General features: G+C 35.7%; 106 protein-coding genes and 1 other RNA gene (2 of these 107 running past the window's edge). 30 read left to right on the top strand and 77 right to left on the bottom strand.

All coding sequences use genetic code 11. The features are described 5' to 3' along the window. The 5 genes from JOE44_RS03205 to JOE44_RS03185 all read right to left on the bottom strand — a co-directional run. Nucleotides 1-233: the beginning of a phospho-sugar mutase gene (locus tag JOE44_RS03205; protein WP_209784305.1), read on the bottom strand. Its footprint begins 1,483 nt before the window's first position; the window shows 233 of its 1,716 coding nt (coding positions 1-233); its start codon is at nt 231-233; its stop codon lies beyond the left edge, outside the window. 195 nt (nt 234-428) lie between these two features. Beyond that, nucleotides 429-1,130: a DUF2807 domain-containing protein gene (locus tag JOE44_RS03200; RefSeq protein ID WP_209784304.1), complete on the bottom strand. Its 702-nt coding sequence runs from the start codon at nt 1,128-1,130 to the stop codon at nt 429-431. A 190-nt stretch (nt 1,131-1,320) separates the two neighbouring features. Further along, nucleotides 1,321-1,710, bottom strand: a complete 390-nt coding sequence (locus JOE44_RS03195) for a hypothetical protein (protein WP_209784303.1) — start codon at nt 1,708-1,710, stop codon at nt 1,321-1,323. Nucleotides 1,711-1,998: 288 nt separating this feature from the next. Next, complete coding sequence (locus tag JOE44_RS03190) at nt 1,999-2,949, bottom strand: glycosyltransferase family 2 protein (RefSeq protein WP_209784302.1); 951 nt, start codon at nt 2,947-2,949, stop codon at nt 1,999-2,001. Between the two features lie 16 nt (nt 2,950-2,965). Further along, complete coding sequence (locus tag JOE44_RS03185; RefSeq protein ID WP_209784301.1) at nt 2,966-3,568, bottom strand: DUF4199 domain-containing protein; 603 nt, start codon at nt 3,566-3,568, stop codon at nt 2,966-2,968. Nucleotides 3,569-3,699: 131 nt separating this feature from the next. Between JOE44_RS03185 and ffs the strand changes: the two genes are divergently transcribed. Beyond that, nucleotides 3,700-3,797: signal recognition particle sRNA small type (gene ffs, locus JOE44_RS03180), an RNA gene on the top strand. Between the two features lie 117 nt (nt 3,798-3,914). Here ffs and JOE44_RS03175 read toward each other — a convergent pair. From JOE44_RS03175 to gyrA, 6 genes are all read right to left on the bottom strand, one after another. Continuing rightward, a complete protein-coding gene (locus JOE44_RS03175) occupies nt 3,915-4,601 on the bottom strand; it encodes a metal-dependent hydrolase (protein ID WP_209784300.1) in 687 nt (228 codons plus the stop codon). Nucleotides 4,602-4,719: 118 nt separating this feature from the next. Then, nucleotides 4,720-5,166, bottom strand: a complete 447-nt coding sequence (locus JOE44_RS03170; protein ID WP_209784299.1) for an SRPBCC family protein — start codon at nt 5,164-5,166, stop codon at nt 4,720-4,722. Nucleotides 5,167-5,183: 17 nt separating this feature from the next. After that, nucleotides 5,184-6,113 carry a 1,4-dihydroxy-2-naphthoate octaprenyltransferase gene (gene menA / locus JOE44_RS03165; RefSeq protein WP_209784298.1) on the bottom strand — a complete coding sequence of 310 codons (930 nt, stop codon included), beginning with the start codon at nt 6,111-6,113 and terminating at the stop codon, nt 5,184-5,186. An 87-nt stretch (nt 6,114-6,200) separates the two neighbouring features. Continuing rightward, the gene (locus JOE44_RS03160; RefSeq protein ID WP_047385243.1) at nt 6,201-7,037 is read right to left on the bottom strand and encodes a 1,4-dihydroxy-2-naphthoyl-CoA synthase; all 837 of its coding nucleotides are present in this window, start codon (nt 7,035-7,037) and stop codon (nt 6,201-6,203) included. Nucleotides 7,038-7,256: 219 nt separating this feature from the next. Further along, nucleotides 7,257-8,288 carry a hypothetical protein gene (locus JOE44_RS03155; RefSeq protein ID WP_209784297.1) on the bottom strand — a complete coding sequence of 344 codons (1,032 nt, stop codon included), beginning with the start codon at nt 8,286-8,288 and terminating at the stop codon, nt 7,257-7,259. 29 nt (nt 8,289-8,317) lie between these two features. Further along, complete coding sequence (gyrA, locus tag JOE44_RS03150; RefSeq protein WP_209784296.1) at nt 8,318-10,900, bottom strand: DNA gyrase subunit A; 2,583 nt, start codon at nt 10,898-10,900, stop codon at nt 8,318-8,320. A 148-nt stretch (nt 10,901-11,048) separates the two neighbouring features. Between gyrA and JOE44_RS03145 the strand changes: the two genes are divergently transcribed. After that, nucleotides 11,049-11,363: a DUF4286 family protein gene (locus JOE44_RS03145; protein ID WP_209784295.1), complete on the top strand. Its 315-nt coding sequence runs from the start codon at nt 11,049-11,051 to the stop codon at nt 11,361-11,363. Between the two features lie 43 nt (nt 11,364-11,406). Here JOE44_RS03145 and JOE44_RS03140 read toward each other — a convergent pair whose 3' ends face one another. The 4 genes from JOE44_RS03140 to JOE44_RS03125 form a co-directional block, all read right to left on the bottom strand. Further along, a complete protein-coding gene (locus JOE44_RS03140; RefSeq protein ID WP_105682762.1) occupies nt 11,407-11,667 on the bottom strand; it encodes a hypothetical protein in 261 nt (86 codons plus the stop codon). Nucleotides 11,668-11,744: 77 nt separating this feature from the next. Further along, nucleotides 11,745-11,924: a quinol oxidase subunit 4 gene (locus tag JOE44_RS03135; RefSeq protein WP_209784294.1), complete on the bottom strand. Its 180-nt coding sequence runs from the start codon at nt 11,922-11,924 to the stop codon at nt 11,745-11,747. A gap of 280 nt (nt 11,925-12,204) precedes the next feature. After that, complete coding sequence (locus JOE44_RS03130) at nt 12,205-12,696, bottom strand: GNAT family N-acetyltransferase (RefSeq protein ID WP_209784293.1); 492 nt, start codon at nt 12,694-12,696, stop codon at nt 12,205-12,207. Between the two features lie 5 nt (nt 12,697-12,701). Beyond that, on the bottom strand, nt 12,702-13,214 hold the full coding sequence (locus tag JOE44_RS03125) for a YetF domain-containing protein (protein ID WP_034697682.1): 513 nt from the start codon (nt 13,212-13,214) through the stop codon (nt 12,702-12,704). A gap of 118 nt (nt 13,215-13,332) precedes the next feature. On the opposite strand from JOE44_RS03125, the gene JOE44_RS03120 reads away from it, so the two are divergent. Continuing rightward, nucleotides 13,333-13,878, top strand: coding sequence for a DUF3828 domain-containing protein (locus JOE44_RS03120; RefSeq protein WP_209784292.1), 546 nt, complete (start codon nt 13,333-13,335; stop codon nt 13,876-13,878). Between the two features lie 33 nt (nt 13,879-13,911). Here the strand turns inward: JOE44_RS03120 and JOE44_RS03115 are convergent, their stop codons facing one another. From JOE44_RS03115 to JOE44_RS03080, 8 genes are all read right to left on the bottom strand, one after another. After that, nucleotides 13,912-14,046 (bottom strand): protein with bacteriocin-type signal sequence, encoded by a 135-nt coding sequence (locus JOE44_RS03115; RefSeq protein WP_105682170.1) that lies wholly within the window; start codon nt 14,044-14,046, stop codon nt 13,912-13,914. Between the two features lie 115 nt (nt 14,047-14,161). Further along, the gene (locus JOE44_RS03110) at nt 14,162-14,566 is read right to left on the bottom strand and encodes a hypothetical protein (protein WP_105682169.1); all 405 of its coding nucleotides are present in this window, start codon (nt 14,564-14,566) and stop codon (nt 14,162-14,164) included. Between the two features lie 194 nt (nt 14,567-14,760). Then, nucleotides 14,761-15,702, bottom strand: a complete 942-nt coding sequence (locus JOE44_RS03105) for a hypothetical protein (protein WP_209784291.1) — start codon at nt 15,700-15,702, stop codon at nt 14,761-14,763. Further along, complete coding sequence (locus JOE44_RS03100) at nt 15,699-17,915, bottom strand: hypothetical protein (RefSeq protein ID WP_209784290.1); 2,217 nt, start codon at nt 17,913-17,915, stop codon at nt 15,699-15,701. Before JOE44_RS03100 ends, JOE44_RS03105 begins: the two co-directional genes overlap by 4 nt. Nucleotides 17,916-17,992: 77 nt before the next feature. After that, a complete protein-coding gene (gene uvrA / locus JOE44_RS03095; RefSeq protein ID WP_209784289.1) occupies nt 17,993-20,824 on the bottom strand; it encodes an excinuclease ABC subunit UvrA in 2,832 nt (943 codons plus the stop codon). Nucleotides 20,825-21,163: 339 nt separating this feature from the next. Beyond that, nucleotides 21,164-23,047 (bottom strand): type VI secretion system baseplate subunit TssF, encoded by a 1,884-nt coding sequence (locus JOE44_RS03090; RefSeq protein WP_209784288.1) that lies wholly within the window; start codon nt 23,045-23,047, stop codon nt 21,164-21,166. A 24-nt stretch (nt 23,048-23,071) separates the two neighbouring features. Continuing rightward, a complete protein-coding gene (locus JOE44_RS03085) occupies nt 23,072-23,512 on the bottom strand; it encodes a GPW/gp25 family protein (protein ID WP_105682166.1) in 441 nt (146 codons plus the stop codon). Between the two features lie 161 nt (nt 23,513-23,673). Then, entirely contained in the window at nt 23,674-25,086 is a 1,413-nt protein-coding gene (locus JOE44_RS03080) for an amino acid permease (protein ID WP_209784287.1), read from the bottom strand. Nucleotides 25,087-25,227: 141 nt separating this feature from the next. Between JOE44_RS03080 and JOE44_RS03075 the strand changes: the two genes are divergently transcribed. Further along, complete coding sequence (locus tag JOE44_RS03075) at nt 25,228-25,725, top strand: DUF4920 domain-containing protein (RefSeq protein WP_209784286.1); 498 nt, start codon at nt 25,228-25,230, stop codon at nt 25,723-25,725. A 173-nt stretch (nt 25,726-25,898) separates the two neighbouring features. Here the strand turns inward: JOE44_RS03075 and JOE44_RS03070 are convergent, their stop codons facing one another. Beyond that, nucleotides 25,899-27,008 carry a M14 family zinc carboxypeptidase gene (locus JOE44_RS03070; protein ID WP_209784285.1) on the bottom strand — a complete coding sequence of 370 codons (1,110 nt, stop codon included), beginning with the start codon at nt 27,006-27,008 and terminating at the stop codon, nt 25,899-25,901. A 970-nt stretch (nt 27,009-27,978) separates the two neighbouring features. Here JOE44_RS03070 and JOE44_RS03065 point away from each other — a divergent pair. Continuing rightward, a complete protein-coding gene (locus tag JOE44_RS03065) occupies nt 27,979-28,515 on the top strand; it encodes a helix-turn-helix transcriptional regulator (RefSeq protein WP_209784284.1) in 537 nt (178 codons plus the stop codon). 448 nt (nt 28,516-28,963) lie between these two features. On the opposite strand, the gene JOE44_RS03060 is transcribed toward JOE44_RS03065, so the two are convergent. The 34 genes from JOE44_RS03060 to JOE44_RS02895 all read right to left on the bottom strand — a co-directional run bounded on the left by JOE44_RS03060 (nt 28,964) and on the right by JOE44_RS02895 (nt 64,359). Next, entirely contained in the window at nt 28,964-30,130 is a 1,167-nt protein-coding gene (locus tag JOE44_RS03060; protein WP_209784283.1) for a proline dehydrogenase family protein, read from the bottom strand. 64 nt (nt 30,131-30,194) lie between these two features. Then, nucleotides 30,195-31,124, bottom strand: coding sequence for a UbiA family prenyltransferase (locus tag JOE44_RS03055; protein WP_209784282.1), 930 nt, complete (start codon nt 31,122-31,124; stop codon nt 30,195-30,197). A gap of 10 nt (nt 31,125-31,134) precedes the next feature. Beyond that, nucleotides 31,135-32,061: a mevalonate kinase gene (locus JOE44_RS03050; protein ID WP_209784281.1), complete on the bottom strand. Its 927-nt coding sequence runs from the start codon at nt 32,059-32,061 to the stop codon at nt 31,135-31,137. Nucleotides 32,062-32,223: 162 nt separating this feature from the next. Continuing rightward, a complete protein-coding gene (locus JOE44_RS03045; protein WP_209784280.1) occupies nt 32,224-34,389 on the bottom strand; it encodes a M12 family metallo-peptidase in 2,166 nt (721 codons plus the stop codon). A 119-nt stretch (nt 34,390-34,508) separates the two neighbouring features. Next, nucleotides 34,509-36,674 (bottom strand): M12 family metallo-peptidase, encoded by a 2,166-nt coding sequence (locus tag JOE44_RS03040; protein WP_209784279.1) that lies wholly within the window; start codon nt 36,672-36,674, stop codon nt 34,509-34,511. 126 nt (nt 36,675-36,800) lie between these two features. Continuing rightward, a complete protein-coding gene (locus JOE44_RS03035; RefSeq protein ID WP_245169687.1) occupies nt 36,801-38,963 on the bottom strand; it encodes a M12 family metallo-peptidase in 2,163 nt (720 codons plus the stop codon). A 180-nt stretch (nt 38,964-39,143) separates the two neighbouring features. Next, a complete protein-coding gene (locus tag JOE44_RS03030; RefSeq protein ID WP_105682157.1) occupies nt 39,144-40,634 on the bottom strand; it encodes an MFS transporter in 1,491 nt (496 codons plus the stop codon). A 378-nt stretch (nt 40,635-41,012) separates the two neighbouring features. Continuing rightward, nucleotides 41,013-42,191: an acetyl-CoA C-acyltransferase gene (locus JOE44_RS03025; protein ID WP_105682156.1), complete on the bottom strand. Its 1,179-nt coding sequence runs from the start codon at nt 42,189-42,191 to the stop codon at nt 41,013-41,015. 59 nt (nt 42,192-42,250) lie between these two features. Next, nucleotides 42,251-42,661, bottom strand: a complete 411-nt coding sequence (locus JOE44_RS03020; RefSeq protein WP_209784278.1) for a hypothetical protein — start codon at nt 42,659-42,661, stop codon at nt 42,251-42,253. Between the two features lies 1 nt (nt 42,662). Further along, nucleotides 42,663-43,067, bottom strand: a complete 405-nt coding sequence (locus JOE44_RS03015; protein WP_209784277.1) for a hypothetical protein — start codon at nt 43,065-43,067, stop codon at nt 42,663-42,665. 298 nt (nt 43,068-43,365) lie between these two features. After that, entirely contained in the window at nt 43,366-44,748 is a 1,383-nt protein-coding gene (locus JOE44_RS03010; protein WP_209784276.1) for a nucleoside permease, read from the bottom strand. A gap of 22 nt (nt 44,749-44,770) precedes the next feature. Continuing rightward, nucleotides 44,771-45,370 (bottom strand): bifunctional nuclease family protein, encoded by a 600-nt coding sequence (locus JOE44_RS03005; protein WP_105682152.1) that lies wholly within the window; start codon nt 45,368-45,370, stop codon nt 44,771-44,773. Nucleotides 45,371-45,559: 189 nt separating this feature from the next. Further along, a complete protein-coding gene (locus JOE44_RS03000; RefSeq protein WP_209784275.1) occupies nt 45,560-46,507 on the bottom strand; it encodes an electron transfer flavoprotein subunit alpha/FixB family protein in 948 nt (315 codons plus the stop codon). 41 nt (nt 46,508-46,548) lie between these two features. After that, nucleotides 46,549-47,295: an electron transfer flavoprotein subunit beta/FixA family protein gene (locus JOE44_RS02995; protein ID WP_209784274.1), complete on the bottom strand. Its 747-nt coding sequence runs from the start codon at nt 47,293-47,295 to the stop codon at nt 46,549-46,551. Nucleotides 47,296-47,445: 150 nt separating this feature from the next. Continuing rightward, nucleotides 47,446-48,153, bottom strand: a complete 708-nt coding sequence (locus tag JOE44_RS02990; RefSeq protein ID WP_209784273.1) for an SDR family oxidoreductase — start codon at nt 48,151-48,153, stop codon at nt 47,446-47,448. A gap of 79 nt (nt 48,154-48,232) precedes the next feature. Beyond that, nucleotides 48,233-49,156 (bottom strand): T9SS type A sorting domain-containing protein, encoded by a 924-nt coding sequence (locus JOE44_RS02985; protein WP_209784272.1) that lies wholly within the window; start codon nt 49,154-49,156, stop codon nt 48,233-48,235. Between the two features lie 211 nt (nt 49,157-49,367). Next, on the bottom strand, nt 49,368-50,288 hold the full coding sequence (locus JOE44_RS02980) for a T9SS type A sorting domain-containing protein (protein ID WP_209784271.1): 921 nt from the start codon (nt 50,286-50,288) through the stop codon (nt 49,368-49,370). 209 nt (nt 50,289-50,497) lie between these two features. Then, entirely contained in the window at nt 50,498-51,877 is a 1,380-nt protein-coding gene (locus tag JOE44_RS02975) for a dipeptidase (RefSeq protein ID WP_209784270.1), read from the bottom strand. A gap of 157 nt (nt 51,878-52,034) precedes the next feature. Next, nucleotides 52,035-52,307, bottom strand: coding sequence for a hypothetical protein (locus JOE44_RS02970; RefSeq protein ID WP_209784269.1), 273 nt, complete (start codon nt 52,305-52,307; stop codon nt 52,035-52,037). Nucleotides 52,308-52,447: 140 nt separating this feature from the next. Beyond that, the gene (locus JOE44_RS02965; protein ID WP_209784268.1) at nt 52,448-53,596 is read right to left on the bottom strand and encodes a class I SAM-dependent methyltransferase; all 1,149 of its coding nucleotides are present in this window, start codon (nt 53,594-53,596) and stop codon (nt 52,448-52,450) included. Continuing rightward, nucleotides 53,586-54,059 (bottom strand): DinB family protein, encoded by a 474-nt coding sequence (locus tag JOE44_RS02960; RefSeq protein ID WP_209784267.1) that lies wholly within the window; start codon nt 54,057-54,059, stop codon nt 53,586-53,588. Before JOE44_RS02960 ends, JOE44_RS02965 begins: the two co-directional genes overlap by 11 nt. Before the next feature lie 10 nt (nt 54,060-54,069). Then, nucleotides 54,070-54,519: a hypothetical protein gene (locus JOE44_RS02955; protein ID WP_209784266.1), complete on the bottom strand. Its 450-nt coding sequence runs from the start codon at nt 54,517-54,519 to the stop codon at nt 54,070-54,072. Between the two features lie 17 nt (nt 54,520-54,536). Continuing rightward, nucleotides 54,537-55,700, bottom strand: coding sequence for a methylmalonyl-CoA mutase family protein (locus tag JOE44_RS02950; protein ID WP_209784265.1), 1,164 nt, complete (start codon nt 55,698-55,700; stop codon nt 54,537-54,539). A gap of 108 nt (nt 55,701-55,808) precedes the next feature. Beyond that, nucleotides 55,809-56,165 (bottom strand): septum formation initiator family protein, encoded by a 357-nt coding sequence (locus tag JOE44_RS02945; RefSeq protein WP_034697620.1) that lies wholly within the window; start codon nt 56,163-56,165, stop codon nt 55,809-55,811. Between the two features lie 4 nt (nt 56,166-56,169). Next, a complete protein-coding gene (gene udk / locus JOE44_RS02940; RefSeq protein WP_034697618.1) occupies nt 56,170-56,784 on the bottom strand; it encodes a uridine kinase in 615 nt (204 codons plus the stop codon). 208 nt (nt 56,785-56,992) lie between these two features. Next, entirely contained in the window at nt 56,993-57,298 is a 306-nt protein-coding gene (locus tag JOE44_RS02935) for an ATP-dependent Clp protease adaptor ClpS (protein ID WP_105682141.1), read from the bottom strand. A 10-nt stretch (nt 57,299-57,308) separates the two neighbouring features. Continuing rightward, nucleotides 57,309-58,667 carry a hemolysin family protein gene (locus JOE44_RS02930; RefSeq protein ID WP_209784264.1) on the bottom strand — a complete coding sequence of 453 codons (1,359 nt, stop codon included), beginning with the start codon at nt 58,665-58,667 and terminating at the stop codon, nt 57,309-57,311. Nucleotides 58,668-58,931: 264 nt separating this feature from the next. Next, complete coding sequence (atpG, locus tag JOE44_RS02925; protein WP_105682139.1) at nt 58,932-59,795, bottom strand: ATP synthase F1 subunit gamma; 864 nt, start codon at nt 59,793-59,795, stop codon at nt 58,932-58,934. Nucleotides 59,796-59,871: 76 nt separating this feature from the next. Then, complete coding sequence (atpA, locus tag JOE44_RS02920; RefSeq protein WP_209784263.1) at nt 59,872-61,449, bottom strand: F0F1 ATP synthase subunit alpha; 1,578 nt, start codon at nt 61,447-61,449, stop codon at nt 59,872-59,874. 16 nt (nt 61,450-61,465) lie between these two features. After that, entirely contained in the window at nt 61,466-62,005 is a 540-nt protein-coding gene (gene atpH, locus JOE44_RS02915; RefSeq protein WP_105682137.1) for an ATP synthase F1 subunit delta, read from the bottom strand. A 2-nt stretch (nt 62,006-62,007) separates the two neighbouring features. Then, nucleotides 62,008-62,505, bottom strand: a complete 498-nt coding sequence (locus JOE44_RS02910) for a F0F1 ATP synthase subunit B (protein WP_002979110.1) — start codon at nt 62,503-62,505, stop codon at nt 62,008-62,010. 83 nt (nt 62,506-62,588) lie between these two features. Then, nucleotides 62,589-62,783 (bottom strand): ATP synthase F0 subunit C, encoded by a 195-nt coding sequence (gene atpE / locus JOE44_RS02905; protein WP_002979108.1) that lies wholly within the window; start codon nt 62,781-62,783, stop codon nt 62,589-62,591. Between the two features lie 47 nt (nt 62,784-62,830). Beyond that, a complete protein-coding gene (atpB, locus tag JOE44_RS02900) occupies nt 62,831-63,928 on the bottom strand; it encodes a F0F1 ATP synthase subunit A (protein ID WP_105682136.1) in 1,098 nt (365 codons plus the stop codon). 59 nt (nt 63,929-63,987) lie between these two features. After that, on the bottom strand, nt 63,988-64,359 hold the full coding sequence (locus tag JOE44_RS02895) for a hypothetical protein (RefSeq protein WP_047374405.1): 372 nt from the start codon (nt 64,357-64,359) through the stop codon (nt 63,988-63,990). A gap of 176 nt (nt 64,360-64,535) precedes the next feature. Between JOE44_RS02895 and ffh the strand changes: the two genes are divergently transcribed. Continuing rightward, nucleotides 64,536-65,897 carry a signal recognition particle protein gene (gene ffh, locus JOE44_RS02890; RefSeq protein ID WP_209784262.1) on the top strand — a complete coding sequence of 454 codons (1,362 nt, stop codon included), beginning with the start codon at nt 64,536-64,538 and terminating at the stop codon, nt 65,895-65,897. A gap of 69 nt (nt 65,898-65,966) precedes the next feature. Here the strand turns inward: ffh and JOE44_RS02885 are convergent, their stop codons facing one another. The 6 genes from JOE44_RS02885 to JOE44_RS02860 all read right to left on the bottom strand — a co-directional run bounded on the left by JOE44_RS02885 (nt 65,967) and on the right by JOE44_RS02860 (nt 70,940). Continuing rightward, nucleotides 65,967-66,629, bottom strand: coding sequence for a porin family protein (locus JOE44_RS02885; protein ID WP_209784261.1), 663 nt, complete (start codon nt 66,627-66,629; stop codon nt 65,967-65,969). A gap of 72 nt (nt 66,630-66,701) precedes the next feature. After that, nucleotides 66,702-67,364: an outer membrane beta-barrel protein gene (locus tag JOE44_RS02880; protein WP_209784260.1), complete on the bottom strand. Its 663-nt coding sequence runs from the start codon at nt 67,362-67,364 to the stop codon at nt 66,702-66,704. A 71-nt stretch (nt 67,365-67,435) separates the two neighbouring features. Next, on the bottom strand, nt 67,436-68,092 hold the full coding sequence (locus tag JOE44_RS02875) for an outer membrane beta-barrel protein (protein ID WP_105682132.1): 657 nt from the start codon (nt 68,090-68,092) through the stop codon (nt 67,436-67,438). A 460-nt stretch (nt 68,093-68,552) separates the two neighbouring features. Continuing rightward, a complete protein-coding gene (locus JOE44_RS02870) occupies nt 68,553-69,053 on the bottom strand; it encodes a hypothetical protein (RefSeq protein ID WP_079241869.1) in 501 nt (166 codons plus the stop codon). Nucleotides 69,054-69,198: 145 nt separating this feature from the next. Continuing rightward, a complete protein-coding gene (locus JOE44_RS02865; RefSeq protein ID WP_209784259.1) occupies nt 69,199-69,861 on the bottom strand; it encodes a porin family protein in 663 nt (220 codons plus the stop codon). Nucleotides 69,862-69,980: 119 nt separating this feature from the next. Beyond that, entirely contained in the window at nt 69,981-70,940 is a 960-nt protein-coding gene (locus JOE44_RS02860) for a PhoH family protein (protein WP_209784258.1), read from the bottom strand. Between the two features lie 133 nt (nt 70,941-71,073). Between JOE44_RS02860 and JOE44_RS02855 the strand changes: the two genes are divergently transcribed. From JOE44_RS02855 to rplI, 7 genes are all read left to right on the top strand, one after another. Beyond that, nucleotides 71,074-71,901 carry an SAM-dependent chlorinase/fluorinase gene (locus tag JOE44_RS02855; protein ID WP_105682129.1) on the top strand — a complete coding sequence of 276 codons (828 nt, stop codon included), beginning with the start codon at nt 71,074-71,076 and terminating at the stop codon, nt 71,899-71,901. 63 nt (nt 71,902-71,964) lie between these two features. Then, nucleotides 71,965-73,272 (top strand): dihydrolipoamide acetyltransferase family protein, encoded by a 1,308-nt coding sequence (locus JOE44_RS02850; protein ID WP_209784257.1) that lies wholly within the window; start codon nt 71,965-71,967, stop codon nt 73,270-73,272. Between the two features lie 253 nt (nt 73,273-73,525). Next, a complete protein-coding gene (locus tag JOE44_RS02845; RefSeq protein WP_209784256.1) occupies nt 73,526-74,149 on the top strand; it encodes a hypothetical protein in 624 nt (207 codons plus the stop codon). Nucleotides 74,150-74,191: 42 nt separating this feature from the next. Further along, entirely contained in the window at nt 74,192-75,547 is a 1,356-nt protein-coding gene (locus JOE44_RS02840; RefSeq protein WP_209784255.1) for a chloride channel protein, read from the top strand. Nucleotides 75,548-75,690: 143 nt separating this feature from the next. Continuing rightward, nucleotides 75,691-76,032: a 30S ribosomal protein S6 gene (rpsF, locus tag JOE44_RS02835; RefSeq protein ID WP_105682125.1), complete on the top strand. Its 342-nt coding sequence runs from the start codon at nt 75,691-75,693 to the stop codon at nt 76,030-76,032. A 32-nt stretch (nt 76,033-76,064) separates the two neighbouring features. Beyond that, entirely contained in the window at nt 76,065-76,367 is a 303-nt protein-coding gene (gene rpsR / locus JOE44_RS02830) for a 30S ribosomal protein S18 (protein WP_034706728.1), read from the top strand. Between the two features lie 110 nt (nt 76,368-76,477). After that, nucleotides 76,478-76,981: a 50S ribosomal protein L9 gene (gene rplI, locus JOE44_RS02825; RefSeq protein WP_209784254.1), complete on the top strand. Its 504-nt coding sequence runs from the start codon at nt 76,478-76,480 to the stop codon at nt 76,979-76,981. A 261-nt stretch (nt 76,982-77,242) separates the two neighbouring features. On the opposite strand, the gene JOE44_RS02820 is transcribed toward rplI, so the two are convergent. Continuing rightward, on the bottom strand, nt 77,243-78,046 hold the full coding sequence (locus JOE44_RS02820; protein WP_209784253.1) for an AraC family transcriptional regulator: 804 nt from the start codon (nt 78,044-78,046) through the stop codon (nt 77,243-77,245). Between the two features lie 214 nt (nt 78,047-78,260). On the opposite strand from JOE44_RS02820, the gene JOE44_RS02815 reads away from it, so the two are divergent. The 3 genes from JOE44_RS02815 (at nt 78,261) to JOE44_RS02805 (ending at nt 82,417) form a co-directional block, all read left to right on the top strand. Continuing rightward, nucleotides 78,261-79,517 carry a TolC family protein gene (locus JOE44_RS02815; protein WP_209784252.1) on the top strand — a complete coding sequence of 419 codons (1,257 nt, stop codon included), beginning with the start codon at nt 78,261-78,263 and terminating at the stop codon, nt 79,515-79,517. Nucleotides 79,518-79,522: 5 nt separating this feature from the next. Then, a complete protein-coding gene (locus JOE44_RS02810; RefSeq protein WP_209784251.1) occupies nt 79,523-80,569 on the top strand; it encodes an HlyD family secretion protein in 1,047 nt (348 codons plus the stop codon). A gap of 285 nt (nt 80,570-80,854) precedes the next feature. Continuing rightward, entirely contained in the window at nt 80,855-82,417 is a 1,563-nt protein-coding gene (locus tag JOE44_RS02805; RefSeq protein WP_209784250.1) for a hypothetical protein, read from the top strand. A 2-nt stretch (nt 82,418-82,419) separates the two neighbouring features. Here the strand turns inward: JOE44_RS02805 and JOE44_RS02800 are convergent, their stop codons facing one another. Together JOE44_RS02800 and JOE44_RS02795 are read right to left on the bottom strand one after the other, a co-directional pair. Next, nucleotides 82,420-82,929, bottom strand: a complete 510-nt coding sequence (locus JOE44_RS02800) for a hypothetical protein (protein WP_209784249.1) — start codon at nt 82,927-82,929, stop codon at nt 82,420-82,422. A gap of 16 nt (nt 82,930-82,945) precedes the next feature. Further along, nucleotides 82,946-84,625, bottom strand: a complete 1,680-nt coding sequence (locus JOE44_RS02795) for a hypothetical protein (protein ID WP_209784248.1) — start codon at nt 84,623-84,625, stop codon at nt 82,946-82,948. A 188-nt stretch (nt 84,626-84,813) separates the two neighbouring features. On the opposite strand from JOE44_RS02795, the gene JOE44_RS02790 reads away from it, so the two are divergent. Continuing rightward, nucleotides 84,814-86,175, top strand: a complete 1,362-nt coding sequence (locus JOE44_RS02790; RefSeq protein WP_209784247.1) for an aldehyde dehydrogenase — start codon at nt 84,814-84,816, stop codon at nt 86,173-86,175. A 313-nt stretch (nt 86,176-86,488) separates the two neighbouring features. Here the strand turns inward: JOE44_RS02790 and JOE44_RS02785 are convergent, their stop codons facing one another. After that, a complete protein-coding gene (locus JOE44_RS02785; protein WP_209784246.1) occupies nt 86,489-87,055 on the bottom strand; it encodes a thioredoxin family protein in 567 nt (188 codons plus the stop codon). 81 nt (nt 87,056-87,136) lie between these two features. Here JOE44_RS02785 and JOE44_RS02780 point away from each other — a divergent pair, with 81 nt between their 5' ends. The 3 genes from JOE44_RS02780 to JOE44_RS02770 all read left to right on the top strand — a co-directional run bounded on the left by JOE44_RS02780 (nt 87,137) and on the right by JOE44_RS02770 (nt 89,818). After that, on the top strand, nt 87,137-88,021 hold the full coding sequence (locus tag JOE44_RS02780) for a lysophospholipid acyltransferase family protein (RefSeq protein ID WP_209784245.1): 885 nt from the start codon (nt 87,137-87,139) through the stop codon (nt 88,019-88,021). 6 nt (nt 88,022-88,027) lie between these two features. Further along, nucleotides 88,028-89,005: a glycosyltransferase family 2 protein gene (locus JOE44_RS02775; RefSeq protein ID WP_209784244.1), complete on the top strand. Its 978-nt coding sequence runs from the start codon at nt 88,028-88,030 to the stop codon at nt 89,003-89,005. A gap of 258 nt (nt 89,006-89,263) precedes the next feature. Further along, complete coding sequence (locus JOE44_RS02770; protein WP_209784243.1) at nt 89,264-89,818, top strand: 3'-5' exonuclease; 555 nt, start codon at nt 89,264-89,266, stop codon at nt 89,816-89,818. Nucleotides 89,819-89,866: 48 nt separating this feature from the next. On the opposite strand, the gene apaG is transcribed toward JOE44_RS02770, so the two are convergent. The 4 genes from apaG to JOE44_RS02750 form a co-directional block, all read right to left on the bottom strand. Beyond that, nucleotides 89,867-90,256: a Co2+/Mg2+ efflux protein ApaG gene (gene apaG, locus JOE44_RS02765; protein WP_065398091.1), complete on the bottom strand. Its 390-nt coding sequence runs from the start codon at nt 90,254-90,256 to the stop codon at nt 89,867-89,869. Between the two features lie 80 nt (nt 90,257-90,336). Next, on the bottom strand, nt 90,337-91,590 hold the full coding sequence (odhB, locus tag JOE44_RS02760) for a 2-oxoglutarate dehydrogenase complex dihydrolipoyllysine-residue succinyltransferase (protein WP_105682114.1): 1,254 nt from the start codon (nt 91,588-91,590) through the stop codon (nt 90,337-90,339). A 39-nt stretch (nt 91,591-91,629) separates the two neighbouring features. Continuing rightward, entirely contained in the window at nt 91,630-94,446 is a 2,817-nt protein-coding gene (locus JOE44_RS02755; protein ID WP_209784242.1) for a 2-oxoglutarate dehydrogenase E1 component, read from the bottom strand. 125 nt (nt 94,447-94,571) lie between these two features. Then, nucleotides 94,572-95,612, bottom strand: a complete 1,041-nt coding sequence (locus JOE44_RS02750; RefSeq protein WP_209784241.1) for a polyketide cyclase — start codon at nt 95,610-95,612, stop codon at nt 94,572-94,574. Nucleotides 95,613-95,769: 157 nt separating this feature from the next. On the opposite strand from JOE44_RS02750, the gene JOE44_RS02745 reads away from it, so the two are divergent. Beyond that, the gene (locus JOE44_RS02745; protein WP_209784240.1) at nt 95,770-97,230 is read left to right on the top strand and encodes a S41 family peptidase; all 1,461 of its coding nucleotides are present in this window, start codon (nt 95,770-95,772) and stop codon (nt 97,228-97,230) included. A gap of 102 nt (nt 97,231-97,332) precedes the next feature. Here the strand turns inward: JOE44_RS02745 and JOE44_RS02740 are convergent, their stop codons facing one another. From JOE44_RS02740 to glgB, 4 genes are read right to left on the bottom strand one after another with little or no spacing between them, the layout of a single operon-like run. Continuing rightward, the gene (locus JOE44_RS02740; RefSeq protein ID WP_209784239.1) at nt 97,333-98,601 is read right to left on the bottom strand and encodes a glucose-1-phosphate adenylyltransferase; all 1,269 of its coding nucleotides are present in this window, start codon (nt 98,599-98,601) and stop codon (nt 97,333-97,335) included. A gap of 16 nt (nt 98,602-98,617) precedes the next feature. Next, complete coding sequence (locus JOE44_RS02735; protein WP_209784238.1) at nt 98,618-99,154, bottom strand: hypothetical protein; 537 nt, start codon at nt 99,152-99,154, stop codon at nt 98,618-98,620. A 2-nt stretch (nt 99,155-99,156) separates the two neighbouring features. Beyond that, entirely contained in the window at nt 99,157-100,563 is a 1,407-nt protein-coding gene (locus tag JOE44_RS02730) for a glycogen/starch synthase (protein WP_209784237.1), read from the bottom strand. A gap of 3 nt (nt 100,564-100,566) precedes the next feature. Beyond that, complete coding sequence (gene glgB / locus JOE44_RS02725) at nt 100,567-102,513, bottom strand: 1,4-alpha-glucan branching protein GlgB (protein WP_209784236.1); 1,947 nt, start codon at nt 102,511-102,513, stop codon at nt 100,567-100,569. 199 nt (nt 102,514-102,712) lie between these two features. Here glgB and JOE44_RS02720 point away from each other — a divergent pair, with 199 nt between their 5' ends. The 9 genes from JOE44_RS02720 (at nt 102,713) to JOE44_RS02680 (ending at nt 112,433) form a co-directional block, all read left to right on the top strand. Then, nucleotides 102,713-103,834 carry an alpha/beta hydrolase-fold protein gene (locus JOE44_RS02720; RefSeq protein WP_209784235.1) on the top strand — a complete coding sequence of 374 codons (1,122 nt, stop codon included), beginning with the start codon at nt 102,713-102,715 and terminating at the stop codon, nt 103,832-103,834. Between the two features lie 93 nt (nt 103,835-103,927). Then, nucleotides 103,928-105,343, top strand: coding sequence for a leucyl aminopeptidase family protein (locus tag JOE44_RS02715; RefSeq protein ID WP_209784234.1), 1,416 nt, complete (start codon nt 103,928-103,930; stop codon nt 105,341-105,343). A 141-nt stretch (nt 105,344-105,484) separates the two neighbouring features. Continuing rightward, nucleotides 105,485-106,699 carry an ATP-grasp domain-containing protein gene (locus tag JOE44_RS02710; RefSeq protein WP_209784233.1) on the top strand — a complete coding sequence of 405 codons (1,215 nt, stop codon included), beginning with the start codon at nt 105,485-105,487 and terminating at the stop codon, nt 106,697-106,699. A gap of 167 nt (nt 106,700-106,866) precedes the next feature. After that, entirely contained in the window at nt 106,867-107,580 is a 714-nt protein-coding gene (locus JOE44_RS02705) for an alpha/beta hydrolase-fold protein (RefSeq protein WP_209784232.1), read from the top strand. 53 nt (nt 107,581-107,633) lie between these two features. Beyond that, on the top strand, nt 107,634-108,587 hold the full coding sequence (locus JOE44_RS02700) for a hypothetical protein (RefSeq protein ID WP_209784231.1): 954 nt from the start codon (nt 107,634-107,636) through the stop codon (nt 108,585-108,587). A 30-nt stretch (nt 108,588-108,617) separates the two neighbouring features. Continuing rightward, the gene (locus JOE44_RS02695) at nt 108,618-109,736 is read left to right on the top strand and encodes a carboxylate-amine ligase (RefSeq protein WP_047374342.1); all 1,119 of its coding nucleotides are present in this window, start codon (nt 108,618-108,620) and stop codon (nt 109,734-109,736) included. A gap of 32 nt (nt 109,737-109,768) precedes the next feature. Then, a complete protein-coding gene (locus tag JOE44_RS02690; RefSeq protein ID WP_209784230.1) occupies nt 109,769-110,602 on the top strand; it encodes a GMP synthase in 834 nt (277 codons plus the stop codon). Nucleotides 110,603-110,773: 171 nt separating this feature from the next. Then, nucleotides 110,774-111,952 (top strand): hypothetical protein, encoded by a 1,179-nt coding sequence (locus JOE44_RS02685; RefSeq protein WP_209784229.1) that lies wholly within the window; start codon nt 110,774-110,776, stop codon nt 111,950-111,952. 22 nt (nt 111,953-111,974) lie between these two features. Beyond that, complete coding sequence (locus JOE44_RS02680; RefSeq protein WP_209784228.1) at nt 111,975-112,433, top strand: hypothetical protein; 459 nt, start codon at nt 111,975-111,977, stop codon at nt 112,431-112,433. Nucleotides 112,434-112,764: 331 nt separating this feature from the next. Here JOE44_RS02680 and cphA read toward each other — a convergent pair whose 3' ends face one another. Further along, nucleotides 112,765-115,343, bottom strand: partial view of a cyanophycin synthetase gene (cphA, locus tag JOE44_RS02675; RefSeq protein ID WP_209784227.1) — the 3' portion only. The gene runs 52 nt beyond the window's last position; only the last 2,579 of its 2,631 coding nucleotides appear in the window; its start codon lies beyond the right edge, outside the window; the stop codon is at nt 112,765-112,767.

Raw genomic sequence — 115,343 nt, 5'->3', positions numbered from 1 at the left:
TGCAGCATATAATTTGCCAGTCCCTGAGTAGCCTGTCCTAATGTATATTTATTCAAGCGGTTGGTTCCTACTCCCATTATCCCACGCATTCCTCCGGTTCCGAATTCCAGTTCTCTGTAGAAAGAATCTTCAAGATCAGGGGAATTGCTGTCGATTAATGCCTGTACAGCATCTCTCGTTTCTTTATCGAAGGTGTCACTTAACCAAAGTTTCGCTTTTTCTAGTGTATTCATAATTTATGTGTAAGTTTTTTAAGCTGGAAGAAGGAAGCTGGAAGTTATATCCTGCTTAGTTTCAAAATTCCTGCTTTGTTTTATTTATTTTATTTTTTATGTTTAAAACTGAGAAGAAAATATTCAATCTGGAAAACAAGAAGTATGAAAAACTAATATTACTCCCTGCTTCCAGCCTCCCACTTCCAGCTAAAATTACTCTAATTTCTTATTTTCAACCTTAGTCGTTTTATCAATTTTGAACGCTCTGATTGGGTCATTATAATAGATAAATTTTGCCGTGTTCTGAATATGCCCTTTCAACGAATCTTTTACATTTACTTCTGCATAATTTCCGTTTTTAGAATCGATATTCAGGTTCGTAATTTTCCAGTAAGGAGCAATTAAACTTGCTGTATCTGAAATCTTTATCACAGCATCTTTAGACAATCCAAGAAAATTTGCACGGCTTCTGTTATGCATTTCCACCTCTGCTCTTCTGGTGTTTACAGATCCCATAAAGCTTGCGTTATTTTTCATATTAAGTCTGAAATTGTCAGTTTTGATTTCACTTGAAATATTAACTTCAACAGAATCAGAAATAGCCACTTTTTCCAGATTATATTTTGAATAAATTGTCACATTATAGAAATCAACTCCCTTTGTTCCTCTTTTTTCTTTGATGAAAAGTGTTTTATCTTTTACATCCACATCCAGGTTACTGGCTACATTTGGATAGGTTTCAATTTCTACAAAATTTTTCGGGCCTTTGGCATAAAATACACGGAATTTCCCTTCCAGATCAAGGTTCACGAATTCCGATACATCCACATCTTTCTTTTCAATATTTCCTTTTGGAGAAACTTTTCCACAGGAAACTACTGCCATCAGCATCAATGTGTATACAACTTTTTTCATATTTAATTTAAAATATTCTATATTACAATCGCAACGATCTTTACTGAAAATCTCTGAAAGCTTTTTTCATGTCTCTCACAGGACTTTCAATATTATTTTGAACAAAAATAGGATTAAAATTTCTAAAAAACTTTGTCTTTTGACAATAAAATACCTGATAATTTTCAATTTTTTGCTTTTCAGGAAAAGACTATTTCTTATTCTCTCTTTCTTTTACTTTCTTGTAAAACCATGTTTTAGGACTACCGGCCATTGAAAATAGAAGCAGATTATCTTTACTGACTTTGGAAATTTTCATTAGGGTTACTTTTTCATCACCATTGTACTTCATTTTCAACAGATTTTTTTCGAGCTGATAAGTCCCGCTATTTCCCATGGAACTGAAAGTTTTATTTTGATTAAATGTGAGAATTCCTGTTCCGTATCTGGAATTGTTGGTCTTGGTTTTTAATGTATCTGTATTACGGATTTCTCCCTCATAGATATCTATAAATTCCCAGGAAGCTGAAAGTTTATTGGATGAGCAGGAGACTGTAAAAAATAAAAGAAAATAAAAAAGAATAGGTTTGAGTTTAAACATATAGGTTAAAAGTTTTTATAAAATTACAAAAAGCACTCTGCTGACAGAGTGCTTTTATTTATTAAGATGAAGTTTTTATCATTAATGTGGTCTACTATCATTGAGCTTAAAAACCACTAAGTACACAAATTTTATACACTAATATCGCAAATACCAATAGTGTGATTTGTGAAACATTCATGCCATTAGTGTTTAAACTAAAACCACGAATTACACTAATTTTATCCACCAATATCACAAGCATAGATAGTTCTATTTGTAAACATTCGTGCCATTAGTGTTTAAAAATTATATCACTTCGTCAATATTATAATTCTTGTGTTCGCGGTTTGTTCTGATAATCATTTCTCCCAGGAATCCTGCTACAAACAGAAGACTTCCTAAAATCATCATGGTCAAAGCAATAAAGAACCAAGGATTATTGGTAATTAAATGTCCGTAAATTCCTCTTGCAACATCAATAAGTTTAGAAATTCCTAACCAAAGTGCAGAAAGAAAACCCACAATAAACATTAAAGTACCCACAGCTCCGAAGAAATGCATTGGTCTTCCTCCAAAACGGCTTACAAACCAAAGGGTAATCAAATCCAGAAATCCTCTGACAAATCTTTCGGTTCCGAATTTTGAAGTTCCGTAAGGTCTAGCCTGGTGCTGCACTTCTTTTTCCGTGATTCTTCTGAAACCCGCATTGGCAGCCAGTACCGGAATATAACGGTGCATATCTCCATACACATCAACCGATTTTACCACCTGTTTTTTATACGCTTTCAAACCACAGTTGAAATCGTGAAGATAAACTCCTGAAACTTTTCTAGCTGCTGCATTGAATAGTTTTGACGGAATATTTTTCGTCATTACATTATCAAAACGCTTCTTTTTCCAACCGGAAACGATATCATAATTATCATGAATCACCATATTATACAGTTCCGGAATTTCTTCAGGGAAATCCTGCAAATCGGCATCCATGGTAATCACTACCTCTCCGTTTGTTCTTTCAAAAGCAGCATGAAGCGCCTGTGATTTTCCATAATTTCTGGAAAATTTAATAGCGTGGATCTGAGGATGCTGTACTTTCATATTCTCAATAATGCTCCACGACAAATCCGTACTTCCATCGTCTACAAACCAGATTTCATAAGATAAACTGCTGGTTGTGCATACTTTATCAATTCTTGAAAAAAGCTCTTCCAGAGAGTCTTCTTCGTTCAGTAACGGAATAACTATAGATAAATTCATTTAATTTTAATAAAAATTAGGCTTGGTTTGTTTCTTCGGGCTGATGTATTGTTCTTGTTCTGAAAAACGCTCCGAAAAACACCGACAAAACTACGTAAAATATAAGAATTGCTGCAAAATATCCTGAAAAATGGCTTGCGGTAAGCATATCTTTTCCTTTAACCGCTTCAGGAGTGAAGCTTTGCAATCTTTCTTTGTACTTCTGATCCAACTCGTCAATATCTTTCTGATGCTTCATGATTTTTCTTGCAGAAGTATATTCTGTATCCAGTTCTGATTTTTGTCTCTGAACATATTGGTAGTTCAACAGGCTTTTAGCAGCCGGATCTACAAAGGTTAAAAAAGCATAAATACTGAAGATGGAAAGAATTCCTCCGATAAACATCGGAACGAATGCTCTTTTGAAAGCGTCTTTGAATTTTACTACTCTATGGTTGTTCCAATAAGATTTTACAGACCAGAAAGCAGCTCCGGCATACAAAATAGGTAAAACAAAAGCATTGGCTTTCAAAGAGATATCAAAATAATTGATTCCTGAGAAAAAAGTATATACTACAAAGAAAACGATCATTGTAGCGATAAAAAGTATAATTCCTAGTGTTGATGGACTTTTCGTCATATTTAAATTTTTAAAAAAAAGTTGAAAATTTTTCCCTCTAAATGTCAGGCATTTAGCTTTACCACTGCATTTTTTCAACTAATTTTCTTTGATAAAGTTTTGAAGTTTATAAAATATTCCTACCTTTGCAACGGCAAGTCCTAAACAACCAGCTCCTGAGAATCCTCCAGGGTGGGAACGCAGCAAAGGTAATCGGTCGTAGCGGTGTGATTTAGGTAGCTTGCCATTTTTTTTTGGTTTAAAGTAAGAAGAGAGGTAATTTGATAATTATCTTTTTTTGTTTTTAATACCTTATGCATCATTTTCATTTTTCTAATTTTCAGATTACCTCCGGGTTCGTTATTGATTAAAATTCGAATGTCTCACCTAGTTTTGGTAAAACAAGTTCTACATTTTTATCTGCAAAATGTTGCAATGCACTTTCATGATTGATTTCAATGGCAGGGAAAGTATCAAAGTGACATCCGATTACTTTCGGTGTTTTTAATAGCTCTGCTGCTGCAAAAGAAGCTTTTCTAGGACACATTGTATAATGGCTTCCGATGGGAAGGATAGATAGATCGATGTTTCCGTATAATCTTGGAAACAGCTCCATATCTGCCATTACTCCTGTATCACCTGCCAAATAGATGTTCTTACCTTCAGGAAGTCTGAAGATATACCCTACAGGAACGCCTCCATAGCTTCCATCCGGGAAAGAACTTGTATGGTGAGCCGGAACCATGGAAATTTTAAGATCGTCGATTTTTGCCGACCCTCCTAAGTTCACATCGTCTTTATTTTTTGCCTGTTGGAAGTAACCGCACACTTCAGGAACTCCAATGATGGTAGCTTCGGGATAATGCTGCAATACTTCTGCTACATCCGCAATGTGATCACCATGTGCATGGGTCAACAGGATATAGTCGATTTTTTGAGCAGCAATCTCAAAACCTGATTCTGCTTTTTTGTAGTTGTAAAAAGGGTCACTCAAAATTGTTATGTCCTTGTAGGTAAACAGGAAACAATTTTGCCCTAAGAATTGTATTTTCATTTTAAATTTAGTTTCAATTATTATTTAAACACAAATGACTCAAATAATTTTACAGACATCACAATGAGATTAGTGACATCCGTGCAAACATTCGTGTCATCCGTGTTTTTTTAATCTATTATTTCGATGGGAATTTATCTTCGATAAGCCCAAGATTAATTCCATGTTCCAGATACGCTTTACAACCGTCTAAAACTGTTGTAAAACCTCCTGTATTGTCATTAATTACTTTTAACAGATCTTCGCCTGTCTGGCTGAATCCGTAGCTTTTAATCACAACAAGAGTTCCTTTTTCCATGGTCTTGAATTCATAGTCTAAATTTGTTGAAGGATCTCCCCACTCTGTTCTGATCAGCTGGTTGGGAATGATCTGATGTACATTGACTACGTTTTTCACGTCATACATTTCCCATTCCCAGGTAACAGTCTTACCTTCTTCCAACTTTCCGGTAGATTTTGTAAACCAGAAATTGGTAGTCACTTCCGGATTGATGAACGCTTCGAAAACATCTTCAACCGGCTTTCTGATGAGCATTTGAGCTTCAACATAGATCGTAGAACTCATGATATAATATTTTGGATTTAGTTAAATAAATTAAGTCCGGCTGCCGTAAGAATTGCCATTACAAACGTCATGATTCCAACCTGCTTTAAATATTGGTCTAATTCTTTCGGTTCTTTTACGGATAAAATCTTTCTTCTTAGTTTTGATAGTGGAATCAACAGGATCATTACAATGAAAACGTAATAGTTTTGCTGCTGCATAAATCCGTTTACTCCCAAAAATGCAAGAATAAGCAATAATGGAAGCTGTAACAGCACCATTTCATAGATCATTGCATTTCTGAATCCGATTCTCAATGCAAAGCTGTTTTTCCCTGATAGTTTATCGCTTTCAATATCTCTCATGTTGTTTAGGTTAAGAACTGCCATACTCATCATTCCAACAGCTGTTCCGGGTAATAACATATCCCAGCTGAAAGTTTTTGTAAACAGAAAATAACTTCCACATACGGAAACAAGCCCAAAGAAGATAAAAACAAAAATATCTCCCAGTCCCATATATCCGTAAGGTTTTTTACCTACTGTATATCCAATTGCTGCAAGAATACATGCCACTCCTAATCCTATGAAGATATAAAATTCATTCATGTAGTTTGGAATGAAAGCCACGTACAACAACGCAATGGTAGCAATAAAAGACAATGCAGCGAAAAGTATTACTGCATTTTTCATCTGTTTTGCTGTAATTTTTCCTGATGCCACTGCTCTGGCTTCTGCCTCATTCATTCTTTTGGCATCGGTTCCTTTTACCCCATCTCCATAATCATTGGCATAATTTGATAAAATCTGGTATAAAAGCGTCACCAAAAGAGCAAGGGCAAGGATTTTCCAATCCCAGGTTCCGCCTTCTCCGTAAAGTCTCCATTTTGCAATGAAAGCCCCCATAATAATTCCGCTTAAGGAAAGCGGTAAAGTTCTTAGCCTTGCGGCTTTTATCCAATCAGTCATAATTTGTATAATGTACAGTGTATCATGTACAATGTAAACTGATTAATGGATATCATTAATACATTTTACATTGTACTTTTTACAATTTTAAGATATCCATTGATCTTCTCCGAAGTTGGGTTTTCTTTTTTCAAGGAAAGCATTTCTTCCTTCTTTAGCTTCTTCAGTCATGTAGGCTAAACGAGTTGCTTCTCCTGCAAAAACCTGCTGTCCTACCATGCCGTCATCTGTAAGATTCATGGCGAATTTCAGCATTCTGATAGACATTGGAGATTTAGCTAATATTTCCTGAGCCCACTCATAAGCTGTATCTTCTAATTCAGCATGAGGAACTACTTTATTTACCATTCCCATTTCAAAAGCTTCCTGAGCGGAATAATTTCTTCCTAAAAAGAAGATTTCACGGGCTTTTTTCTGTCCTACCATTTTAGCAAGGTAAGCAGAGCCATAACCCCCATCGAAACTTGTAACATCAGCATCAGTCTGTTTGAAAATAGCATGTTCTTCACTTGCTAAAGTCAAATCACATACTACATGAAGTGAGTGTCCTCCACCAACTGCCCATCCCGGAACCACTGCGATCACCACTTTCGGCATGAAACGGATCAAACGCTGAACTTCAAGAATATTTAAACGGTGTCTTCCGTCTTCTCCTACATACCCCTGATCTCCTCTTGCTTTTTGATCTCCTCCACTACAGAAAGCCCAACCTCCGTCTTTAGAACTTGGTCCTTCTCCTGAAAGTAAAACAACACCTATTGAGGGGTCTTCAGAAGCGTCATAAAAAGCATCGTATAATTCTGAAGTTGTCTTTGGTCTGAACGCATTACGTACTTCCGGTCTGTTGAAAGCAATTCTTGCTACTCCGTTAGATTTTTTATAGGTAATATCTTCGTATTCCTTGGCGGTTTTCCACTCGATCATCTTATAAAAATTTTTCTCAAAGATACGGAATTACAGAGAATTTATGAGGGTGAAATTTACTGATCATTACTATTGAGAAGAGAAATTTTGAATGATGAATTTCCGGCTATACATATTCAGCAGCAACTGCTTTTAGAATAAGCAATAGAGAATTATTGATTATAAAACAAAAGCCGGAGCATTTCTGTTCCGGCTTTTTATGATTGCGTTATTTAATGATTACTTTGCAGCTGCACTTAGTTCAACTTCTTTAGCTTTCATTTCTTTAACTTTTTCAATGTTTTTAGTTACTACATAAATTTCTTTTAATGCAGTAACAGCGTCAAGACTCTTTGGATTTGCTTTATACCATCCTTCAGCATATGGCAATGCTTTTCCGAATCTCTCTCTTCTTGCATCAATCAGCTTAGAAGCTTCGTCCGGCTTGTCTTTTCTCAGTGCATTAATTTCTCCTACCACCTTAGCATCATCTCCGATAGTAGTATAAACCAGGTTTTGGTATGCATCAGAGAAGTCTGGCTTAAGTTCAATTGCTTTTTTGAATGCCTCTATAGCATCATTAGCAGTAGCAGGGTTTTTAGCCTGCATTACTCCAAGATTATACCAGTTTGTTGCATCGTTAGGATTTTTTGCTAGCTGCTCTTTCAATCCGGCAACAAATTTATCCGTGTTTCCTGACTGAAGATATGCTGTAGTCTGAGCTTCTTTAAGTTTTGCACTGTTTGGGAATTTAGCTAATCCTTTTTCAATAACCGCAAGAGCTTCAGGTGCTTTTTTAGCATTAAGAAGTAATGAAGTTAAAGTTTCATATAAATCAGATTCTATACTTTTTGACTGTTCTGTTTTGAAATCAGTATAGTCTGCGTTCTTCTTCATAAGCTCCCAAGTTGCTTTATCAAGATTTACCACCTGACCTGTTTTCTTTTCTTTTGCAGTATAAGTAGTTTCCACACCTGTAAATCCTGAATTTACAAGGTCTGTATATATTTTGATAGACTGGTCACTGTTATTCGCTAACGCGTGGCTAAGTCCGGCATAATACATATATATTTTATTGTCCTGACCACTAGATTTTAATAAGTCATAAACTTCAATAAACTTAGGTGCTGCCACTGCATAATTTTTTGCATTATATGCATCCATAGCTGCTTTGTTGGCTTCCTGAAGCTTTGCATTCAGGGCATTCGCATCTTTTTGTCCGAAAACAAAAGCAGACGCTACGATAGCCATTCCTAAAATTAGTTTCTTCATAATAACTATTTTATATTTAATTGTACAATTTATTCTTCTGAATCAGAATTCTCATTTTCTGCCTGAGGTTCTGCATTGTCTTCCTGGTTATCAAATAGTGATCCTACTCCTTCTTCTACTTCTCCAATCTCTTCAGTTTCTTCAGAATCTTCTTCTACATCTTTATCCATTGCTACTTTTGCAATGGCTGCAATTTCGTCATTTTTCTTAAGGTTGATCAGTTTTACCCCCTGAGTATTTCTACCCATTACTCTCATTTCATCCATTCCCATTCTGATGGCAACACCGGATTTGTTGATAATCATCAATCCGTCTTCGTCTGTTACGTTTTGAATAGCAATCAGATTTCCTGTTTTTTCAGTAATGTTCAGCGTGATTACTCCTTTTCCTCCTCTGTTCGTAATTCTGTAGTCTTCTACTGCAGTTCTTTTTCCATATCCTTTTTCAGATACTACAAGTACTGTTTCGTTCTCTACATCGTTCACAACAATCATACCAATAGCTTCATCACCATCTTCAAGCAAGATACCTCTTACCCCGATAGATCCTCTACCTACTTCTCTTACTTTTTCTTCAGGGAAACGGATACATTTACCATTTTTAGTAGCAATCATGATCTGAGAAGTTCCGTTCGTCAGATAAGCTCCTAATAACTGGTCATTATCTCTAATCTCAATGGCATTCACCCCATTTACTCTTGGTCTTGAATATGCTTCTAATGATGTTTTCTTGATGGTACCGTTTTTAGTTACCATCACAACGCTCATTTGATTTACATATTCGGAATCTTTAAGGTTATTGGTTCTGATATAAGCTTTGATCTTATCATCCGGTTCGATATTGATAAGGTTTTGCACCGCTCTTCCTTTTGCTGTTTTGGAGCCTTCAGGAATTTCAAATACTCTTAACCAGTAACATCTTCCTTTTTCTGTAAAGAACAGCATGTACTGGTGGTTGGTTGCAGAAACAATATACTCAAGGAAGTCGGAATCCCTTGTTGTTGCTGCTTTATTTCCTACACCTCCTCTACTTTGAATTTTATACTCTGAAAGTGAAGTTCTCTTGATATATCCTGCGTGAGAGATGGTAAGAACTACAGATTCGTTCGGGATAATATCTTCGATAGACATTTCTCCTCCAGAATAATCAATTTCAGTTCTTCTTTCGTCTCCGTATTTTTCTTTGATTTCGATCAATTCGTCTTTGATGATCTGGAATCTTCTTGGCTCATTGGCTAAGATATCTTCCAAATTTTCAATTTCTTTCATGATGGCATCATATTCATCACGGATCTTATCAAGCTCCATTCCTGTAAGACGAGCTAATCTAAGATCAAGGATTGCCTGAGCCTGGATGTCTGAAAGTTCAAACGCCTCGATTAAGCCTTCTTTTGCAGCCTGAGGGTTGGCACTGTGACGGATAATAGAAATTGCTCTGTCTAGAGAATCCTGCGTTCCGATTACTTTCATGAATCCTTCAAGGATATGCGCCCTTTCTTTTGCTTTCTTAAGCTCAAACTGAGTTCTTCTTATGATTACTTCATGTCTGTGCTCTACAAAGTGATGAATGATATCTTTAAGATTCAATTGCTCTGGTCTTCCGTGTACCAATGCAATATTGTTTACACTGAAAGAAGTCTGAAGTGCTGTATATTTATATAATAGGTTAAGAACAACATTCGGAATGGCATCGTTTTTCAGTTCGTACACCACACGAAGTCCTTTTCTATCCGATTCATCTCTGATCTCGTGGATACCAGGAATTTTTTCGTCTTTTACAAGCTCTGCTGTTCTGGCAATCATTTCAGCTTTGTTCACCTGATAAGGGATTTCAGTAACGATAATAGCGTTTCTGTTTCCGATTTCGTCAAAGTTAACTTTAGCTCTTAAAACCACTCTTCCTCTTCCTGTATGGAAAGCATCTCTTACACCGTCATAGCCGTAGATGATCCCTCCTGTAGGGAAATCCGGAGCAATGATGTGCTGCATTAATTCATCGATGGTAATTTCTTTGTTATCGATATAAGCGCAGATGGCATCTACAGACTCAGATAAGTTATGGGGCGCCATATTGGTAGCCATCCCTACTGCAATACCAGAAGTACCGTTTACCAAAAGGTTAGGAACTTTCGTTGGCATTACTGTTGGTTCCTGCAAACTATCATCGAAGTTATTCTGGAAATCAACTGTTTCTTTGTCTAAGTCTGAAAGAACCTCATCAGAGATTTTTTTCAATCTTGCCTCAGTATAACGCATTGCTGCAGGCGGGTCACCATCCATAGAACCAAAGTTACCCTGCCCGTCTACCTGCGGATAACGCAAGCTCCAGTCCTGGGCCATTCTTACCATAGCATCATATACAGAGGAATCTCCGTGCGGGTGATATTTACCCAAAACATCCCCAACAATTCTCGCAGATTTTAAATATTTTCTATTAGAAAACACCCCTAGTCCATACATACCATACAGTACTCTTCTATGAACGGGTTTCAAGCCGTCTCTTACATCCGGTAACGCTCTTGAAACGATAACGGACATCGAATAATCGATATAAGACGACTTCATTTCATCAACAATGTTGATAGGAATCAGTCTTTCTCCTTCTTTTTGCATAAACAAATTTTATTATAATGATAGTCAGACCTTTAGCTGTAAGTCTGAAAATTATTTATTTCCAATTTTTATTAACGGGCTAATTTACGAAAAAAATGCCGATTTTTGCTGTAGAATTTATCCAAAAAATCTTAAAAATTCATAAAAAATGAGCGTATTAAGTATAACTTTCCACTGTACGAAAGATAACCTAGAAGAATGGGAAAATTATATTGATGAAACCCTGGTTTTAATGACTGAAAACCTGATGGATGTAGAAAAGTATATTCTTTCTGAGGTACACAGTGATTTTATTGAGGAAGGTAAAAATTATAATCTGCTATTAATCTTCGATAATGATGGATTACGTGAAGATTTTATAAAAAGCGAACTTTTGAATATTTCTGAAAGGATTGAGAAAAAGTTTGGACAGGAAGTTATGATTTTTAATACTTTCCTAAATCCGAAAAAATCGAGATTATAACTGATCATAAAAAAGCACTGAATTTCTTCAGTGCTTTTCTTTTTTATCTGTGATGTCCATGACCACGGCCTTTGTGATGATGGCCACGATCGTCATAAATATACACTTTCTTAACCTGACCCGGTGCATAATATCTTGCGCTTCCGCCATAATACCTTTTTGCATGCCCCGGTGGCATTCTTCTTCCATGTGGCTCGTGTACTATGCAAGAGGACAATAGTAACAGTACAGCGCCTGCCCCAACAATTTTAAACATACTTTTCATTATTTTCACTTTTTCAATTTCGATAGCGAAATATATCAATGTTAATGCCAAAAGAAATTGAAATTAAGCTAATGTATGTTAAAACCGACTGTTAATATTTTTATTTTACGTTGCTATTAATAGCCACTTCTCTTTTTCACCTGTCCCGGAGCATAGTCTTTTGCACTTCCTCCAAACACTTTTTTAGCCTGTCCCGGAGGGATTGTATTTCCTCTGGCTCCATTATCATGCACTACACATGATGACAACATCAGCATCACGATAAGCACACCTGTAATTTTAATCAAATTTTTCATTATTTCTATTTTTTCAACTTGATTTAATATAACAATGGTAATGCCAAAAGTTCAAAATTCAAGGTTCAAGGTTCAAGGTTCAAGGTTTAAGGTTTAAGGTTTAAGGTTTAAGGTTTAAGGTTGGAATATAAAGCCTTTTATTGTGAATGGTCAATTTTGCTTCGCAAGTCAATGGTCAATTTGGTTAGGGAGGTCATGTGTTTACTGAATAAATTCATCATTCATCATTCATCATTCATCATTCATCATTCATCATTCATCATTCGTAACTTATAATTCTCTAAATGATTTCGCTTCTTTTTTCCATCAATACAAGATCTTTCCACTCCCCATTGAGCTTTCCAATTTTTTTACGGACTCCAACCATTCTGAACCCGTTTTTCTGATGAGACTTGATGGCCATTTCGTTTTCGGAGAAGAGATTGGTCTGTAATGTCCAAAATCCGTGGTCTTCGCTATCCAAAATTATCTTTTTAAGCAATATAGAACCCAAACCCTTCCCCTGGTATTCTTTATCAAAATAAATGCCCACTTCTGCGACTCCTTTAAAGCTTTCCCTTTTGCTGACAGGTTTTAAAGCGCACCATCCTACGACTTCATTGTTTTCATTTTCCAGCACCCAGCGGCAGTCATTGAAATATTCCATGCTCCAGGCTTCAGCGGTAGGAACTTCTGTTTCCAAAGTAGCAATTCCACCCTCTACTCCTTGCCGGAAGATCTCCAGCACACGGTTTTCGTCACTGGGAAGCATTTCTCTTAATTCGTAATTCATTGTATTTAATGGTATTTTCTTTTGAGTTTTCTTTTAATTCTTGAATAGTGGGTTTGTTTGCTTTTTTCGTCCTGAGAAACAACACTGATGTTCCCATCCACTTCCAGAACGGAAAGCTTTACATTGTGTATGTTTTCAATTCCATGTTCTCTTATGGCTTCTTCCAATTCGCTTTCTGTAATCTTAACACGATTCAGAGCGGCCTGATCTGCTACTCCATCTCTGATAAGAATTACCGGTTCATCTTCCATAAAAGTCTGAAAGGAGCGACTGGAAAACATGATCCTTTTCAAGATAAAATTAGCAACAAACAAAACCAATGCCGCAATAATTCCTCCCTGAAGAGAAGTATCCGGGCCTACCATTGCATTCTGAACGGCATTTGAAATCAATAGCAGTAATACAACATCTCCCGCATTGAGCTGGGAAAGCTGATTCTTACCAAACAAACGGATAGCGATCACCATAAAAAGGTAAACGCAAAGGGAACGAACAGCGACGTTAAGTATAGGATCCACAATTTTTTATCTACTCAAATGTATTGATTTTTGTGATTCGTAAAAAATATTTTATTAACAGATTTTGGTATAAATTTTGACCTTGGGATTCTCATTACACCACAAAAAATAAACTTACATGAAAAAATTATTTCTCTATTTAGGAATCTTTCTGTTCTTTTTATCCTGCAAAAAACAAGAAACGCAACCCACTTTGTCTCCTGATGCTGTCATCCATGAAAAAGTAAACGAACTTTACACTCAGTATGGCAAGTCCAATGAGGCCATTTACAACCAGCCGATTTCTGAGGATTTGTTTTCCAAGGATTTAAAAAAAGTATTGGAAGAGGCTATCAATGCTTCAAAAGCGGATATTGAAAAAGTTAAAAAAAGTGATCATCCTGATGAAAAACCTTTAATTTTCGAAGGCGCTATTTTCTCCAGTTTGTATGAAGGATTTACCAGTTATAAAATTAAATCTGTCAAGATACAGGATAAAACTGCTGAAGCACTGGTAGCATTTGAATATAATTCCGCTACTCCTAAAGAAACCTGGATGGATACCGTACATCTGATCAATACGGAGAAAGGTTGGAAAATAGATAATATTACTTTTGATAAGATAGGAAATTCTAAAAATCTTAAAACAAGATTAACCGAATTTGTGCAAAGTGCACAGCAATAGAAAAGCCGCTTATAAAAGCGGCTTTATTTTTTTTTACGGACATTGAACGATTGGAATATCACTGCAAATTACTTTATTTGCCCATTCGCAAAATGTACAGTATTTTCTTGGCTCTCCTCCGTACACTGACTTCAAATCTGACTTTGTCAGTTTCTTTAAATTTTTCATATAGTTCTAATTTTTATGGTAGCCCAAAATTAAAACCTTGTCCTTTATTCTTTATTACAACTTAATCTGATAAGTTTTCATTATTCACACTTTCATGAATAATATGCAATCAATACTATCTGTTGTGAATCTCTACAGTCACAGGCATTACGTAAGTATAAGCAACCATATTTTCAGTCAGTTTTTTACGATCTACTTTATAATCAAGGTCGCTTAATACCATTTCAATTTCTTTGCTTACAGTTTTGCAGTCTCCTGTGGAGTGAACATTTACAATTTTACCATTTTTTGCAATATCAAACTTCACCACTGAGTTTACGGTTCCCTGCTTGTAATCAGGATTGGTAAGATCAAAGTTGGCTTCTAATTTATTTCTAATATCATTAAATGTTTCACTTCTATTCAACTGAATTTCCTGAATGGTATTATGATCTGTTGTCTGGGCTTTGGCAGTGTTCAAAACAGCAGCAAATCCACAAACGAAAAGTGAAGCCATCAATATTTGAATTCTATTTTTCATAACTAACTGGTTTTAAATGTTATACTAACCTATTTTTGTATCTCTTACCCAAAGTTATTAAAAATAATTCATATTAATTTTACATTCAGTTAACATTGAGTTAACATTAAAACTTAATCAATTGATTATCAACGTAATAAATTTTAAAAATAATTAAAAATTTAATATTGGGAGGTAAATTATAGTATATAAAATCAGGTTTTCCTTTTATAACCAATATCATCAATTAACAATATCTTGTCAATAATATCTTTTTTAAACTTGCTAAAGGGTCGTTTATGATAATTTTCTTCCTCTATTTCTATCCCAAAAACTAATCTATAAATTTCATCTTTACTAATTCTAAGTCCCATAAAAGCACTTTCTGATAAAATCTTGATATAATTACTAGAATACTTATATCTTAAATCTAATAAATCTCTTAATTCTTTTTCTGCATTAGCATTATACTTTTCTTTAATTTTATTAAACTCAAGAGTTTCTCCTGTTTTAATACTTTTTTTATATGCTTTCGCTTCGATTTTTAATGAATCTAATTTTTGATTATAAAAAAAATCAAAACTAAATCCTTCATCAGCTTCTTTGAAATAAGGATGAACAAATTTTTCTAAAGCTTTTGACCAATCTCCGGCTTTTCCTTTTATGTGATTGCAAGAATGACAACTAGGAATTAAATTGTGAAAGGATAATGCTAATAATGGAAACTCATTCTTCGGATACCAATGATCCAACTCTGCTCTTGCATGACTTTTACTGATATTTAAAGTATAATTTTTATTACAATAAATACATGTATCTATTCCTATAAAATTTAAAAAATCTTTCGAATGTTTTTTTTGAAAATTTTTATACCCTGTTTCTAATAAAAAACTTTTAATATTTTTATTCTCATCATTATTAAGTGTTAGCTTTTTAAATTCTTCATGTAAATTAAATAATTTAGTTGGAAGACCACCAATTAATTCGTCTTTATTTTCATTTAAAAAATCTAAAAAATCTGTATTTATATAAACTTTATTTCTATGCGTTCTATCTCCTCTCTCTATGTATTTTTTTGTTATGATATTATTAAAAATATCTTTTACAATTTTATTATGAAAATCAAAAGCTTTTTTCTTAAAATCTATATAAATCATGATCTTTCAATTTTATATCCCAATTCTTTCGCTAACTTCTTAAAAATTTTTTCTTTTTGATCTTCTTCAAAATCTTCCGGAAATAACTCGAAATATTTTTCTCTTAATTTGTAATAGATAATTTGTTCATCTATCATTTCAATAATTCTTTTATAACCATCTCTAGTTGAAGATTCTAGTTCTAAGTTGTTATTTTTTTTATATTCTTGATCATTTAACCATATTATTACTTCTTCTATTTTAGATTTAGCAAAACTTCCAGTCAACCCACTTAAAAAAAAACTATCCTCCAAGAGTTCAGAAATGTTGCCTGCAAAAGTATTTTTTTTACTAAAATCTTTAGAAATTGAAATATTATTTTCTACTTGAAGAAAAAGAACATTTTGTTTGGGAATATCAGATAAAATAAAAGGAGAATGAGTTATTAAAAGAACATTTAAAAATTCATATCGCAAATCAATAGCATTTAAACTATCTAGAAATCTTTTAATAAGTTCTTTTTGAAATTGAGGATGAGCATAAATTTCAATCTCGTCAAAAATTAAGTTTATATTTTTATAATAAACAAGCTTTTTAATTTCCTTTGGCTCGCTTTCCAAATCACCGTGTAAAGTTGTTACAGATTTTATATTCCTTAAATGATATAATACAGAATGAATTGAAAAAATAATTTGTTTTTCCCCAGAACTAAAATTTGAAAAATTATTTTCAGAATATTCTTTATTAAATAAATATTCTAAATTAAAAAATGAAGGCAAAATGTGTCTAATATTATAATTAAAATTAATTCCCAAACTTTCATTTTGGAACTTCTCTATATTTTTATAGGCAACTTTACCACTTTCTACAATCAGATTTGCCAAATCATCTATTTCTAAAATCAAGCTGTCTTCATTTATATAATGAGTCTTAATAAAAAAAAGTGCTTGATTAAACTTATCTGTATTATGGCTATTATCTCTATATAAAGCATTGATATATCTTTTAAACTTATTTCTTTTAAAATTTATTTTGAATGTTACAATTTCATTGCTATTGTTTTCTATAAATAAATCATTAAAGTCAGCATATACTAGATAATTTGTCATTTTTTTTAACTTTAGCAATATATAGTCTAAATTATAAGCAAAAAACTTTTTATCCTGAATTTCTAAAATATTATTATCCTCATCTTGAAAGAATACATCTAAAATTATTTTTAAGATTTCTATTTTCTCTAAATAAGGGATATCAATTCTTAAATCTCCTAACCTCTGATCATTCAATAAAAATTTATCCTTATTAAACTCTATATAGACATGAGAAATTTCTTTTACATCATTGACCTTTCTTAATACTTTTTCCTTTAATATATTTATTAAAAAACGTGATTTTGATAAATTTTTCTCAATATTAATATCAATATTTCCATTATTTCTATAAGGATTAATTACAACTGGAAGTTGATATCCATCATTTTTATGAAATACCCCTTTTATCCATTCGCCTATTTCGCTATTATTGAAACTATAATGTGAATAATTAATAACTAATGAATAAACAAAGTCTTCTAGAAAATTATATTTCGTATAATTATTTTCATATTCATCATCAGTTAATAAATCTATTTTGAATTCATTTACTTTTAAAAATTTTTGATCAAAATTTTCTTTATAGTCTGTGAAAGAAAATATATTATTTTTTATTTTCATTTGTCTAATAACCTCTACTCGTTCTTGAAATTTTATTTTTTTATTCTCTTCATAAAGATTATTACTATTAGTCAAAATATAAAACTCAATATTTATTTTTTCTAAATCTTTTTTAAGGCTATTTGTAATTTTACTAACATTGTCATGATAATTGGAGTTCTCTTTATCATACAAGTCCCCCGGAATGATGAAATCTTTTTTTATTTTTAATGAAAAACTTACAATCGAAGCTATTAAAATTTCTATCAAAGTGCTTTTTCCACTTCCATTTCTTCCAACAATAGCTGAGATATTAATATTCTTTCCAAAAAAGTCTTTTGGTAATGTTTCATCTATTTCAATTCGCTCAACATCTCTAATTGAATTAATATCTATTTCATAATCGAAATCATCAATCCTCTCTTTTCCATTATAAAATTTATAATCATTATAAAACTTATAAATTCTTCCTTCTTCTAAATTCTTAAGAAATTTTGGATTACAACCTTTCAATGGTCTAATCGCTAAAAGTTTAAAGCTCATGTATTATCGTTTTCTCCAAAAGTAAATAAAAAAACCACAATTTTCATTGTGGTTTTCCGTAATATATTTCTATCATTCTATTCTAATTCCCTCTTCAAAAACTTCCCAGTCAAGCTCTTCTTAGACTTCACAATTTCCTCAGGAGTTCCCTGTGCTACAATCTGTCCTCCATATTTCCCTCCTTCCGGTCCAACATCAATAATATGGTCAGCTAATTTGATGACGTCCATATTATGTTCGATGATGATGAACGAGTTTCCAAGTTCTACCAATTGGTTAATGGCATCCATCAGGATTTTCACATCTTCAAAATGAAGTCCTGTAGTGGGTTCATCAAGGATGTAAAGGGTATTTCCGGTTTGTCTTTTTGACAGTTCGGTTGCTAACTTGATACGCTGCGCTTCACCTCCGGAAAGCGTCGTTGATTGCTGTCCAAGGGTAATATATCCTAATCCAACATCCTGTAATGTTTTTACTTTTGCAAAAATCTTAGGAATCGGCTGGAAGAAATCTACTGCTTCATCAATCGTCATATCCAGAACATCAGAGATGGATTTTCCTTTGTAACGCACTTCCAGGGTTTCTCTGTTGAAACGTTTTCCGTTACAGGTTTCACAATGAACGTATACATCCGGAAGGAAATTCATTTCAATCACTTTCAATCCTCCTCCCTGACAGGTTTCGCATCTTCCGCCTTTTACGTTGAAAGAGAATCGACCTGGTTTATAACCACGAATTTTACTTTCCGGCAATTCTGCAAAAAGGTTTCTGATATCGGTAAACATTCCGGTATAGGTAGCAGGATTCGAACGTGGCGTTCTTCCGATTGGTGTTTGATCTACATCTACAATTTTATCAATATTATCCAGCCCTTCGATCTTTTTGTAAGGTAAAGGTTCCTGAACCGCTCTGTAGAAATGTTTGTTAAGGATAGGATATAGTGTTCCGTTAATCAAAGAAGATTTTCCACTTCCTGAAATTCCGGTTACTACTACTAACTTACCAAGTGGAACATCCAGGGTAACATTTTTAAGGTTATTTCCTGTAGCACCTTTTAAAACAATATTTTTACCGCTTCCCGCTCTTCTTTCTTCAGGAATTGCAATTTTTCTTTTACCATTAATATATTGAGCAGTGATGGTATCTGCTTTCAACAGATCTTTCGGTTTTCCCTGCCAAAGGATCTCTCCACCAAATTTTCCGGCTCTTGGACCAATATCCAATACCTCATCAGCTTCCAGAATCATGTCTTTATCATGCTCTACCACCAATACAGAGTTTCCGATATCTCTAAGGTTTTTCAGAGAATGGATCAGCCTTTCATTATCTCTCTGGTGAAGTCCGATACTTGGTTCATCAAGGATATACAACACATTCACCAATTGAGAACCGATCTGTGTTGCCAGACGAATTCTCTGTGATTCTCCTCCCGAAAGGGTTTTTGAACTTCTGCTCAAGCTTAAATAATCCAGCCCTACATCCAGTAAAAACTGAAGTCTGGTTTCAATCTCTTTTAAGATTTCATGAGCAATGATTTTATTTTTTTCTGAAAATTTATCTTTAACATCAGCTAACCAGTCTTTTAAATCAGCTAAGCTTAATCCATTGACCTCAGCAATATTTTTTCCGTCAATTTTAAAACTTAAACTTGAAGGCTGAAGACGGGTACCATGACACTCCGGGCAGGTTTCTTCTGTGGTGAAATGTCTTTCCAGCAAAATGGCTTCATAAGATTCTCTCTCGTCGATAATTTCGTCCATGAAAGCAATAAGCCCGTCAAAACCAATTTTTATTTTCTTGGTAATTCCTGCGTATTTCAGGTCTTTATTAAATTCTTTGTGACAACCGTTGTAGATATAATCCAATGCTTCTTCCGGAATATCCTGAAGCGGTGTTGTTAATCCCAATCCAAAGATCTCAAGAATATTTTTGATCTGCGATAGAATCCATTTGTTGGACTTGATATCTTCCAGCGGTAATAATCCTCCCTGATTGATGGATAATTTTGGATTGTCTATGAAATAATCCGTATTGATCTTTTTGATGGTTCCCAATCCTTTACAGTTCGGGCAGCTTCCTTTGGGTGAATTGAACGAGAATGTATTGGGTTCAGGCAAAGCCAGAGAATGTCCCGTTTCTGCATCCATCAGGTTTTTGGAAAAGTATTCGATGTTTGTACTTCCCAGTTTCTGAATTCCAATAATACCTTCTCCCATTTCCATTGCAGTACGCAATGATTTTTCCATTCTGCTTTCCGAAGCATTTTCACCGATAATCCAACGATCGATAACGATGTCAATATCGTGGGTTTTATAACGGTCAAGTTTTAAATCATATTCAATATCCTGTAATTCACCATCAATTCTTGCCTGTCCGTAGCCCTTTTTAGCCATCTGTACAAAAAGTTCATGATAATGCCCTTTTCTGGAACGCACCACTGGCGCCAAAAGCATGATCTTTTCTTTTTTATAGTTTTCTTTGATGGTTTCAAGAATCTGATCTTCGGTATAGCTTACCAATTTTTGTCCGGTAGACAAAGAGTACGCATCTGAAACTCTTGCATACAAAAGACGCAGAAAGTCGTACAGCTCGGTAACTGTCCCCACAGTAGAACGTGGATTTTTATTGGTCGTTTTCTGCTCAATAGCAATCACCGGAGAAAGTCCTTCAATTTTATCTACATCAGGACGCTCCAGCCCGCCTAAAAACTGACGTGCATAGGCAGAGAATGTTTCAATATAACGGCGCTGGCCTTCTGCAAAAATAGTATCAAAAGCCAATGACGATTTTCCACTTCCGGAAAGGCCTGTAATAACGACCAATTCGTTGCGTGGAATTTTAACATTAATATTTTTAAGGTTGTGTTCACGTGCTCCGTAAACTTCTATATATTCTGTTGATTTGCTCATAATCCGGAATGATTTTGCCTGAAAATCACAACGTGCAAAAATACGGAATTTTATGCAATTTTTTTGAATTTAAAAGGCATAAAAGTTTTATAAAAAAAACCTAATGTATGTTGGGAATGAATATTTTTTTATTCCATATTGAAATTAACAGGATTGAATTTTTCCGAAAATGATTTGATATTTCCGGGTAATTATGATTGGGTTAAAGCTTATGCGAAATCTTATGTAATAAAAAACGGGCTAAAGCCCGTTCCTATAGATATAATTCAATATTACATTAAAAATGCCGTATCTGTTACGGCATTTATATTTTAAACGAATGGTGTGTTCCCAAAAGGTTTACATATCCTGGAAATCAACATCTTCATTATTTATTCTTACAATATATTCAATTCCGTCAATGGCTTTGGCAATGATCTGGTTTCTGATAATGTTGGCCATATTTTCCCAATAGGCTCTTCCATAGAAAGAATAGTTCTGCGGAATAATCTCTACTTCTACTGTTCTTACAAAACCTTCTTTAGGCTTGTTGCTGATCATTGTTCCTCTTCTTACTCTTACTTCTCTTACCTCATCTTTCAGAATCATGCGGCAATAGTTTTTAACGTCTTCCAAAGAAATGATTTTATCCCTGGTTGTCAGTGCGTATTTGTAAGCCTGAATACTGTCTGTTCCCTTCTGTTCTTCAGCTCCTCCCAATGTCTCGGTAAGCAGTACAACAGTTTGTGACTTTAATTGATTGGAAAGTTCAGTTCCCGGACGCATATGATTGGCAAGCGTACAGTGCGTTATCCAAAAAGCAGCATAGGTATGGTCTGTTTTTTCTACAGGTTCCATGATCACATAATTCAATTCCTGCCTGATATTCCTTTTGGCATTGTTCACTTTCTGAACCATGGTTTTCATTTTGTCAGACATTTCGCTGAGAACTCCTTTTACATTATCTCTGTTCAAAAGGGAAAATGCGGCAATTTCATCTCTTGTCAATTCCAGAACATTGGCAATCATATCCACAGCATTTCTGCTTGTGAAACGTTCCATGCCTCCTTTTCTTACGGTATACAAACCTTTTTTAAGATCATCAGCCGGAGTAAAAGGAATTTCGGTATACTTTCTTCCGTCACCATCCTGTACCTCATCTACATAAAGAAAATGTTCACCCTCATCGGTTACCAAAGGAATATTATTTCCCATGATATCAAGGCTGTATTCTGTTTTTTTCCAACCTCTGTTGTATACCGGAAAAGCATTCAGAACAAAGGAAAAATTGTCAAGTATTTCTGCCGAAAATTGTGGTGGAAACTCAAAGGTAAGCCACAGATAGCTCTTATTATCCAGGAATTTGGTAATTTCTTCTTTTCCTGCAAGAAAATCAAGATTCTGAGGAAGCTGTCCCGGTTCTGAAAAAAGACTTTGAGAAATTCCTGTTACCTCAATAAATTTATGACGATAGATACTTTTAATATCTTCAATCACTTTATTCCGGATGGATTGCTCTTTGAACATCTGTTCGTAGCCATCATTTTGGTTTTCTGTTAAATAACTCAGTCCTTCTCTCACAAATAAAGGATTACCATTGCTTGACACCGTGATATACGGCAATAATTTATAAACAAAATCAAGGTGTTCAAAAGCAGGATTAGAGCAGAAAATGCTCAGATATTTTGGAAAGTTTTCACTTACATATTTGCTTACATCCACTCCTATTGTGATTTTTCTGTAATCTTCAGGCCTTCCCTGAAATCTTGCAATAGGAATTTTATTGAATCTGTCATCAATACTGTAGCAGGTATTTCCTACAAACATGATGGACGTGTGAACTTTATTAATTCTTACATTTCCTACCGGAGTAAAAGGAATATTCAGCTGTTTATCTGATTCTGATTTTATCGTAGAAGTCATCTGCTTACGGAAGAAAAACTCCGTGTGTTCCAATAAAACTTCGGAAGACTCATAAGGCTGTGTAAAAGCCACGGAATGAGCCGGAATAGGATGGGTATAAATAGACGGGGTAAGAAGTTTTGCCAGTTTTTCCAATATACGGGCATTTACTGTCTGTATTTCATTATTCGCTTTGAAAACTTCTGTACTGAAAGCATCTATCAACAGTTTTACAAAAGGATCTAAAGACTGCGGACTTCTCAATCCCCATACTTTAGTTGCATTCTGCAGCATTCTTGCTTTTACAGATTCTTTGGAATAAATATTCTGATCTAAATTCATAATTTTCTTTCGCTGTTAAAAATATTAATCAATAGACATTGGACTTAGAAACAACTCTGTTGAAAAACTGAAACGTTCCCCTGATTCTTCCATTTTTGCATTGATGGCAATTCTTACTTTCTTTTTAATTTCGGTGTGTTCTTTAGTATCGTAGCTGTGCTCTACAAATTGTATATGAGCATCAATCTGCGGGTTGACGATTCTGGGTTCATATTCCTGAATCTGTCTCCTTAAGCTTTTGATAAAAACGCTTTCCCAGATGGCACTTGTGACTCCATTATCGAATTCAAGGTTCCAAACATCGTTTCCATAGTTTTCATCATATCTGTTCTCCCCTTTTTTGGTGGTGATCAGCAGCATAATATTGTGGGCAATACTTTCCCCCATATCGCAGGTATCGATACTTCCGCCTTCGGTCATTAAAGTAGACGGTACGAAAGGCATTCTGTAATTTGGTGTATCCATAACTTATTGTTTTTACTTCATGGTTCCCGCTTATCTAAAAACGGAATACCAAAATACGCATTTTCACCAAATAATGATGACAATACTTTAAAATATTATTCAAAAAAAGAGCCTTCAAACTGAATTGAAAGCCCTGTAATCTGTTATATTTTTATTTTACATTAAGCATCCGCTTTTTTCCGGTTGATAAAATAGTACACCGGAAGTCCCAGCAGTACCAAAATAAAACCAGGCCATGTATATTGTTGTTTATAGATTAACAGTAAAATGCAGAAACAGGTTCCTATTAAAAGGTAGATAACAGGTGTTACCGGATAAAGCCATGTCTTATAAGGTCTTTCCAGTTCTGGTTGTTTCATTCTTAAATAAATAACTCCAAATACGGTAATCATGTAGAACAGAACAATTACAAAAGAAATCATATCCAATAAATTCCCGTACTGCCCACTCAGACAAAGAATTGAAGCCCACACACCCTGCATCCAAAGTGCATTTTCCGGAACTTCATTTTTATTATTTTTTTCGGCAGATTTAAAGAACATTCCGTCTTTTGCCATAGTCTGAAAAACTCTTGCTCCCGCCAAAATCAATCCGTTATTACATCCAAATGTGGAAATCATTACTAATAGAGCAATGATAATAGTACCAGCACTTCCAAAAATATTCTGTGAAGCCGCTACTGCTACTCTGTCATTCGCTGCAAAAGCAATTCCGTCTCTGTCCAATGCATTTAGGTATACATAGTTTACCGCTATATAAAGGATCATAACAGCAGAAGTACCATAAATCATTGATTTTACTACATTCTTTTTAGGGTTTTCAATTTCCCCGGAAACAAATGTTACACTTTCCCAGGCAACAGAACTGAAAACAGAACCTACCATTGCGGCTGCAATTCCACCGAGAAGAGTCATTCCACCAATGGGTTCCCAGCCTTCTTTAAGAAAATTACCACTTATATCTTTTTTCAGATTATTAAAAGAATCTGTACCCCAGCTAAAGTTTTCTGCTAAATGAGAGATATCTACCAATATAAAACCGGCAGCAATCAAACCTATCAATGCAATAATTTTGGAACCGGTAAAGATGTTCTGGAGGATTTTACCACTCTCTACTCCTCTGGTATTAATATAGGTAAGCAGCAGAATTACACCAATGGCCAGAATCTGTATCCATGTAATTTTAAATTCACCGCTTTGAAAAATAGGTGCAGCATCGTTAAGTGAAGGAATCAGATACGCTGTAAATTTTCCAAAAGCCATTGCCACTGCAGCAATTGTTCCGGTTTGTATTACCGTAAACAATCCCCATCCGTAAAGGAATCCCATTCTTTTACCAAAAATTTCTTTGAGATAGGTATATTGCCCTCCGGCTTTCGGAAATAATGCGGACAGTTCTCCATAGCTTATGGCTGCGGCTACCGTCATTATTCCTGTAATGATCCACACCACAATCAGCCAGTATCCGGATCCCAGATTCCTCATCATGTCAGCACTTACAATAAAGATCCCGCTTCCGATCATGGATCCCATCACAAGCATAATGGCATCCCATAGTTTCAGTTTTTTTTGCATAGTCAAGTATAGGAGTCAAATATAATCAAATCTGTCTTTGATTTTGAATTTTATTGAAAATTCCTTAAAACACCTGTTTTTTGTCATTTTTTATTCCGTTATGATTCAATTTTAATTAGTATTTTTGGAAAAATATTAAACATGAAATTTAAAGCGATATTATTTGCAGCAGCTTTAACAGCTTCTTCGTTAGCATTTGCCCAATCTGGTCCACCGGAAGGGAAAGCCTTGGTAGGTGATACATACGGAGATCAGGTAAATTCTTCTGCTGAATCCAAAGCAATCACAGTAGAAAAACTGAATAAGCAGCTTAAAAAAGATAACAAAAAAGTTGAAAATGTATCTGTTAAAGGAAAAGTAACCGATGTTTGTGATAAAAAAGGATGCTGGCTTACCATCCAGACAGAAGACAATTCTAAGTTTTTTGTAAAAATGAAAGACTATGCTTTCTTCGTACCTACAGCCTTAAAAGGGAAAAACGTTGTATTAGAAGGAAATGCAGAAAGAAAAGTAACTTCTGTGAATGAGCAGAAACATTATGCGGAAGATGCTAAGAAGCCTCAATCTGAAATTGATGCGATTACACAGCCTAAGGAAGAGATCAGGTTTGTTGCTAATGGAATTAAAGTTGTGAACTAAGCTTGAATCATTGAATAAAATCTAAATTTTATATTTCCAAAGTTAGGTTTTGGCTAAAGCCATATGAATTTTTATTTAAATTAAATGGGCTAAAGCCCATTCCTATTGAATATAAACTTTTAGAAATTAGATAAAAAAATAAAATCGGCTGTCCTTCGGGGCAGCCGATTTTATTAGTCTTCTATTTTAAAATCCACAACAGTATCCAGTTTCGGATATTTAGTTGCAGAAATAAATTTCTTTCCGGTACAGTCTATTTCCAGCCAGCCTTTTCTCTGCTTTACATCTCCTGCTTCCATTACGAAAGGAATAAATGAGATTTCACCTTTTCCTTCTTCTTTTATTTCTCTAAACTGAACCGCTATATCCAAAATACATTCATGTTCTGTGTTTAGTTTTACATTTCTGTAAATAATATCATAATGCGTTTCTTTATTCTCGGGAATTTCAAGATAATTTTCCCATCCAGTAATATCAGAGTTCAGTTCACTGATTGCTTTCAAGGCATAATAAAGAGCAATTGTATAATACTTTCTTGTTCCTGTTCTGGTATAATCATCCACAAAATGTCCGCCTTCAAATAGAATTGTCGGCATTCCGGCTTTTATAAAGTTATCTCCTGTAGAAGTCGGATAGAATTCATCAGAATATCTTCCAATCTGATGAGGGATCATTTCCTTTAAATGGTTGTATACACTTCCGATCACAGCCATACATTTCTTTCTATTTTCTGTAACGGTACGTTCTACATTTTCAGAAGGTGCCAGAAAGGAAAGAGTGGCAGGATGAATACCATCGGTTGTAAAAATGGTTCTCTGCTCATGAAGATTTAATGCATAATCGTACTTTTTAGAAGCAGCAGCTTTTTTCAGAAATTTAATCTCCTTACTAGCCTCATTATGAAAATCTCTGTTAAGATCAATATCGGCTGCATTCAGTCTGGTCCATCTCTCCGATCCGTCCGGATTCAGCATGAATATAAAATCCAGTTTTATTTTACCGAATAAATCCTCTTTCATTTCAGGAGCTTTATCAAGACTCACCAAAAGATCAAGCATGGCATGCGTAGCATTGGATTCATTGCCGTGCATTTGTGACCAGGCCAATACATTAATGTTTCCGGTTCCGATGCTTAACTGATAAATAGGTTTATCTAAATAGGATCTTCCGATCTCCTGAATATAATCGCTGAGATTGTTCTGTAGGTAAGAAAATAATTTTTCAGGGGAAATATAGCGATTTGAGAAATCGGGGTTTTGAGAATAGATCTGTTCAAAATTCATTTTGGGAATTGTTTACAAGATTCAAATTTAGCCATTTTTGGGCAAAAATTTAAATTAACATTTGTAAATATTGTGAAAATACAAAAATTTACATTTGACATCTGTTTTGAAATTTGTTTACAAGATTTAAATCCTATTCTTTTAGAGGTTTAGAAATCAATTAACACCTGTAACATTATTAAACACCCTCAAAAGACAAATTGTCTGTGGATAAAATTGTGGATTGCGAATAATTTAATATCATATATTTAAATAATTAAAAGTCAGCAAGTTACGAAATTTATCTAAATACTATTTGCAATAGTACTTTAAGGCTTAAAATTGCTGTTTTTTACCCTTTGAGGGGTATTTTATTAAACATAAAAATTGTGGAAAGCTTAGATATTTAACGTTGTATACATTTGTAAAGTGCATAATGAATCAGATTGGAACCTCAATTTTTAATCCATTCGCTTAATTTTGACCATTTTTGTTCACCATAAAAATAGTTGCTTAACAGAAATACTAATTCTCTCCTATTACTCCATTATATTGGCTTAAAATAGTGTATTTACATCAGTAATTTACCTATGTAACATCTTTAAAATAGCCTTTACATGGCTTTAATTTGATATTTATTGGAATAAATCATTCAGGAAACAGATTTAAAGAGATTAATAATGTAAATAGTGAAAAGGAAGTGGTTTAAGGGACAAAATAAGCTGTGAAAAAGCCTAAATTTACATTATTAAACTAATATTTTAGGAAAAAGAAAGTCAAATAATAAGGTCTGGATGCCTATTACTAAATCTTATAGCAGCCTCAGATAATTATTAAATACAATTGTAATTTAACTATAATACATTGATTAATAATATTTTATTTTCTTGTTACAAATGTATATTAAAAATATTTATATTTATTTACATTTGTGTTTTGCATTTGTAAATTATATATGTTACATTTGTAAAATAATTAAAGGCTTATTTTTATGAGTTTAAATGAAAGAATTTCCAAAATTATTGAGTATTCCAATCTGACCCCTTCTGAGTTTGCTGATGAGATTGACGTACAGCGTTCATCCATTTCGCATATTACTTCAGGAAGAAACAAGCCGTCTCTTGAGTTTATCATAAAAATAAAATCCCGTTTCCCGGAACTTCTTTGGGACTGGCTGGTTACTGGAGAAGGTGAGATGCTGAAATCCCAACTGCCAGAAATCGAAATTAGTGAAGATCAAATAGAAGAAGAGAAAATAAAAACAACTCCACTCCCCGACCTTTTCACCATGATGAATGATGATGATGAATTTGGAAGTGATGAAACGGAAATGGAAACTCCAAAACCAAGTCCTGGAGAATCGTTTATACCAACCCAAGATAAAGCACCAGAAAAAATATCAGATTCTCAGCGATTAGAAAATACCAGCGAACAATTGTTAGGTCAACTATTTGGTAATCAACAAAGTAAGATAAAGCGTATTGTCTTGTTCTACGAAAACGGAAAATTCGAAAGTTTTGAGCCTTAAAAAAACCTGATCAAAGAAAATGATCAGGTTAAAAAAATATTTGAAGAAGAAAACTAAAGCTATTGCTTTATTTTATTTTTAAAAATTTTGACGGGTATAAGCTGATGCAATTTTATCTTATTATAATCATCTGCTCCCATGCTATATTTTTATAATTTCGGTTATTTATAAGGGTGATATTATTGATTATCGTATTGATGAAGTTCTCTCTTATGGCGGAGTTATAACAGTAAATGAAAATATTATTATACGTTAGTTTTTATGGCTCTATCAAATATAATTATTTAAAATCAAATCAGCAATAAAAATCAGATTATTTTAACATATGATTAACCCATAATATAATTGTGTTGATTATTGTTAATTTCCCATAAAATTCCCCCCTATTAATTCCAACAAAAAGACCTGCAAAATTGCAGGCCTGATATATTTATTGAAAACAATATTATTATTTCTTTCTTCTTTCAAGTTCTTTTTTAATCAGTCCAAGCTCTCTTCCGGTTTGTCCGGCCACAGAGGTATTTTCCTGAGCTCTTCTCGTCAAATAAGGAACAACATCCTTTACAGGTCCATATGGAAGATATTTAGCTACGTTATAGCCTTTATCTGACAAATAGAAGGTAATATTATCACTCATTCCGTAAAGCTGTCCGAAATAAACATGCGGATTCCCGTTTTCAAGAGATTTTGCTTTCATTTTATCCATAATCAATTCAGAAGAGATTTCGTTATGGGTTCCGAAAAATGCTGAAACCTTATCCAAATGATCCATTACAAAGTCAATTCCTGCATTGTAGTTTTTATCTGAAGCCTCTTTAGTGGGTTGGATAGGATCTGCATATCCTTTTTCCGCAGCTCTTGCTCTTTCTTTCTCCATGTAAGCACCACGCACGATTTTGTAACCGATGTAGTAGTTCTTCTCTCTTGCTCTCTGAAGATTAGCTTCCATATATTCCAGCCTGCCGGTTCTGTACATCTGGATGGTATTCCAAACGATAGGCTTTTGCTGGTTATATTTCTCCATCATCTCTTCGCAAAGGTGGTCTGCCGCATCCTGCATCCAGGTTTCTTCAGCATCTACCATTACTTTTTTATCATGCTCGTGGCAAAGACTGCAAACTTCATCAAATCTTTTCACTACTCTTTCCCATTCTTCTTTCTGGCTTGTAGTAAGCTCTGCACCTTTTCCAACAGCTTCATACAAATCAATTCTTCCGAAGGCAGTAGGTTTAAATACAATAAAAGGGATTGCCGGATTTCCTACTGAGAATCTTACAATATCCTTAATTTCTTTGCAAACAGCATCAAAAGTTTCCTCATCTTCTTTCCCTTCGATAGAATAATCGAAAATACTTCCAACTCCTCTTTTAAACAGCTGCTTCACAACTTTCATACTTTCTTCACGGGTTTCTCCACCACAGAACTGTGCAAATAAGGTATTTTTTACAATTCCGGTAACGAAAGGAAAATTGTTGTGTACTGTGAAATTCAGAACAGATGTTCCAAGGCTTGTAAGAGCGGGCTGTTCAATCATTTTAAACATCCAGTAAGCCTTTCTCAATTGTGCATCAGACTTGTCTGCAAATGCAATTTTAGTATCATTAAAAATGGGCATTCCTATTTATTAAATTTAGTTATGCAAAGGTAATAATAACCACAGTTTATTTAAAGAATTTTTTTTACAATTTATGTTCTATCCCGTTTAAAAGCATTGCTATGATTCCAACGAAAACCCAAAACCGTAATATATTCAATGTAAAGAAGTTAGTTCTTCTTGATGCGTTTAAAAGAAGGTAAATACAGACTATCATTACAAAAAGTCCTCCTGCAAAATAGTAAGCCATGAACCCGGTAATACCAGTTTTTGTAATGATATTCATAGAAACTGCCATGGTAACAGCTAATAAAGAAGTCAGAATTATCTTTGTATTCCGGCTTTTAAAATAATTGGGAATTGTAGTATATCCAAATGCTTTGTCTACACTTCTGGTAAGGGTATCTTTCACAATATCAATACACAAAAGGATAAGAAATAGAAAAACAGCCATCAGGAAAACCTTTTTTGAAAAGGTTTCATAGTATACCATCATTCCAAAGAACGGATACAGGGTGAGGCTGACAAAAGTAAGATTATTTAAGATCAGTATTCTGCTCAGTTTATGACTATAAAACCACATAAAGAACTGATATACAACAAAAAAAACAAATACATTATGAGAAATCATCCAGGCTACTCCTAAAGAAATAACACTGAGTGCCAGATAGGCATATAAAAAATATTTCTGTTTGATGAAGCTCTGAACTCTGGTTCTGAAAGGTTTTACTACATGATCTTTCTCCAGGTCATAAAATTGGTTGATAATGCCGCCCGCAAGAATGGTAAGGACGGTGCAAAAAATAATACCGTGTACTTTGAAATCGAATACGAATTTTCTGAAAGATTCATCCTGATTGAACAGGAAAAAAGTAGAAACATAGAGCGCAAATGTCAACAAAGCAGCCACAAAAAAGCGTGCTCCGAGTAAAAACCCCACGAATTGCGAAAATCTGTAAAATAGAGATTTTGAGATATAGTTTTTAGATTGGAAAGTTTCTTTTTCAGAATTCATTCCAATCTATTTAAAATCTGTAAATCACTTCTTTTTGGAAGCCTTCAAGCATTTTTTCTGCTTTTGCGTAGTCTTTGGTAAATCCTAAGATGTAACCGCCTCCACCGCTTCCACACAGTTTCAGATAGTAGGCATTAGAATCCAGTCCTTTTTTCCAGATATTAAAAATACTTTCAGGAATCATAGGGCGGAAATGTTCATAAGCCCAGTGAGAAAGCTTTTTAAGATTTCTGAAGAATGGATTCATGTCTTTTTTAAGGAAAGATTCAATACACGCATTATTGTAGCGGATGAACTCTTCCTTCAGGGTTTTACGGAAACCTTCTGTTTTCATTTTCTCAAAGAAAATCTGAATCATGGGTCCGGTTTCACCCGTCATTCCTGAATCAATCAGAAAAATTGCCCCTTTTCCTTCTTCTCCTTCGGGAATATTTACCCTGTCTAGATTTTCTTTATTTTCAATGAGAATGGGAAGATTCATGTAACAGATCAATGGATCCATTCCTGAACTTTTCCCATGGAAATAGCTTTCCATTTCTCCAAAAACAGCTTTTAATTTCTTAAGATTATCTTTTGAGATATTCTCAGGATTAAGTTTGCTGACTGAATATTTTTCGAAAATAGCAGCTACCAAAGCACCGGAACTTCCTACTCCATATCCTTGAGGAATATTGGAATCAAAGAAAAGTCCGTTTGAAATATCATTTTTGAAGCTCTCAATATCCAACTTAAAATCATCGGAAAGATCAAGGGCTGTAAGAAAGTCTGAATATTTCTGCAGATGTCTGTTGGAATTACGTTCAAAATCAGAACTTAAATCTGAAAATTTTAAAGTTCCCTTATAGAAACTGTAAGGTACTACAAGTCCCTGGGAATCTTCAATCATTCCATATTCTCCAAACAGAATTATTTTTGCATAAAATAAAGGGTTGGTCATATTGACAATAAATCTTTTTGCAAAGTTAAAAATTATTCCGCTGAATATAAGCAAAACTCAGACCGAAATATGAGTTATTTAGGTTTACAGCATTCTTTTACCGATTAAAAATAAGAAAAAAGCCTGAGAATATCAGGCTTTTATAATAAATTTATTGAGAAATTACTGTTTGATCAATTTTTTGTTGACCGTCTGCTTCTCTGTTTCAATGCTAATGACATAATTTCCTGTTTGTATGGAAGATAGATTGATCTCTGTTTTACTTCCTTTCAGAGAAGAAGCTGATGTCACCAATCTCCCTGCTTCATCAAATATTTTATAGGATTTTAAATTTTCTTTTGATGAAATGATGATCATTGTTTTTGCCGGATTCGGGTAAATTGAAACGGTATTGTTATTTGTTTCAATATCTTCAACTCCTAAAAACTTGCATAAAAATCCTGCATTCCATCCATTTGCCGTACCTGATTCATTGGAAAAAAACTCAACGGTAATAGCTCCGGTAGGATCTGTAGATACAAATGGGCCGGGAACCAAAGAACCCGTAAGGTTATTTCCATTCGGAAACAATGGAGATCCGGCTGTAGGTCCATTATATACATACATATAGTCTTTAAAACTTTCTAAATTAAATTCACTGAAATACAATGTCAGTTTGGAATTGGAAAGTGGATAAAAAGTTTTGGTTAACTTTTCGTTATTACTATATCCTCCGGAAAGACCTCCGGAATCTGTAAACCGTGCTCCTGAGCACCAGTTTCCATCTGTTAAAAATGTTCTGTGTTTCTGAAATGCCAATGGACCTGAGCATTCGCTTCCTACAAATAAATTGTAATAGGTGTTCGCTTCAAGGTTGTTTATTATAAAGCTATTAGAATTAGTAGTTCCTGATTGTACAACTGTGCCGTCAATTTTACAAAGTCTGTATCTCCAGGATGACAGACTTCCATCCATAATAAAAATATCTGCTGAGTTTTGAGTTACGTCAGAAACACTGACATCCAGGACGGTGATCTCACATGAAGAAGTACAGTTTGTTCCAAGACAGGATTTAGAATTAATGATACTTCTTATAAGTTCTGCAGGTTGCGCCCCAAAACCATTACTAAAATTGACTCCAGTTCCGGAAACCAAATGACAATAGCTCATTATGGTTCCTCCTGAGCTTCCCGGAATTGGTCCGGGGCATGTACTTCCTTGAGATCCGGCCTGAGCTCCACATCCATCAATAGCAGTATTATTACCATTCCACGCACAGGCGTGAGTATGGGGAGATCCTAAGCCATGTCCCATTTCATGGGCAATTATAAAAATATTCCAGGAAAACAATGGAAACTGTTCATAATAGGAACGAACGGGAGAAAAACAATATTTCAAATCTGAGCAAAGAGAATTAAGATAGGCTACTCCTCCACTTGAAGGTGAAATTATTAAACTGGCAATATCTCCGTTAAACAGAGGCCTGTTATTGCTAAACATTGCTAAATTCGCATCAGCTCCTCCTGTATATGGATCAGGTGTTGTCCAGACATAAATTTCACTTAATGATATCCGGATATCATCATTAAAATATAATGTTTCGACATTATTATGCATAGCAGTCATCCAATTAACGGTGGATGTGATATTAAAACCATTATTTTCGTAAGGTTTATATCCTACTTCATAATAAGTTCTTACACAATTATCAGTTATTGTCTTTGGGGTAAGCTGATCAGGCTGAAGAGAGTTTTTTTGCCCTTTGTTTCCCATCATTTCATCTGCCTCGCAAACAAAACTGTTTTGTACTGTTAGTTTATTTTCTGAATAACTTACAAAATCTTCGGAGTTTTTAAGCTTTCCTACAACAACATTCCCCAGAGCAGGAGTTGAAATAACTCCGACAACATCATTGTCAAAAAAACTAAAAGCTGCAAGAGATTCATCATTCCCTTTCACAATACCCCGATAATAGATTCCCGGCTTGTAAGGAACCCGTTCATCTTTTTTCGTTTTTACATTAAAGCCTTCGGCAAAGATTGATTTTTTATATAACTGAACTGTTATTTCTTTATTTCCATCAAAGGGAAAAGATACTTCAAGAAACTCGGGGTTCTCAAGAATTAGTTTTTTAAGCTGAGCTTGATCAAGTTTAAAAACAGCTGCATCGGTTGCTATCCTCCTAAGATCAGACAAATCGCCCGTATTTTTTAGATTAAATAAGTCATAGGTATGGTTACGAACCTTTAATTTTTCATACTCATGGATTTTCCGGGCTAAAGGTTTTACATTTTGGGCAATACAAAAGATGCCCCATAAAAAGGAGCTGAATAAAAGGAGTTTTCGCATTATTAATTTTTCATTAAAAATACTACAAATACTTTAATTTCCACCAAACAACCATGAAACATAAAAAACCACAACAGAATATCTGCTATGGCTTAAATATGTATTATTTTTTTTTATTATTACTGTTTAATCAGCTTTTTGTTGATCGTCTGCTTCTCTGTTTCAATACTAATGACATAATTTCCTGTTTGTATGGAAGATAGATTGATCTCTGTTTTACTTCCTTTCAAAGAAGAAGCTGATGTCACCAATCTCCCTGCTTCATCAAATATTTTAAAGGATTTTAAATTTTCTTTTGATGAAATGATGATCATTGTTTTTGCCGGATTCGGGTAAATTGAAACGGTATTGTTATTTGTTTCAATATCTTCAACCCCTAAAAACTTGCATAAAAATCCGGCATTCCATCCATTTGCTGTACCATATTCATTGGAGAAAAACTCAACAGTAATAGCTCCGGTAGGATCTGTAGAAACAAATGGCCCGGGAAGTAAAGTTCCAGTAAGGTTATTTCCATTTGGAAATAAAGGAGATCCGGCTGAAGGCCCGTTATATACATACATATAGTCTTTAAAATTCTCTAAATTAAATTCACTGAAATATAATGTCAGTTTGGAATTAGAAAGTGGATAAAAGGTTTTGGTTAACTTTTCATTGTTACTATATCCTCCGGAAAGACCTCCGGAATCTGTAAACCGTGCTCCTGAGCACCAATCTCCATCTGTTAAAAATGTTCGGTGTTTCTGATAAGCTAAAGAACCTGAACATTCACTTCCAATAAATAAGTTATAATAAGTGTTTGGATCCAGATTATTTAAACTAAAACTGTTGGTATTCGTTGTTCCTGACTGTACAATTGTTCCATTTATTTTGGAGAGTGTATATTTCCATGCTTGTGAAGCTCCATCTATAATAAAGACACTTGCTGAGTTTTGTGTAATATTATCAATACTGAGATCCATTACCGTTACTTCACAGGAGGAAATACAATTAGTGCCCAGACAAGCTTTTAAATTAATGGTTTTTCTAATCAATTCGGCGGGTTGTGGACCAAATCCATTACTGAAATTGATTCCAACTCCGGAAATTAAGTGACAATAACTCATTATAGTACCTCCGCCATTACCAGGAATTGGCCCGCTACATGCATTTCCCTGATTTCCACTTTGGGCACCACATCCATCAATAGCGGTATTATTACCATTCCACGCACAGGCATGGGTATGCTGAGAGCCTAGATTATGTCCCAATTCATGGGCTGTAACATTGACTGTCCAGGAATACATAGGAAATTGCTGGTAGGTTACCGTAACGGGTGAGTAACAGTATCTCACATCTGTACAGAGTGAGTTAATATTAGAATAACCGGTACCAGTAGGCGAGATCACTAAGTGGGCAATATCCCCATTAAATATAGGCCTGCTATTGCTAAATACCCCTAAGTCCGGATTATAGTTACCTGTATAAGGATCTGGTGTAGCCCATACATACATTTCACTTAAAGCTATCTTAATATCATCATTAAAATATATTGTTTCAACACTGTTATGGATAGCGGTCATCCAGTTAACAGTAGCAGCCACATTATAACCATTCCCCTGATAGGGTTTATAACCTACTTCATAAAATACCCTTACACAATTTTCAGTCATGGTTTTATTGGTAAGCTGTCCCGGATCAGGTGGTGGTAATTGAGTTTTGTTTTCTTTCAATTCATCTACACTACAAATGAAACTATTTTTTACCGTCAGCTTAGACTCTGAATAACTTATAAAATCACTCGAATTCTTTATTTTTCCCAGTATAATATTTCCCAAAGCTGGTGTTGAAATAATTCCTACCACATCATTATCAAAAAAACTAAATGCTACTATAGACTGATCATCTCCTTTAACAATTCCGCGATAGTAAATCCCGGGATTATAGGATACAACTTCATCTTTTTTCGTTTTTACTTTGAAATCATCAGTGAAAATTTGCTTTTTAAAAAGTTGAACAGTGATTTCTTTATTGCCATCAAAAGGAAAGGATACTTCAAGAAATTCAGGGCTTTCAGCAAGTAATCTCATGAGTTTGGGGATATCCAGACTTAAAGCAGTAGCATCAGTTGCTGTTTTTCTTAAATCAGAGATATTATCCGTGCTTTTCACATCAAATAAATCATACTTAGGAGCACGGTAGTTTAGCTTTTCATATTCATGGATTTTTTGGGCTACAGGTTTTAGATTTTGCCCAAAACAAAAGATGCCCCATATCAATGAGCCAAATAGTAAGAGTTTTCGCATTATTAATTTTTAATAAAAGTAATACAAATACTTTAAGTTTTTACAAAACAATCATAAAATATAAAAAAAACCATAACAGAAAGTCTGCTATGGTTTAAATAAATATATGTTATTTTTAATTATTAATTACTGTTTGATCAGCTTCTTGCTGATGGTCTGCTTTTCTGTTTCTATGGTAATTACGTAGTTTCCTGTCTGAATTGAGGAAAGATTTATTTCCTGTTTATTTCCTTTTAAAGAAGAATTAGCAATCACCAGTCTTCCGGCTTCGTCATAGATTTTATACCCTTTTAGTCTTTCTTTTGAAGAGAGCATTATCATATTTTTGGCAGGATTCGGATATATATCTATTGAGTTATTTTTTATGTTGATGTCTTCTACTGCTAAAACATTGCAAGAGAAATTCACATTCCATCCATTCCCTGTAGCGGCTCCATCTGAAACAAATTTTACTGTTATTGCCCCTGAAGGATCTGTGGATGTAAATGGACCTGGCACTGTATTTCCACTCAGATTATTTCCGTTGGCAAATAATGGTGAAGCTGTAGATGGACCATTATACACATACATAAAGTCATAACCCTGTTCGAGATCGAATGCTGTAAATGTCATTGTCATAGCGGAACCAGGAGTAGGATAAAATGTTTTTACAATTTCTTCATTATCTCCATATTGACCTGTTGAACCTCCTGTATCTAAAAACTGAATTCCGTCACACCAAGCTCCATCAGTTAAAAAGATTTGTGATAGCTGGAATGCATTGGGTCCGCTACAATCTGTTCCTACACTTAATCTGTAATAAGTGGCTGGCTGAAGGTTGGTAAAGTTAACAGATGGCGTAGTTGTATTTCCTGATGATACTGCTGCTCCATTAGCAGTAGTTAATTTATACTTCCATGAAGTTGAGGATGCATCTGTAAAATTAGCATTTGCCGAAGTCTGTGTGATGTTGTTAACTTTAAAGTTGGTGATGGATGTAGCACAAGATGCTGTACAGTTGGTACCAAGACACCCTTTTGAATCTACTGTATTTTTGATTAATGTTCCTGGCTGTACACCAAAACCATTCGCAAAATTAATCCCTACACTGCTTACCAAATGGCAGTAGCTCATAATCGTACCACCACCTGCCGGAGGAAGGGCCGCTGTACATCCTTCATTATTTCCTGAAGCAGGGCCGCAGCCGTCAATAGCTGTATTATTACCATTCCAGAAACAAGAGTGAGTATGTGGTGACCCTAAATTATGCCCAAGTTCATGGGTCATAACTTCTATATTCCAGGAATAGGTAGGTACATTTTGATAATTTAAATTCATCCCACAATAAGAATACTTATAAGTGGTGCATAATGAATTAACATACGCAATACTTGTTGTAGCCGGATTTCTTAATAACTGTGCTACATCCCCATTAAAAGTAGTTCTGGTAGTTCTAAACTGATTTAGAATTGCACTTGGTGAACCTGAATAAGGATCAGTAGTTGTCCAGACAAAAACTTCACTTAATGCTACATTCACATTCTCATTGGCATATAAAGTGGTAACGTTATTATGCATAGCAGTCACCCAATTGGTGGTAGTTGTAGTATTACTTCCGTTTTGGGTATAAGGCCCAAACCCTACTTCATAGTATATTCTTACGCAGTTATCCGTTTTTTTACTGGTGGCATTATTAGGATTAAAAACAGGTCTCTGGGTCTGGTTTTCTTTCAATCCGTCTACCCCACAGGCAAATGGATTGGCACCTGTTAATTTAGCATCTGAATAGTTTACAAAATCTTCAGAATTTTTAGCTTTTCCCAGTACTATATTTCCTAATTCGGGGGTAGAAGCAACTCCTACGATATCATTGTTAAAAAAGCTAAAAGCAGCAATAGATGCGTTATCACCTTTTACAATACCCTGATAATAAACTCCCGGTGTATAGTCTACTGCTTTACCTTTCTCTGTAACTACTTTAAAATCGTTGGTCAGGATCTGATGTCTGTACATTTCAACGGTGATCTGCCTGCCTCCGTCAAAAGGAAAAGATATTTCAAGAAACTCAGGTTTTTCGGTGATTAATCTTTTCAGTTCTGTAGGCTTCAGAGACATAACCGTGATATCTGTTGCAGCCCTTTTATATTCGGCTAATTTATCTGCATTTTTATCTATCTGAAATAAATCATAGCTTTTCAGCTCTGATTTCCCATTATGATATTCCGAAACTTTTTGCGCAACCGGTTTTAATTTCTGAGAAAAACCCATAACACAACATTGCAAAAAACAAACTAATAGAAACTTTTTCATGATTTTGATAATTTTATCATTTTTACAAATAAACAAAAAAAATCAAAACATAGTGAAAAATCCTTATTGTATTCTATTATTTATGGAAACCATATAAATAAATTTAACCAAATTGATAAATGAATGTTTTTAATTCATTAAAATAAAAAAAAAGACGTTAAAAATAACGTCTTTTAATTTTTATAAAGTTTCTCTATCGGTTCTCATTTTGACCTTCAGGAATCGTATTAAAACTAATCCTGCAGCAAAAAATATGGTCATTGATAAGGCCGCGATACGCATATTATTGAAATGTTCAATTAATGTTGCAAAGATGAACGTTCCGATGATAATGGCAATTTTCTCCAATACGTCATAGAAACTGAAGTACGTTGTATTTTCCATGGAATTTTCCGGAAGAAGTTTTGAGTAGGTAGATCTTGACATTGCCTGAAGACCTCCCATTACCAAACCAACTACGGCAGCTACTCCATAAAACTGGTATTCTACTGTAGGATTTTCTTTGTTCAGGAAATAAGCCCAAAGACAAGCTACAATCCAAAGGATGATGGCAATTGAAATCACATTTTTATTACCAATTCTCTTGGATAGTCTCGAGAAAATAACTGCTCCGATGATCGCTTCGATCTGAATCACCAAAAGGGTTCCTATCAGTTTATCCTGAGCAAGATTGATCTCACTCTTTCCGAATAAAGTTGCCATAAGGAAAATTGTCTGCATTCCTACACTGTAAAAGAAGAAACTTGACAGGAAGAATTTTAGATTTTTATCTTTGAAAAGCTCTCCTCCTACTTTAAACAGTTCATGAAAACTTTCTTTTGCAATATCTTTATAGAAGCTCAGATTATCTTTAAACACCTCAAAGAAACCTCCCTGCTCTTCATGTTTTTTGAAGATATTCTTATAATTAAGTAATACTAAGTCTTTAGGAAGTTTATCTTTCACATCCCCAAATTGAGGAAGGTGTTTGAATGTGTATTGAGAGAACCCAAACCACCATGCTCCCGTTAACAGGAAACTGATTCTTGTAAACAATAGCTGCTGGGCTGCTCCTTTGGCAAAAACCTGAATTAAAACCAAACAGATTACCACTAAAACTACGGAACCAATATATCCGTACACATATCCTCTTGCAGAGAGCGCATCCTGCCTGTCCGGTGTGGCAATATCAGGAAGGAAAGAATTATAAAACACCAGACTTCCCCAAAAACCTACACTGGCCGTGATACTGAATAAAAGCCCCAGGAATACGTTATGCATCCCTGTAAACATAGCTAATCCCATACATGATGTTGCACCAAGATAGCAGAAGAACTGAAGGAAAGATTTTTTGTTTCCGATGGTATCTGCCAAAGAAGATAAAAACGGTGACAGTAATACTACAATAAAGAATGATATGGTAAGTGAATATCCATATACAGCATCCGGCTGATATTCTTCCCCGAAAATTTTGATCATATGTCTTACCGGAACATCTATCCATGTTTTTGTTTCCGCCACATATTCTTTTTTCTCGTAAGCAGTGGTTAGGATGGAGTAATAAATGGGAAAAATGGTAGAGGTAATAACCAAGGAATAAACGGAGTTTGCCCAGTCATATACAGCCCAGGCTTTCATAATCTTTGGATTATTCTTTATGTTTTTAGGCTGTCGATTCTCAGTTTCAGACATTTCAAATATATATTAGTAGCACAAAAATAGAAAAACTACGGAATATTCGACGGTTTTTAATTTTATTTTGAAAATAATAATTGTAAGCCGTTGAAATCATTCAGCAAAGATTTCCTCTTATTCCGTTTAATTATACTGAACAAAAACCTCCAATAATAAGATTCTGTATTATTTTTTTTCAATAGACTCTCCTTTTGGGTAACATTCATGATCAGGAAAAGTCTTTCTGCTATAAGAGATATCTGACCGGAAATTTTATATCATCAACCTGAAGACCTCGTTGGAAGACAGCAACGTACTATTTTATAACCAAAAAATCGGGGTCCAAGAACCCCGATTTTTATATCTGAAACCACAAAATATGGCTGTATATGTCAATTATAAGTTTTCAATTACAATTGCAGAAGCTCCACCACCACCGTTACAGATAGCAGCAGCCCCATATTTTGCATTATTTTGCTTCAATACGTTGATTAATGTAACGATGATTCTTGAACCCGAACTTCCCAGTGGGTGTCCTAATGCTACAGCACCTCCGTTTACGTTTACTTTAGCAGCATCTAATCCTAAGATTTTGTTGTTTGCCAATCCTACTACTGAGAAAGCTTCGTTGAATTCGAAGAAATCGATATCAGAAATCTCTAATCCTGCTTTTTTAAGAGCGATAGGTAAAGCTTTTGCCGGAGCTGTTGTAAAGTTTTCAGGCTCATGAGCTGCATCAGCATAAGAAACGATTTTAGCAAGAGGTTTTAATCCCAATTCTTCCATTTTTTCTTTGGAAACAAGGATCAATGCAGAAGCACCATCGTTCAGTGTAGAAGCGTTTGCTGCTGTTACTGTACCTTCTTCTTTTTTGAAAACGGTAGGAAGTGTTGAAATTCTATCAAAGTTTACTGCTTTGTATTCCTCATCTTCAGCAAAGATTACAGGCTCTCCTTTTCTCTGAGGAATAGAAACCGGTACAATTTCTTCACTGAATTTACCTTCGCTCCAAGCTTTTGCTGATCTTTTGTAAGATTCTACAGCGAAGTTATCCTGATCTTCTCTTGTGATGTTATAATCTACGGCACATTTTTCTGCGCATACTCCCATATGTACTTTGTTGTATACGTCTGTAAGACCGTCAAGCACCATACCGTCAAGCATTTTGATGTCACCTAATTTTGTAGCTACTCTTGCATTGTAATAATGAGGAACTAAAGACATATTCTCCATACCTCCTGCCACAATTACTTCTGCATCACCAGCTTTGATTGCCTGAGCCGCCATTGTTACAGCCTTCATTCCTGAAGCACAAACTTTATTTACGGTAGTAGATGGTGTATTGATTGAAAGACCTGCTCCTAAAGCAACCTGACGAGCTGGCGCCTGGCCTTCTCCTGCCTGAAGAACATTTCCCATATAGATTTCCTGAACATTATTAGGATCCATACCGATTTTATCTAATGCACCTTTTACAGCAGTTGCTCCCAATTTTGTAGCCGGAACTGTTGATAAGCTTCCCATAAAACTTCCCATTGGTGTTCTTACTGCGGAAACAATGAATACTTCTTTCATGTATATAATTTTTATTTTAAGCTAAAACGGAACAGATGTTCCCTTTTTATAATTAGAATTTATTTCACTTTTACGTATACTATATCAAATTGGGTTCCTTCAATTTTAGTATTTACCTTCAGAAGATTATCCTGGGTAGCTACTATTTTATTGTTGAAGACATCCCCTATTTGTGCGGGATCATTTTTATCGGATTTCTCCATGACGATTGCTTTATAATTACAATCATCTATAAAAACCAATGTGGATTTGATATAATCTTTTCCATTATTAAAATATTCAGTCTGAACATTATCTTTAATGGTCATATGCCATATTGCTTCCGGGTAATTGGGTCTTAGGAACTTCCCTTCTTTTATATTAGCACATTTCGGCGGATTATCCGGTTTTTTCTGTTCTGTTGCCTGGGCATGAACCTGCGGGGCTGCCATCAACAAAATTCCTATTGAAAATATTTTTAAGGAGTTCATTTTATATTTGTGTTCTATTGTTTACTTTATTGTTTCCTCCTGCAATTACCATTAGAAAAGCGCCTAAAAACTCTACAGCCCAGCCCCATTTCAATTTGACGATTCCTGCAAAAGTTTCCTGCCATGATTTGAATGGTAAAAAGCTAAAATATTGCAGTGACTGCATTTTCACAGCAACTAAGGTAAATCCGAATAAAAGAATAAGCAGAATACCAAAAAATCTAACGATTCTGATACTGTTATTTACAATTCCAAAAACGGCACATGCTGAAAAAATCCAGCAGGCAATAGCCAGATAATGATCAAGCTTCCAATAGTTCCAGTTCCCGATGACAGGCACATGTACCAAGGGTAAAAAGCTGCCTACAATGACTAACAGCAAACCTAATAACTGAATATTTTTCATATTTACTAAAGTGCCAAAATACAAAAAAAAACACACTTTTAAATAGTGTGATTTAAAAATAGGAATTCCGCACCCGAACACTTGTTAGCTATAAAAAAGATTCGATATTTTTAATTATTACACAAAGAAAAAAGGAATTTATTATCAAATTAAAAATAAGCATTTGATATTTCTATATCGATCTGAAGTCCAAATTTTTCTTCAGTCAACCTTTATTTTATAAAAGGATATCTGAAAAATAAAAAATTGCATCTTTTTTCAAAAATGCAATTTAATATCTTAAGAATGTTAGTTTTAATTAATGTTTAACTGATGAAACATCTTCCGGGTTGTGTTTATGTTTAAACAAAACAGCAAAGAAAATCGCCAGTATTAATGCATAGATTGCAAAAGAAAGCCATATCTGCTGCCAGTCTTTCACCATCACTATAGAGGAAAGAGTTCCGTCTGAATTAACAGCAGCATTAAAACTCTTCTTTAAAATCTTCAGGAAAGTAGGATTATCAGGTGTTGTTTGCAGATAAGTAGACAGATCTGAAACCGTTGTAAACTTATGGGTAAAGAACTTATCAATAGCCCATCCTGCGGCATAACTTCCGAAAACCGCTCCAAACCCGTTAGTCATCATCATGAATAATCCCTGAGCCGAAGAACGTATCTTTTTATCGGTAGTCGTTTCTACGAAAAGTGACCCTGATATATTAAAGAAATCGAAAGCCATTCCGTATACGATACATGAAAGAATGATTAATGAAAGTCCGAATCCGTCCGGCACACCATACGCAAAGAACCCAAATCTTAAAACCCAAGCCAGCATTGATATCAACATTACTTTTTTAATTCCAAATTTCTTCAGGAAGAAAGGAATTGCCAAAATAAACAGGGTTTCTGAAACTTGAGAAATTGACATAATGATGGTAGATCTCTTTACTACAAATGAGTCTGCATATTTAGGAAAATGAGCAAATTCACTTAGAAATACGTCACCATATGCATTTGTAAGCTGAAGTGCAGCTCCCAAAAGCATTGAGAATAGAAAGAATAATGCCATTTTATAGTTTCCGAACAGTTTGAATGCATTCAAGCCTAATTGCTCAGATAATGGTGAATTTTTGTCTATCAGTTTTTGTGGTGGACATTTTGGAAGTGTAAGGGCATAAATCCCTAAGAAAATTGCTACAACACCTCCGATATAAAACTGTCCTTCTGTTTCTTTGTTTCCACTAAGATTTGTAATCCACATGGCAACAATAAAACCAATAGTTCCCCATACACGAATCGGTGGAAAGTCTTTCACCACATCCAGATTATTATTTTTCAGGATTGTATAAGAAATTGAATTAGCAAGTGCAATAGTAGGCATGTAGAAACACATGGCCACAAGCATTACTGAAAAGAAGGAATTTGGATCTGCAGAATGAGGTAATATGAAAAGAATGACCCCATAAAGAATGTGTAATACTGAAAATATACGTTCCGCATTTACCCAGCGGTCGGCAATAATTCCAGTAATGGTTGGCATAAAGATAGAAGCAATTCCCATTGTTCCGAACACAGCTCCAAACTGAGTTCCTTCCCAATGTTTTGTGCCAAACCAGAAGTTTGCCATCGTAATCAGCCATGCACCCCAAACAAAAAACTGGAGAAAACTGAGGATGGTCAGTCGTAATTTTAAATTCATAGTTTATATAAAAAGTATCTCTTTAATCAATTTTCTTTTTCCTCCTCTTGATTTCTTCCTGGATTTCAAGAGCGGTATCATAGTCTTCTTCTTTAACAGCTTCATCTAATAATTTCTGAAGCTCTTCCATAGAAAGAGATTTCAAGTTATCCTCTGTCTGTACAGTTTCTGAGAACGATTGATCTTCTTTGGCAACATCTTCCAGTTCCAATAAAATCCCGGCTTCATTCAAAACCTGTTGGGTTGTAAATATAGGCGCGTCAAATCTTACGGCCATTGCAACAGCATCGGAAGTTCTGGCATCAAGGATCAGTTCTTCTTCCGTTACTTTATTTTTAAAGTTGATATTTGAAAAGAAAACTCCGTCTACAATCTGATAGATAATGACAGAAATTAGCTCATAATTGGCAGAAACTATAAACTTAGTAAATAAATCATGAGTAAGAGGACGCGGTGGATGAATATCTTTTTCCAGCCCAAGAGAGATAGACTGGGCTTCGAAATTTCCTATAACAACAGGTAATTTTATGTGTGTTTCTTCATGCTCCAGTAACAATGCGTACGCCCCTGATTGAGTCTGGCTGTACGATATTCCGCGAATAATTAGCTGTTTATAATCCATAGCTACAAATATAGATTAATTTTTTATTGTGTTTTCACTTTTTTACGCAAAAATAAAAGCCCGGAAAGCCGAGCTTTTATCTGTATTGTTGATGATTGTCAAACGTCAATAGTGAATTTTGCTTCGCAAGTGAATTATTTACTTAAAAATTGACAAGCAAAGCGAATTGACTATTCACAATTCCCATTCTTATCCTTTTATTGCTTTAATTTTCTCTGTTAATGCAGGAATAATCTGGAAAGCATCTCCTACTACTCCGTAATCAGCAGACTTGAAGAATGGTGCTTCAGGATCACTGTTGATAACAACAATCGTTTTTGAAGAGTTTACTCCAGCAAGGTGCTGAATTGCTCCTGAAATCCCTACAGCAATGTAAAGGTTGGGTGCAATTGCTTTACCCGTTTGCCCTACGTGCTCTGTGTGAGGTCTCCATCCGATGTCAGAAACCGGTTTAGAACATGCTGTAGCCGCTCCTAAAACGTTTGCTAAATCTTCGATCATTCCCCAGTTTTCAGGACCTTTCATCCCTCTACCAGCAGAAACAACAACTTCAGCTTCTTTAAGGTCTAGTTTACCTGAACTTTGCTCGTGAGAAATCACTTTAGTATCTTCATTTGCAACCGATAAATTTTTCACTTCTTCTGAACCTGATACTGTATTTTCTTTAACACCAAAAGCGTTTTGAGAAACCGTAACAATTACTCCGTTTCCTTCAGCTTTTGCATGCATGAAACCTTTTCCTGAGAATGCTCTTCTCTTTACCTGGAAAGGAGAAAGGCTTTCAGGCGTCTCCAATGCGTTTGTAATTAAAGAGTAATTCTTCATTACAGCAAGCATAGGAGCAATTGAAGAGGCATCAGTAGTGTGAGGGAAAACAATAGTATTTCCGTCTGCTACTTCATTTACAGCCTGAGCAAATGCTTTTGCAGAGAAGTTTTTAAGACCTTCGTCTTTGATATTGATAACATTTGATGCTCCATATTTGTATAATAAATCTGAAGAATCTGTTGGGTTTACAGAGATTGCCGTAACGGTATCTCCCGCTTTATCAGCGATAGCTTTAGCGTAAGAAACTGCTTCAAAAGCTGCTTTTTTGTAAACTCCGTTTATATTTTCTGCGTATACGAATACTGCCATTGTTTTAAATTTAAAAATTAAAAGATTGAAAAATTTAAAGATTAGATTACTTTAGCTTCTTCGTGAAGTAATCTTACCAATTCATCCAGGTTGTCAGGAGAAACCATTTTCACAGCAGCTCTTGGAGGAACGCTGTCATAAGATACTCCCTGAACTTTTACTTCTGAAGAAGAAGGCTCTACTACCTGCAGAGGTTTTGTTCTTGCAGACATAATTCCTCTCATATTCGGGATGATAAGGTCTTTTTCATCTACTAATCCTTTCTGACCTGCAATAACTGCCGGTAATTTCACAGAAATAGTTTCTTTACCTCCTTCAATTTCTCTTACTGCAGTAGCTTCGCTTCCGCTTACGTCTAATCCTACTGAAGCGTTTACGAAAGGCTGGTTCAATAACTGAGCCACCATTCCCGGAACTGAACCTCCGTTATAGTCAATAGATTCTTTTCCACAAAGGATAAGATCATATGCTCCGTTTTGCGCTACTCCTGCAATTTCTTTTGCTGTAGCATAGCTATCTTTCGGATCAAGATTTACTCTTACTGCATCGTTAGCACCAATAGCTAAAGCTTTTCTGATTACAGGCTCTGTAGCAGCATCACCTACGTTGATTACTGTAACTGTTGCTCCCTGAGATTCCTGAAGTTTAACCGCTTTTGTCAACGCAAATTCGTCTAGAGGGTTGATTACCCACTGAATTCCGTTCTTGTCGAAAGCAGATTTATCTGCTGTAAAGTTAATTTTGGAAGTAGTATCCGGAACACTACTAATACAAACTAATATTTTCATGTGTACTATTTTATTTTTTCCCTTTTAATGCATAAAATCATGACAGTTTATGCAGAGATTTTGTTTGAATTAATTTTTGCTAATATAAATAAAAAATATATTATGCATGCATAATACTTATTAAATTATTATTCAATACATTAGATGTAGTTACTTAGCTGGTTTCGTTGCCCTAAACTCTATTTTACTTGGTAAAACTCTTGGATTCATCTTTAAAATATCCAATATAAGATTCCCCATATCTTCCGGCTGAATCTTCCAGCTGTCTTTTTCGGATGGAATATTTCCATTAAAATGAGTGGCCACCGATCCAGGCATAATCACCGTAGATTTAATATTGTATTTTCTTAAATCAATCATGGCAGCCTGAGTGAAACCTACTACTCCAAATTTGGAAGCGTTGTAACCTGTTCCGTTTTCAAAGAAATTAGCTCCTGCCAGGCTGGAAATTGTAATATAGTAACCTTCCGTCTTTTTCAGTTCTTCTACGGAGGCTTTTAACGTATAAAAAACACCTGTCAGATTTGTTTCTATCATATCATTCCATTCTTCAGCAGTAAGTTCATCTACAGGCTTAAAAATCCCTAATCCTGCATTCGCAATGATATAATCTAATCTTCCGAACTTTTCAACGGTATATTTTATCGCTTCCTGCTCGCTTTCCAGGTTTCTTACATCGGAAACAATTCCCAATACGTTTTCTGAATATTGTTTAAGCTCTGCTTCTGCCTTCATGACATCGTCTTTTTTTCTTCCAGAAAATGCTACAGAAATCCCATTCTCTAGTAAAATTTTCGCAATTCCGAAACCTATTCCTTTGGTTCCTCCTGTTATATAAGCGGTTTTATGATCTGACATATGATTGAAATTTTAATGCTCTAAAATAACAAAAACGCTCCAATTGGAGCGTTTTGCTAATCCTAAGATTTATCAGGATTTATTTTTTAATGAACTTCTCTGTAAAGTTTCTTCCTTCTGTTTCCACATTCAGTAAATAAGCTCCGGAAGATAGGTTTCTTACATTTACCTGATCTCCGTTCAGGGTTACATCTACTCTTTTTCCTGACATATCATATACTTCAACGTGCTTGATTTTGTTAGGCGTTGTGATTTTTATCACTTCGGTAGCCGGGTTTGGATAAATAGATAGTTTCACATCATTCTTTACCGCATCTTTTGTAGATAATGCCGCTTCATTATTGATTTTGATATTATCGATATAGGCAGAGCCTCCATAATTATCGTGTACAAAATCCATCCTGTTAATATTATTGTTACTGAACGGCTGTCCGGTGTAGATCAGAGCATCATTCAGGAAATACTGAATTCCTGTAGCCGTAGAAACTATTTTTACTCTGTACCACGTATTGGCATTCCAGGTTTGATTGGTATTTACTAAATTATTTGAACCGGCTGTTGCAAGTAAAATTGTACCATCATAAGAAAAATCAATATAAGTAACGATTCCTCCAGCTCCTGTTGTACTCACTGTTCTAAAAACAAAATCTGAGCTTGATGAACTTTTTTGCGTAAGTCTTACATCGAATGACTGTGTGAAGCTATTATATGTTAGCGGTGTTGCAAAAGTATAAAACCCACCCATAACAGGGCTTTGCTGCGGCCCATAAGGCACATCTGGTGTTATTTTAAGACTGTTTGAACCTTGAGTTGCCATTTCAGCTGAAACCAATTGAGTGGTCAAATATACTGGCGGCGTAGCCCCATTACTTGTAGAAATCCAACCCTGCTGGCCATTAATATTTCCTGTTGTAAATCCTTCACTGGCTTCAAAAGAAATAGTCTGCTGGGCAAAAGATGTTATGGAAATCAACGAAATTGCGAAAATGTAAAGTTTCTTCATGATATTTTTTAGTTTTGAGCAAATATATAATTTTTAAATCTAAAAAGCAAAATGAGTGAATATTTTACACATATTAACCAAGTAACATAATATATTTTAACCAAATTAAATAAAGATATTAAATCTAAAGAAAAGCAGTATTCCCAAAAATTCATCCTTACCTACAGCAGCAGACTAAAAAAAACACAAGTTTTACAATGAATAAAATAATTTATCTGATGATCACTTTTTCAGTAAAATTTCTAGCTTCCGTTTTTATATTGACCATATATACTCCTTCGGACAAACCTTTTACCTCTATTTTATTATTGTTTACTTCCGTCTTTATGAGCTTTCCTGTCTCATCATAGAGCTGTATACTTTTCACTTTGGCAGCAGAATTGACAGTAAGGAAATCAGTAGCAGGATTAGGATAAAGCGATATTTCTTTAGAAGTTGCTTTGGAGTCTTTAACACTCATTACCCATAATTCGCTGTTAATTTTAATATTATCGATGTAAGCTGATCCCAATGAATTATTATGTACGAAACGAAGCTGATTTATATTCAGAGAGCTTGTAGCTGTTCCTGTATAGATCAGCACGTTATTGAGGTAATGTCTGATCTCTGTGGCGCTTCCTACTACTTTTAACCGATACCAGGTATTGGGCAGCCAGGTGGAAGGTGTAGAAATAAGTTCCTGTATACCAGAGGCTAAATTAAGAATCTTCACTAATCCGGTTTTTTCAAAATCCAGTCTCACAACAAACTGATCATCAATATTGTTTATTGCCTGAAAACCAAAATCAGATCCGTTGAGCTGTGATATATTGATGTCGAATGATACAGAGAAATTAGTGTTGGCGAGCGGTGCTGACAGGTTATAAAATCCTCCGATAACAGGGTCAGTCTGGGTTCCGTAAGTATTTTCTTTTACAATTTTCAGGGCACTGCTTCCATCACTGGCTTTATCTGTACTGATCATCTGATGGGTTACATTTTCAGGAAATCCACCTGTAGGCGTACTGATCCACCCCGCTTGTCCATTGATATCTCCAACATTGAATCCTTCGGTGGATTCAAAGGAGATGGCTTGCTGGGCAAAAACACACATTGATAATAGTAAAAATGCAATTGAGTAGTATTTTTTCATAGTAAATCAAGTTTTGTATTAAAAATATAAACTTTCCATGAATGGTGAAATAATTTATTGCAAATAAAAAATAACACTTTTATTTTCAGTGAATTTAATTTTAAAATTGTTTAAAAAGCCCTCTGAAAAATGACAATGGTACGATATAAAACAAAAAAATAAGGTATCTCTTTTGCAGAAATACCTTATTGTCTATTATTTTCGTTGAATTATTTTGAATAATTTTCAAAAAACAACGGGATACTCTCAATTCCTTTATAGAAATTGAACAATCCGTAATGCTCGTTTGGAGAGTGGATTGCATCAGAATCCAACCCGAAGCCCATTAATACAGATTTAGCTCCTAAAACCTGCTCAAACATCGCTGTAATAGGAATACTTCCTCCTCCTCTGTATGGAAGAACTTCTTTTCCGAATGCTGATTCCATTGCCTGTTTTGCGGCAGCAAATTCTTTTGTATCTGTTGGTAAAACATAAGGCATACCTCCGTGGTGAGGGGTAACTTTAATTTTTACTGTATCCGGAGCGATCTTTTCGAAATATTTCGTGAATTTTTCTGTGATCTCCTGAGGAGTCTGGTAAGGAACCAGACGCATTGAAATTTTAGCAAAAGCTTTTGAAGGAATTACCGTTTTAGCCCCTTCTCCTGTATAGCCACCCCAGATTCCGTTGCAGTCTAATGTAGGACGAATAGAGGTTCTTTCTAAAGTTGTATATCCTTTTTCACCTTCGATATTGCTTAATCCGATTGATTTTTTGAATTCTTCAGGATTGTCTTTCAATTTGTTCATGTCTGCTCTGTCTGCATCAGAAACGGTTTCTACATTATCATAGAATCCGTCAATGGTAATATGACCGTTTTCGTCAATCAGATTTGCGATCATTCTTGAAAGAACGTGAATAGGGTTCGGCACAGCTCCACCATAAAGTCCTGAATGCAAGTCTCTGTTTGGACCTTCCACCTCTACTTCTACATAGCTTAAACCTCTTAATCCTGTTGTAACAGTAGGTTGTTCGTTACTGTAGATATGAGTATCGGAAATTAAGATACAATCACAAGCTAATTTCTCTTTATTTTCATTTACCCAGTCTCCTAAGCTTACAGATCCTACTTCTTCTTCTCCTTCTAAGATAAATTTAACATTGCAAGGAAGAGCATTGGTTTTCATCATAGCCTCAAAAGCCTTCAGGTGCATGAAAAACTGTCCTTTATCATCAGCAGACCCTCTTGCGAAGATTGCTCCTTCAGGATGAAGTTCCGTTTTCTCAATATAAGGCTCAAAAGGCGGCTTTGTCCATAATTCCAACGGATCAGCCGGCTGAACATCATAGTGTCCATATACCAATACTGTAGGTAAGTTTTTATCTAAAATTTTCTCCCCGAAAACAATTGGATATCCTTTGGTCTGGCAAACTTCAACATTATCAGCGCCTGCATTTTTAAGGTGTGCTGCCACTACATCTGCACATTTCAAAACGTCTTCTTTATACGCGGGATCTGCAGAAATAGAAGGAATTCTCAATAACTCAAATAATTCATCCACGAAACGCTGCTTGTTTTCGTTAATGTAATTTAATGTCTCTTGCATTGTAAAAATTTATTTTGTTAAAATTAAAAAAAATGCCTGGCAGGGGCAAACAAAAAGAAAGGATTTTCCCAATGTTATGCTAATGAGCTCTATAGCGATCTTTTTTAATAAAAAATGCCCTGCAGAAACAGGGCACTTATATATTTTGTACTTCTAATTAGTGTTCAGCTTTTGGAGCCTTTTCAGTTTCAGCAGGTTTTGCCGCCGCAGTACTGTCTGTTTTTGGAGCAGCAGCTTCTGATTTTGCGTGAGCTTCTTCCTTGTGCTCTGTAGCAGCAGCTTCATGTCCGTGAGCTTCTCCCTGAGAATCATCAGAATATCTTTCTACTCCTTCTTCAAGTTTCAAAGTACCTTTGTTTCCTCCTTGCGGAACTTTCTTACAGCTTACCGCAACCGTTGCAATCGCTAAACATATAACTAATTTTTTCATATGTAAAATTATTTTTTTTAAAAGGTAATATGAAGCCGCCCTATTTTTAGTCTATTCCGATCATCCAAACAGTAAGCGATTTCATGCTTAAATTTTTGATTGCCCAAAAGTAAGAAATCCTGCTTTTTTCGGCAACATTTTTATACTGATTTTAATATTATTTTCCCTTTTTTGGATTGGGTAAAAATAAGATACTGGTCGCCTCCGTCTTTTAAACCATATTTCTTTTTGATTTCTTCAGGTTTTAGAGGGTAATTTTTTGAAATGATATTGTACTGTTCTTTTTTCTTAATATTTTTAGAGTCAACGAGTTCCACTTCCAGAATTCTCCCGGGAAAGTCTCCTTTCTTTTCATTGGAGGTATAAAAATGACTGTTAGGGTGAAGCTTTTTTAAACCGAATTTCTGTGAAATCAAATTAAAAACTCCTGCTTTCAAAATAGAGTTATTGGGAATGTAAATGTATTTTTCAGGCTCAGAATATTCAGACTCGGCATTTTCTTCTTCCCCAAATCTGAAAGTAAAGGCAGATTCGATACTCTCAAGGTTCACACAGTGGCAAATAATCTTCTCTGTATTTTCGTTGGAAAGAAATACTACAACTTCTTTAACATCATTTTTCAGGGCAATAATATCAATCCTTGAAATCCCATCTAATACTGAAACCAGATATTTAAGATCAATAAGCGGAGATAGCTTAATCACTACCTGATCGGAAATAGACCTTAACTTCGTCTGAATCTCAAGAATGTCCGGAGACAAATCTTCTAACAGAAATACTTTATTTTTTTGCTGGTCTCTTCTTGCCGGATCCAGATAGATAACATCAAAATGTTCCTTATTTTCCTCCAGAAAATCTTCGAGTTTTTTATTAATAAATCTTGCCTGGCGACCCAAAGTATTCCAATTATGGGTGACAATCTCCAGGAGCTCTGTATTTTGCTCTATTAATGTAACATCGTTAAAGTTTTGAGATAGATAATAGGCATCAATACCGAAACCGCTTGTCAGGTCAATGAATGTATTACCTTTTAAAATTCCGGATTTATAAAGGGCTGTTTTTTCAGATGACGACTGCTCCAGATTAAGCTGTGGCGGAAAAAGAATACCTTCTTTTAAGAGAAATGGAAATTTTCTTTCTGCAACCTGTTTTCCTTTGATCTGCTGTACAATTTCATGCATGGAAACCTCCGGAAATGGAGATTTTTTCAACAGTAAGCTGTGTAAATCTGAATTCAGATTTGCATTGATGTAGTTTTGGATTTCTTTATTTGATAGTTTATTTCCCAAAGATTTTTCCAGATTGTAAATAATTATCTCTCATAAAAATATAATCCGTCAATACCGGAGTTATTCCATTCTGCTTAAGCAAAGAATTGATTTGTCCTCTGTGATAGGTAGAGTGATTGACTGCATGAAAAAGCATTTCAAAAATGCTGTTTTCAAATTTTGTTACTCTTGAATTCTGATATTCTACTCTTTTGTCCAGATCAAAATTTCTTATAATATCAATGCTTTTAAGAAAACTTCCATGGTTAATTTCCTCAAGAGATTCAAAAGGATTGATCTGCCAGACTTCAAAAGTCATTTCTCCCAGAATCCGGGCATTCCAGATTTGTTGTGCATTAAGAGTATGATTAATCAGACTGATGGTTTTATCATCAACAAGTTCTCTGTTTTCAGAAATAACTTTAATCATCTCAACATTGAAATGATAGGTGTATTCAAATAAGTCTATCAGTTTTTCTTTCATTACTAAAAACTTATATACTTTTTTCTTTATGCAGCGTCATTACATTGGGGGATGTAGGATCTATATCTTCCGGATTTTCATTCTCAAAATCAAAGAATAGCAGAAATTCATTTTCATTAATAAACCTAATAAGTCCACTTAAAAATTTACTCTCTTCAAGTTTATTGTTAAAATCATTATATGATGCAATTAAACTGAATTTGATAATTTTTTTTGAAAAATCAGTAGTATATTTTACATTCGCAATTTTACCTTTGTTTGGTCCATCAGGAATTACATGATGTCTACCATCAATATCCAACCCGTTAAGTTGTACCTTTACATAGCCATCATCAAAAAATGTAAATGACCCGTAATTACCGGCATCTATTCCGCCCCATTTTCCGTACAGATCTTTCTCTGTTTGTGAAAAAAGTAGTCCGAAAAACGATAAAAAGAAAATTAGTAAGCTTTTTTTCATGGTATAATGGGATGTTTTTATTCAAACATTTCAGCCCAACGAACCGCTTTTATCTCTTTTTCGTTGTACAGATCTGCAATAGACTTTTTAACGTCTAATTTAGGGTATAAATTGACTCCGATAAGCTTTATTTTTCCTTCTTCAATCCATTGCTGCTCTTCAATGGCGTGATCATAAATTTTTTTCTGAACAACTCCTTGTTTCAACAGCTCAAGATAGCCTCCTGCTTCTTCTATTTCAACAAATAAAGCCCATGCTTTTTCAGCAAACTGCCGGGTAATATCTTCAACATAATAACTTCCATTAGAAGCATCTTCAAATACATTGATAATACTTTCATAAGCTAAAACAATCTGTTGCTTGAAAGAGATTTCCTCCGAGTTATCCGTACTTCTGGCTACAAGATAATTATTGGAGAAAACAGCGTCTGCCCCACCGATCATTGCAGAAGCAAGCTCCAGTGTAGAGCGGATCAGGTTGTTTTCATTATCAGAAACGGCTTTATTTCTCAGCGAAGTCTCCGCGAAGATGTAAGGAACTTCATCCAGTCCGTACTCTTTTGAAAACTGATTAAAAATGATTTTAAAAGCTCTCAGTTTGGCCATTTCAAAGAAATAGCTTCCTCCTACTGCTATTCTGAAGATCAGTTTATTTAAAATTTCAGCTCCGTAAGCTTCCACTAATTCCTTAGCTTTTGCAAGGGCAATACCAAGCTGCTGATAGATAGCAGCTCCGGCATTCTGATGCAGAGAAATATCAACACAGATGTTTCTTTTAAAGTCTTTTGACAGTAATTCTTTAACCAGCTGATCATCAATACTTCCTTCTTTTTCATTAAAAACATCAATCAATGAAAAATACTGATCTTCTTCTTTAGGACTGATGTGTCCTGCAAGATCTTTATTATTAACAAAAAGAGTCTTCTGATCAAGGTTTTCTACATTCTGATCCAGAATAAATGCAAATACTTCATCTTCTAAACTTTCATGGTATTTTGCTACCAAATGGGTACTTTCTTCCACTCTGGGCAGGTTTACCAAAGGCTTCCGAACCTCCGTATAAAAAGGCTTTACCTCTACTCCTTCCAGATTCTGTTTTTCTAAAACGGGGTAAATATCCTCTGTTTTAAGCTGTTTTTTCACTAGATTTTCCCAGTTTGAAAGTATATCTGTATTTGACATTAGTTTTAGTTTAAATTGTGAATTGTCAATGGTGAATTTTGTTTCACAAGTGAATAGTACTATCAAACAAGCTGAATTACCTATTCATTATTGACGCTTAGCATGCTCTTATTTCTTAGCAACTTTTGTACTGTCTACTACCAGAATGAAGATCTCTTCATTTGGTTTTTTCATAAAATAATTTTCTCTTGCGTACTTTTCTTTTTCTGATTTGTTGTTCATCAGTTTTTTATAAAAAGCATCATTTTTCTCATATTCTTTTTTATAATAGTCCAGCTGGTCTTCATATTTATGAATCTCACCATTCAGTTCATTAATTACAAGAAATGAGGTTTTATCGAAAAAAATCATCCATACCAAAAACAGACAGATCGTAATGGTATACTTATTCAAAACATATTTCTGGATAAGTTTGAATGTTTCAGATTTCGGCTGAATGTCTTTGATAAGGTTGTTTTCTTCCATTTTTTTAATGTTTTTTCAACGAATTTTTAATAACAGTAGTTAAAAAATCAATCGCTACGGAATTCTGCTTCATGTTGGGAATAATAAGATCCGCATCATTTTTAGAAGGTTCAATGAATTCCTGGTGCATTGGTTTCAATGTGGTCTGATAACGGTGCAATACTTCGCTCAGATCTCTTCCTCTTTCCTGGGTATCTCTTCTGATCCTCCTGATCAGTCTTTCGTCAGAATCTGCATGAACAAATACTTTCAGATCAAATTCTTTCAGTAATTCTTTGTTGGTAAGAACAAGAATTCCTTCTACTACCAATACATTTTTAGGTTCTACAGTGACATGATCTCCTGTTCTGGAATGTGTAACAAAGCTATAAATCGGCTGTTCAATAGACTCATTGTTTTTTAAAGCTTTTACATGTTTTATCAGTAAGTCAAAGTCTATAGATTTCGGATGGTCATAGTTTAGAGCTTCTCTTTCCGTCAATGTAAGACCTTGGTTGTCGTGATAATAATTATCCTGAGAGAGGATATTCATTCCCTCAATATCAAGCTGCTGAAGTATTTTATCAACAACTGTAGTTTTGCCGGATCCTGTACCACCGGCAATTCCTATTACAAGCATTGTTTTTTTGTTTCTTTATAGTTGGTACAAATATACTATTTTAGATAAAATGTGACAATGTAAGAATATTGAGAAATTAAAAGATTAAAGCATTTAAAGATTAAAAGATTTCCCGGAATGCGACTGTTCTTTGTGATCTATTGTTATTCCTCGATTTTCACCTCCGGATTTAATAAAAAAATCCGACAATAATTTGTCGGATTTTATTTTATACGATTTCGCTTGTTAATTCGCGCGAAATTAATTTTTCATGCATAGGCTTCAACACATCCATTGAGCCTGTTTTTACGGTACATTTGCCTTTGTAGTGAACAAGTATTGTACATTGCTCTGCCTGTTCAAGGCTATGTTTACAGATTTCGATCAGGCAGTCTATTACATAATCAAATGTATGAATATCATCATTATGCAGTACCAGTTTATATACATCATCCGTATCATCCAGAACGAGGACTTCTTCCTCATACTGACGTTTTGGATTTTCGTAGTCTTTTATGCTGTTGTAAAAATTCATTCTAACTCTTTTAAACTTCTCCGATTTTATCTGCTAAATGATCAATTGCATTAGGTTCCTGATAAACCAGTTCTACCAATTCTACACTTTTATTATTCATTTTCAGAATTTTAAAGTGATAGTCCTCAAGAACAAACTCCTGGTTTTCTTCAGGGATTTCTTCCAGTTCATAAAGGATAAATCCGGCTAATGAGTTGTACTCACTTTCTTCGGAAAGAGGAAGTTTTTTAGGTAAGAACTCATTGATTTCGTCCAGTGGCTGTGTAGCCTGTACCCAATAGGTATTATCTGCTATTTTATCAACGATTTTCTCTTCATCATCTTCTTCATCCTGAATTTCTCCTACCAGTTCTTCCAGAATATCTTCCAGGGTAATAATTCCTTCTGTTCCTCCAAATTCGTCAATAACGATGGCGATATGTTGTTTTTTCAGCTGGAACGTTTTCAGTAAGTCTGAAACTTTTTTACTTTCTACTACGAAAAAGGCATCACGCATTAGATCTTTAAGGTCTTCATGATCCAGATCTCCTTTTCTCTTCACAAATTCTCTTATAATTTCCTTTGTGTAGAAAATTCCGATTATGTTGTCAATAGAATCAATATAAACAGGAATACGGGAATAACCGCTGTCCATAATTTTATTGATGATATCGTTAACATCTTCTTCAAAGTCTATGGAAGTAATATTTTGTCTTGGAACCATGATCTGCTTGGCAGAGTGATCGGTAAAATCAAATGCATTTTTGATGATCTCATAGTTTTCTTCCTCAATTTCTCCACTATCAGCACTTTGTTTTACCAAAAGCTGAAGTTCTTCCGTAGAGTGAATTTCCTGCTCGGAAGCCGGGTGAATTTTAACCAATCTAAGGAATCCATTTGACATTGAGTTCATCAACCAGATAAACGGTTTGAAAACCGTGTAAAAAACTCTCAACGGAACTGCTGTTGCCATTGTAGTTGCTTCAGATTTTCTGATTGCGATTGATTTTGGAATAAGCTCACCAAATACAATATGCATAATGGTAATCAGGACAAAACTTGTAACCACCGAAATTGTGGTAATGGTTGTCTGAGTCAAATCAATACTCAAAGAGGTGAAAATATTTTCAACAATATGATGCAGGGCACTTTCTCCTACCCAACCAAGGGCAAGGGATGCCAATGTAATACCTAACTGTGTAGCGGAAAGATATTCATCAAGATGTTTGATGATATGTTCTGCCTGTTTAGCCATAGAGTTTCCTTCTGCGGCTTTTAACTGAATTTGTGAGTAACGAACTTTAACAATTGAAAATTCTGCGGCTACGAAAAAGCCATTTAGTAAAACAAGAAATAAGGCCAGCAAAAGCCTGACTATGTCCGAGTCCATTTAGAAGTTGTAAATTTTATTAGCTACAAAGATAGGCAAAATAAAAATAACCTGAATCGGGATAGATTATTTCAATGGAGGATTTTTTCAAAGAAAAAAATGAAGGGATAAGACATGGCTATTTTTGAATAAAAAAAATAACCGAAGGGTATTCTCAAATTTCTAGACAAAAGAGAATTTTGAGCAACTAACAGCGGTTTTACCCTTATGTAAATAAAAAGCACCGATAAATTCGGTGCTTTAATGGTATGTTAAAATAATTCTTTATGAATTTTTCAAAGCTTCTGCTCCAGAAACAATTTCCAGGATTTCGTTGGTAATTGCTGCCTGTCTTGCTTTGTTATAGAAAATCTTAAGATCATTTCTCAAAGCTTCTGCATTATCTGTTGCTTTGTGCATTGCTGTCATTCTCGCTCCGTGCTCAGATGCTACTGAATCAAGGATTGATTTGAAAACCTGCGTTTTGATAGACTTTGGAATCAAGTTATCCAAAATCTCAGCCCTGTTTGGTTCAAAGATATAATCTGTTTCTACCTGTGGCTCTGTATTCTCAGGCATTGAGATGGGAAGAAGTTGTTCTGTTGTTACTTCCTGAGTCGCTGCATTAACGAATTTATTATAAATAACATATACTTCGTCAAATTTACCTTCTCTGAAACTTGTCATTACCCCTTCAGTGATATGAGCAACAGCATCAAAGTTCAGATTATCATAAACAGAGCTTCCATTAGCATATACTGAACGGTTTCTTCTTACAGCATCAAATGCTTTTTTACCTACAGGAAGAACTTCGATCTCATATTGAGACTTGTTCTGGAACTGAAGATTAAGCTCTTTTACAATTGAAGAGTTAAAAGCTCCCGCAAGACCTCTGTTTGAAGTAACAGCGATGAAAAGTATTCTTTTAACCTCTCTTTTCTGAGCATATACAGAAATCTGATCAGGATCTGAACTAGAATTTACATTCTGGATAAGTTCCTGTAATTTTTCAGAATATGGTCTTAGCATTACAATTGCATCCTGTGCTTTTTTAAGTTTCGCAGCGGAAACCATTTTCATAGCACGGGTAATCTGCATCGTAGATGAAATTGACGTAATTCTGCCTCGTATTTCTTTTAAGTTTGCCATTAATTTGGGTTCAAAGTTTAAGGTCTAAAGTTTAAGGCTTAAAACATTATATTTTAAACCTTAAACATTGAATTTTTTAGTTGTATTTAGAAGCTAAATCATTAGCAGCCTGCTTAAGAACACTTGTAATATCGTTATCGATTTTTCCAGCCTTAATAGCAGCCATAGTATCAGGGTGCTTAGATCTTAGGAACTCGATATATTCGTTTTGGAATTCTTTGATTTTTCTGATAGGAACGTTTCTCATTAAGTTTTCTGTTCCAGCATATACGATCGCTACCTGACTGTCTACAGGAAGTGGTGCATTTACCGGCTGCTTAAGGATTTCTACGTTTCTTTCTCCTTTAGAGATCACTGCTAAAGTAGAAGCATCAAGGTCAGAACCGAATTTAGCAAATGCTTCCAGTTCTTTATATTGAGCCTGGTCTAATTTAAGAGTACCAGAAACTTTTTTCATTGATTTGATCTGAGCATTACCTCCTACTCTCGATACAGAGATACCTACGTTGATTGCAGGACGAACCCCTGAGTTGAATAGATCAGACTCCAAGAAGATCTGTCCGTCTGTAATAGAGATTACGTTTGTAGGGATATATGCAGAAACGTCACCCGCCTGAGTTTCAATGATTGGAAGGGCAGTTAATGAACCACCTCCTTTCACGATTGGTCTAAGAGACTCTGGCAAATCGTTCATTTGCTTAGCAATGTTATCATCAGCGATTACTTTTGCTGCTCTTTCCAATAGTCTTGAGTGAAGATAGAAAACGTCTCCAGGGTAAGCTTCACGGCCCGGTGGTCTTCTCAATAGTAGAGAAAGCTCACGGTAAGCAACAGCTTGTTTAGATAAATCATCATAAACGATAAGCGCTGGTCTACCAGTGTCTCTGAAGAACTCACCGATAGAAGCTCCTGCCATTGCAGAATATACCTGCATTGGAACTGGATCTGATGCGTTAGCTGCAACGATTACCGTATAAGCTAAAGCTCCTTTATCAGAAAGTGTTTTAACGATTTGTGCAACGGTAGATGCTTTCTGACCGATTGCAACATATATACAATATACAGGGTTACCTGCATCAAAAAATTCTCTTTGGTTGATGATCGTATCAATCGCAACAGTAGTTTTACCTGTTTGTCTGTCACCAATGATAAGCTCTCTCTGACCTCTTCCTACAGGAATCATCGCATCAATTGCAACGATACCAGATTGTAAAGGCTCGGTTACAGGCTGTCTGAAGATAACTCCAGGAGCTTTTCTTTCCAATGGCATTTCGTATAAATCCCCAGTAATAGGACCTTTACCATCGATAGGGTTACCAAGAGTATCAACTACTCTTCCTAACATTCCTTCTCCTACTTTGATAGAAGAGATTCTGTTTGTTCTTCTTACTGTATCACCTTCTTTTACTAATTTACTTTCACCAAGTAGAGCAACACCCACGTTGTCTTCTTCAAGGTTAAGTACAATACCTTCTACATCACTAGAAAATTTCACCAACTCTCCGTATTGTACGTTTTCTAACCCGTATACACGAGCAATACCATCACCGATGGTTAAAACTGTACCTACTTCCTCAACGTTTGATTGAGTATCGAAGTTGGCCAATTGCTGTTTTAAGATCGCAGATACTTCTGCCGGATTTATTTCTGCCATTGTATGGTTGTTTTTCTTAATTTAATTGGAAATCTTTTTTAACTTGGTTCAATTTTGTCTTCACAGACGCGTCTACCTGCTGGTCACCTACTCTTAGAACATATCCTCCAAGAATTTCAGGCTTCACATTTACTTTCAGATCAAAGTTCGAATCAGCATTTACAAGATTTGTAGATCTTAAAATCTGGTCAAGGTTCTCTTTTGAAAGCGGAGTTGCTGTAGTAAGTGTTACTCTCTGTACACCACTAAGGTCTTCAACTTTGTTGATGAATTCCTGAGCGATATTTTTCAATTGGGTTTCACGTCCGTGTTTAATCACCAATCTGATCAGATTTTGAGAAGAAACAGATAAACCTTTGAAAATTTCGTTTGCTACTTCTATTTTCTTTTTTGAATCGATATAAGGAGTCATGAAAAATTTATTTAAGTCCGCAGACTCTTTCATGATCTTCACTACATCTTTCATTTCAGAAAATACAGTAGCCGTTTGACCTGATTCATTGGTAAAATCAAGTAAACCTTGTGCGTATCTTTTAGCTACCTTAGATGTAAGCATTCTTAGTTAAGGTTTGATTTGTTTAAATAATTTTGAACTAATTCGTTTTGAGCTTCGCTGTTGTCTAATTTTTGTTTCAAAATAGACTCAGCAATGTTTACAGATAAAGTACCGATTTGAGTTTTGATGTCTGCCATAGCAGCATTCTTCTCAGCATTGATAGTCTGTTTAGCAGCTTCGATCATTTTGTCTCCTTCAGCTTTAGCAACATCTTTAGCTTCTCCTACGATTCTGTCTTTAATTTCTCTAGCTTCTTTAAGGATAGCATCTCTTTCGATTTTAGCTTCACGAATGATTCTTTCGTTATCCTCTTTTAAAGTTTCCATTTCTTTTCTTGCTAATTTAGCTTGATTAAGAGCGTCAACAATAGATGTTTCTCTGTCATTGATAGACTTTAAAATAGGTTTCCAAGCGAATTTACCTAACAAAAATAATAATGCTAGAAAAATAACAGACTGGATAATAAATAATCCTGATGAAAACTGATGAATTAATTCCATTATATAAATGTATAAATAATTATTACTTTTTTTAAAGAACCATTACCTGTAACCAACCGTCACAGATAATGGTCTGATTTTAATTAGTTTACCGCGAATAGAGCAGCAAACGCAACACCTTCTACAAGTGCAGCTGCGATAAGCATAGCTGTTTGGATTTTTCCAGATTGCTCAGGTTGTCTAGCGATAGCTTCAAGAGCAGCAGCTCCGATTTTACCAAGACCGATACCTACACCTAGTACTACGATACCAGCACCTACAATTTTAGGGATTTCCATAATATATAATTTTAAAAAATTTGTTTTACTTTAATTTATAATTTCAATTAGTGAGCAGCATGATGTTCGTGCTCGTGCTCTTCTACCGCCATTCCGATAAACAGAGCTGATAACATCGTAAAGATATAAGCCTGTAGGAATGCTACCAATACTTCCAGTAAATAAATTACCAATGTAAGGAACGGGAATGCAACCCCTGCAATAAAATTCTTAAATACATAGATCAATCCGATCAAACTCATTACTACGATGTGACCTGCCGTCATGTTGGCAAAAAGTCGGATCATCAAAGCGAATGGCTTAGTGATTGTTCCTAACAATTCAATAGGAAGCATAATCAACTTCATTGGAACTGGTACTCCCGGCATCCAGAAGATATGTTTCCAGTAATCTTTATTTGCTGAGAACGTTGTAATCAAATAAGTAAGGATAGCAAGGAAGAATGTCATGGTAATATTACCTGTAACATTGATTCCGAAAGGCATTAATCCAAGAACGTTAAGGAAAAGAATAAAGAAGAATACAGTTAATAAATAACCCATAAATCTTTTATACTTATGTCCGATGTTCGGAATAGCAACCTCGTCTCTTACAAAGATGATTAAAGGCTCTAAGAATCTTGCAACACCTGTAGGAACTGCTGATTTCTTATAAGATTTAGCCATTCCAACAAATAATACAAACATAAAGATTGACACTAATAAAATGATCAATACACTTTTTGTAATAGAAAGATCTAAAGGCTTTACATTTGTAGGATGACCATCTTCACCAAGTGTTAAAGTTCCGGCAGCATCAGTCTTATAAATTTTCTCATGGTGCAATACATAAAAAGAACCATCTACTTCAGTAGGCTCTCCGTGCATGAACCCTTCTTTGTTACTCATGAAAGAGTGGAAACCGTTATCATAGATAATAACAGGAAGAGGGAAACCAATGTGATGACCTTCTTTATCAACCATCAATGTGAAATCATGTGCATCCAACAAGTGATGATCGATGAACTCTTTGTTTTCTTTGCTTACTTTGTCTTTCTCTGAAAGCTCTTGAGCAGGAGCTGCCCCAGCAGTAGCCTCACCGTGCTGTGCAGACACTAAGTTTAATACAAAAATACTGTAGAATAAAACTGCGAATTTCTTAAACATTGATAGGTTTTTTTCGTTGTGCAAAAATATGATATTTTTTCTAGTTTCAATAAATTATTTTACTGTTTTTTATCATGATTAATCAGCTTGATCGCATAGTATGTAAGCAGTGCTGTCAGGACAAAATAGGGAATAATAAAATGAAATTTATAGCCAGGAATCACTTCAAAGTTCAGTTTTTTTCTGATTAAGTACATTAAACCGAATTTTAAAAGAATCAAACCAATAACAGACAATCCTAAAAATTCCGGTGCTACTCTATTGATTAAGATGATCAGCGTAATCATCATCATAAACATGACACTCAGAAAAAGGTAAAATTTTATGATCACAATTTCATCCAGGTGAAAAACAAATTTCCAAAGGGAAAAATGTACCAGGAATGTCAGAAAGAATAAAATGACAACAAGAATATTGGGATTGATTTTCATTCTATATTTTAATTGATCGCAAAAATAGACTTTTTCTATCGGATTATACTATGATTTGATATTTATCATTTTTCTTGTCTATAATAATATTACGCATATATATAATATTACGTGTTCAAACACTTTGGATATGCTAAAAATTCCTTATTTTTGCAAACCTATAATTTACAATAAATATGTTTAATAGTTTACAGGATAAATTAGACAAGGCATTACATAATATTTCCGGAAGAGGAAAAATTACTGAAATCAATGTAGCGGAAACCGTTAAGGAGATCCGTAGAGCATTGGTGGATGCCGACGTTAACTATAAAGTTGCAAAAGATCTTACAAAAAGAGTTCAGGATAAAGCATTAGGAGAAAACGTTCTTACTTCCCTTACTCCGGGACAATTGATGACAAAAATTGTTCATGATGAATTGGTAGACCTGATGGGAGGTTCTCAGGAAGGAATTAATCTTTCAGGAAAACCTACTGTAATCCTTATTGCTGGTCTTCAGGGTTCTGGTAAGACTACTTTCTCAGGAAAGCTTGCTAATTATTTACAGACAAAAAGAAATAAAAAACCTTTATTGGTAGCATGTGACGTTTACCGTCCTGCAGCAATTGACCAGCTGAAAGTGTTGGGAGGACAGATCAAAGTTCCTGTTTACACTGAGGAAGGATCTAACAATCCGTCTACCATTGCTGAAAATGCAATTAATTTTGCGAAAGCAAACGGTCATGATGTTGTCATCGTGGATACAGCAGGTCGTTTAGCAATTGATGAGCAGATGATGAACGAGATCAAATCCGTACATTATTTCATCAAGCCGGAGGAAACTCTTTTCGTAGTAGACTCTATGACTGGTCAGGACGCGGTGAATACTGCAAAAGCATTCAACGATGCTTTGAACTTTGACGGAGTTGTTTTAACAAAATTAGATGGTGATACAAGAGGAGGAGCTGCATTGACAATCCGTTCTGTTGTTGAAAAGCCAATCAAATTTATCTCTACAGGAGAAAAAATGGAAGCTTTAGATCTTTTCTACCCGGAAAGGATGGCAGACAGAATCCTGGGAATGGGAGACGTTGTTTCCCTGGTAGAAAGAGCTCAGGAGCAGTTTGACGAAGAGGAAGCTAAAAAACTTCACAAAAAAATCGCTAAAAACGAATTCGGTTTTGATGATTTCCTTAAGCAGATCAACCAGATCAAGAAGATGGGTAATATGAAGGATTTGATGGGAATGATTCCGGGAGTAGGAAAAGCCATCAAAGACGTAGAAATCAGTGATGATGCATTCAAACACATTGAAGCCATCATTTATTCTATGACTCCTGAAGAAAGAAGAAGACCTTCTATCATCAATACACAGAGAAAAGGCAGAATTGCTAAAGGTGCCGGAAGAAAAGTGGAAGACGTGAATCAACTGATGAAACAATTCGAGCAGATGGGTAAAATGATGAAGATGATGCAGGGACCGCAAGGAAAGCAAATGATGCAGATGATGAGCAAAATGCCAAATATGCCTGGAATGGGTGGAATGTTTGGAAAATAAGAAAGAAAAAATCATTCATAAAAAAACTCTCAGGAATTCTGAGAGTTTTTTGTTTTTATGATGATCTGTTTATTTAAACTTATACCCTAGTCCAAGCTGGAAGAAATTCATTTTTAAAGTCTCTCCATCTACAGGATTTTTGATCATATTGGTAAGACCAAAACTATAGCGTGCATCTACAAATAACCCTTTATGAATAGTGTAATCAGCACCTAAGAATAAACCGAAATCAGTGGATTTTAAAGTATCATTCAAATATCTTTCTACATAACGTTCTCCCTCTCTGATTCCTGAAGGATCCGCCATCCCTGCATTCGGACCGCTCATTTCAAACTTCACTTTATTATTCGTCTTAAAACTTACATAAGGACCTGCATAAATACCGAGTTCCGGAGTTACATAATATCTTGCAGAAACAGGGATTACGATTCTGTTAAGATTCATCTTTTCAGTTACTGTAATGCCAGGCATTGAAACTTCTGCTTTTCCTCCAAGATTGGCATATTCAAGCTCTCCCTGAATAGCAAACTTGTTATTGAATTTATGCTCAACCAAGCCCCCAACATAAAACCCAGATTTAGATTTCATACCGCCTTCAATTCCGCCAAACTCAAAGTCTCCTTCACTGGTATTCAGTTTTGATAAAGCATAGCCTGCTTTTAACCCGAATGTAGTTTGTGCGTTTAAACCTGCAAATAAAGCGATTGCAGACGCTAATAAGATTTTTTTCATGATTATTAAATAGTTTTATAATAAAGAAGTCCTAAGACAATTATCTCAGGACTAATGTATATATTTTATCTATTATTTTGCAAATACATATTTAACTCCAAAAGTCACGGAAGTTAAACTGATGCCAAATTTGTAATCATCAGCTCTTCTTGCTCCGTCAATATCTCTTTTGTAAGTATTGTATCCAAACTCTCCTATTGTTGCTTCAATTGACCAGTTTTTCGTCAGGAAATAATCCAGTCCCGGTTTGATATTCACTCCAATGTTCGTATAGTTATTTTTTTGTGCAAATGGAGCGGAAAGTATAGGATCTCCACCATCACCTTCACTGTTAAAATCCACTTTTTCCTTTCCAAACTCTAACGGAACCTGTAATTGTCCAAAGATGTATAATTTATCGGATAAAGTCCAATATTTTCTCACGAATGGAGCAACAACAAATGCATTATCCGTATCTTTAATCTCAACGGTATTAAAGAATCCAGGACTACTTACTTCATATTTTGTAACGGCATTTTTATAGCCTATACCAAGTCCTAATGCTAAGTTGTTATTAACGAAATAACCCACCGTAGGAAGGATTCTGATCACATCATCCTTTCTCTTGGTTTCAAATTCATTTTTCTCACTGTGATAATATCCTACCTGACCTGAAAGATAAGAAGTTCCTTTTGCAATCTGTGCATTTGACAAACCGAAAAGCGCAACAGCGCCCATCAATACGATTCTTTTCATGATTATATTAGTTTTCTATAAAAAAAAGCCCTAAGAGTTTCTCAGGGCTTTCTTGCTATATGCTTTGTTTATTATTTTGCAAATACATATTTAACTCCGAAAGTTACAGAAGATAAATTCAATCCGAAGTTATAGTTGTTTGTAGCATCACCATCTTTTGGCTTGTAGTTGCTATAACCGAACTCACCGATAGTAGCTTCGATAGACCAGTTTTTGTTTAAGAAATAATCTAAACCTGGCTTCACAGTAACACCGATTTTAGTGTATTTAGCTTCAGTAGAAGTAGAGTTTGTAACAACTGTATTTCCAGAAGTAGCTACAGAGTTAGTTTCAGTTTCAGTTTTTCCAAACTGCATTGGCACTGCTAATTGTCCGAAGAAATATAACTTGTCAGATAAAGTCCAGTATTTTCTTACGAATGGAGCAACAACAAAAGCTGGAGTTTTAACGATGCTTTCGTTTACAACTGTAGTGTTTCCTAAAGTTGCAGTAGTAGTTGCTGTATTTTTTTCAGTTTGGTAACCAATTCCTAATCCAACTGCTAAGTTAGTGTTTACGAAATATCCAACTGTAGGTAATACGTTGAAGTTTTCTTTTTTAAGATTACCGTTGTTAGATTCTTCTTGAGAATAACCAACAGATCCTGATAAATATGTAGTTCCTTTAGCAATCTGAGCATTTGATAAACCGAAAAGTGCAACAGCACCCGCTAATAATATTTTTTTCATTTTAAAAAATTTTAATACTTTCTGAGGGCAAATTTACAGTGGTCCCCACTAATATTAAAATTTGTTAATGTGATTAATATCATTGTTAAAATTTAGAGTTTTGTAAAAATAAATCCTAGCTCAGAGAGGTTGTTAAGTTTTTCACAAGATTATGAATAAAAAAATCATTTTTTTTCAACAGGAGACAAATATATTTGACTTTTTAAATTTTGTATTTTTTTGCAAAACCCCATGAATTCTGGAAAAATGCTAAAATAAATTAACCTAAACCATTAATTTTAAAGTTATTAACTCTTAAAATTTAAACAAATGTTTATTATTTAAGGCTATTTTTCCTTATTTTTAATCGTTATAGATCTACTCTATTAAAAATTCCTGATCAGGAATCCATACAGTCTATATATAAGCTATCAAAAAAAACTCCGGCCTTCGGCCGGAGTTTCATATGCAATTGCTTTTCTTATTTCAAAAAGAAATTATAACCAATGTTAACCGCTCCTACATTCCAGCTATAGCTTCCCCATCCTGGAAGGTCACGCTTGTTGCTGATAGATTGATATCCGATGTACAACTCTCCTTTAGACATTTGATATCCAAATTTAGGCTGTGCATAGAAACCACCATCTACACCATCTTTTGTAGAAATACCGTATCCAAGGTCTAATCCTACAAAGATAGGAGCTCCTTTAAATCTATATTTCCCTGAAACAGCTACAGGAACAAATCCAAAATCATCAAAGTGATCTTTTCCGAAGAAATGAGAATATCCTGTGGTTACCCCAAGGTCAAGACCTTTAGCAATATTCCACATATAAGCTGCATCTACTCCTAATGTAAACGAAGATACATCACTTGCATCAGATACAGGAACACCAATGTGTCCACCGATTTTAAAACCTTCCTGCGCTTGAGCAGCACCTCCTAAAAGTGCAAAAGCACCTAGTAATAATAGTTTTTTCATTTTTTTAGTAGCTTTGAATTACCCTGCAAAAATACTAATTATTTTTCATCATAAAGAGAGTTTAAATGAATGAGCTATGGTACAACAAAAAATCAGGACAAAAATTGCCCTGATTTTTTATTATTTCTTTATAAAATTTTCAGAATTAGTTTCCTCCGAATTTGAAACCTACTCCCACCTGAGCAAAGCTGTTTTTCACAGAACCTCCGCTATTGTCGTTAGATAGGTTGGATACTCCTAAACTGTATCTTGCATCAAAGAAAAGTCCGTTTTCCAACATATATTCCACACCTAAGAAAGGAGCAAGGTTAAGGGATTTGATATCTTTTTTAATATCTACGTCGCCACCTTCGCCTTCCACTTCTACATCAAGGAAGTCTGATCCGATTACCGTCTTTTGCTTCGCAGTAAGGATAAGCCCTACGTTAACACCTGCCGCTAATGAGAAGCCTTCTGTAATGAAATATTTTGCAGAAACAGGAATTAAAAGCGTTCCAAAAGTAATCTTAGTCGACTCACCAAAATACATTCCTCCGGCATTTACTCCATCAATTTTTTCTTTAGCTCCAAGTGGTGAGTATAAAACCTCTCCCTGAACAGCAAAGTTATCATTGAATTTGTACTCAGCCATTCCTCCGATATAGAAGGTATATTTAGCAGACATTTTTCTTCCGTCAAGATCGTCTTGCTTATCATCCAGTTTAATAGTTGACATTGCGAAACCAGCTTTTGGACCAAATCGAAATTCCTGTGCATTTGCGGAAATTCCCATAACAGCAACTGCTGCCATAAGTAAAAGTTTTTTCATGTTTAATTAGTTTTTACATTTAAGGTCTGCAAAACTAATTATTTTTTTCAAATTAACAAATTTTAACTAACTAATTTAAGGTTAATAAAAGGTTAATAGAAACTTTTACTTATTTTCAACTAGTCATTTCTTAGTCTTTTCTCTTCATCATTATAAGCAAGAATAATTTTTCTTACTACAGGGTGTCTTACTACATCCTCTTCTGTAAGATGCACAAACCCGATCTCCTTTACCCCGCTTAAAATCCTCATAGCTTCTTTCAACCCGGATTGCTGTTTTGGTGGTAAATCGACCTGGGTAGGATCTCCTGTGATAATAAATTTAGCATTCATTCCCATTCTGGTTAAAAACATTTTCATCTGAGAATGCGTCGTATTCTGGGCTTCATCAAGAATCACAAAAGCATCATCAAGCGTACGTCCTCTCATGAAAGCCAATGGTGCTACCTCAATTACTTTTTTCTCCATGAAACCTTCCAGTTTTTCATGCGGAATCATATCACGAAGTGCATCGTATAAAGGCTGTAAATAAGGATCCAGCTTTTCTTTAAGATCTCCCGGCAGGAATCCCAAACTCTCCCCTGCTTCTACAGCTGGTCTTGTCAAGATAATTCTTTTTACTTCCTTGTCCCTTAAAGCTCTTGCAGCCAATGCCACACTGGTATATGTTTTTCCGGTTCCGGCAGGGCCAATAGCAAAAACCATGTCCTTTTTCTCCGTTTCCTTTACCAGTTTTTTAAGATTGGTCGTCTTGGCCTTAATCACTTTTCCATTGACACCTTTTACAATAATATCCTGGTCAAATACCAGTTGTTTCTCATTTTCATCTTTAATATTCAATATATTTTCAACGTCTTTCAGTCCTATTGAATTGTTTTTAGAGATAAAACTGACAATATCATCCAGTTTTTGTTTCAGTATGTCTAAAGCTTCCTGATTTCCCATGGCAAAGACGAAATGATCTCTTCCTGTAATTTTAATGGTGGGAAAGCTTGATTTTATTAAGTTGAAATATTGGTTATTAACTCCATAGAAGATTTTCGCATCGATATCTTCCAAATCATATGTTAATTCAAACATGCAGTATTTTTATTTTTAGATTTTAAAATTAAAGCTTTTTTTCAAATTTATATCAAATTCTTTTCAACAATCTTTCGGGCTTTCTTTTTATTTTAAATAACTTTGCAATACTACACTATTCTATAAATTGCTCATGTCAATTATTACCCTTACTTCGGATTTCGGAAATTTAGATTACAGAGTTGCCGCTGTGAAAGGCAAAATTCTGTCTCTAAACCCTGAGGTTAATATTATTGATATAACCCACGACATCCAGGCATTCAACCTTATACAAACTTCGTATATTGTAAGAAATGCCTATAAATATTTTCCAAAAGGAAGCATTCACATTCTTTCTGTAGACAGTTTTTATAACAAATCCAGAAAGAATATCATTTATAAAGCTGACGGATCCTACTTCCTAGCTGCAGACAACGGCCTTTTAAGCCTTATATTTTTTGATATTAAGCCTGAGGCAATCTATGAGCTTACATTGAACAACCGTTTTGATGATATCATCGACTTTACCTCTACAGACATTTTTGTTCCTGCTGCAGTGCATCTTGCCAACGGCGGACTTCCTGAGGTGATAGGACGAAAAATACAATCAGCAAAACAATTGATGTTCCCAAGAGCGGTTTATAACGAATCGGAAGGAATGATCATTGGAGAAGTCACGTATATTGATAATTTCGGAAATATAATATCAAATATCAACAAAGATTTTTTTGAAAATATCAGTAAAGGCTATACCGGTTTTACCATAAAATTCAGAAATCTAAGCCTTTCACGAGTATTTTCCAGCCATACGGAAGTGGTTTCAGACTGGGAAAGGGAGACAGAATTCCATGGACAGTCTGCTGCAATCTTCAATGATAGTCAGTTATTGGAGCTTACCATCTATAAAGGAAGCAAGAAAAACGGTGCTAAAAGCCTGTTTGGATTGAATGTAGGTGAAAATATTTATATCGAATTTAGCTAAGATTATATATTTCTTAAAAAAACCGATTTTTTTTATATATTTGTCAAAATCTAAAAATCAAAAATGGCAGAATACAAATTATTGCTTCCTTCCATGGGAGAAGGTGTTATGGAAGCGACAATTATCACTTGGTTATTCAATGAAGGTGATAACGTAAAGGAGGATGACTCCGTAGTAGAAATTGCAACAGATAAAGTAGATTCAGACGTACCGACACCAGTTTCGGGGAAAATTGTAAAAATTTTAAAGCAAAAAGATGAAGTTGCAAAAGTAGGTGAAGCCATTGCTATTTTAGAAATTGAAGGAGAAGGCACAGCTTCAGAAGAAGTAAAAGCTGAAACTCCGGCGGCTACTCCGGATGCTGACACTTTAAAAGAGATTGAAGAGCCTTTACAAACAGAGGCTGCTTCAAACGTAGAATTCTCAGGAGATCTTTATTTATCTCCACTTGTAAAATCTATCGCACAACAGGAAAAAATTTCTGAAACTGAACTGAAATCTATCAAAGGAAGCGGTTTAGAAGGAAGAATTACCAAAGAAGATATATTAGCTTATGTTGCTAAAAGAGGAAGTCAGCCGGCTCAGCAGGCAGCACCTGTACAAGCAGCTTCTGCACCAAAACCAGCAGTATCTGCACCAGCAGCTACGATTCCGGTAAATGCAGGTGATGAGATCATTCCAATGGACAGAATGAGAAAGATCATCGCTGAAAACATGGTAAAAGCAAAACAAATTGCTCCACACGTAACATCTTTCATTGAAACAGACGTTACCAACGTTGTAAAATGGAGAAATAAAAACAAAGCGGTATTCGAAAAACGTGAAGGTGAAAAACTGACTTTCATGCCGATTTTCGTGAAAGCTGTCGTGAAAGCAATCCAGGATTTCCCAATGATCAATGTTTCTGTAAATGGTGAAAACATCATCAAAAAGAAAAACATCAACATCGGTATGGCTACTGCCCTTCCGGACGGAAACCTTATTGTTCCTGTAATTAAAAATGCCGATCAGTTATCACTTTCTGGTCTTGCAAAAGCCATCAACGATTTAGCTTACAGAGCAAGAAACAAAAAATTAAGACCTGAAGATACTCAGGGAGCAACGTATACAATTTCTAACGTTGGAAGTTTCGGAAACCTTATGGGTACCCCAATCATTCCTCAGCCTCAGGTAGCTATTTTAGCGATCGGAGCTATCGTTAAGAAGCCTGCAGTTCTTGAAACAGCGGACGGTGATGTAATCGCTATCAGAAACCTAATGTTCATGTCTCACTCTTATGACCACAGAGTGGTAGATGGTTCCCTAGGTGGAATGATGCTGAAACATGTTCACGACTACCTTGAAAACTGGGATCTGAACACAGAAATATAAGTAATGAGCAATAAATAATTTTGCTGACTTTACATACTAAACCTCCGATTTTTGGAGGTTTTTTTTATTTTTCAATCGTTAAATTATACAAAATTTCAAAAGCACAAACATCACATGAAATAAATTATAAATACGCAATAAAAATACAAATTAATTATCAAATATTTAATTAAACAAACCTAGTATTTTATTATCAAAACTTTTTTGGAAGTTCTATTTATTAGCATTATTTTTAAACAAATAATACTCAATAATGGATTTGGATTACAGAAAGTATGACATGACAAAATTTTCTGCCTTCACTGAGCAGGATGAAAAACTCATTACTGAAGTTTACGATCAGCTTTCTATAGATTATGATATTTCAGTGATTGATATTGAAGACTCTCCCTATGAACAATTCAGTTCGCATGATATATATCCATTATTCATCCCCCAAATTTGTTACCGGGTAAAGGACATAAATAATAACAGTTCTTTCTACCTTTTTGTTGTCAGTAAAGTTGGGGTTACATCTAGAGGTGGTCGCTTAGGCCGTAAATTTGATACCATTCAACTTTGGGGATTAAAAAAACTTGAAGAAGATTTTGGGTATATTTCCATTAACAAGAAAAGATTGATGGATAAGATTGCAGGAATTTTCAGTAGTTTTAATGTCAATTTTAAAGATCATGATTTCAAAGATTTTTATGTTTTGGGAAGTGATCAATATAAAGTCATGAATTTTTTAACTCCAAAGAGAAAAGAAACAGTAAAAAACTTTCCGAATGAAGATTTTAAACTTGAAGTCAGAAATTCTATTTTGAGTTTCGGAATCCCGGAATCCCTTACCGTTGAAAACGCGGAAATGATCTTAAAGTTTTTAGAAAAAATATAGGATCTGCAAAAAACACGTATTTTTACCCCTCTAAATTAACAAATGCTGAAAATTTTCATCCTTATTAAAAAATCCCTTAAAAATTCCTTCGACAATATCAGGAATGAGCAGCTGAAGCACAATCTCCTTCAGGCCATTCCTTTTTGGATAGGATCTGTGATTACAGGTTTCTTTGCCGTTATGTATGCGCAGGTATTTGCCTGGGGTGAACATTTGATGAATTTTATTTTTGACTGGCATGCATGGATGATTTTCATTATTGCTCCTGTCGGATTTGTACTATCCTGGTGGCTGGTGAAAGAATTTGCACCCAATGCTAAAGGAAGTGGTATTCCACAGGTGATGGCAGCTGTAGAACTTGCTAATCCGAAAGAACACCGTAAAATCAGAAATCTTTTAAGCATCAAAATCATTTTTTTCAAAATCCTTTCCTCCGTCATTCTGGTCATCGGTGGAGGCGCTGTGGGACGTGAAGGACCTACCATTCAGATTGCAGGCTCCGTTTTCAGAAAAGTGAATGAATATCTTCCGGAATGGTGGCCGAAAATTTCCAAAAAAAATATGATTATGACAGGAGCAGCAGCCGGGCTTGCAGCTGCGTTCAACACTCCGCTTGGTGGAATTGTTTTCGCTGTGGAAGAACTGTCAAAAACCCATATCAATTATTTTAAAACAGCTTTATTTACGGCTGTAATTATTGCCGGCCTTACCGCACAAACCTTGGCCGGATCTTATTTATACCTGGGATATCCTAAAACCAATGATGTTTCCTTAATGGTTATGCTTCCCATTATACTTGTTGCAGCCACTGCCGGTATCCTTGCCAGTCAGCTCTCTGTGGTTATGCTTACACTCAATAGCTGGAAAAAGAAAAAACTGAAAACAGATAAATCGAATGTGATATTCCTGATTATTTGCGCATTGATTATTGCTTCAATCGCTTATTTCATCAACAGGGAAATTTTGGGTTCGGGAAAAGAAATCATGGAACGGGTTCTTTTTACCAAAGACAAGCATGAAGACTGGTACGTGCCTATCTTAAGAATGCTTGGCCCTGCCCTTTCATTCACTTCGGGAGGTGCTGGCGGAATTTTCGCTCCGGCTCTTTCTGCGGGTGCCAGTATAGGTTCTGTTATTTCGGGAGCAATTCATTTAACCCCTAACGAAACGAATGTTGTCGTTCTGGCCGGAATGGTGGCTTTTCTTACCGGAATTACCAGAGCCCCGTTTACTTCAGCAATTATTGTTCTGGAAATGACGGACAGGCATTCATTAATTTTCCATCTGATGCTTGCAGGAATGGTCTCTTCTATTGCTTCTATTCTGGTGAGCAGACATTCTCTGTATGATGTATTGAAGGTGAATTTTTTAACAGAATTAAGGGGAAAAGATTCATAATAAGATCGCCTGTCTTAAAAAGCATTCCTATCAATTGTTGGATGAGAAGATATTTTCGCTCAATTTTCGCGAGTACTCTTGCATATAAGAAATATATTTTCTACTTTTGCACCTCGAAATAATTAACAAATTCATTTAACATTATGAACAATTACGAAACTGTTTTCATTTTAACTCCCGTTCTATCTGAGTCGCAGGTAGAGGAAGCAGTGAACAAGTATGTAGATCTTATCAAAGAAAAGAACTGCGAAATCGTTGCTAAAGAAAACTGGGGATTAAAAAAATTAGCTTACCCAATCCAATTGAAAAAGAATGGGTTCTATACTTTAATCGAATTTAAAGGAGAAGGTACTGTAGTAGCTGACTTAGAATTAGCATTCAAACGTGACGAGAGAGTAATCCGTTACCTTACTACAAAACTTGACAAGCATGCTATTGAGTACGCTGTAACAAGAAGAGCTAAAGTAAAAGCAGCTAAAGCTTAATTATTAACCCTATTTTTTAAAAAAGACAAGACATGGCAATAGATGAAATGGCTAAACAAGCCTCTGCAGGAGGAGAATCAGAAGTAAAATTCCTTACTCCACTTGATATCAATACAAAATCTGAAAAGAAATATTGTAGATTCAAAAAATACGGAATTAAGCACGTTGACTACAAAGATGCTGATTTCTTATTACAATTTGTAAACGAGCAAGGTAAAATCTTACCAAGAAGATACACTGGAACTTCTTTAAAATACCAAAGAAAAGTTTCTGCTGCTATCAAAAGAGCAAGACACCTTTCTTTACTACCTTACGTAGCTGACTTATTGAAATAAGACAAAAAATAAATAAAAGAAGAGAGCAATCTCTTCTTTTGTTGCTGAATAAATAATTAATTCTAACTTGATTTTAGAATATTCTAAAATCTTAAAAAAGGACAACAACAATGGATATCATCCTAAAACAAGACGTAGAAAACTTAGGACTTGAGTTTGATACAGTAAGCGTAAAGCCAGGTTATGCTAGAAACTTCTTAATTCCTCAAGGAATTGCTCTTTTAGCTACCCCTAAAAACAAAGCTGCTCTTGAGGCTACTTTAGAAGCTAGAAAAGAAGAAGAAGCTAAATTAATCGCTGCTGCTAACGCTGTAGTTGAGCAATTGAAGAAAACTTCTATCACTATTCCTGCAAAAGTAGGTTCTGGTGACAAATTATTCGGATCTATCAACAATGCAGATCTTTCTGCTGCTCTTGCTAAAGCTGGAGTTTCTGTAGAGAAGAAATATATCAAAATCCCAGGGAACACTATTAAGAGAACTGGTAAAGTAACTGCAAACATCAGACTACACAGAAACGTTGAGTACAATTTCGAATTCGATATCGTATCTGACGCTCCAGTTGTAGCTGCACCAGCTGCTAAAAAAGAAGAAGTAAAATCTGAAGAAGCTTAATTTTAAGCAACTGAGATTTTCTCACAATACAAAACCACTTCAATTTATTGAGGTGGTTTTTTTATTGAACTACCCCGTCTTTTTGCTATGCAAAAATCCACCCCTTCAGGGAAGGGGAATGTAGGAAATCCTAACTGATATTACTCGTTAAATTAGCTTTTTAACAACCTTATACGTAAGAACAGGCAAGAATCTTTATCCCGCATTATAAAACCCGTTACCTCGTACCCCGAATCTCAAACTCTCAAACGCTCCTACTGACTACTTATCCCCTCTCAGTTTATGCTGATATTCCGTAGGAGCAATACCGATTACTTTTTTGAAAATATTGCTGAAAGACGACAAGCTGTTGTAGCCTACCATCATGGCAATTTCGTACATATTATATTTTCCTTCCAGCATCAGTTCAAGAGAGCGGGTAATTCTTAAAGCTCTCAGGAACCGAATGTAATTCATGCCCAGAATTTCTTTAAATTTCCTTGAAAGGGTTCTTGTACTCATTCCGAATTCTTTGGCCGTAGATTCGATGGTAAGAGGCTTTTCAAGGTTAGCATGGATGTATCGTGCAATCTTTAATAATGTTTCATCCTTAGGAAAAGGATGCTGTATGGGAAACGCCAGATGTTTATGTTTTTTTTCCTGTAAAACGCCTTTAAGTGCTTTGAGGAAAAAATATTTAGACGTATCATTTTTTGTGATTTTCCCATCCCATTCTTTAGTATACAAAATCATCTCCCGAAGCAAATTATTCACAGAATAAATGTTGATTTCATCAAAAAAGACACTTTCATTTTCTTCTTTCTTGAAATAAAAATTATACAGATCCACTTTTGGACTGGTAGAAAAAATATAATGAGGTGTTCCCGCAGGAATCCACATAAAGCATCTTGCAGGCAGATACCAGTGCTTCTGATCTGTAAAAACATGTACAATACCACCTTCTGCATATACTAATTGTGCAGAACTGTGATAATGAATCTCCGTAGTTACATTTCCGGTAAGGACATGATAAACGTAAAATTCAGCATCATCTTCTTCTACTTCTTTAAAATGGCTGTTGTTCATCCCATAAAGGTAAGAAGAATTTTCAAAATGGCGTAAATGAGCAAATCTTTTTCTGTTTTCACAAATCAGGTACTATGCTTGTCGCCGTAACTTTGCTGCATCAAAATCATTTTAGCAAAAATCCTTTAATTAATTTATGAATATCATATTTAACGCATGCCGATATCTGTGCATTGCGTTGTGCTTATTATTGAGCAACTTTTCACATTCACAGATGATAGACTACCAACATCTCGGCTTACAGCAGGCTGTAGAGATTGGTCTGAAAAACAACAAAAGCATACAGATAAGTCATCTAAAACAGGAAATGTCCGTTACCAAAGAGAAAGATCTCAAAATGGAAAAACTTCCGGACATTGAGTTTCATACAAGCTACAACCAGGTAACCAACCTGTTTCAACATCAGAACGGGGTATTTAATAAAGCTACAAAGTATGATGCCATCAATGGGATGTATGATTTTACATTATCCGCATCCATTCCGGTATACATGGGTGGCAAAATAAAAAATACAGAGAAAAAAGCAGCTATTGATACTGAAATTTCAGCTTTAAAGACTCATCTGGATGAGAGACAACTTAAAATGGAAATCATTACCGCTTTTCTGCAGATTCATCATTTAAAAGAGCAGCAAAGTCTTATCAATGATAAGATGAAGGAAGATTCTGTTAATATCAAACAGGTAAAAGCTCTGAAAGCGAATGGTGTTGTAACGGTAAATGAAGTGTTAAGAACTTCACTGCAGCTTTCTAATCACAAAATGAGCTGGACGGAACTGGATAATGATATTCAGATTGCAGAACACAAACTGAAAACAATTCTTTCACTGCCGGAAAATCAGGAAATGCATGTGAATACGGAGGATCTTATCTCGGATAATGCAGCAATCCCTTATGTAGATGAACTTACGGAAACAGCTTTAAATAAGAATGAATCTGTCGAAATCACCCATAAAAACCTCTCATTGAAGGAACTGGATCAAAAAATTATTAAAGCCAATTATTTACCCAAAATTACAGCGGGTGGAGAATATTTTTTAAAGTACCCGAATATGATGTTTTTTCCACCTGAGCCCTATGCCTACCGATTGGGAATGGTTGGAGTAAACCTAACCTATCCTATTGAAAATCTGTATAAAAACAAATACAAAATGCAGGAAGGAAAGGAAAATATTGATCTGGCAAAGCTTCAGATAGAGGAAAATGAAGAAAAGATCAGACATAATGTATATGAAGCTTACAAAAAGTTTGAGGAAACAGATCAGAAGGTAAAAATTGCTGAAGAGGCCATTAACCAGGCTAAAGAGAACTATCGTATTGTAAGAACAAAATACGCTAATAAGCTAAGTCTTATCACCGAATTAATTGATGCAGACAATACCTATCTGGAAGCTGAATCTAATCTTATTTCCGTAAAAATTAACAGACAACTTAAATATTATCAACTCCAATATACGATTGGAAACTTATAAAAACTATGGCACAGAAACAATTGACACAAAAGGAAAAAAGAATCAACAAATCTATTACTTTACTGGCCTGGATCCTTATTATAAGCGGAATCACAGGAATGGTAAGCTTCTATCTTTTTTCGAGAAAAAATGTGACTACGAATGATGCACAGATTGAACAATATATCACGCCTGTATCCAGCAAGGTTTCAGGGTTTATCAAAACAATACGATTCAATGAAAATCAGTTTGTACATAAAGGAGATACATTAATTGTCATAGACAACAGGGAATTTGTGAATCAGGTACACATGGCAGAAGCCAACCTTCATGCCAATACGGCAACAATCAGCACTATCGAAAGTGGTGTCAATACCAAAGAAAGTGATACCAAGATTATTGATGCGAAAATTGCTTCCGCAAAAATTGACATCTGGAAAACGGAACAGGATTATAAAAGATACAAAAACCTTTTAACAGAAGATGCAGCAACAGAACAGCAGTTTGAGAATGTGAAAGCTTCTTATGAACAATCAAAGGCTAATCTTTTAGCATTGGAGCAGCAAAAAATTGCAGTAAAAGCCGGAGCCAATGAACAACAGACTAAAGTTGCCCCTGTGAAGAGCCAAATCCAGCAGAGCTCTGCAAGCCTTAATAATGCTCAACTTTATCTTTCTTATACGGTAATCACCGCTCCTTATGATGGATGGGTAGGAAAAAAGACCATTCAGGAAGGACAACTGATCAAAGAAGGCCAGGCTTTGGTACAAATGGTCAGCAAAGAAAAATGGATTATTGCCAATTACAAAGAAACGCAACTTGGGCAGATAGATCAGAGCCAGGAAGTAATTATTACCGCAGATGCCTATCCCAATGTTGAATTTAAAGGAAAAATACTTTCCGTTTCTCCTGCATCAGGATCACAGTTTTCATTAGTAAAGCCGGATAATGCAACCGGAAACTTTGTGAAAATTGAACAGAGATTTCCAGTAAAAATTATTCTTGATCAAAATAAAGACAACGAAAAACTACTTTCCGGAATGAATGTTCTGGTAAGTGCGAAGAAGATATGAGTTTGAGTGTGGGAGAATATTAGAGTATTAGAGTATTAGAGTATTAGAGTATTAGAGTATTAGAGTATTAGAGTATTAGAGTATTAGAATACAAAATTATTCAATTGAAAATTACCTTCCAGTTAACACCTTTCAGACTTTACCATTAAATTATTTTTTTAGCGAAAAGACAAACTGCGAAATAGCGAATCTGCAAATTTTTTCTTACGCATATTTGCCATTTTACCTTTTACTTGTTTAACACCTTTGCCTTTTGTCTTTTCGCTTTTTCATTCTCAAAAAATTATGCAGCACAATACAGTTTATCATAAATGGGTACCACAATGGCTGAAGCTGCCTCTTCTGATATTGGCATTGTTTCCCCACCTGATGTTGTTGTCGCTTTTACATTCGAACAGCGCCTTCACCTCTTCTTTTATGGATGTTGATTCAGACGACATCCAGTATTTAATGATTTTGATGTATGGGACATTTGTGGTTACCCTTTTAGTTTTACAGCGGTTTATGGCTTACTTCAGTGTGAAATATTATGTATTGCTGATGGCCTCTATTTCTGTAATTATTCTTTATGTTTTATCCGTCACCCATGATTATCATGTGATATTGGTCATCCGTTTTTTGGAAGGCATTTTCGGATTACTGGAAGGCGCTATTTTTCTTCCCCTGATTATTGCGGAATTAAAAACAAGACACGCCAAGGTTTTGGCTTATCTCTTTATGTATACCATCATGCTGACCGGAGGAACAATAACCACATCCCTTTTAAAATCCAGTATTGAAGATTACAATTTTCAGCATATGATCCTGATGATGGTGTATTTTCATGTATTTGTACTGATCATTGGTATTGCGTTATTCAACAAAAACAGATTCTTTCCTAAAAAACCTTTGTATCAATTAGATATCACCAGCTGGTTTTTACTCTGGGTATGTCTGCAGGCCGGCGGCTATGCCATCATCTATGGTAAAAGACTGATGTGGTTTGAATCTGATACCATTATCATGTGTCTGTTTATATTCCTTCTTTCAGGAGGTTTATTTATGCTTAAACAAAGAAATTCAAAAAGACCATTATTTCATTTTGAAGTTTTCAGTTCCAGAAATGTGATTGCAGGAATGATTCTGTTTTTCATTTTTTATCTGATCCGTTCGGGATTGAATAATGTATACAGCATCATGGCTACAGTATGGAAATGGCCATGGGATTATATTGTGAATATCCAGTACTGGAATGTGGCAGGAACTCTTTTGGGAATATTATTATCAGGAATCTGCCTTGTTCGCGGAGTCTCTTCAAGGATTGTTTTCTTTACAGGATTTCTGCTGCTTGCTATTGATTGTGCGTGGTTTACCTATACTTTTTATCCAGACACTACCCTTTCCACAATCTGTCCGCCTTTATTCCTGCAGGGCGTTGCTCAGGGATTATTATTTACTCCCCTTGTATTCTTTTTAATTTCAGGAACTCCGGAAGAATATGTTTCCAATGCAACAGCTTTAGGAACGACAACCCGTTTCTGGACAACCGCTATCGGATATGCTTTGATGCAGAACCTGATGCTTTTTTTAACCTTAAAACATTCCGATACACTCAGTGCGAATCTTACAGACACCAATCCTGTTTTTTACAGTCAGTGGAACCAGCTTTTCGGCAGTACGATGTCCAGACTTTCTGTCAATGATTCTCTCTCTGTTACAGCAGGAGCTTTTAAGGCTAAAATTATGGCACAATCCATCCTTCTTTCCAATATGGAAATTTTTACAGGTCTTTTCTGGTTGGCGTTAATTACTGCCATCTGTTTATTACTTTATCACCCTGTAAAAATAGCGGTAAGGAATATCATGTAAGATCAGTTGCCCCAGAAAGACCATACTGTTCCGTTGAAAACAGCCAGTTGCTTTTTTTGCGTGTCATACACCATCATACCAGCTGCAGGAGAAATAATATTGAGGTGGGGAGAGGCTACCTTCGGTAAAATCATAGCTTTATTATCATCTTCCAAAACCAAAATTCCTGAGACTGATGATGGTGTTCCTACTGAAACTTTTGCATCCGGATGATCTGTTAAACTATCCTGCAGACTAGTATCGGCCGTGCCTGTTGTATCTACTGAAAGATCCTTCCAAAGGTTATTCTGATAAACTTTCACCTTCATATCCGAAGTATCAAAAACCATAGTGCCGTTCACAACATTCTGAATACCTGATGTATTGGTTACCCAGGGAAGAACAAGCCCGCGGTTCTCATTTCCAAATTCAATAGATGATGAAGCTGACTCTAAAGTAATTTTCCCTAAAGCAACCTGAGCATTACAACACCCGTAAGCAATAATACCTATAATTAAAGTAATTCTTTTCATTTTATTCAGTTTTCTGTTAATCCGGACAGGTTTGAGTAGTAAAGCATTTCCAGCCCGCAGCTGTTCCGTCAATATTAGCCTGCAGACAATGTTGTGTCATATTATAAACCATCATGCCTTCTTTAAGATCTGCCTGTGGAATGGCTGCTACCTGAGCATCTGTAAGCCTGTTCAGGACAAAGCCTTTATTCTTTGATTCTAATACGACCCACGCTCCTTTCCTTGCGCCCGGCCAGTTGCTTGCTCCACTGTCTGCCCTGCTCAATGAAGTAATTCCAAAATCTGAAGAAAGAATAGTTCCTGCGGTTACAGCAGGCTTATAGCAAGGTACAATTCCTGGGACTGTAACGGTAACCGTTGCAGTATCGCAATTTGATGGAGATGCTGTCTGGCAGATCTGATACACCAAATTGTACGTTCCGGGAGCTGTGCCCGGAGCTGCGATGATATGCCCATCCGTAGTATTGAGTGAAATATTGGGATTTGAAGTTGATACCTGAGATAAAATAATATTGGAAAGAGTTGCCTGTGCTCCTCCATAGGTTTCAAAATCATTATCAAGTACAATTCCTGCTGAAGATCCTCCTGCAGCAATAGTATAGGTATCGTCTACCGCCATTGGGGGTAAATCTCCATTGATTGCAGGACAAAATCCGGGATTAATGATCAAAGGAGCGCTGCAGCTGTTGGTAGAAGCACAATCATACGTAACATTTGTCAGGAAATTTGGGTTACTGTTCATGAAAACCGTACCTGGATCAGATGCACCAGTGGTTCTCTTAAAATCAAGATTTGGCCCTACAGCTGCATTTCCTACCTGAATTGGGTTTTGCAGGACTATATAGCCTTTTTTTGTGGATGAAGATGGCCCTTTGATGGCAGCATTTCCTCCCTGAAACTGGTTTAAGGCCAATTGGCCCTCATTATAAATCACCGCATCAGCAGGAGCATTATTCATATTCCCGTTAGAGGTAAAAAGACCAAAATTATAAATTTCACTGCTGCTTCCTGATAAATTAATATCACCTCCTACGGTAAAAATGCCGGTATTGATGATTTTACCGCCATTAATATTAAATCCATTCTGAGATATAATGGTACCACAATTCACATACACACTCTGCTCATTATTCCCATAGTTACCACCGATGAATATCAACCCGCCACCTTCGTTCCTGAATAAAGTGGTAGCAGAACTGCTCATGTTCAGGTTTCCATTGATATTGAGATTTCCAAAATTATCAATCCTATTCGTGGAATTATCCCCTAATTGCAACACTCCCATTTCGATAAGGCCCTCATTGACAATTTCGTTCACCTGCCCGCCAATGGTAAGATTTCCATTTCCTCCTCCTACTGTTATATTTCCTGTATTATAAACGTGAACATTCAGGTTGGCAACACTCGTTATGGTCTGGTTAAAACTGAGTGTTCCATGCACTTCAAAGCTTGCAGGTGCATTGGTGGCTCCGCTTATACTATTCTGAAACTGCAGTGTAACTCCCGAAGCAATACAAATCTTGGAGTTGGTTCCAAAAGTTGGATTATTAAACGTCATATCAGCAGTGAAACAAACCGTTGTATTATCGGGAAAATGAAAATCAGGGTCTGTAGGATTTTGAACACCGCAGCTTGTACATTGTGCGTAACTGAAATAATGAAAAAATAAAGGTAATAAATAGAGTAATTTTGTCATCCTTACATTTTTATACAATAAAACTACAATATTTTTATCACCAAACAATGATTTCTTCAATATTTATTATTTTGTTAATAATTATAGGATATTATTTTGTTTTTAATTAAATTAATCCATCATTATTATGTATAAATTTCTCAGTCATGCGATGCTGGAAATAGGACAGATTAATAAAAAACCACCCAATGGAAATTGAAAAAATTTTACAGAGCCAAAGAGATTTTTTTAAAACACAGCAAAGCAAAAGTCTTGCTTTCCGGAAAATGTATCTCGAAAAGCTTAAAAGTCTCATTATTTCTAATGAGGATATGCTCTATGAAGCAATTAACAAAGATTTCGGGAAATCAAAATTTGATACTTTCACCACAGAATTATCCTTTATTCTGAATGATATTAATTATTATATCAAAAATTTAAAAACGCTTTCAAAACCTAAAAAAGTAAGTACTAATCTTGTTAATCAGCTGGGAAACAGTAAAATTTATGCTGATCCACTGGGATGTATACTGGTAATCGGGGCATGGAATTATCCTTATCAGTTATCCCTTTCCCCTATTATTGCGGCAATGGCGGCCGGAAACTGCTGTATTCTAAAGCCTAGCGAAATAGCTTCAAATACCATGAAAGCTATGATTTCTATCATCAATGAAAATTTTCCCCCTGAATATCTTTATGGGTATGAAGGCGGTATTGATGAAACGACCGCTCTTTTAAGGTTAAAATTTGACAAAATATTTTTTACAGGAAGCACAAAAGTGGGAAAGATCGTTTACAAAGCAGCAGCAGAACATCTTACCCCAGTAACCCTTGAGCTGGGAGGAAAATCTCCGGCAATTGTCACCCAACATGCGAATCTTGAAATGGCAGCCAAAAGAATTGTCTGGGGGAAATTCCTCAATGCCGGACAAACCTGTGTAGCTCCCGATTATCTGTTGGTAGAAGAAACCATTCAGGAACAATTCCTGGAAATGCTTAGGAAATACATCAAACAATTCAAATATGAGATGGATTCTGAGCAGTATACAAGAATTATTAATCAAAGAAATTTCCAGCGCCTTATACGTCTTATAAATCAAGAAAAAATTTATTCCGGTGGACATTTCGATGAAGAAAAGCTATACATTGAGCCTACCATTCTCAACTCTATCGACTGGAATGATGAAATTATGCAGGAAGAAATTTTCGGTCCTCTTCTGCCGGTTATTAGCTTTCAAAATTATAATGCAGCTCTAAACGCCATTATAGAACTTGAAAAACCTTTAGCAGCTTATCTTTTCACCAATGACTCCGAAGAGAAAGAAAACTTTACACGGAAACTTTCTTTCGGAGGAGGCTGTATCAATGATACGGTAATGCATTTAAGCAATGATCATCTTCCGTTTGGAGGTGTTGGCAACTCAGGAATAGGAAATTATCACGGAAAATATGGTTTCGAAGCTTTTTCACACCAGAAAGCAGTTCTTGAAAAAGCAACATGGGGTGAACCTGATATCAAATATCCGCCTTATTCGGAAAAAAAATTAAGCTGGATAAAAAAATTATTATAATTTCTCCCTGATAAGGGATTTTAATTGAAAAAAACAATATATTTATGCCCTAAAACTAAAATCAATATCCATGAAAAATTTGAAAAAATTATCAAGAGAAAAATTAAGTAAGTTAAAAGGAGGAGTATCATGCGCTACATCTTGCTCGGATGGAAGTATGGTATATATCAGTTCTTGTACTTCGTGTATTGAGTATTCAGGCGCCGCAGCTTGCTATGACGCTAATGGAAAAGGCGCAATACGCATGGAGTTCTGTGCTGGTTCTTAAAATATTAAAAAACAAAAACCCGTTCTTAATGAACGGGTTTTATTTTTAAAGAACCTTTCCTTTTTCCAAAAATTCTTTTACTTTTTCTTTGCTATAGCCTTTTCCTGATTCTAAGACTTCACTCTGCTGAACATGGATCTTTTTACCATCTTTATCTAAAATGATGAAGAAAGGATAAAATTGCTGCTCCTTAATATTAATATATTGAGCAAAAACTTTCTCATTCTTATTGTCCGGAGAATAATTCAGGTGATAATACAAATAATTTTTGTCAACAATTTCCTTCAGTTCAGGGGTCGTCTGTACAAAATTATTAAAACGAAGACACCAGATACACCAGTTACCACCTGCCTGAATCATTATATTTTTGCCTTCCTTCTTAGCCTGGGCAACCAGTCTATTAATATCAGCCTGAGCATCAGCTTTTGGGTCATAAGGTTTAGGAAGCTTCGCTTTTTCTTCAGCTGCCTTTTTCTGAGCCTCTAATTTAGCCTGCTCTGCAGGAACTATAAGCGCTGTTTTTTGTTTTCCTTTATCAGGGGAATTCTTTACATCTTGCGAAAAAGCGAAAGTACTTAATCCCAGGAAAGCGAATATTATCAATCTTTTCATAATATAAAAGTAAAAAAAATAACACATATCCTTCTGCAAAAATAGAACCATAATTTTATTATCACTAAATTTGCGTGTTTTATGAATTTTCTAATCAAAATATTATATCTGATCTCCAAGCTTCCGCTGAAAATATTGTATATTTTTTCGGACGTCATCTTTTTCCTAAACTATTATCTCGTAGGATATAGAAAAGAGGTCATTACTCAGAACCTGAGAAACTCATTTCCCGAGAAATCTGAAGATGAGATTAAAGAGATAAGAAAAAAGTTCTACCTTAATTTTTCAGATTATCTGGTAGAGACTATAAAATCTTTCAGCATTTCGGAGACAGAGGCCCGGGTGAGAATGCAGCATATCAACCAGGATCTTTTTCATGAAGCCAAAAAGGAAGGTAAAAATATTATCTTGCTGGCAGGGCATGTGTTTAATTGGGAGTGGATCAATGCATTGGCAAAGATTGTTCCCCAGGCTCACTGCCATCCCGTATACAGAAAGGTAAATAACGATTTTTGGGAAAATCAGATGAAGCAGGTCCGAAACAAATTCGGAAATGAAGCATTGGAAGCCAATGAAGTTATTCTGAATATTTTCAGATCTAAAAATAACGGAGATTCTGCTTATATGTTTGTAGCAGACCAAACTCCTCATCACGCCCATGTTACCTACGGATTAGAATTTTTGAATCAGCGCACTCCTGCTTTTATAGGATATGATAAACTGGCAACAAGAATGGATCTTGTCTTTATCTATTGTGAGATGAAAAAGGTGAAACGCGGTTATTATCAGGTTAATTATCATAGAATATATCCGGATAATGAAAAATTCACAGAAAATGAGGTCGTGAGAAAATTTCATAAATTATTGGAAAATACGCTACACAAAAATCCTGACAACTACCTTTGGTCACACAGAAAATGGAAATATCAGAACTCTATCAAAAATTTTGATTCTGAAAAAAAATAGATTGACATGCAGAAAAAACTGGCAGTTGCCATCTTAAACTGGAACGGCAGAAACTGGCTTGAGAAATTTCTTCCGGGTGTGGTTCAATTTTCCCAGAATACCGATATCTATGTGATAGACAATCTTTCTACAGATGATTCCATTGAGTTTCTAGAAAAGAATTTCCCAACGGTAAACATTATTAAAAATGATGAAAACTATGGGTTTGCAGGCGGTTATAATGAAGGATTAAAATCCATCAAGAATGAATATTACTGTCTTCTCAACTCTGATGTAGAAGTTACTGAGAACTGGACGGCACCTGTATTGGAATTATTGGAAAACAACTCTTCCATTTCAGCCATACAGCCTAAAGTTTTATCTTATCATAACAGAAACTATTTCGAATTTGCGGGTGCTGCCGGAGGATTGATAGACAACCTTGGATATCCGTATTGCAGAGGAAGAGTTTTTGATGATCTGGAAGAAGATAAAGGTCAGTATAATGACCAAACAGAGATTTTCTGGGCCTCAGGCTGCTGTTTTTTTATCCGTTCAAAAGATTTTTGGGACCAGAATGGCTTTGATGCAAGATTTTTTGCCCATCAGGAAGAAATTGATCTGTGCTGGAGGCTTATCAACGCTGGCAAGAAGATTTATTATACCGGAAAATCAAGTGTTTATCATGTAGGGGGTGGAACGCTCAACAAACAGAGTGCTCAGAAGACTTATTTAAACATCAGAAATAATCTTTCTATGATGCTTAAAAACCTTCCTTTTCCTCAATTGATCTGGCTCATCTTTTTCAGGTTATGTCTGGATAGTGTTGCCGGAATTTATTTTGGATTAAAGCATGGTTTCCCACATCTTTGGGCTGTTGTAAGAGCTCATTTTGGGTTTTATGCTCAGCTTCCGGGAACATGGAAACTTCGTCAGAAACACCAGAAGAATGACTTCTACCAATCAAAATGGTTGATTTTTAAACACTTTTTGGGCGGAAGGTGATAGGTGGCAGATGATGGGTAATAGGTTGCAGGGATTAGGGATTAGGGATTAGGGATTAGGGATTAGGGATTAGGGAAAATTACTACTTTCTATACTTATTTTGAACTAAGACTCATTAGAGTAAAATTCCATTACTTCAATTAACCTTAAACTTTAAACCAAAAACCTTGAAAATCAAATTCTAAACAAGAGAACCAGTAACCAGCAACAATAACAAACAAGCAACCAGCAACAACTAACAACTTATAATTTAAAACAATGGATTTCTGTGCAATAGATTTTGAAACGGCCACTCACGAGAAAAGTTCAGCTTGTGAGATGGGAATTTGTGTGGTACAGGATTCTAAAATTGTTGAAACAAAAACCTGGCTGATAAAACCTCCGAGTTTTCCTTATTTCAGTAAATTCAATATTGCAGTGCATGGTATTCATCCTGAAGATGTGAAAGATGCTCCTACTTTTGATGAAATATGGTATGAAGCTCAGGAAATGATGTACGGTAGCCTTATGATTGCTCATAATGCGGGTTTCGATGCATCTGTTTTAAGAGGATGTCTGGAACATTACGGGATGTTCACCCCAAAATTAAATTATTTGTGCAGTATTCAGCTTGCTAAGAAATCATGGAATTATCTTCCGAAATACGGACTGAAACCATTAGCTGAATATCATAAGATTGATTTTACCCACCACAGAGCAGGTGCTGATGCTGAAGTATGTGCCAAGATTTCTTTATTGGCATTTGAGAAACTCTTCCTCACCAGTAATGATGAAGTTAACGATTATATGAAAGCAAAAATCAAAAAGCTTTAATAGCAGACTATTGAACCCGGGTTCTTGGTCTGCAATCTATATCAATCATTAATTACTCAACACTTCAGACAGTAGATTGAATTTTGGAATATCAATCTCAAAAGTCTCCTGTGTTTCCAGGTTTTTAACCAGGTATTTTCCGCTCATATTTCCTACTCCGGAACGAAGCATTACATTAGAGAAGTAAGCGAAATTTTCGCCTGTTCCTATCTCAGGGGTCAATCCGATTACCCCATCGCCTATAATTTCTGTGTATCCGAATCCGACATCGAAGATCAGCCATTTTCTTTTTAATACTTTGATAGGAAAGCTTCCGTCATTTTCTATCGTAATATTGTATTTAAAAACGTAACGGTTTTCGGATGGATAACTGTTTTTACTATCATATTCAGGTATAACTGAAACTTTGATATTGGAAGTCATTTTTGAAAACATCATTGTAGCATTTTCTTAATAAATACAAAAATCTCGCCTTTTTTGAGGCGAGATTATATATTATGTTATAATTTCATTAAAAACTATAATCCAAGGCCTTTTCTTTCGTCACCTCCCATTAGTATTTCAACAGGATTGTCGATACCTTCTTTTACCGCTACAAGGAATCCTACAGATTCTTTACCATCGATAATTCTGTGGTCATAAGACATTGCTACATACATCATTGGTCTGATTACTACCTGTCCATCAACAGCTACTGGTCTCTGGATGATGTTGTGCATTCCTAAGATTGCAGATTGTGGAGGGTTGATGATTGGAGTAGACATCATAGATCCGAAAGTACCACCATTGGTAATTGTGAAAGTACCACCAGTCATTTCATCAACAGTAATTTTACCGTCTCTTACTTTTACAGCAAGATCTTTGATGTTGGCTTCAACTCCTGCAAAAGACATATTTTCAGCGTTTCTCAATACCGGAACCATTAATCCTTTAGGACCTGAAACCGCAATTGAGATATCACAGAAGTCGTAGTTTACTTTGAAGTCTCCGTCAATAGATGCGTTTACATCCGGATACATTTGTAATGCTCTTGTCACTGCTTTTGTAAAGAAAGACATGAAACCAAGTCCTACACCGTGTTTTTGAGCAAATTCTTCTTTATATTGTTTTCTTAATCTGAAGATTTCAGACATATCCACTTCGTTGAAAGTCGTCAACATTGCCGTTTCATTTTTTACAGAAACCAGTCTTTGAGCGATTTTTCTTCTTAAAACTGAAAGTTTAGTAGTAGTGGTAGTTCTTGCACCTGTAGCTGTCATAGGGCTTCCTCCTAATGCAGGAACCGCTGCTAATTCAGCATCAGTTTTAGTGATTCTTCCGTCTCTTCCTGTCCCTGAAACCTGAGCAGCATCCATTCCTTTTTCGTCAAGGATTTTCTTAGCAGCCGGAGATGGAGCTCCTGTTGCATAAGTTTGTGGTGCCGCTACCGGAGCAGCAGCTTTCGGAGCTTCTTGTTTAGCAGGTTCAGCAGCTTTCGGAGCTTCTTCCTGTTTTGGAGCTTCAGCAGCAGGTGCAGCACCTTCTGGTCTTGCAGCATCCATATCAATTAAACAAACTACCTGACCTACTTGTACTACATCACCTTCTTCTGCTTTTAAAGTGATAATACCACTTTGTTCTGCAGGCAATTCAAGAGTTGCTTTATCTGAATCCACTTCGGCGATAGGTTGATCTTTTTCTACATAATCACCATCTTTTACAAGCCAAGTTGCAATTTCAACTTCTGTAATTGATTCGCCCGGGGAAGGAACTTTCATTTCTAAAACTGACATATCGAGTATTTTTTATTTTTTAATTGGATATTATTTAAATTAAGCTGTAACTGGTCTTTTTGCAGGAGCATCATCTCTGTCGAAAACTCTGTTGATCACTGCATTTTGGTTTTTTTCAAACATTTTGTGGCTACCTGGAGCCGGAGCACCACTTGGTACCGGAGCAACTACCTGGATTCCTGTATCTCTGAAGTTTCTCAGGATATAAGACCAAGCCCCCATGTTTTCAGGTTCTTCCTGAGCCCATACTAATTGTTTTCTGTTTTCGTATTTGTTGAAGATGGCTTCAATAGCATCTGCCTGTAGCGGATATAACTGCTCAAATCTTACTAATGCGATATTTTCACAGTTTAGCTCTTCTTTCTTCGCTAGTAATTCGAAATACAGTTTACCTGAACAAAGAACTACTTTTTCTACTTTTTTAGGATCTGCTGTTGGATCGTCCAATACTGGCTGGAATGCACCGTTTGCAAAATCTTCAAGCGGAGAAACAACTTTAGGATGTCTCAATAGAGATTTAGGACTCATTACAATCAATGGTTTTCTGAACGCCCATTTCAACTGTCTTCTCAATAAATGGAAGTAGTTGGCAGGTGAAGTAATATTCGCTACCACCATGTTTTCGTTAGCACAAAGGGTAAGGAATCTCTCCAATCTTGCTGAAGAGTGCTCTGCACCCTGCCCTTCTGAACCGTGAGGCAATAACATTACCAATCCGTCCTGGATTTTCCATTTTTCTTCTGCCGCAGCTAAATACTGGTCAACGATAATCTGAGCACCGTTCACGAAATCTCCGAACTGAGCTTCCCAGATTGTCAATGTATTTGGAGAAGCCATTGCATATCCGTAATCGAAACCTAGAACACCATATTCTGAAAGGTGAGAGTTGAATACATCAAATCTGCTTTCAGAAACGTGTCTTAATGGGATATATTCTTCTTCTGTATCTTCAGTTTTTACCACAGCATGTCTGTGAGAGAATGTTCCTCTTTCTACATCTTCCCCTGAGATTCTTACATTGTGACCTTCTACAAGAAGTGTTGCATAAGCTAACCACTCTCCTAGCGCCCAGTCTAATGAGTTTCCATCAATAGCTTTGATACGGTTATCGAAAAGTCTTGTAATTTTATTGATGAACTTTTTATCAGCTGGAAGTGTTGACATTTTAAGCGCCAATTCTTTCAGTTTCGCTAAGTCATATTTTGTATCTACCGGTAACTGAACTGCTCCTCTCTTACCAATTGGATAATTTACCCAATCTTCAGCCATGAACACATCCATTACGTTTTTCTCAATCTCTTTAGAAGCATCAAAATCTTTATCTAAGAGCGCTTTGAATTCCGTTTCCATTTTAGCAATTACATCGTTGGAAGTAATGCTGTCTTTAAGCAATTTATCTTTATAAATTTCTCTTGGATTCGGGTGTTTTGAAATGGTTTTATAAAGGTTAGGCTGAGTGAATCTTGGTTCATCACCTTCGTTGTGACCATATTTTCTATATCCTAAAAGATCGATATACACATCTTTTCCGAATTTTGCTCTGAAATCAGCAGCAAAGTGGATGGCGTGAACAACCGCTTCAGCATCGTCAGCATTTACGTGCATTACAGGAGATTCTGTAACTTTTGCAATGTCTGTACAGTACGTTGAAGATCTTGCATCCATGTAGTTCGTAGTAAATGAAACCTGGTTGTTTACAACGATATGAACAGTACCTCCAGTTCTGTATCCTTCCAATGTCATCATCTGAGCCACTTCATAAGCAATACCTTGTCCAGCAATAGCACCATCACCGTGGATGATGATTGGCAATACTTTAGAATAATCTTTGTATTTGTCATCTACTTTTGCACGGCAGATACCTTCTACAAGGGCAGCTACTGTTTCAAGGTGAGATGGGTTTGGCGTAAGGTTGATGCAAACTTCTTCTCCTGAAGCCGTTTTGATTTTTTTAGATGATCCTAAGTGATATTTAACATCTCCTGAGAATACATCTTCTTCGAATTCTTTTCCTTCAAATTCTGAGAAGATCTGCTTGTAAGATTTTCCGAAGATATTCGTCAGTACGTTTAGTCTACCTCTGTGAGCCATTCCTAATACCACTTCATCTACTCCTAACTGAGAAGATCTTGAGATCAGCTGATCTAAAGCAGGGATTAATGTTTCACCACCTTCCAATGAGAATCTTTTTTGTCCTACAAATTTTGTGTGAAGATAGTTTTCAAAAGCAACCGCCTGGTTTAATTTTAATAAGATTTCTGTTTTTTCGTTTGCAGAAAGGCTTGGGTGGTTTTCATTTACCTGAAGCCATCTTTTAATAAAATCTTTTTCTTCAACATTGTTGATGTACGTATATTCTACTCCGATAGAATCACAGTAGATGCTTTCAAGGTGTTTGATCAAATCTGCTAAAGTAGCAGGTTCTTTCATTCCTGTTTCTACAGCACAGTTGAATTTTGTATTTAAATCTTCTTTAGAAAGACCGAAGTTTTCGATGTCTAAAGTAGGTGTATAGTGTCTTCTTTCTCTAACTGGGTTAGTCTTTGTAAAAAGGTGCCCTCTTGTTCTGTAAGCCTCAATAAGGTTTACTACTTTAAATTCTTTCTTGATATGTTCAGGAACTTCTCCGTTTGATACTGCCTGAGAAATCTGTTGTTGTACTGCCGGGGCAGCGTTGGCCGGAGCCTGAATAAACTGAATGTTATCGTCATCTCCGTAGTTCTCCAAAGCAAAATCGAAGCCTTGAAAGAAAGCTTTCCATGATGGTTCTAGAGAGTCCGGGAATTTTAAGTACTGTTGGTATAAATCCTCAATTAACTGAGAATGAGCTGCGTTTAGGAATGAAAATCTGTCCATTATTACAGTTTATCTATTTATTAAAATTTATTTGTAGAATTAATCTTCAAATTTAATAAAAAAAACCGAGTTAGAACAGTCTGAAACCGTTAAAAAAACTTAAGAAAAAATAAATTAAGAAAAAATTACTTATACACTGATAATGAGAGTTTAACATTCACCTCCTGTCCTTCCATCGGACGTTCAATAAAGGTCTGACGGATATCTCCGAAGCGCATCTCATCTTTTTTGGCTTTCTGAATCAGTTGCTGGATTGCCCGAATTCGTCCCTCATAGTTCCCTTTGTAGTACATTACGTAATTTTGAGACGGATTTACGGACCTAAAATTGAAATTATTGTCAGACACTCCAATTTTCTTAGAAAGTGGAATTCCGAGGAAATAAGAAACCTCTTTGTCTTTGTAATTATCTGCGTCTGTAATCAGAATAGGATATCCGAATTCATCATCTCTTTTTCCAAGGTCCATCGTTACGAAATTATATACTTTGTTATAATTCATCACAATATTTTTGTAGAGCGCATCTTTTTTATTCGAAGTACTTACATTGATTCCCAGCAACAGTTTGTCTTCTTCATTTTCTACCATGAGACTGTCGTACTTAATAGCCGCCATTTGGTTATCTTTTTCTACTTTATTTTCTAAAGAGTTTTTAAGGTTCGCCATACTTTTATTGATATTCTCAGCAAAACGGTCTTCAGTCCAGAAGTTTTCCACCCTTTTCCAGACAGAAAGTTTCGGGGTGTGTACGTACCAGATGATCTTTGTTTTTTCTGCAGAAACCGGCTTAAATTTAACGTCAACTAATGTTGGATTTTCATTTTCATCCTCAAACAGCTGATATTTCAATGTTTTATTGAGGTTCTCATACCTGATGAACATTTCTCCATCGGTATTATTTTTAGGATCTACATAACTGATGGCACTTCCCTGCCCTTCATAAGGCGTATAATAATCAATATCTATAGAAGATGAGCTGGTAAAAAAGTTATTCCATCTCGTAAAATTCTGAAGGTTATTAAACTGAACAAAAACCTTCTCCACCGGATAATCGATCTCTTTTTCTATGGTAAAGTTTTTACTTTCATCCACAAAATAATACATGGAAGCAGCATAAGCTCCTCCCAAAAGAATAATAATTACCGCTAAAATTTTAAAAATACGCATCGCACAAAAATAATACAAATAAAAAGAGTGAACAATATACAGATTGTTTTGAAAAAAAATAATGCATTAAAAAATATTGATTTAATGATTAATATCAAATAATCTGTGGTATGTATGGTATGCATATTGTTTTTTGGAACGCCTTAATTTTATTTTTATGAAGAAGTTATGTACATTTCCATTGGTTTTGTTATCATCAGTTGTATTTTCCCAATACTCAATTTCTGAAATCCCACAGGATGGATACCTGAAAGACTTTGATATCGCAGTTGACATCATTCAGAAACAGCATCCAAATCCTTACAGATTCCACAGCAAGGAAATTATTGACAAAAAAATAGATTCTCTCCGTAATATTGTTAAAAAAGATCCAAGCTATATCAGCCTGCTTATGAACAATCCTGCGAGAATCATTGGGGACGGACACAGTTCCTTCAGTGCAGATTCCAATTATTTTGAAAACATTCTAAGTTCTCTTTATTTTTTTCCTCTGCAGACTTATGTACAGAATGGCCAACTATTTGTGAATGGATCCAACCCTTATGCTATTGAAGTGGGAAGCGAGATTATTGAGATTAATAATACAAGTTCTTCAGAGCTTTTAAAGGCTGTTCCTAAAGCTGCGGACGGAAATATTAAAGTGGAAGATGTAGATATGTCTTTTTACATTCCTTTTGTCTTAAAAAACCAGACCAATGATTTCACCTTGAAATACGAAACACTTAAAGGAGAACAGAAAACTGCAAAAGTGAAAGGAATTAAGTATCCGAGATACTATTATGAAAGCAGGCATTCTGTATTGCCTGTTGATCTGATTTCAGAAAGCTATGGAATTTATGGTTATTCCATTGATTCTGAAACGTACTATTTGTCTGTAAAATCTTTTTCTTATGATGAAAGCTTTTTATATGAAAGGCTAAAGAAATTTTTCCAGGAAATGAAGGATCTGAAAGCTAAAAAACTGATTATAGACATCCGTAATAATTCGGGTGGAGCTATCAGCAATGTCCCTTTGCTGTATTCGTTCATTGCTAAAGATAAAACATTCAATAATGAATATCAGTACGGAACTAAGGTTGTTGACATCAATTACAAAGATTATCTGGTAGATCCTCAAACCAGCCGTTATTATTCTGATAAAGATATTGCGGATCAGAATAATTTCATGAGACAGCGATTTGACAAAGCAGAAAAAGGAGATTATTATTTTGGAAACTCAAGGCTTGATAATACATATATAAAAAGTTACCCGAGAGACGGAATATTTTTTGACGGGAAAATTATTTTACTGATTAATAACCGTACTTTCTCTGCAGCCACTTATTTTGCATCGTTATTTAAAAGTGAAAAAAGAGGGAAAATTATAGGAAAGGAAACCGGCTCTTGCAGCAATTTCACTACAGCCGCATGGTTTCTTACCTACAGACTACCCAATACCAAGTCTGTTATTTCTATTCCAAGAACGGAAATCTTCTTTAACAGTAATGATAAAGAGAATGTTGCCAAATGTACAGGTGTAATTCCTGATCATGCCGTTAGTACCAGCTTTTTCTTAGAATCATTAAAAGAGCAAAAAGATCCTGAATTAGAATACTCATTGACTTTGTTTTCCAAATAGAAATACTTAGCAAAAAAAAGAAACCTAAATAGGTTTCTTTTTTTTCTTTTTTGGTTAAAAATTCTCATAATCAGAAAATCTTTCTCTGATTCTTTGCTTTTCTTATCCAATATGTGTTCCCGGAGCAATCACAGCTCCTTTCTTTACAACAACAATCCCATCCTGTACGGAATAAGTACCATAATCTCCATCCGGAATATGTTTTCCGCCTATGATTTTGACATTGTCACCAATGTAACAGTTTTTATCAAGGATTGCTTTTTCTATATAACAGTATTTTCCAATTCCCATATTAGGGCGGCCGCCTCTGTCATTCAGGACGATTTCCGTTGTGTTTTGGTAGAAATCAGCTCCCATGACATAAGAGTTTACGATGGTACTTCCTTTATCAATTCTTGTTCTGTTTCCGATCACGGAATTTTCAATTTTATCTGCCATGATAATACATCCGTCTCCAAAAACAGCCTTACTTACATAGGAACCGTTGATTTTTGATGGCGGAAGCATCCTTGCTCTGGTATAAATAGGAGAAGAAGAAAAAAGGTTAAACTGTGGCAGATCCAGACAAAGATCAAGATTCGCTTCGTAGAATGACTCTATGGTTCCGATATCCGTCCAGTAGCCTTCATACTGATAGCTTAATGTCTTATATTTTCCAATAGAACTTGGGATGATATCTTTTCCGAAATCATCACCAGCTCCTTCATCAAACATCTTTTTAAGGATATTTTTGGTGAAAATATAGATTCCCATAGAAGCCAGAAACTCTTTTCCGGTGTGTTTATTTTCATCTGAAACTTCAGATTTCATACCTTCCAGCATATCATAACCCGGCTTTTCATAGAAAGAGGTAATATTTCCTTCGTCGTCGGATTTTAAGATCCCAAAACCTGTGGCATCTTTTGCATTCACCGGAATGGTAGCAATGGTAAGATCGCCTCCGTTTTCAATATGAAAGTCGAGCATTTCCCTGAAATCCATTTGATACAGCTGATCTCCTGAAAGAATAAGAATATAGTCATAATCATATTTTTCAAGATGTTTCATCGACTGGCGTACCGCATCTGCAGTTCCCTGGTACCAGCTTTCATTTTCCACGTTCTGTTCGGCTGCGAGAATATCCACGAAACCTTTGCTGAAGATATCAAAATGATAAGAGTTCTTAATATGTGAATTGAGAGAAGCAGAATTAAACTGCGTTAAAACCAGAATTTTATTTAGTCCTGAATTCAGGCAGTTTGAAATAGGAATATCAACCAGTCTGTATTTTCCTGCGATAGGAACAGCCGGTTTTGATCTGGAATATGTTAACGGGAATAGTCTTGTCCCTCTGCCTCCTCCTAAAACAATGGAGATTACATTTCGATTCATAAATATCTTGCGTTTTTTATTTTATTAAGTTTACGGTTCTGTTTTTAGTATTTACTGCTAATTTAAAGCATTCTTTATTTTCATATTTCAGATTTGAATTGATCACTACCACTTCATACTCTCCCTGATCATTCAGTTCTTTAACCTGTTTATCCACATCATCAATCGGAATGTTATAGTCTCTCAACTTGCTCCTGAATAATTTGTTTACAATCAGAACATCCATTACATCTGCACTTTTCATAACAAAATTTTCTAAATCCTGATGATATTTTGCTTCCCAGCCTTTACCATATTTCTTTGTGATAGCAGCCAGTGTTTTTTTATTGGCTCTGTTTATCTTTTTTTCCAATTCATCATTAATAATACATCCTCCGGCATGCACTGTTTTTATTTTCCATTTCTCAGAAATACCATAGGCTGCTTCTTCGCCATACCTATCTTTAAGACCGGATCCGTACAGCCAGAAATAGCCATTACGAAGTCCGTCATCTTCTTTTTTACAGGAAGAAATTAGCATTATGATGAGTAGAAAGAAAAAAAACTTTCTCATATTTAGCTATTATATAAAGCTATGTATTTTTCTGCAGATTTCTCCCATGCAAAGTCAAAATTCATGTTGGCATGGATAAGATCTTCCATGACCCCTTTTTGATTATAAATCGCCATTGCCCTGTTCATCGCATGTACAACATCATCTACACCGGGATAAGTAAAGTTAAGCCCCGCTCCTCCTGTTGAAATATCTTCCACAGTATCTCTGAGTCCTCCTGTATATCTTACCACCGGCACAGTTCCGTATCTCATGGAATACATTTGATTCAGCCCGCAAGGTTCTACTCTGGAAGGCATCAGAAGAAAGTCTGCCGAGGCATATATCTTATGGGAAAGATGTTCTTTATATCCCAGATCCAGGGCAAAATTGGTATATGTATAGTCGTATTCTTTCAGTTTATTTTCAATATACGTATTTCCTGAACCCAGGATCATTATATTTAAAGCTCCATAGCTTTGCTTTATACTTCGCCATACAACATCCGGCAGCAGGTCTGCTCCTTTTTCCGTGGCAAATCTTCCGATAAAAGCAAATAAAGGAAGTTCGGGTTTCAATCCATATTCCTTACAGAGTTTTTCTTTATTTTTTTTCTTCTGAGCAACAGCATTTTTACTGTTAAAATTAAAATCCAGCATCGGATCGGTTTCCGGATTCCAGACTTCAGTATCAATACCGTTGATGATTCCATATGCTTTTCCGAATTCCTGACGAACCAGACTTTCCAGTCCGCGGAAGCTGATGAAAAGTTCTTCAAGATATCCTTCGGAAACGGTGGTAAAAGCATCGGCACATTTAATCATACTTGCCAGAGGATTCATGAATCCGTTCCAATCCATCAGTCCCCATTTGTAATGATCAAAAGAAGGCATATAATTGGCCATTCCCCAGCTCATCATTCCCTGATATTCTCCGTTATGAATGGTTCCTATTGTTTTTACGCCTTTTAAGAATCTGAATTCGGAACAGTTTTCTACCATAAAAGGCACTAATCCTGTATGATAATCATGACAGTGCAGTACATCCGGACGAATCTCCATCGCACACAACCAATGGAGCACTCCATGCTGAAAAGCCATAAACTGGAAGCTCTCATCCTGATAGCCGTAAGGATTATCCCGGTCTAATAATCCGGGAACTCTTACCATATAGAGTTCAAATCCCAAAACATTGGTCTTTTCTTTCAACACCTGAACCTGCAGCATATTCGTACCCTGATGGATAAACCCATCAAAAACCACATCGAATTCGTGATCATGAACAAAAGGTTTATTGTAATAAGGCATCACTACTTTTGCCTCTATTCCTTTTATTTTATTCTGATACTTTGGTAACGCTCCGACTACATCTGCCAGGCCACCTACTTTTGCTACAGGATAACATTCTGTACTTAAATGATAAACAACCATTCTTTATCTCTTGTGTTTAATTCTATGTAATTTATACTTTTTATCTTTCTTCTGCCGTAAAATAATTCCTGCCAATGGAGGTAACTTTACCGTCATTGTCTTCGGATGCCCTCTCCATTCTTCATATTTCTCTTCCAATATTTCAGGTTCTACTCCGCTTCCGCTAAATATTTCATCATCGGAACTTAAAACAACTTCCCAGTGTGTGCCTGCAGGAATCCCGATTTTATAATCCAATACTTTTGGGGCAAGGTTTAAGGCAACCATCATCACATCATCTCTCTTTTTACCTTTCCTTAAATATACATATACTGAGTTTTCCAGATCGTCTGCTTCTACCCATTCAAAACCATGCTTATCAAACTGATTTTCATAAAAGGCTGTTTCTGACCTGTACAGGTGATTAAGTTCTTTAACAATCTCCTGCATTCCTTTATGAACAGGATATTTCAATAAATGCCAGTCGAGGCTTTTGGTAAAATTCCACTCACTGGTCTGCCCGAATTCATCCCCCATAAAAAGCAGCTTGGCTCCTGGATGGGTATACATATATACATACAAGGTCCGCAGATTGGCAAATTTCTGCCATTCATCGCCTTTCATTTTATAGATCAGACTTGCTTTTCCGTGTACGACTTCATCGTGTGACAAAGGCATCATATAATTTTCATTATACATATACATAGAAGCAAATGTTAGTTTATGGTGATGGAATTTACGGTTTGGAAAGTCTTCTTTGAAATAATCCAGTGTATCATGCATCCAGCCCATCATCCATTTCATTCCAAATCCTACACCACCATCATGAACAGGTTTTGTAAGCATAGGAAAATCTGAACTTTCTTCTGCGATTGTCATGATATTATTTCCAAATTCTTTGTAAACTGCTGTATTGAACTCCTGCAGAAAAGCTTTTGCTTCCAGATTTACATTAGTTCCATATATATTAGGCTCCCATTCGCCTTCATTTCTTGAATAGTCTAAATGAAGCATTGAGGTTACCGCATCCACGCGTAATCCGTCTGCATGATAACGATCCAGCCAGAACATGGCATTTGAAATCAGAAAAGACTTGACTTCGTTTCTTCCGTAATTGAAAATATGTGACTTCCAATCGGGATGAAATCCTTTTCTCGGATCTTCATGTTCATAGAGGTATGATCCGTCAAAGCGGTGAAGCCCGTTAGCATCTCCCGGAAAATGGGACGGAACCCAATCCAGAATAACACCTATTTCATTGTTATGAAGTTCATCAATGAGAAACATGAGATCCTGTGGAGAACCAAAGCGAGAAGTTGCTGCATAAAATCCTGTAATCTGATATCCCCAGCTTGGCTCGTAAGGATACTCCATTACGGGCATAAATTCTACATGGGTAAATCCCATTTCTTTTATATAAGGCACCAGCTTTTTAGCAATGTCCCGGTAGTTCAGAAAACGGTCAGGATAATCACCGTCTCTGACCCATGAACCAAGGTGCAGTTCATATACGGATATAGGAGCATCCAGCTTATTTCTTTCCCAACGGGAGTTCATCCATTCCTGATCCTTCCATTCATACCAAGTGGTAGAAACCAGAGAAGCTGCCTGAATATTTTGTTCCCAGCTCAATGCATAGGGATCACTTTTTTCCAGAATTTCGCCTCCTTCTGTTTCAATAGCATATTTGTATAATGTTCCCCAGGTTAATCCTTCAATAAACCCTTCCCAAATCCCTGATTCATCCCATCGGGGAAACAGAATATGATCTTTATGATTCCAGTTATTAAAATTTCCGATCACGGAAACTTTTTTTGCATTGGGTGCCCAAACTGAAAAATACACTCCCTTTACGCCATCTTTTTCTGCAGAATGTGCTCCAAATTTACCATACAGTTTATAATGCCTACCTTCTTTGAAAAGATATACATCATGATCGGTAAAAAGCGTGTAGGTCTTAACAGAATTCATCAAGATTGGTTGGTATTTATATTTTTCTTGAAACTACGAAAAATACTGACAATAGCGATGAATTATTCATCAAATAATTGTCAATTTCATTTCGTGTTTTGTCTATCTATCAAATATATCATTTTTTACCTCATATTTTTATGATTTCAAAACAATCTTTTTTATAAATTTAACCTCAACATTTTATTAAACACACACGATGAGGTTTGAAATTCATACAGAAGAAAAAGACGACAGACCGGTATTTATCACCGGAAATTTCAACAGCTGGAATCCCAAAGATTACGGTTTTCAGCTTAAAAAAATTGATCAGGCCAATTATTTTATAGAAATTGATGACCAGGCTCTTCCAGATGATATTGAGTACAAATTCACAAAGGGTGGATGGGAGAATGTAGAACTGGATCAATATGGAAATATCACTCCCAACCGGAAAGCAAAAAAATCGGCGGGTAAAACTTCTGATTCCGTAGAAAAATGGAGATTAAACTGGGGACCCTTCAAAGAAGAATATTACCCCACTGCAGAAGTAATTTCCGAAAACTTTTATATTCCACAGCTGGACCGTTACCGTAAAGTCTGGGCTCTCCTTCCTTACGATTATCATACAACTGATAAACGATATCCTGTTTTATACCTTCAGGATGCACAAAATTTATTCAATGAAGGAAGCGGTTTCGGAAATTGGGAAATTGACAAAAAACTATCTATCCTTGCAGAATATGGGCGTGGTGACCTTATTATCATCGCCATAGAGCATGGCAGTGAGGAAAGAATTAAAGAATATATTTTTGATAATGACCATGTAGCTAACGGTTCTGAAGGAAAAAAATACATCCGCTTTATTGCAGATACTTTAAAACCATTCGTGGATGAAAATTACAGGACTAAAAAAGACCGTGACAATACGGGAATCGGAGGCAGTTCATTAGGCGCACTGATCAGCATCTATAGTGGTTTTCTATATCCTGAGGTCTATTCTAAGCTATTAATCTTCTCTCCTTCTCTTTGGGTAGAACCGAATAACAACTTCCCTATGATGAATTTCCGGGTTCCTTTTAAGACAAAAATTTATCTTTATGGAGGAGGTCAGGAAGGATCCAAAATGGTCAAAAGGATTCATATTTTTGAAGAGTACCTGAAAAAATGGGAAGAGAAAAAGTTGTTTGATTTTGAATTTAAAACCAATATCAATCCTGAAGGTACCCATAATGAATTTTACTGGTCGCAGGAGTTTCCAAGGGCTATCGAATGGCTGTTCTATGACAATACAGAAAATCCTGTGGAAGTAAAGCCACAACAGCAAAGCATTAAAAACTAAACATATTAAAACCGCTGTAGAAAACTTTCTGCCGAACAGGAACACAATGAAGACAGCAGCCTATATGAATTTTAGAAAATATAACATCTATTTATGAAACTAATCAATAAAAAAAACAAAAATTACACTCAGATTTTTCACTTATTTACAGAAGAAGAGTGGACGAAAACGAGTAAAAATTTCAATAAAAATATTTCCACTTTTTTCACAGGAAAGAAGTATGAAGTCTTTGTGAATGCTCATGAAGAAGGAATTACGTATTTCATCGGATTAGGAAAATCTACCTTACAAAATTTCGAAATTCAGCAGGTAGCGGCCAAGTTTTCACAGACTCAGAAAGAAAAACTTCAGACCGTTCCTACGTTAACACTCGCTGATTTCTTGAATGAAAAGCAGTTCGAAGAATTTGTAAAAGGGCTGTTAATAGGAACTTACAACTACCCTTTTGATAAAAAACATGCTTTCTGGAATGCTAAATTTGAATTACACTTTGAAAATTTAAGTCAGAAAAAATTAGATCATATCAGCCAGAAAGCAGAAGCATTGGTTAACGGACAGACTGCCTGCCAGGACTGGCTCAACAAACCAGCCAATCTTAAAAAACCGGATATCTTAAGTGCGTACCTTAAAAATCTGGCCAAAAAATATGAATTAAAATACACTGCATTCAACAGAAAAAAATGTGAAGAACTTGGGTTAGGTGCTTATCTTTCCGTTAATCAAGGAAGTGCCTATGATGCAGCTTTCACTATTCTGGAATATAAAACTACAGTTAAAAATGCCAAAACTTTCGGTCTGGTAGGAAAATGCATTCTGTTTGATACGGGAGGAATATCAATAAAAAGCTCTGCCAACCTGCATTATATGAAATCCGATATGGGAGGTGCTACAGCTGTTTTGGGAACATTAATTTATGCTGCTGAAATGAAGCTTCCGGTGAACATCATCGCTGTTCTTCCTATTACCGATAATGCTGTTTCTGAAAAAGCCCTGCTTCCAAGTGATGTCATCACAGCCTACAACGGAAAAACCATTGAAGTGCTTGATACCGATGCGGAAGGCAGACTGATTCTTGCAGACGGATTGTCTTACCTTTCCAAAAACTACAAAACAGATTTCCTGATTGACCTGGCTACTTTAACGGGAAGCTCTGTAAGAATGTTTGGAGATACCTGTGCCGCAATGTTCTCCAATAATGAAGAGTTAAAAAATAACCTGATCAAAACCGGAGACCAAACCCATCAGAGAGTATGGAATCTTCCTTTATGGGATGTCTGGAAAGACGATATTCAGTCTGATGTAGCTGACATGAAAAACATCTCCCTAAAACCTGTAGGAGATTGTATTATCGCCGCGAAATTCTTAGAGCAATTCATTGAAGATCACCCTAAATGGGCGCATCTGGATATTGCCGGAGTAGCCTTTGGAAGTGTAGGATATGCTAAAGAAAAAGCAGCAACAGGTTTTGGAGTTCAACTCCTTGTGAATTTAATTGAAAATTATCACTAAAAATTAGTTTTTTACAAAAAAACTCTGTATAATTGATTAGTGGATTTTCAAAACCATACAATATTTTATTTTTTTCTATTAATAAAATAATAAATAAATGCTTTTATTTTTGAAAATTCACTAAATCTTAAAAAACATTATATGGAGAAGAAAATCATTGTGTGTATTTCGTGCTATTACAAAGGCTACGATTTTATGGACGAAATGAAGAAGCTCGGTAATAAAATCATCCTTGTAACCTCCGAAAACCTCAAAGAAAAAAACTGGCCTTGGCATGCTATTGATGAGGTATTCTATATGCCTGAGCTAAAACCTTCCGTCTGGAATCTGGATCATCTGATCCAGGGGTTTTCCCACCTAATGAAAACCAGAAAAGTGGATGCTGTGGTAGCCTTAGATGATTATGATGTAGAAAAAGCTGCATTGATCAGAGAAACCTTCCGTATTCCCGGAATGGGACAAACGACACACCGTTATTTCAGAGATAAGCTTGCCATGAGACAAAAAGCGAAGGATTCCGGAATCAATGTTCCTGAATTTACAGCTATATTCAATGATAACGAAGTTGATGAATTTACAGACCGTATTTCGGCACCATGGGTTCTGAAACCCCGTTCAGAAGCCTCTGCATCCGGAATCAAGAAAATAACTTCCAAAGAGCAGCTGTATGAGGCATTGGAAACATTAGGAGAAGAACGTCATCTTTTCTTACTGGAAAGTTTTAAACCCGGAGACGTTTATCATGTAGACAGTCTTACTTTTAATAAAAAAATTGTCTTTACTTCCGCTTCAAAATATCTGGCTCCTCCTATGCAGGTTTCCCATGAAGGCGGAGTATTCCGGTCCAAAACTTTAGGAAGATACTCAGAAGATTTTAAAGCACTGGAAGAAATAAATGCCAGAGTTCTTTCCAATTTCGGACTGATTAACGGGGCCACCCATACAGAATTTATCCGTGGGAAAGAAGATGGAAAATGGTATTTCCTTGAAACCTCATCACGAGTTGGCGGTGCTCATATTCCAGATTTGGTAGAAGCTTCAAGCAGCATTAATATCTGGAGAGAATGGGCCAAAATTGAAGATGCCCTTCTGAGAGGAAATGATTACAGTGTTTCTCCGCCTACAGGATACTACTCTGGACTGATTGTCGCCCTGATCAAAGATAAAGAACCCAACTACAGCAGTTTTGAGTGTGAAGAGGTGGTAAAATTCCTTCCGATAGACTATCATGTAGGAATTGTTTATAAATCCGGAGATGCTTCCGTTGTACAGGACAGATTAGATTCAGCCGCCGAAATAATTCATGCAGATATGCTGAACATCCTTCCCCCCAAAAGCAATAAATTGAGTTCCTAAAGAATCAAGCGTGACATTGATATTCAAAATGTTATTGAATTCATAATATACAATCTGCCTGAAGATTCCATGCTAAAATGTAATTTAGAGAGCATAAGTTCTGGAAAATGGCAAAACATATTATCGGTTCGTAGATAAAGCACAATATTAAAACCAAACAAGGAAAAATGCCTCACATAGAACATACAGAGTATTATTCAAATATATTGGGAACAAGTCTCAAGGTAGAAGTGACCGGGCATTACGGCCATCCTATCATTATGTTTCCAACTTCCCAGGGACAATACACCCAGAATCATGATTTTCATCTTAACGGAAGTATCAACTGGTTTATAGAACAGGGAAAAGTAAAACTTTACAATGTACAGACCATCGACAGCTGGAGTTTTTATGATGATAAGATATCTCCTCAACAAAGGATAAGAAACTATGAACGATATGTACAGTTCCTGATCAAGGAATTTGTTCCTTACATACAGAAGCTTCACAAGACCCATCGCGTAGCTGTTGCAGGAGCTAGTTTTGGAGGGTATCATGCCGCCAATTTTGCTTTCAGGTTTCCCGATGTGGTTTCCCATCTGTTTTGCCTTTCAGGAGCGTTCACCATAAGAAATTTTATGGAGGGTTATTCTGATGATCTGGTCTACTTCAACTGTCCAAGAGAGTTTATAAGAAACGACGAAGCCTGGAAATACAAACATATGCATATAGTACTCAGCACTTCTGATCAGGATATATGCAAAGATAAAAATATTGAAATGGCTGAAATCCTGAGAGTAAAAGGCATAGAATTCTGGTATGATGAAAGAAAATGGATCGGCCACGACTGGCCGCTGTGGAGAATGGTCTTCCCTACATTTATAGGAACATTTTTCTCTTAAAAACAATAAAAAAACAAATAGAAAAAATAACACCCACCTTAAAAACAAAAATTATGACAAAAAAAGTAGGAATTCTTTTCGGTATGGAAGACACTTTTCCCTGGGCATTGATAGACAAAGTAAATGAACTGGGAGGTGGAGACATCATAGCTGAGCCCGTTAACATTGACAAACTGGAGCAGGGAGCAGATTATGGCTATGCAGTGATCATCGACAGAATTTCGCAGGACGTTCCCTTTTACAGAGCTTACCTGAAAAATGCAGCTCTTAACGGCACTTATGTAATTAACAATCCTTTTTGGTGGAGTGCTGACGAGAAATTCTTCAACAATGCCCTGATGTCCAAACTTGGCATTCCGCTTCCTAAAACGGTGCTGCTTCCGTCTCATGAAAGACCGGATAATACATCTGAAACTTCATTCAGAAACCTGAAATTTCCTCATGACTGGGAATATATATTCAATTATGTAGGATTTCCTGCGTATATGAAACCTCATGACGGAGGTGGCTGGAAAAACGTTTACAGAGTAGAAAATCCGGATGATCTTTGGAACAAACTAGGGGAAACAGAACAGCTGGTGATGATGGTACAGGAAGAAATCATCTTTGATGATTATTACAGAGTGTATTGCCTGGGCAGGAAATATGTTCACATCATGCCTTATGAACCCAGAAATGCCCCTCATCTGAGATATGCCACTACGCATCAGACTCAAGGTGAAGAACTTGAAAAGCTATTGAAAACCATTCATGATTACACCATTACTATGAATGAGGCCCTTGGATATGATTTTAATACGGTAGAATTTGCTGTAAGAGACGGTATTCCTTATGCCATTGACTTCTGCAACCCTGCTCCGGATGCAGACCGAAATTCTGTAGGAGAAGAAAATTTTGCCTGGATCATAGAGCACGCCGCAAAACTGGCTATTGAAAAAGCTAAAGAATATGTTCCGGGGAAACCTAATATTACTTGGGGAACCTTTGTGAAAAATTCCATAAAATAACATTGAAAAAGAATTAAAAAAACACAAAAAATGCATCAGTTTACTATTGGAATTGAAGAAGAATATCAGATCATCGATGTGGAAAGCAGAGATCTGGTTTCTCACGTTTCAAAAATCATTGAGGGTGGCAAGGCGGTTTTAAGTGAAAATTTAAAACATGAAATGCATGAATCCATGATTGAAATGGAAACAGGAATTTGTCAGAATATTCAGGAAGCCAGAGCAGAATTAACAAATTTAAGGCGTCATCTCATCAATATCGCCCATGAGCAGGGACTTCGTGTTTCCGGAGGAGGCACACACCCTTTTTCACACTGGTCTGATAACAATATCACCCAGGGAGAAAGATATATAAAAATCGTAGATGATATGGGAGATGTAGCCCGTGAAAATCTTATTTTCGGACTGCATGTTCATATTGGAATTCCCAACCGCGAAGAAGGGGTAAGAATTCAGAATGTCATGCGTTATTTTCTTCCTCACGTATATGCACTTTCCACCAATTCACCTTTCTGGATTGGAAGATATACAGGCTTTAAATCTTACAGACAGGAAATTTTTGTAAAATTCCCGAGAACCGGTATCCCGAGTTATTTTAACTCTCTGGCAGAATTCGACAGTTATGTAGATCTTCTGGTAAAAACGGGAACCATCGACAATGCCAAGAAAATCTGGTGGGATTTACGTGTACATCCATTCTATCCAACAATCGAATTCAGAATCTGCGATATGCCTTTAAGAATTGATGAAACCGTATGTCTTGCTGCCATCATGCAGAGTCTCGTTGCTAAAATTTATAAACTTCATCAGCAAAACCTAAGTTTCAGAAGCTATAGAAGATTGCTGCTGAACGAAAATAAATGGCGGGCCTCCAAAAGTGGTATCGAAGCTCATCTGATCGATTTCGGAAAAGAAGAATCCGTTCCTTATCCTCATTTATTGAAAGAACTTTTAGAGTTTATTGATGATGTGGTAGACGATTTGGGATGTCGTCATGAAGTGGAATATGCATGGAAAATTCTTGAAAACGGAACCGGTGCAGACAGGCAGCTTCAGATCTTTAAAGAAACAGGCGATCTTACAAAAGTCGTTGATTATATGATCTCTGAAACGGAGTACGGCATTACCCATGGCGAACCCGCTTCATAATTTTTTGGTAACTTTACAAAAAATATGATGTAATGAAAGATATTCGAATTGCTCTGCTGGACATGAACAATAATCATGTGAACCAAGGTTTTAGAAACATTAAAGAAATTTCTGAATCTTTTCAGCAGAACTCTGAAGAAAATGTTGTGATCAAAACATTTGATGTAAGATTTAAAGATGAAATGCCGGAGATCGGAGATTTTGACATTTTCATTTCTTCGGGCGGACCTGGAAATCCACATCGGGAAGGTCTTGCCTGGGAAGACAGATTTGCTTCTTTTTTAGATGCAGTTCTTGAGCATAACAAATACAATGAAGATAAAAAATATCTTTTCCTGATCTGCCATTCATTCCAGCTGGCAAGTATTCACTGGAAGCTGGGCAATATCTGCAAAAGAAAGTCTTATTCCTTCGGGGTAATGCCTGTTCACAAAACCGATGAAGGCAGAGAAGAGTTTTTATTCAAAAATCTTAAGGATCCTTTTTATGCCGTAGATTCCAGAGCCTATCAGTTTATCGAACCGGATCATCAGCGTTTCGAAGAGCTTGGAATGACCATCATGGCGATTGAAAAATTCAGACCTCATATCAATCTTGAAAGAGCCGTAATGGCGGTTCGTTTTTCGGAGGAAATATTCGGAACACAGTTTCACCCCGAAGCTAATCCTGAATCTTTAATTGAAAACCTGAAGGATGAAAAAAACAGAGAAGCCATGATTGAAAACTTCGGAATGGAAAAATATCTTGAAACCATGGACAGAATAGATGATGAAGACAAAATCATTCTGACCAGACATCAAATTCTTCCGAGATTTCTTCAGTTTGCAAAAAAAAACATTTTGAAAAAAGCTGAAACTTTGGCTTAAAAAGCTGGAAGCTGGAAGAAGGATGCCGGAAGTTATTATCGGTTAAGGCTGCATATTTTAGAACACCTACTATAGATTATCGGCCTTGAAGACTTCCCTCTACCAGCTCCCAGCTACCTATAACAATCGGGCAGAAATGTTCGATTTTTTAACATCACAAAGAAAAAAAATATGATTCCAAAATACAGAAAACAGTACAATCAGGCGTTTTCGGATGAAAAATACAATCAACTAAAAGGTATATTGGCTGAAAAAGGCGGAATAGAACCTACGTTCAGAGTTTCAGAAAGTCCTATTTTCCTTACTAAAGAGTTTGAAGCAAAACTTATTGATGCCAGCGAAAGTATCATCAGCCAGATTAAAGCAATGCCCGCAGAATTACTTCAAAAAGCCATTCCTGATAACTGCCGGGTTCCCAATGATACAGATCAGCCTCATTTTTTCACAATAGATTTTGGAGTCTGCAAAAGCGAAAACGGAGCAATAGAACCTCAGCTGATAGAGCTTCAGGCATTTCCCTCTTTGTATGCTTTTCAAAAAGTATATGAAGAGACGTACTGCGAGGTCTATCCTTTCCTTTCAGAAATCAAAAATCCGATGTCTCATGAGACATTTAAGAACTATTTGAAAGAACTGATTGTAGGAGATGAAGATCCTGAAAATGTAATTCTCCTTGAAATCTTTCCGGAAAAACAAAAAACTGCGATTGATTTTGCTCTGACAGAAAAATTATTAGGAATTAAAACAGTATGTCTGACGAAAGTGAAGAAAGAAGGACGAAAGCTGTATTACGAAAATAATGGTAAGCTTACTGAAATCAAAAGAATCTATAACCGTGTTATATTTGACGAACTGGACAATATTCCTGATCTTACCCCTGAATTTAATTTCCGGGAGGAAGTTGATGTCAAATGGATCACTCACCCGAATTGGTTCTTTAAAATCTCAAAGTTCCTTTTACCTTTACTTCAGCATCAGTTTGTTCCAAAGAGTTATTTCCTGCATGAATTCCCGGAAAATGAAAACCTTGAAGATTTTGTATTAAAGCCTTTATTTTCGTTCGCTGGAAGTGGTGTTAATTTAAATCCCACAAAAGAAATTACAGACTCTATTCAGGATAAAGAAAACTATATTTTGCAGAGAAAAGTGTACTATGAGCCTATTTTTGAAGATATCAACGGAGATTTTTCAAAAGCAGAGATCCGTTTGTTGTATATTTGGCGGGAAAATGATGAACGCCCTATCCTATTGGAAAATCTTGGAAGAATGACTAAAGCCGCCATGGTAAATGTAGATTTCAATAAAAAAGATGCCATCTGGATCGGAAGTTCAAATGCTTTTTTTGGATAAAAACTTATAAAACTAATACTACATGGAAGAAAAGCCAACCGCTTTTGCAGAATTTGAAAACCACAGTTTAACACGAAGAAGAAACCTATTACCCACCTGGATTAAAATTTTCTTATGGATCTTTTTAATCGGAGGCGCACTAGCTGCCATTTTTATGATGGCAGGCTCTCTGATGACTCATATCTCTTTATCGTTATATGGGATGGATGCTAATCATCCTTATTCCATGACAGGGTTTTTGATCTGCACCCTATTCATTTTCAAAGGTATTGTTGCCTATGGACTTTGGTTTGAACAAGACTGGGCAGCGCAGGCAGCAATCATTGATGCCATTATAGGAATTGCTATTTGTCTCATTATGATGGCGATTATTCCGTTTGTTAATCCAGCAATCAGCTTTACCCTCAGATTAGAACTCATTCCTTTGTATTTCTATCTTGTGAAAATGCAAAAAATAAAGAAAACCTGGGAAAACTTATAAATACAAACCTCCGAAATTTCGGGGGTTTTATTTTTTATTCCTGAAGACTTTCATCATTAATAATAAAAAATCCCCCAACAAAGGAGGACATTAAAAAAACTTGACTTGTACTTTTAGTTTATACAAACGGTGTAAATATACGGAGAGACCGTAACTATACTCTACGGGAAACCGTAAGGATTAACTTTAATTGTTTGTACAATAGTCATCGCAGATATAGCCTCTGTTTTTAATCAAACAAACTTCGATCTGCTACAGCACAATAGATACAAAAATTGCAATACGTTTTTTGTTCCGTATTGCAATTTTAATAAGTTTTATAAAGATATCTTTACAGGTTTTTATCATCTTCCAGTAATTCCTTGGTCTGGTATTCCTGAACCAGATCAATAGCATTGGAAATAACATCACTTAAAGCCGTGATAAATGTTCCTTCTTCTGCCATTCCAATAGCATGCTTCAAGGCTTCAATTTCTTTAGGAATGATTTCGTAGCTGACATCTCTGCCTGCAGCATTAATTCCATCAATAATCAACCCGTTGATTTCATCTTCGGTTCTTCCGCGAAGATGTTTCTCATTTCGGATGATAATATAATCAAACATTCTTCCCGCAATCTTCCCGCACTCTCTGATATCATTATCTCTTCGGTCTCCAACACCGGATATAATACCTATCTTCTTTGTAGATTCCACATTTTTCAGATAATCTTCAATGGCTTCATATCCTGAAGGATTATGGGCAAAGTCAATCAGTACTTTAAAATTTTTAAATTTAAAAACATTCAGTCTTCCCGGAGTAAGCTGTGCACTTGGAATAAAGGTTCTTAAAGAATTAGAAATATCCTCAATTCCGAATCCGTAAAGATAACTTGCCAAACTAGCGGCCAATACGTTTTCAATCATAAACCGGGCTTTTCCTTCCATCGTAATCGGGAAATCTTTGGCTTTTCCTATTCTGATTTTCCAGTCTCCTTTTTTGATGGTGACAAAACCTTCTTCATACACGCAGGTAATTCTTCCTTCTTTTGCAAATTTTACGATATGAGGATTGTTTTCATCCATACTGAAAATAGCTACACTGGAATCAAGATCATTCACAATCTTCATCGAATATTCATTATCTGCATTCAATACACTCCATCCGCTCTTTTTAACGCTATCCAGTACGACACGTTTTACTTTGGTAAGATCTTTTAAGCTGTGAATATCATTCATCCCCAGATGATCTTCCTCAATATTGGTAAGAACTCCAATATCACATTGCGAAAACCCAAGTCCGGAACGTAAGATTCCTCCTCTGGCAGTCTCCAGAACCGCAAATTCTACTGTAGGATCTTTTAGAATGAATTCTGCAGAAAGCGGCCCTGTTGTATCTCCTTTTGACAACATGGTATTCTGAATATAAATTCCATCCGAAGTGGTAAATCCTACCCTGTAGCCATTACTTTTTACGATATGGGAAATAAGTCTCGTTGTCGTTGTTTTTCCATTGGTCCCCGTTACGGCAATAATCGGAATGGTAAAAGGTTTCCCCTGAGGATACAGCATATCTACCACCGGTGCAGCAACGTTTCTTGGCAATCCTTCGCTTGGAGCAAGGTGCATTCTGAATCCAGGTGCTGCATTCACTTCAATAATAGCTCCACCACTTTCCTTTAAAGGCTGTGTAAGGTTCTCCGCCATCACATCAATACCGCAGACATCCAGTCCGATAATTCTGGAAACTCTTTCCGCCATGGTGATATTTTCCGGATGTATCATATCCGTAACATCAATGGAAGTTCCTCCGGTTGAAAGATTGGCTGTGGATTTCAAATAAACCACTTCTCCTCTCTGAGGAATTGTTTCCAGCGTATACTGAAGCTTTTCAAGAAGTTCTAAGGTATCTTTATCCACCTCAATCTCAGTAAGGACATTTTCATGACCATAGCCTCTTCTTGGATCTTTGTTTTCTTTCTCAATCAGTTGCTGAAGATTGAGTTCTCCATCCCCTACAACATGAGCAGGAACTCTTCTTGCAGCAGCCACCATTTTATTGTTAATCACCAGTATACGAAAATCGTAGCCCGTGATATATTTCTCAACAATGACTTTTCTTGAGTATTTCTGAGCATGTTCCATACCTACTTTAGCAGCATCCCAGTCGTTGACATTAATGGAAGAACCTTTTCCATGGTTTCCATCCAAAGGTTTTAAAACAATGGGATACCCAATTTTTTTGATCACAGCGTTTAAGCCATCTTCATCAACTACCAGATCACCTATTGGAACCGGAATGGCAGCATCGTGAAGCATTCTCTTGGTTAATTCTTTATTACAGGCAATATCTACAGCGATAGAACTTGTATTCCCCGTAATAGTAGCCTGAAATCTTTGCTGATTCACTCCATACCCCAGCTGTACCAATGAATTGGTTCCCAATCTGATCCATGGAATTCTTCTGGAAGCAGCTTCCTCCACAATACTTCCGGTAGAAGGACCAAGACGGACGCGCTCCCTGATTTCTTTTAATTTATGGATACATGCATTCAAATCATAATCTTTGCTTTCAATCAGTGCTTCTGCAATCTTTACGGCTTCTTCTGCAGCAAAAATTCCGGCATTTTCTTCAATATAATTAAATACTACATTATATACTCCCGGAGTTTTTGTTTCACGGGTTCTTCCAAACCCGACATCCATTCCTGCCAGGGTCTGTATTTCCAAAGCAATATGCTCAATGACGTGTCCCATCCAGGTTCCCGTTTCCACCCTATGGAAAAAACCTCCTTCCACTCCTTCCGAGCAGCGGTGTGTGATTAATGAGGGTAGTAATTTTTCTATTCTTTCCCGGAATCCCTCAATTTTATTGGTAGGATAATTCTCCATTTCTTCTAAGTCCAACCTCATCTGTATCAGCTTCTTTCTTC

The sequence above is a fragment of the Chryseobacterium sp. PvR013 genome (assembly GCF_017833095.1).
GTDB classification, from domain to species: domain Bacteria; phylum Bacteroidota; class Bacteroidia; order Flavobacteriales; family Weeksellaceae; genus Chryseobacterium; species Chryseobacterium culicis_A.
This window is presented reverse-complemented; position numbering and strand designations above follow the sequence as displayed.

Excerpts from the sequence above, each read along its gene's own strand:
- ffh (WP_209784262.1), top strand. The coding sequence starts at position 64,536 with ATGTTTAATAGTTTACAGGATAAATTAGACAAGGCATTACATAATATT.
- JOE44_RS03035 (WP_245169687.1), bottom strand. The coding sequence starts at position 38,963 with ATGAAAAAGTTTCTATTAGTTTGTTTTTTGCAATGTTGTGTTATGGGT.
- JOE44_RS03010 (WP_209784276.1), bottom strand. The coding sequence starts at position 44,748 with ATGAATTTAAAATTACGACTGACCATCCTCAGTTTTCTCCAGTTTTTT.
- JOE44_RS02715 (WP_209784234.1), top strand. The coding sequence starts at position 103,928 with ATGAAACTAATCAATAAAAAAAACAAAAATTACACTCAGATTTTTCAC.
- JOE44_RS03170 (WP_209784299.1), bottom strand. The coding sequence starts at position 5,166 with ATGAGTTCTACGATCTATGTTGAAGCTCAAATGCTCATCAGAAAGCCG.
- JOE44_RS03070 (WP_209784285.1), bottom strand. The coding sequence starts at position 27,008 with ATGAATTTTGAACAGATCTATTCTCAAAACCCCGATTTCTCAAATCGC.
- JOE44_RS02705 (WP_209784232.1), top strand. The coding sequence starts at position 106,867 with ATGCCTCACATAGAACATACAGAGTATTATTCAAATATATTGGGAACA.
- glgB (WP_209784236.1), bottom strand. The coding sequence starts at position 102,513 with ATGAATTCTGTTAAGACCTACACGCTTTTTACCGATCATGATGTATAT.
- JOE44_RS02945 (WP_034697620.1), bottom strand. The coding sequence starts at position 56,165 with ATGGAAGAAAACAACCTTATCAAAGACATTCAGCCGAAATCTGAAACA.
- JOE44_RS03075 (WP_209784286.1), top strand. The coding sequence starts at position 25,228 with ATGAAATTTAAAGCGATATTATTTGCAGCAGCTTTAACAGCTTCTTCG.
- JOE44_RS02680 (WP_209784228.1), top strand. The coding sequence starts at position 111,975 with ATGGAAGAAAAGCCAACCGCTTTTGCAGAATTTGAAAACCACAGTTTA.
- JOE44_RS03025 (WP_105682156.1), bottom strand. The coding sequence starts at position 42,191 with ATGAAAGAAGTATTCATTGTTTCCGCAGTAAGAACACCAATGGGAAGT.
- JOE44_RS03185 (WP_209784301.1), bottom strand. The coding sequence starts at position 3,568 with ATGACGAAAAGTCCATCAACACTAGGAATTATACTTTTTATCGCTACA.
- JOE44_RS03175 (WP_209784300.1), bottom strand. The coding sequence starts at position 4,601 with ATGAAAATACAATTCTTAGGGCAAAATTGTTTCCTGTTTACCTACAAG.
- odhB (WP_105682114.1), bottom strand. The coding sequence starts at position 91,590 with ATGTCAGTTTTAGAAATGAAAGTTCCTTCCCCGGGCGAATCAATTACA.
- atpE (WP_002979108.1), bottom strand. The coding sequence starts at position 62,783 with ATGGAAATCCCTAAAATTGTAGGTGCTGGTATCGTAGTACTAGGTGTA.
- JOE44_RS03130 (WP_209784293.1), bottom strand. The coding sequence starts at position 12,696 with ATGAATTACGAATTAAGAGAAATGCTTCCCAGTGACGAAAACCGTGTG.
- JOE44_RS02950 (WP_209784265.1), bottom strand. The coding sequence starts at position 55,700 with ATGTCAAATACAGATATACTTTCAAACTGGGAAAATCTAGTGAAAAAA.
- JOE44_RS02800 (WP_209784249.1), bottom strand. The coding sequence starts at position 82,929 with ATGAAAAGAATTACTTTAATTATAGGTATTATTGCTTACGGGTGTTGT.
- JOE44_RS02970 (WP_209784269.1), bottom strand. The coding sequence starts at position 52,307 with ATGAAAAAATTAGTTATATGTTTAGCGATTGCAACGGTTGCGGTAAGC.
- JOE44_RS03110 (WP_105682169.1), bottom strand. The coding sequence starts at position 14,566 with ATGAAAAATAGAATTCAAATATTGATGGCTTCACTTTTCGTTTGTGGA.
- JOE44_RS02690 (WP_209784230.1), top strand. The coding sequence starts at position 109,769 with ATGAAAGATATTCGAATTGCTCTGCTGGACATGAACAATAATCATGTG.
- JOE44_RS02910 (WP_002979110.1), bottom strand. The coding sequence starts at position 62,505 with ATGGAATTAATTCATCAGTTTTCATCAGGATTATTTATTATCCAGTCT.
- JOE44_RS02750 (WP_209784241.1), bottom strand. The coding sequence starts at position 95,612 with ATGCGTATTTTTAAAATTTTAGCGGTAATTATTATTCTTTTGGGAGGA.
- JOE44_RS02735 (WP_209784238.1), bottom strand. The coding sequence starts at position 99,154 with ATGAGAAAGTTTTTTTTCTTTCTACTCATCATAATGCTAATTTCTTCC.
- JOE44_RS02805 (WP_209784250.1), top strand. The coding sequence starts at position 80,855 with ATGCAGCACAATACAGTTTATCATAAATGGGTACCACAATGGCTGAAG.
- gyrA (WP_209784296.1), bottom strand. The coding sequence starts at position 10,900 with ATGCAAAAAGAAGGAGAAAGACTGATTCCTATCAACATTGTTGATGAA.
- JOE44_RS02815 (WP_209784252.1), top strand. The coding sequence starts at position 78,261 with ATGATAGACTACCAACATCTCGGCTTACAGCAGGCTGTAGAGATTGGT.
- JOE44_RS03065 (WP_209784284.1), top strand. The coding sequence starts at position 27,979 with ATGAGTTTAAATGAAAGAATTTCCAAAATTATTGAGTATTCCAATCTG.
- JOE44_RS02930 (WP_209784264.1), bottom strand. The coding sequence starts at position 58,667 with ATGGACTCGGACATAGTCAGGCTTTTGCTGGCCTTATTTCTTGTTTTA.
- JOE44_RS02855 (WP_105682129.1), top strand. The coding sequence starts at position 71,074 with ATGTCAATTATTACCCTTACTTCGGATTTCGGAAATTTAGATTACAGA.
- JOE44_RS02775 (WP_209784244.1), top strand. The coding sequence starts at position 88,028 with ATGCAGAAAAAACTGGCAGTTGCCATCTTAAACTGGAACGGCAGAAAC.
- JOE44_RS03105 (WP_209784291.1), bottom strand. The coding sequence starts at position 15,702 with ATGATTTATATAGATTTTAAGAAAAAAGCTTTTGATTTTCATAATAAA.
- JOE44_RS03195 (WP_209784303.1), bottom strand. The coding sequence starts at position 1,710 with ATGTTTAAACTCAAACCTATTCTTTTTTATTTTCTTTTATTTTTTACA.
- JOE44_RS02980 (WP_209784271.1), bottom strand. The coding sequence starts at position 50,288 with ATGAAAAAATACTACTCAATTGCATTTTTACTATTATCAATGTGTGTT.
- JOE44_RS02770 (WP_209784243.1), top strand. The coding sequence starts at position 89,264 with ATGGATTTCTGTGCAATAGATTTTGAAACGGCCACTCACGAGAAAAGT.
- JOE44_RS02960 (WP_209784267.1), bottom strand. The coding sequence starts at position 54,059 with ATGAAAGAAAAACTGATAGACTTATTTGAATACACCTATCATTTCAAT.
- JOE44_RS03135 (WP_209784294.1), bottom strand. The coding sequence starts at position 11,924 with ATGAAAAATTTGATTAAAATTACAGGTGTGCTTATCGTGATGCTGATG.
- JOE44_RS02850 (WP_209784257.1), top strand. The coding sequence starts at position 71,965 with ATGGCAGAATACAAATTATTGCTTCCTTCCATGGGAGAAGGTGTTATG.
- JOE44_RS02820 (WP_209784253.1), bottom strand. The coding sequence starts at position 78,046 with ATGAACAACAGCCATTTTAAAGAAGTAGAAGAAGATGATGCTGAATTT.
- JOE44_RS03085 (WP_105682166.1), bottom strand. The coding sequence starts at position 23,512 with ATGGATACACCAAATTACAGAATGCCTTTCGTACCGTCTACTTTAATG.
- JOE44_RS03045 (WP_209784280.1), bottom strand. The coding sequence starts at position 34,389 with ATGCGAAAACTCCTTTTATTCAGCTCCTTTTTATGGGGCATCTTTTGT.
- JOE44_RS02870 (WP_079241869.1), bottom strand. The coding sequence starts at position 69,053 with ATGAAAAAACTATTATTACTAGGTGCTTTTGCACTTTTAGGAGGTGCT.
- JOE44_RS03160 (WP_047385243.1), bottom strand. The coding sequence starts at position 7,037 with ATGATCGAGTGGAAAACCGCCAAGGAATACGAAGATATTACCTATAAA.
- JOE44_RS03115 (WP_105682170.1), bottom strand. The coding sequence starts at position 14,046 with ATGAAAAATTTAAAGAAACTGACAAAGTCAGATTTGAAGTCAGTGTAC.
- JOE44_RS03190 (WP_209784302.1), bottom strand. The coding sequence starts at position 2,949 with ATGAATTTATCTATAGTTATTCCGTTACTGAACGAAGAAGACTCTCTG.
- JOE44_RS03055 (WP_209784282.1), bottom strand. The coding sequence starts at position 31,124 with ATGAATTCTGAAAAAGAAACTTTCCAATCTAAAAACTATATCTCAAAA.
- JOE44_RS02790 (WP_209784247.1), top strand. The coding sequence starts at position 84,814 with ATGGAAATTGAAAAAATTTTACAGAGCCAAAGAGATTTTTTTAAAACA.
- JOE44_RS03090 (WP_209784288.1), bottom strand. The coding sequence starts at position 23,047 with ATGAATTTAGATCAGAATATTTATTCCAAAGAATCTGTAAAAGCAAGA.
- atpB (WP_105682136.1), bottom strand. The coding sequence starts at position 63,928 with ATGTTTAAGAAATTCGCAGTTTTATTCTACAGTATTTTTGTATTAAAC.
- atpG (WP_105682139.1), bottom strand. The coding sequence starts at position 59,795 with ATGGCAAACTTAAAAGAAATACGAGGCAGAATTACGTCAATTTCATCT.
- JOE44_RS02860 (WP_209784258.1), bottom strand. The coding sequence starts at position 70,940 with ATGTTTGAATTAACATATGATTTGGAAGATATCGATGCGAAAATCTTC.
- atpA (WP_209784263.1), bottom strand. The coding sequence starts at position 61,449 with ATGGCAGAAATAAATCCGGCAGAAGTATCTGCGATCTTAAAACAGCAA.
- JOE44_RS03155 (WP_209784297.1), bottom strand. The coding sequence starts at position 8,288 with ATGAAGAAACTAATTTTAGGAATGGCTATCGTAGCGTCTGCTTTTGTT.
- JOE44_RS03120 (WP_209784292.1), top strand. The coding sequence starts at position 13,333 with ATGAAAAAATTATTTCTCTATTTAGGAATCTTTCTGTTCTTTTTATCC.
- JOE44_RS02985 (WP_209784272.1), bottom strand. The coding sequence starts at position 49,156 with ATGAAGAAACTTTACATTTTCGCAATTTCGTTGATTTCCATAACATCT.
- JOE44_RS03005 (WP_105682152.1), bottom strand. The coding sequence starts at position 45,370 with ATGGATTATAAACAGCTAATTATTCGCGGAATATCGTACAGCCAGACT.
- JOE44_RS03050 (WP_209784281.1), bottom strand. The coding sequence starts at position 32,061 with ATGACCAACCCTTTATTTTATGCAAAAATAATTCTGTTTGGAGAATAT.
- JOE44_RS03020 (WP_209784278.1), bottom strand. The coding sequence starts at position 42,661 with ATGAACTCCTTAAAAATATTTTCAATAGGAATTTTGTTGATGGCAGCC.
- JOE44_RS03200 (WP_209784304.1), bottom strand. The coding sequence starts at position 1,130 with ATGAAAAAAGTTGTATACACATTGATGCTGATGGCAGTAGTTTCCTGT.
- JOE44_RS02710 (WP_209784233.1), top strand. The coding sequence starts at position 105,485 with ATGGAGAAGAAAATCATTGTGTGTATTTCGTGCTATTACAAAGGCTAC.
- JOE44_RS03000 (WP_209784275.1), bottom strand. The coding sequence starts at position 46,507 with ATGGCAGTATTCGTATACGCAGAAAATATAAACGGAGTTTACAAAAAA.
- JOE44_RS03030 (WP_105682157.1), bottom strand. The coding sequence starts at position 40,634 with ATGTCTGAAACTGAGAATCGACAGCCTAAAAACATAAAGAATAATCCA.
- JOE44_RS02720 (WP_209784235.1), top strand. The coding sequence starts at position 102,713 with ATGAGGTTTGAAATTCATACAGAAGAAAAAGACGACAGACCGGTATTT.
- JOE44_RS02745 (WP_209784240.1), top strand. The coding sequence starts at position 95,770 with ATGAAGAAGTTATGTACATTTCCATTGGTTTTGTTATCATCAGTTGTA.
- JOE44_RS02755 (WP_209784242.1), bottom strand. The coding sequence starts at position 94,446 with ATGGACAGATTTTCATTCCTAAACGCAGCTCATTCTCAGTTAATTGAG.
- JOE44_RS02840 (WP_209784255.1), top strand. The coding sequence starts at position 74,192 with ATGCTGAAAATTTTCATCCTTATTAAAAAATCCCTTAAAAATTCCTTC.
- JOE44_RS02730 (WP_209784237.1), bottom strand. The coding sequence starts at position 100,563 with ATGGTTGTTTATCATTTAAGTACAGAATGTTATCCTGTAGCAAAAGTA.
- JOE44_RS03040 (WP_209784279.1), bottom strand. The coding sequence starts at position 36,674 with ATGCGAAAACTCTTACTATTTGGCTCATTGATATGGGGCATCTTTTGT.
- JOE44_RS03145 (WP_209784295.1), top strand. The coding sequence starts at position 11,049 with ATGAGCGTATTAAGTATAACTTTCCACTGTACGAAAGATAACCTAGAA.
- uvrA (WP_209784289.1), bottom strand. The coding sequence starts at position 20,824 with ATGAGCAAATCAACAGAATATATAGAAGTTTACGGAGCACGTGAACAC.
- JOE44_RS02845 (WP_209784256.1), top strand. The coding sequence starts at position 73,526 with ATGGATTTGGATTACAGAAAGTATGACATGACAAAATTTTCTGCCTTC.
- JOE44_RS02875 (WP_105682132.1), bottom strand. The coding sequence starts at position 68,092 with ATGAAAAAAATATTATTAGCGGGTGCTGTTGCACTTTTCGGTTTATCA.
- JOE44_RS02935 (WP_105682141.1), bottom strand. The coding sequence starts at position 57,298 with ATGAATTTTTACAACAGCATAAAAGACTACGAAAATCCAAAACGTCAG.
- JOE44_RS02740 (WP_209784239.1), bottom strand. The coding sequence starts at position 98,601 with ATGAATCGAAATGTAATCTCCATTGTTTTAGGAGGAGGCAGAGGGACA.
- atpH (WP_105682137.1), bottom strand. The coding sequence starts at position 62,005 with ATGCTTACATCTAAGGTAGCTAAAAGATACGCACAAGGTTTACTTGAT.
- JOE44_RS02695 (WP_047374342.1), top strand. The coding sequence starts at position 108,618 with ATGCATCAGTTTACTATTGGAATTGAAGAAGAATATCAGATCATCGAT.
- JOE44_RS02990 (WP_209784273.1), bottom strand. The coding sequence starts at position 48,153 with ATGTCAGATCATAAAACCGCTTATATAACAGGAGGAACCAAAGGAATA.
- JOE44_RS02780 (WP_209784245.1), top strand. The coding sequence starts at position 87,137 with ATGAATTTTCTAATCAAAATATTATATCTGATCTCCAAGCTTCCGCTG.
- JOE44_RS02885 (WP_209784261.1), bottom strand. The coding sequence starts at position 66,629 with ATGAAAAAAATCTTATTAGCGTCTGCAATCGCTTTATTTGCAGGTTTA.
- JOE44_RS03015 (WP_209784277.1), bottom strand. The coding sequence starts at position 43,067 with ATGAAAAATATTCAGTTATTAGGTTTGCTGTTAGTCATTGTAGGCAGC.
- JOE44_RS02700 (WP_209784231.1), top strand. The coding sequence starts at position 107,634 with ATGACAAAAAAAGTAGGAATTCTTTTCGGTATGGAAGACACTTTTCCC.
- JOE44_RS02895 (WP_047374405.1), bottom strand. The coding sequence starts at position 64,359 with ATGAAAATCAATCCCAATATTCTTGTTGTCATTTTATTCTTTCTGACA.
- JOE44_RS02880 (WP_209784260.1), bottom strand. The coding sequence starts at position 67,364 with ATGAAAAGAATCGTATTGATGGGCGCTGTTGCGCTTTTCGGTTTGTCA.
- JOE44_RS02810 (WP_209784251.1), top strand. The coding sequence starts at position 79,523 with ATGGCACAGAAACAATTGACACAAAAGGAAAAAAGAATCAACAAATCT.
- JOE44_RS02955 (WP_209784266.1), bottom strand. The coding sequence starts at position 54,519 with ATGAAAAAAAGCTTACTAATTTTCTTTTTATCGTTTTTCGGACTACTT.
- rpsR (WP_034706728.1), top strand. The coding sequence starts at position 76,065 with ATGGCAATAGATGAAATGGCTAAACAAGCCTCTGCAGGAGGAGAATCA.
- JOE44_RS02685 (WP_209784229.1), top strand. The coding sequence starts at position 110,774 with ATGATTCCAAAATACAGAAAACAGTACAATCAGGCGTTTTCGGATGAA.
- JOE44_RS02865 (WP_209784259.1), bottom strand. The coding sequence starts at position 69,861 with ATGAAAAAACTTTTACTTATGGCAGCAGTTGCTGTTATGGGAATTTCC.
- rpsF (WP_105682125.1), top strand. The coding sequence starts at position 75,691 with ATGAACAATTACGAAACTGTTTTCATTTTAACTCCCGTTCTATCTGAG.
- JOE44_RS02795 (WP_209784248.1), bottom strand. The coding sequence starts at position 84,625 with ATGACAAAATTACTCTATTTATTACCTTTATTTTTTCATTATTTCAGT.
- JOE44_RS02995 (WP_209784274.1), bottom strand. The coding sequence starts at position 47,295 with ATGAAAATATTAGTTTGTATTAGTAGTGTTCCGGATACTACTTCCAAA.
- JOE44_RS03080 (WP_209784287.1), bottom strand. The coding sequence starts at position 25,086 with ATGCAAAAAAAACTGAAACTATGGGATGCCATTATGCTTGTGATGGGA.
- JOE44_RS03060 (WP_209784283.1), bottom strand. The coding sequence starts at position 30,130 with ATGCCCATTTTTAATGATACTAAAATTGCATTTGCAGACAAGTCTGAT.
- rplI (WP_209784254.1), top strand. The coding sequence starts at position 76,478 with ATGGATATCATCCTAAAACAAGACGTAGAAAACTTAGGACTTGAGTTT.
- udk (WP_034697618.1), bottom strand. The coding sequence starts at position 56,784 with ATGCTTGTAATAGGAATTGCCGGTGGTACAGGATCCGGCAAAACTACA.
- menA (WP_209784298.1), bottom strand. The coding sequence starts at position 6,113 with ATGACTGATTGGATAAAAGCCGCAAGGCTAAGAACTTTACCGCTTTCC.
- apaG (WP_065398091.1), bottom strand. The coding sequence starts at position 90,256 with ATGATGTTTTCAAAAATGACTTCCAATATCAAAGTTTCAGTTATACCT.
- JOE44_RS02785 (WP_209784246.1), bottom strand. The coding sequence starts at position 87,055 with ATGAAAAGATTGATAATATTCGCTTTCCTGGGATTAAGTACTTTCGCT.
- JOE44_RS02975 (WP_209784270.1), bottom strand. The coding sequence starts at position 51,877 with ATGCAAGAGACATTAAATTACATTAACGAAAACAAGCAGCGTTTCGTG.
- JOE44_RS03100 (WP_209784290.1), bottom strand. The coding sequence starts at position 17,915 with ATGAGCTTTAAACTTTTAGCGATTAGACCATTGAAAGGTTGTAATCCA.